Origin of the sequence: Pseudomonas lurida, from assembly GCF_013522705.1 — a bacterium.
Lineage (GTDB): Bacteria > Pseudomonadota > Gammaproteobacteria > Pseudomonadales > Pseudomonadaceae > Aquipseudomonas > Aquipseudomonas quebecensis.
Genome location: NZ_JAAMRE010000027.1, coordinates 1 through 95,465, shown reverse-complemented (window position 1 = coordinate 95,465; position 95,465 = coordinate 1). Strand labels below are relative to the sequence as shown.

Here is a 95,465-nt window from a genome sequence, read left to right as displayed (position 1 = left end):
CCATTGCGCAGGGCTTGAGCCGTGCGTTGGCAGCGGGACGCGGAGCGTCCCTGGCGGCATTCCCACGCGGAGCGTGGGAACGATCAACGAACTCCGTTAGTTGGCGTCAAGCGGCAAGCTTCAAGCTTCAAGTAAGAGCGGGGGATGCCTGCTTTGCTTTAACTTGCCGCTTGAAGCTTTAGGCTCGAAGCTGGCCGATGTAGTACTGGTGCAGCTTGTCGACTTGCAGCATGTTCAAATTCTCCCCAATGATCGTTCCCATGCTCCGCGTGGGAATGCATCCCGTGACGCTCTGCGTCACCATTGCGCAGGGCTTGAGCCGTGCGTTGGCAGCGGGACGCGGAGCGTCCCTGGCGGCATTCCCACGCGGAGCGTGGGAACGATCAACGAACTCCGTTAGTTGGCGTCAAGCGGCAAGCTTCAAGCTGCAAGTAAGAGCGGGGGATGCCTGCTTTGCTTTAACTTGCCGCTTGAAGCTTTAGGCTCGAAGCTGGCCGATGTATCACCGTCCCAAATACACTTCAATAACCCGCTCATCGGCCTGCACCTGCTCCAGCGACCCTTCGGCCAGCACACTGCCCTGGTGCAACACGGTCACGTGGTCGGCAATCGAGCCGACAAAGCCCATGTCGTGTTCCACCACCATCAGCGAATGCTTGCCCGCCAGGCCCTTGAACAATTCGGCGGTGAATTCGGTTTCGGCGTCGGTCATGCCCGCCACCGGTTCGTCGAGCAATAACAATTGCGGGTCCTGCATCAGCAGCATGCCGATCTCCAGAAACTGCTTCTGGCCGTGGGACAGCAGCCCGGCCGGGCGCTGCACTGACGCGCTGAGGCGGATGGTCTCGAGCACTTCATCGATACGGTCTTTCTGCTCGCCGCTCAGGCGCGCTCGCAGGCTGGCCCATACCGACTTGTCGGTCTTCTGCGCCAACTCCAGGTTTTCGAACACGCTGAGGGCTTCGAACACCGTGGGTTTCTGGAATTTGCGGCCGATGCCGGCCTGGGCGATCTGCACTTCGCTCATGTCGGTCAGGTCCAAGGTTTCGCCGAACCAGGCGCTGCCGTGGCTGGGACGGGTCTTGCCGGTGATCACGTCCATCAGCGTGGTCTTGCCCGCGCCGTTGGGGCCGATGATGCAGCGCAACTCGCCGACGCCGATGTACAGGTTGAGGTCGTTGAGCGCCTTGAAACCGTCGAAGCTGACGCTGATGTCTTCCAGGGTCAGGATGGTGCCATGGCGGGTGTTCAGGCCCTTGCCGGCGGCCTGACCGATGCCGATCGCATCGCGGCTGCTGCCTGCATCGAAAATAGGTTCAAGCATGACGTTCCTCATTTCTTCAGCAGCCCGATCACGCCCTTGGGCAGGTACAGGGTGACGATGATGAACAGCGCCCCAAGAAAGAACAGCCAGTATTCCGGGAAGGCCACGGTAAACCAGCTCTTCATACCGTTGACCACGCCAGCGCCGAGCAGCGGGCCGATCAGCGTGCCGCGCCCGCCCAGGGCCACCCACACGGCGGCTTCGATGGAGTTGGTCGGCGACATTTCGCTGGGGTTGATGATGCCCACCTGCGGCACATACAAGGCGCCGGCCAAGCCGCACAACACCGCGCTCAGCACCCATACAAACAGCTTGAAACCACGCGGGTCGTAGCCGCAGAACATCAGGCGGTTCTCGGCATCGCGCAGCGCGGTCAGCACATGGCCGAACTTGCTTTGCGCCAGGCGCCAACCGATGTACAGGCTCGCCACCAACAGCAACACCGTGGCGCTGAACAGCACGGCGCGGGTACCCGGTTCAGTGATGCCAAAGCCCAGGATGCTGCGAAAGTTGGTAAAGCCGTTATTGCCGCCAAATCCGGTCTCGTTGCGAAAGAACAGCAGCATGCCGGCAAAGGTCAGGGCCTGGGTCATGATCGAAAAATACACACCCTTGATTCGCGAGCGGAAGGCAAAGAAGCCGAACACCAGCGCCAGCAACCCCGGCGCCAGCACCACCAGGCACAGTGCCCAGAGGAAGTGATCGGTGCCGGCCCAATACCAGGGCAGTTCGGTCCACGACAAAAAGGTCATGAACGCCGGCAACTCACTGCCTGCGGCCTGGCGCATCAGGTACATGCCCATCGCATAACCGCCGAGGGCAAAGAACAAACCGTGGCCGAGGGACAGCATCCCGGCATAACCCCACACCAGGTCCAGGGCCAGGGCGACGATGGCATAGCAGAGGATCTTGCCCACCAGCGTCAGGGTGTAGGCCGATACATGCAGCGGGTTTTCCGGCGACAGCAGCGAACACAATGGCAGTGCCAGCAGCAGCGCCAGAATCGCCGCGCCGACGGCAATCGTCACCTTGGGGCCGGCCTTTTGCGTGGCCGTGAGCATCAATGGCTGGTTCATCAGTCGATCACCCGTCCTTTCAGTGCGAAGAGTCCCTGCGGGCGTTTCTGGATAAACAGAATGATCAGCGCGAGGATCAGGATCTTGCCGAGCACGGCACCGATCTGCGGCTCAAGAATCTTGTTGGCGATGCCCAAACCGAAGGCCGCCGTGACGCTGCCGGCCAACTGGCCGACACCGCCGAGCACCACCACCAGGAACGAGTCGATGATGTAGCTCTGGCCCAGGTCCGGGCCGACGTTGCCGATCTGGCTCAGCGCCACGCCGCCCAGGCCGGCGATGCCGGAGCCGAGGCCGAATGCGAGCATGTCCACGCGCCCGGTGGGCACGCCGCAGCAGGCGGCCATGTTGCGGTTCTGGGTGACCGCGCGCACGTTGAGGCCCAGGCGCGTCCTGTTCAGCAGCAACCAGGTGAGCACGACCACAAACAGCGCGAAGGCAATGATCACGATGCGGTTGTACGGCAGCACCAGGTTGGGCAGTACCTGGATGCCGCCCGACAGCCATTGCGGGTTGGACACTTCAACGTTCTGCGCGCCGAACACCAGGCGCACCAGTTGGATCAGCATCAGGCTGATGCCCCAGGTAGCCAGCAGGGTTTCCAATGGGCGGCCGTACAGGTGACGGATCACCGTGCGCTCCAGCGCCATGCCGATGGCGGCGGTGACAAAAAACGCCACCGGCAGCGCGATCAGCGGGTAGAACTCGATGGCCGCAGGCACGTAGCGCTGCATCAGTAGTTGCACCCCATAGGTGGAGTAGGCGCCGAGCATCAGCATTTCGCCGTGGGCCATGTTGATCACGCCGAGCAGGCCGAAGGTGATCGCCAGCCCCAGGGCCGCCAGCAGCAGGATCGAGCCCAGGGACATGCCGCTGAAGGCCTGGCCGAGGATTTCGCCCAGCATCAGTTTGCGTTTGACCTGGGCCAGACTGGTTTCGGCGGCGGTGTGCACGCCGGCATCGGTTTCGACGCCCGGCGCCAGCAGCGCTTCGAGGCGCGTGCGCGCCAGCGGGTCGCCGGTGCTGCCGAGCAGGCGCACGGCGGCCAGGCGCACTACCGGATCGGGGTCGACCAATTGCAGGTTGGCCAGGGCCAGGCTGAGGGCGGTGTGCACATCCTCGTTGGTCTCGGCGGCGACCTGCTGGTCGAGGAATTTGAGTTGCGCAGGTTGCGCGCTTTTTTGCAGGGTGCGTGCCGCAGCCAGGCGCACCTTGGGGTCGGCGGCGAGCAGTTGCTGGCTGGCTTGCACGTTATCGATCAAGCCACGCAGGCGGTTGTTCAGGCGTACGGTTTTGGTTTCGCCATTGAGGGTGAGTTGGCCTTGTTGCAGAGCATCCACCAGCTCGATACGCGCCGGGTCGGGCTGGGCGGCCCAGTCCTGCAACAGCTTGGCTTGCTGCGTCGGGTTGGCGGCCAGGAAGTCTTCGGCGTCGCCGGCGTGTGCCGCCAAAGGCAGCAACAGCAGGACTGTGACTATGAAACGGTGCAGGGCAGTGGGCATACAAAATGTCCTGATCTTGCGGGGACAGTGTGGGAGGGGGGCAAGCCCCCTCCCACATTTGGCCTGTGGTGGGGCTTAGTTGCTCTTCACCGCATAGTCCGGCTTCTTGTCATTGCCAGGAATGTACGGGCTCCACGGCTGCGCGCGGATCGGCTCCTGGGTCTGCCACACCACCGAGAACTGCCCGTCGGCCTGGATCTCGCCGATCATCACCGGCTTGTGCAGGTGGTGGTTGGTCTTGTCCATGGTCAGGGTAAAGCCCGACGGCGCGGCGAAGGTCTGGCCGGCCAGGGCTTCACGCACTTTGTCGACGTCGGTGGACTTGGCTTTCTCCGCCGCCTGCGCCCACATATGGATGCCCACGTAGGTGGCTTCCATCGGGTCGTTGGTCACGGCTTTGTCGGCGCCCGGCAGGTTGTGTTTCTTGGCATAGGCTTTCCAGTCGGCGACGAATTTCTGGTTCACCGGGTTCTCCACCGACTGGAAGTAGTTCCAGGCGGCGAGGTTGCCCACCAGCGGTTTGGTGTCGATACCGCGCAGTTCTTCTTCGCCGACGGAGAACGCCACCACGGGTACCTCGGTGGCTTTCAGGCCCTGGTTGGCCAGCTCTTTGTAGAACGGCACGTTGGAGTCGCCGTTCACGGTAGAAATCACTGCGGTCTTGCCGCCGGCGGAGAATTTTTTGATGTTGGCGACGATGGTCTGGTAATCGGCGTGGCCGAACGGGGTGTAGACCTCTTCGATATCCTTGTCCGCCACGCCTTTGGAATGCAGGAACGAACGCAGGATCTTGTTGGTGGTACGCGGGTACACGTAGTCGGTGCCGAGCAGGAAGAAGCGCTTGGCGCCGCCGCCTTCTTCGCTCATCAGGTATTCCACCGCCGGGATCGCCTGCTGGTTCGGCGCGGCGCCGGTGTAGAACACATTGGGCGACATCTCTTCGCCTTCGTACTGCACCGGGTAGAACAGCAGGCCGTTAAGTTCTTCGAATACCGGCAATACGGATTTGCGCGACACCGAGGTCCAGCAGCCAAACACCACGGCGACTTTATCCTGGGTCAGCAACTGCCGGCCTTTTTCGGCGAACAGCGGCCAGTTCGACGCCGGGTCCACGACCACTGGCTCAAGCATCTTGCCGTTCACGCCGCCCTTGGCGTTGATCTCGTCGATGGTCATCAGCGCCATGTCCTTGAGGGACGTTTCAGAGATGGCCATGGTGCCGGACAGCGAGTGCAGGATGCCGACCTTGATGGTCTCGGCGGCCTGGACGGTCCAGGTCATGCCCATGGCGGCGATGGATGCCGACAGTGTGAAAGCCTTGATCAAGCTGCGACGCTTCATGGTGCGATCTCCGAGTACCCAAGTGTTGTTGTTGGACAGATACTCCGGTGATTGCAAGGGCTGTGCCCGCTTGGGCCAAGGCATGAATACGGCGCTCTGCACCGCGTCCGCGGCCAGGCCCTGCACCGAATCGGCGCCTGAACCCGGCCGTGGTGCGGGGCCGGCACTGCACTGGTGCGTCGGCCCTTCCTACGTCATGCGCGCGCCGATCCCCGTTGCCCGAACCACCGCGACAGCACCAGGCGATCCAGCAGCCACACCGCAATCAACGAGGCGCCGACCAGGGGGAAGATAATCGCCAGCGCCAGCATGATGCCCATCGCGGTTTTCCACCTCGGCAGGTCATGACGCAGCGGCGGCACCCCGAGCCCGCCCTGGGGCCGGCGCTTCCACCAGATCACCACGCCACTGACGGCGCTGAGCAGAATCATCAGGCAGATCAGCAGCACGATCAGTTGGTTGACCCAGCCGAACATCTTGCCTTCGTGCAGCATCACTCCGGTCTCGGTGGCCTGTGCGACCAGGTTGTAATGCGCCCAGCGTACGTCGGCCAGGACCTTGCCGGTGTATTGGTCCACATGCAGGGTCGCGTCGTTGCGCGGGTCGTCGGCGAACACCGCAATGGTGAATACGCCCTCGGCGGTGGTGGGGAAGGTGATGCTGTAGCCGGGCTCGACTTGGCGCGCGGTGGCCAGGTCGACCACTTGTTGCAGGCTGATGGCCGGCGCTGCGGGGGCGGCGTGCATGGCGCCGTGGTTCATGTGTTCGGCGTGGTCGCCGGACATTGGCATCGGCGTGTTTTCCATGGCCCAGGGCACGGTCTGTTGCGTCGCGGTGTTGAGTACCCGTGCTTGCTGATCGGACTGCGGCACGTTGTTCCACATCGCTGCCGGGAAGCGGTTCCAAAGGTCGGCGTATTGCTTGCCCCAGAAGCCGGTCCACGTCATGCCGCTGAGCAGCATCACCAGCAGGAATGCCGCGCCCCAAAAGCCGACCACCGCATGCAGGTCGCGCCAGAACGCGCGGCCACGGCTGTTAAGGCGCGGCCACAACACGCCGGCCGACGCCTTGCCGCGCGGCCACCACAGGTACAGGCCGGACACGACGAGCACCACGCCCCAACCGGCGGCGAGTTCTACCAAGCGATCGCCGGTGGTGCCGATCATCAATTCACCATGCAGCGCGCGGGCGATGGCTTGCAGATTGTATTGGGCGTCCTGCTCGCCGAGCACGGTGCCGCGGTAGGGGTCGACGAACACGGTCACTTCGCGGCCGTCGTTGTGCATCACGAACTGCGCGCTGCTGGTGGCATTGGCCGGGGGCAGGTATTTGCTGATTTTGCCCTGGGGAAAGGCGGCTTGAGCGCGTTGCAGTTGCTCGTCGGCACTCAGCGCGTGCTCGGCGCTCTGCACCTTGAGCAGGTCGCCGTACATCAGCGGGTCGAGCTGGGGTTTGAACAGGTAGATGATGCCGGTCACGGCCAGCAGCACCATGAAGGGGGCGACGAAGAGGCCGGCGTAGAAGTGCCAGCGCCAGGCCAGGTTGTAGAAGGAAACTTTTTGAGTGGTCATTGGGGGCTCCGCAAAGGCTTTGATTTTTTTGTGTCAGATACACCGCCATCGGGGGCAAGCCCCTCCCACATTGGGTGCGCATTTCAAAATGTGGGAGGGGGCTTGCCCCCGATGCTTTTAGAAGCTCATGTCCACCTTGGTCCAAAGCGTGCGCCCCGGCTCCTTGATGGCCTGCGGATCGCTCGCCGGGTAGCCGAACCCGGCGTTGCCGGCCAGGTTCAGGTGCTCGGCGTAGGCTTTGCCGAACAGGTTGTCGACGCCAGTGCTGACCTTGAAGTTCTTGTTGATGCGATAAGCCGCGTTCAAAGAGAACACGCCGAAACCGCCGCTCCTGTCGTAGTCCTTGCCGACCACGTTGCCCTTGTTCGGGTCGATGCGGTTTTGCGCCGCCACCACCCGCCATAGCGCGCCGGCGCTCCAGTCATCCTCGCTGTAGGTGAGGCCCAGGCGTGTATCCAACGGCGGCATTTGCGGCAGGGCCTTGCCGTCGCTGCTGTTTTTGCCCCAGGCGTAGGCGAGGGTGGCGTCGGCTTTCCAGTTTTGCGTCAGCTTGTAGGCCGCGCCGAGTTCACCGCCCATGATGCGCGCGTCCACATTGCGCGCCTGGGAGGTGGTGCCCATCATGCCGGGCTTGTAATCGAACAGGATGAAGTCGCGCACCTGGCCGACGTAGCCCGATGCCCAGGCTTCTAGGTTGTCAGCTTTGTACTGCGCGCCGACGTCGAGCTGGGTGGTTTTCTCCGGTTTCACGCCATCGAAGGCATTCACCGAGCCGACCGCGCCGGTGTTGGGCGAAAACAGCTCCCAGTAATCCGGGAACCGCTGCGAGTGGCCGAGCCCGGCGTAGACAGTAGTGGGGCTGTCCTCCAGGTCGTGCTCGTAGCGCATAAAGCCCGAGGGCAGTGTGTCGGCACGGGTGTCATCGGCGGTGGGGTTGGGCCGTTTGCTCATGCCCGACCCCATGGTCTGGCGAAAATCCCTGGCCGAGGCGCGGTCCAGGCGCGCGCCGCTGACCAGGCGATCGCGGTCGGCGGCGTACCAGGTGAGTTCGCCGAACACCCCGTAGTTGTGAAAGTCGGCGTCCTTTTCGCGAGGCAGATTCTTGTAAGTATCGATGCCCATGCTGCTGCGCTGGCGGTGTTCGTTGGTCTGCGCGTCCAAGCCGCCGATCAACTGCACATCGGCCCAGCGCCAGGTGGCCTTGAGGCGGGCGCCTAGGGTGCGCCGGTCGACGTTGGAGGCCATGGGCCCGGCCATCATCCCGGTGCCCGACGGTGTGCGCAGGCTGTAGTTGTCCATCACGTGGTCGGCGTAGTTGTAGTAGACCTGGGCTTCGACCTTGTCCAGCACCTCGCCGATATTCGATTTCTCGAAGCGCAGGCCCAGGCTTTCGCGCAGGAACTGCGAACCGTCCATGCCGCGCCCGGCGTAGCGCGCTTGCCCGTCGCCACGGCCGGCGGTGAGTTCCAGCAAGGTGTCGGCGTCGGGGGTGAACCCCACCGCAACGTCACCGTTCCACTTGTCATAGCGCGAGGCGACCGTGTCGTTATTGCCGTCCTTGTAGTCATCGGCGTGAGCCTGGTTGCCGATCACTCGCACGTAGCCCAACGGCCCGCCGGCGGCGGCATCGACGACCTTGTCGAAGCGCCCGTTGGAACCGGCCAGCACACTGGCGTTGAGCCGCGTGCCCAGTTCGCCGAAATGCTCCGGCTCACGGTCGAACAGGATCGTCCCGGCCGAGGCGCCCGGGCCCCAGAGTACGGTTTGCGGGCCTTTGATCACGGTGAGAGTGTCGTAGGTTTCCGGCGAGATGTAGGAGGTGGGCGCATCCATACGGCCGGGGCAGGCACCGAGCATCATGCTGCCGTTGGTGAGGATATTCAGGCGTGAGCCGAACATGCCGCGCAGCACCGGGTCGCCATTGGTGCCGCCGTTGCGCACCAGGGCGAAGCCGGGAATGGTCTTGAGGTAGTCACCGCCGTCACTGGCGGGCACCGGTTGGCGTGGATCTTTTGGGTTGGTGACCACGGTCAGCGGCGAGCTGGGGGCGATCGCGGTGATTACGGTAGGGCTCAGTTCATGCTCGTCGGCATGGACATGGGGCGCCAGCAGTGCACCGCATAAGGCGGCGAGCAGGGGGGTACTTCCCAAACGGGAGTCAGCAGAAAACCTGGACATGACAAATTCCATCAATCAATCGTAAACAACACGGCCAGCAGCCTGCGGCTGTCTGTCTAAAGTCGGCCGGGGTGAAGTAACGCGGTTAAGTGCTTACGTTGCGATGGGTGGCGCACGGCTGCGGGCGCCGGGGAAGATGCTCTGCCGGGCATGGCCCAGGCGCGTGGCGGGGGTGAGGGCGTTGGCCGGCGGCGGGGTACCGAGGGCCACGAATGACACGCTGCCGGGCAGCGCCGGGCAACTGAACAGCAGGTCGCAATAGCCGCATTTGGCCCACAGCGCGTGATGCTCGTCGGGGGCTTTGGGGTGATGGGAGTCGCCGTGGTCAGCGGGCATCTCCATGGGCATTTCCATGGACATACCGGCGTGATGATCCATCGGCATCGCTTGGGAAATCAGCGGACCGATAAAGATCATCAGCATGGCGAACAGGCTGATCCAACTGCCGCGCATCATGCGGCGGTGTGGAGATAGCCTGGCGCGGGGGGCGCCCATCGAGCTTCAGCCTATTGCGGGTGCTGGTGCTCGTGACTGGCCATGGGCGGCATTTTCTGCACTGACACTTGCACCTCGACCTTGCCTGCCTTTTCGAAGGTCAGGGTCAGCGGGAACTGTTTGCCATCGGCCAACAGGCTGCGATCCTTGAGGCCAAGCAACATCACGTGGTAGGCCATCGGGGCGAAAGTCAGGTCGCCTTTAGCCGGTACGGCCACGGTGCGCACCTGTTGCATTTTCATCAGGGCGCCTTGCATGACGTGCTCATGCAGCTCGGCCTTTTCCGCCACTGGCGTCTCGGCGCTGAGCAGGCTGTCCGGCGATTCGGCGGTGTTATGCACCACGAAATACGCGGCGACGGTGGGCGCGTTGGGCGGCAACTCCTGGGACCAGGGATCGCTGACCAACAAGTCGCCGGCCTTGTAGTCTTCGGCATTGGCAGCACTGAACACCGGCAGCAGCAACGCGGCCAGAAGCAGGGAAGATTTAAGCATGGCAGTTCTCCAGAACGGTTCTAAACGCAGTTCACTTGCGAAGAAGATCAGACCGTTGGAGAGGCGCGGGGGTTGAGGCTCGGCCATTGCTGGCGCGGGGTTGGGTTTTGCAACTGGGGTGGTGGCAGGTGCTGTGATGCAGTGAATTGCGTGAGGTACAACCGCGGCGCGTGCCCCGGCAACGCCACCAACGAAGGTGAGCCCGAGCAACACCAGCAATGCTGCATGGTGGAGTGATCGTCCTGCTGCGGCGACGGAATCTCCAGCTTGCCCAGGGCAATGGTCTTCAGGCTGGCGCCATTGGACGAACAGAAACTGCCCCACAGCATTTGCTGTGCGGGGTCCTTGGACTGTTGCATCGCTCCGGCCAGCGGCATGGCAAACGCATTGAACAGCACTGCAAGGCAGGCGATCCAGGCAATTGCAAAGCGTTGACGGGCCATGGCGGACAATCCGTAGGGTTAAACGATCAGGCGGGTATTTAGCCTGATCGGCGGGGATAAGTAAAAAACCGTGGTGTGGTTTGGTGTCGCAGTGCCATCAGATCGCCGTGGCGTGAAGCTTGAGGCCCAGCGCTTTCATGACTTTCATGATAGTCGCGAACTCGGGATTGCCAGTGCTGGAGAGGGCTTTGTACAGACTTTCTCTTCCGAGGCCGGCGTCGCGGGCTACTTGGGTCATGCCTTGGGCGCGGGCGATGTTGTTGAGTGCTGAACGGATCAGCAGGCCGTCACCCGTATCTTCTTCGAAGCACGCTTCAAGATATTCGGCCATATCCTCGGGGGTTTTTAGGTGCTCTGCCGCGTCGAAGTCAGTGAATTCATTCATGAGTTACTCCTTTTTATCAAAGTTGTGATCGTTCCCACGCTCTGCGTGGGAGTGCCTCCTGGGACGCTCCGCGTCCCGCCAAGCGCTGCGAGTTTCGACTACTGCGCACAGGTGACGCGGAGCGTCACGGGCTGCATTCCCACGCGGGAGCGTGGGAACGATCGACGCTCAGAAGCCGATGAACCTCATTCCCACGCTCTGCGTGGGAATGCCGCCTGGGACGCTCCGCGTCCCGGCAAGCACGCAAGACTCGAACCTTGTGCACCTTGTGACGCAGAGCGTCACGGGCTGCATTCCCACGCGGAGCGTGGGAACGATCGACGCTCAGAAGCCGATGAACCTCGTTCCCACGCTCTGCGTGGGAATGCCTCCTGGGACGCTCCGCGTCCCGCCAAGCGCTGCAAGTTTCGGCTACTGGGCACAGGTGACGCAGAGCGTCACGGGCTGCATTCCCACGCGGGAGCGTGGGAACGATCGACGCTCAGAAGCCGATGAACCTCGTTCCCACGCTCTGCGTGGGAATGCCGCCTGGGACGCTCCGCGTCCCGCCAAGCGCTGCAAGTTTCGGCTACTGGGCACAGGTGACGCGGAGCGTCACGGGCTGCATTCCCACGCGGGAGCGTGGGAACGATCGACGCTCAGAAGCCGATGAACCTCGTTCCCACGCTCCGCGTGGGAATGCCTCCTGGGACGCTCCGCGTCCCGCCAAGCGCTGCAAGTTTCGACTCTGCGCACAGGTGACGCAGAGCGTCACGGGCTGCATTCCCACGCGGGAGCGTGGGAACGATCTTGGTCGCTGGCCGTTTGGCTGGTTATTCGTACAAGCAGAAATTTCCGACAAGGATTTGAGGTTGTCCCTAGGACACTCGGTCTCTAGTCTCCGTACACCGCTGCAAACGCAGCGGACGGGCGTCGCGGCCCGGATTGATTAAGCATTGCCTCCTTTCAGTTGACGCTTTTTTATCGTCTACTGTGTGGCGCTATGGTGGCTGTGCGCGGGATACCTTCGGGTATGCCGGGTTGCCTCGGGACCGGTCCGCGAACCTGCGTACAGCTGCCACCCCTATCGCGTCGCGGCGAATCAGTGGCAGCTCCACATTCCTGAGGAGCTTCACAATGATCAAACCCACCCCCAATCCCCCCATCCGTCTGTTCACCGTGGCCGATGGCATCAGCACCGAAGACCTGCTGGTCAACCTCAGCGAAACACTCGCCTCGGCCAATGCGCTGAGTTGCGATCTGGCTTTTGATCTGGAGGGCATGAAACGCGAGGAATTACTGGGCGTTGCGCAGTTGATTGAGCTGGCACAACTGCTCGCTGACAGGGTGCACGAAGGAGCAGGGCAGGCAACAGCCGCGAGTAGTTAACACGCTCGATGAGCGATCGTTCCTGCGCTTATGTGTGGGAATGATCGTGGGGCAGGTCTTAGACCTCCCAGCCGGCTTCCCGTATATGATTGAAGTTGACGACATCGACGCAATGTTGGTGAGCGAACCCAGCGACTCTAAGATCGTCAGTCAAAACCAGATAGTTATCTTTCGCTGCGGCAACAATGCCGACGTCGGTAAGGCCGTAGGGTGACAGCTCATAATCGCGACTTATATCCAAGGCTGGATGATGGATCTCGATTATTGTTGATAGTGAGTTCTTTAACGTTGCATAAAAATCGCGCAGCTTGCTTCCATAAAGCCCATTTGTCAGGTTGCTGGCTTCAGCGAGAATGTGCGGGGTTGAAACAAGCTTCTCGAATTGATCAATCACTTTGAGTAAAAGTCGATAGTCTTCATCGTTGTAGCCGCGTGTCCTCTTGAACTCTACGATGCTGGACGTTCCTCCTATCAGGGCCAGAAGTAGCAAGTTAGTGTCAACGATGATTCCCTTTCTTCGATATTGCTTTATATAGGCTTCTATCATACTTCGCGAATCTTCATGGAGCGGAACTCGCCAGTCTCCGAGTCAATGATGAATGTTTTGTACTTTCGCGCATACATCTGTCCGGCCAAAGAGGCGCCTAATCTTTCATAGTTATTAGGGTTGGGGACATTGAAGCCAAGTGTTATTGCCCAGGTATTATTGTCTGGGCTTAACTCTACTTCCTCAAGCATCAGGTCTTGCAGGTCTGTTTCTTGCCCGAGAAAGTCGTTGGCGGCTGCCTTGGCAACTTGTACGGCTTGTTTAACTTCTATCATGTCAGCTCCTGTATAGCCTTGGGTCTGGCCTGAACTGTTCCTGGAATTTAGCACTTCGTGTTGTGGGTTCATCGCCGTCCCTTGAAGCAACAATGAATGGGATAGAGGGTGGCGGATGATCCTGATCTATCGAATGAAATCTGCCAACGAATCGATTGTTTCCGCGGGCGACAAAAGCTCCCTGTCCACCGCCGCCAACCCCGGCCGCTTCAAAACCAACACCGGCACCCCCCGTTCCCGCGCCACTTCCAGCTTCGGCTCGGTGGCCGTGCTGCCACTGTTCTTGCTGATCAGCACATCAATCCCACGCCGTTCAAACAACGCGCGTTCATCTTCGAGCAGAAACGGTCCGCGTGCGCCGATCACTTCACAGCGCTCATTGCCGGGGTACATATCCAGCGCGCGCAGTGTCCAGAATTGCCCGGCGGGGATTTCGTCGAGGTGCTGCAACGGTTCGCGACCCAAGGTGAACAGCGGCCGCTTGAACGGTTTCAATGCTTCGATCAACTCGGCCCAATCACTCACTTCGCGCCAATCATCCCCGGCCTGCGGCTTCCACGCCGGACGCCGCAGCGCCCAGCAGGGGATGTGACTCAACCGTGCAGCCTCGGCGGCATTGCGGCTGATCTGCGCCGCATACGGATGGGTCGCGTCGAGGATCAGGCTGATCCGTTCAGCGCGAACGAACCGTGCCAAGCCTTCTGCTCCACCGTAGCCGCCAACGCGCACTTGGCAGGTGAGGCCGGTCGGCACACGTCCCACGCCCGCCAGGCTGTAGATATGCTCCGGCCCCAGGGTCCGCGCGATGGCCAGCGCTTCGGTCACGCCGCCCAGCAGCAGAATCCGTTTCATAGCGGCTTGGTCACTTCAAGCAAGGTGATCGGCAGCGCCTGGCGCCACGTATCGAACTCGCCCAGCGGCAGCGCCTGGGCCACGTGGATGCGCGTCAGTTCGCCGCCGTGCTCCGCGCGCCAGTTCATCAAGGTCATTTCGCTTTGCAGGGTCACGGCATTGGCAACCAAGCGACCACCGGGGCGCAGTTGTTGCCAGCAGCTGTCGAGCACGCCGTCGCGGGTGACGCCGCCGCCGATGAAGATGGCGTCGGGCGTCGGCAGGCCATGCAAGGCGTCCGGGGCGGTGCCGCGTACCAGGTGCAGGCCGGGCACGCCGAGGGCGTCGCGATTGTGTTCGATCAAGTCCTGGCGGCCTGCGTCGGCTTCAATCGCCAGGGCACGGCAACTGGGATGAGTGCGCATCCATTCGATACCGATGGAACCGCTGCCCGCGCCCACATCCCACAGCAGCTCGCCCGGCATGGGGGCCAGGCGCGCGAGGGTCATGGCGCGCACATCGCGCTTGGTCAGTTGGCCGTCGTGCTTGAAGGCGCTATCCGGCAGGCCTGCCAGACGCGACAGGCGCGGCGTGTCGGGAGACGCCAGGCACTCGATGGCGACCAGGTTCAGATCCGCAGCCGACTGGTGCTGCCAATCCGCGGCCAGGCCGTCGATACGTTGCTCATTCGTCCCGCCCAAGTGTTCAAACACGCTCAATCGGCTGGGCCCGAACCCGGCCTCGGTCAACACCGCAGCGATCAATGCGGGGCTGCCACCGTCATTACTCAGCACTAACAGGCGCACCCCACTGGCCAGATGCGCGTTGATGGCCGCGACGGGCCGCGCCACTACCGATAATGTCACCACGTCCTGTAACGGCCAGCCCAAACGCGCGGCGGCAAGGGACACCGACGACGGCGCGGGCACAATCAGCAACTCTTCAGCCGCGATCTGTCGCGCCAGGCTCGCGCCTACGCCGTAGAACATTGGGTCGCCGCTGGCCAGCACACACACCGGCGTACCGCGCCGCGCCAGTACCGGTTCCAGGGAGAACGGGCTCGGCCACAACTGGCGCTCACCGCGAATGCACACCGGCAACAGGTCCAACTGGCGCTGACCCCCTATGATCCGCGTGGCGCGCAACAAGGCATGCCGGGCATTCCTGCCCAGCCCCTTGAAGCCGTCTTCACCGATGCCTACTACCGTCAGCCAGGGCGACATATTGATTCCTTGAACGACATCCGACGGGCAGGCTTTTCATGCCGCCGGACAAAGCAGGCATAATACCGCGCCTTTACCCGTGAACCGGTAGCCCCGTGAACCCAACGCCCGCCCTGAACACCTTGCGCCCCTCGGCTTGTCCGGGGTTGCTGCGTATTGTCCAGGCGCTGGATGGCGGCATTTGCCGGATCAAGCTGGCCGGCGGTTCGATCAGCGCGGCCCAGGCCCACGCCGTGGCTGACGCGGCCCAGGCCTATGCCGGCGGGGTGATCGAGGCGACCAACCGCGCCAACCTGCAGGTTCGCGGGATCGGCGCCGAGCAGGATGCCCTGATCGCGATGTTGCTGGCTGCGGGCCTGGGCCCGAGCAACGCCGCCGGTGACGACGTGCGCAACCTGATGCTCAGCCCCAGCGCCGGTATCGACCCGCAGATGCTGTTCGACACCCGCCCACTGGCCGGGCAGATCCTCGCCACGCTGGAGAATAATCCGCGCTTTCATGCGCTGTCGGCCAAGTTCGCCGTGCAACTGGATGGCGGCGAGGCCCTGGCGATGCTCGAACATCACCACGACCTGTGGTTATCGGCATTCGTGCGCGAGGGCGAGACGTTGCTCGCGTTTGGCCTGGCAGGTTGTCCGGGCCTGGACGCACCCCTGGCCGCCGTGCGATTGGACCAAGCGCACGCGTTGGTAGTGGCCGTCCTCGACGCGTTCCTTGACCTCGCGACCCCAGAGCAAACCCGCATGCGCCATGTGCGTGTGGACCACCTGCTGAGCCATCTGCGCCTGCCACTGCTGCCGATCGACAACTTCAAACGCCCAGCCAGCGGCGCCTTGTTGCACCTTGGCACTTATCCACAGCCTCAAAAAAATCAGTTTTATGTCGCCGCCGTAGCCCCCTTGGGCCGCCTGGATTCGACGATGCTCAAGGGCGCCGCACGACTGGCCGGCGACTATGGTGACGGCACCTTGCGGTTCACCCCCTGGCAAGGCGTGCTGTTGCCCAATGTCGAAAAGCCTCATGCCGTGACCGAACGCCTGTCGCAATTGGGTTTCCTCGGCTGCGCCGACCAACCGCTGGCCCGCATGGTGGCCTGCACCGGTTCCAGCGGCTGCGGCAAAGCCCTGGCCGACACCAAGGCCGACGCCATGCAACTGGCCGCGCAGGCACCCGGCGTTGAGGCGCACCTGTCCGGCTGCCCACGTTCCTGCGCCGCCGCGCACACCGCGCCGGTCACCTTGCTGGCGGTGAGCCCCGGCCACTACGACCTCTATTTTCGCGATGCAGCCCACCCAGGTTTCGGCCGGCTGCACGCGCGCAACCTTTCCATTGAAGCGGCGGGCGCCGTGCTGCGCGCTCGTCCACGGAGCAACACCGATGATTGATTACATCCGCGACGGTCAGGAGATCTATCGCAACTCCTTCGCCATTATTCGCGCGGAAGCCCGGTTGGAGCGGATCCCGGCGGACCTGGAAAAACTCGCGGTGCGGGTGATTCATGCGTGCGGCATGGTCGATGCCATTGACGGCCTGCAGTTCTCCGACGGCGCCGGCAAGGCCGGACGCGATGCGCTGGCCGCCGGCGCGCCGATCCTGTGCGATGCGCGGATGGTCTCCGAAGGCGTGACCCGCACGCGCCTGCCGGCCAATAATCAAGTGATCTGCACCCTGCGCGACGACAGCGTTCCCGAGCTGGCGCGAGAGTTGGGCAATACCCGCTCCGCTGCCGCCCTGGAGCTGTGGCGCCCGCATCTGGCGGGCAGCGTGGTAGTGATCGGCAACGCACCGACGGCGCTGTTCTACCTGCTGGAAATGCTCGATGCCGGCGCACCGAAACCAGCGTTGATCCTGGGCTTTCCGGTGGGTTTTGTCGGCGCCGCCGAATCCAAGGCGATGCTCGCGGCCGACAGCCGTGGCGTGCCGTTTGTGATCATGCAAGGCCGCCTGGGCGGCAGCGCCATGGCCGCCGCTGCGGTCAATGCACTCGCCACGGAGGTCGAATAATGCCGGCACGCGGACGTTTGCTCGGCCTGGGCGTCGGCCCCGGCGACCCGGAGCTGATCACCGTCAAGGCTTTGCGCCTGCTGCGGGAGTCGCCGGTGGTGGCGTACTTCGTGGCCAAGGGCAAAAAGGGCAACGCCTTCGGCATCATCGAAGACCACCTGGTGGCGCAGCAGACCCTGATGCCGCTGGTGTACCCGGTGACCACCGAAGCGCTGCCGGCGCCGCTGTCCTACGAGCAGGTGATCAGCGATTTCTACGACACCGCCAGTGTCGAGGTGGCCGCGCACCTGGACGCCGGCCGCGATGTCGCGGTGATCTGCGAAGGCGACCCGTTCTTCTACGGCTCCTATATGTACCTGCACGACCGTCTGGCCGAGCGCTACGAAGCGCAGGTCATTCCGGGCGTGTGCTCGATGCTCGGCGGCGCTTCGGTACTTGGCGCGCCGCTGGTGTATCGCAACCAGAGCCTGTCGGTGCTCTCGGGCGTGTTGCCCCATGACGACCTCAAGCGTCGCCTGGCCGATGCCGACGCGGCGGTGATCATGAAGCTGGGCCGCAACTTCCCCAAGGTGCGCCAGGTACTCGAAGAACTCGGCCTGGCCGGGCGTGCGCTGTACGTGGAGCGCGCCACCATGGCCAACCAGAAGATCGTACCGCTGGATCAGGTGGAGCCGATGTCGTCGCCGTACTTCTCGCTGATCATCGTGCCCGGTGAACGGTGGCAAGGGTGATGACTCCAGCGATTGTCATCCTGGGCCAGGGCAGCCTGGCCACTGCGCGCAGGATCCAGCAGGTTTACCCTGGGGCGCTGATCCACGGCCTGTCGGGGCGCGTTGCAGGTGCGGACCAGGCCTACAACGAATTCGGCGCCACACTGCGCGAGCTTTACCGGCAAGGCACGCCGCTGATTGCCTTGTGCGCGGCGGGCATCGTGATCCGCACCCTGGCGCCGTTACTGCTGGAAAAAGGCGAAGAGCCCGCCGTGCTGGCGGTGGCGGAGGATGGCAGCGCAGTGGTACCGCTGCTGGGCGGCCTGGGCGGCGTCAACGGCATGGCGCGCGAGATCGCGGCGGCGTTGAACGTGGCCGCGGCGATTACCACCAGCGGTGAGCTGCGCTTCGGCACCTGCCTGCTCAACCCGCCCGCAGGTTACGAACTGGCGGACTTGGAGTTGGGCAAGCGCTTCGTGTCCGACTTGCTGGCGGGCCAAAGCGTGCGTATCGAAGGCGCGGCGCCGTGGTTGGATCAAGCGAATCTTGCGCAGGACCCGCAAGCGCGGTTGGCGATCCATGTGGGCAGTGCCGCGCGCGCCGCCGTTGCCAACGAATTGCTGATCTATCCGAAAAACGTGAGTGTGACCTGCAAGCCCGGCGCGCAGTTGGCCGAGCGTGTGCGTGCTGCGTTGCATGACGCGGGCATTGCCGTGCAATCGCTGGCGTGCCTGCTCGCCAGCGAAACGCACATGGCCGAGGCGACGTTGCATGAAGCGGCATCGGCACTGGCTGTGCCGCTGCGTTTCGCCAGCATCCGGCAGGACGCCGACCTCGTGATTCAGGTTGCCGAGCATCCTCTGGACCTGTCCGAGGTAGGGCGCCCGCGTGGCCGTCTCGCCGTGATCGGCCTGGGCCCCGGTGCGGCCGAGCTGATGGTGCCGGCGGTCAAGGCTGAATTGGCGCGCTGCACCGACGTGTTGGGCTATGAAACCTACGTGCGCATGGCCGGCCCGTTCCGTGACGACCAAGTGCAGCACTGCACCGACAACCGTGAAGAAATGCAGCGCGCACGCCATGCGTTCGAATTGGCCGCCAGTGGCCGTTCGGTGGTGGTGGTGTCGTCCGGCGACCCGGGTGTGTTCGCCATGGCGGCTGCGGTGATCGAGGCGTTGCATGACTCCAGCGACCCGGCCTGGCATCAGGTCGAGCTGGAAATTCTGCCGGGCGTCTCTGCGTCCCTGGCCACCGCCGCCCAGGCCGGCGCGCCGCTGGGCCATGACTTCTGCGTGATGTCGCTGTCGGACAACCTCAAGCCGTGGTCGATCATTGAAAAGCGCCTGGACCTCGCCTCCCAGGCCGACCTGGCGCTGGCGTTCTACAACCCGATCTCGCGGTCGCGCCCGTGGCAATTGGGCCGCGCCCTGGAAATCGTTGCGCTGCACCGTACGCCGCAGACGCCGGTAGTGCTGGGTCGCGATATCGGGCGGCCCGGCCAAACGCTGCGCGTCACCACTCTGGGTCAACTCACCCCGGACCAGGTGGACATGCGCACCATGGTGCTGATCGGCTCGTCCACCACCTGCACATTCGCGCGGGCCGATGGCGGTACCTGGGTGTACACACCGCGCTGGTATGGCGCAAAGCCCGGCGCCTGAGGCTGCATGAAAACTCCGATAAACCCTGGGTGATCGCCTGGTGTTTTCGGCGCTTTTTTCTTTTTTGCACAACGAAAACCGGAACGTCCAGTGAGCTGCCCCGTAATTGCGGGGCAGTGTTTTGCGCTGGCTGTGCGCAAGCGTTGTTTGTCGTATGGCAACGCCGCCGAGCCCTGGACTAGGGTGAAAGCAAGCCCCATGTGGGGTGCTTGTGGAGAACTGAAATGGAGCGACATCACAGAAGGATCAATACGGCAAAGCGGCGCAAGTTGATTGCCGCCTACAAACTGCCCGGCGCACCGGGAGCGCCTGTCACGCAGGTGTTGGACACCGACGAAGACAGCAATGCGGCGGTGGTCAACAACGGCGTGATTTCGTTTGCCGAGGGCCTGTCGGGGCTTAACCGCGAGTACATTCGCAAAAGCTACCTGCTGGCCAGCAGTTACGTCAGCGATGTGTTGAATATCCAGCGCGGCAGCGAAGCCTGGTATGACGAATTTATCAAGGTGATGATCAGCCTGGGCTGGCTGCCGGTGCGCAGCCGATTTGAGCGCGTCTCGAGTTCCGGCAGGGGCCTGACGGTGCAACTGGCGGCACTGAATCTCATCGCCACGTTGCTGGCGTCGACATCGCTGTCCGGGCCGCTGCTGGCCGCGCTGCCGAAGCTGGCCGCTGATGCACTGGAGGCCTTGAAGCAGCAACCGGCGTCTTTCGAGCTGTTCAAACGCAACAGCATGGTGCATCAGGGCGGTGATTTTGGCCTGGCGTCCTGTGCCGAGTCGGACGGTGAATTGACCATGGTGCTGGTGACCTACAGCACCCAGGGCGCGAGCAAACAGGTGGGGCTGCCGTTCCTGGAATGGGACAGCTCGTCGTTCGAGGCCTTCAGCGGGCAGACCTGCCTGGTGTTGAATACCTCGGTGGTCAACGAAAAAACCATCCGGTTGATGCGCGAGAGCGCCGGCGACAAGGTGCACTTGGCGATTGCCAAGTACCGGATCTAAGGCACCAGATAACCGCGCACGCCGGTGAAGATGATTTGCGCGGCGAGGGCGCACACAAACAGGCCCATGAGGCGGCTGACAATCTGCAGGCCTTGGTCACCGAGAATGCGTTCGATACGGTTGGACAGATACAGCACCACACCCACCGTGAGGCTGGCCAGGGCGATGCTGAGGATGGCAGTGAGTTTGTCATCCCAGTGCGGCTGGCTGACGCCCATCACCAGCAACGCACCGATGGTGCCGGGGCCGACGGTGAGCGGGATGGTCAGCGGCACAATGGTGACGTCCTGCTGCACGTTGTCGGTCTGCACCGCCGACTTGCCCTGGGCCATGCCCAGGGCGGAGATGAACAACACGCTGCCGGCGCCGATGCGAAACGCGTCCACGGTAATACCGAACACACTGAAAATCACCCGGCCGAACAAGTAGAGCAATACGCTGGAAACCAGGGTCGCCAACGCCACTTTCCAGGCCAGGCGCCGCCGTTCTTTGCTGGAATAACCACGGGTCAGGCTGATAAAGCAGGACAACACGAAGAACGGGCTGTAGAGCACCAGCATCTTCAGGTAAACGCTGAATAACACGTGGAGCATGGGGGTGGCTCGCGACAGTAAAAGTGGGGAGAGTCTAACAGGCGACACAGAGCAATGTGGGAGGGGCAAGCCCCCTCCCGCATTGCAATTGCATTTCAAGTCAGGACGGGGCGTGTTCGGGCCGCTGTTGGCGCTGCGCCACCCAGAACTCCACCAACTCGCGCAACTGCGACAACTCCACCGGCTTGGCCATGTGCCCGTCCATACCGGCCTGGCGTGCACGCTCTTTGTGCTCCGAGAGGATATGCGCAGTGAGCGCCACCACCGGCGTGCGGATGCGTTGGTGGCTGACTTCCCACGCACGCAGTTGCTGGGTGGCTGAGAAGCCATCAAGGATCGGCATTTCGCAGTCCATCAACACCAGGTCATAGCGCTGGGCTTTCATCGCCTCCAGCGCTTCCTCGCCGTTGCTGGCGGTGTCCGGGTTGAGGTTGAGTTTGCCGAGCATGCCGCGAATTACCTTGGTGGAGATGCTGTTGTCTTCCGCCACCAGGATGCGGAAGTCGCTGGGCACCGTGACTGCTTCCGGCGCGTTGGGGGCGGGGCGCGGCGCAATGTTGCCTTTGCTGCGCTGGGTCAGTTCGTCGGCCAGGGTCGTCTTTAAGGTATAGCCGGCCACCGGTTTGGCCAGGATGCGCTTGATCCCGCAGTTACGCGCGATGATCTTGCTGGGCGCATTGCTGATGCCGGTGAGCATGATCAACAGAATGTCGTGGTTCAGGCTCGGGTCTTCCTTGATCTTGGCCGCCAACTGCATGCCGGTCATGCCGGGCATGTTCTGGTCCAGCAGTACCACATCGAAGTAATCACGCAGGTGCGCCTTGGTGCGCAGCAGCGCCAGCGCTTCCTTGCCCGAGGGCACGGCGCTGACGTTGAGGCCCCAGGCCGAGCATTGTTGCACCAGCACTTTGCGGCAGGTGTCGTTGTCGTCCACCACCAGCACGCGGGCGCCTTTGAGCGGGCCGTCGAGGTCGGAAGTCGGGTGCTCCAGGCGCTCGGGGTCCAGGGGCAGGGTCAACCATAAGGTGCTGCCCTGATGGCTGCCGCTCTTGATGCCGAATTCGCCGTTCATCAACAGGATCAGCTGGCGAGCGATCACCAGCCCCAGGTGGCCGCTCAGGCGCGTGGCCGAGAGGAAGTTCTTGCTGTGCAGTTCGCTGTGCAGCAGGGCGTCGCGCTCGGCGGCATCCATCGGTACGCCGCTGTCCTGCACGGCGATGCGCAGGCGCGGCTTGGTGCTGCGGTCGTCCAGGGCCACCACGATCAGCACTTCGCCTTCATCGGTTTTATGCAGGGCGTTTTCCAGCAGGCTCAACATGGCCTGGCGCAGGCGCGTCGGATCGCCGCTGATGACGCGGGGTACCTGGGGCTGGATAAAGCTGATCAGCTCGACGTTCTGCTGCTCGGCCTTGGCGCGGAAGATGCTCAGGCAATCGTCGATCAGCGCGTTGAGGTCGAACTGCACGTCGTCCAGCTCAATCTGGCCGGACTCGAGCTTGGAAATGTCGAGAATCTCGTTAATCAGCGTCAGCAGTTCGTTGCCCGCACTGTGGATGGTTTGTACGTAGTCGCGCTGTTTCACCGACAGCGGCGTGCCGAGCAGCAGTTCGGTCATGCCCAGTACGCCGTTCATCGGTGTGCGGATTTCGTGGCTGATCTTCGCCAGGAACTCGGCCTTGGCGGCGATTTCGGCATTGCTGGCGGCCAGGTCGCGGCTGAGGCTGAAACGTGCCTCGACAATGGCGCGCTGACGTTCGCCCAGTGCCAGGCTCATCAGCAGGCCGCTGATGCAGATAAAGGCGAGCAGCGTCACGATCAGGCCCTGGGGCGATACCATCGTCAGGCCCAGCAGTGCCGGCAGGATGATCAGGGTGCCGATATTGAAAACCACCATGCCGGCCACGAACAGGCGCGCCGGACGGTAGCCTTGCTGCCAATGGTAGGCCGAGACGAACAACATGCTCAGGCCCGCCAGGGCCACCAGAACGTAAGTGATGATATTCAGCGGCAAGGTGTTGACGAACAACAGCAGCAGGCCGCACAGCACGATCAGCAGGATGTCGGCCATCAACAGCCGGTTCAGCATGTGAGGGCCCAGCGGCATGAAGAATCGATAGGCAAACATCAGGCCGCACGGCGCCGTCAGCAGCAGGGCCAGGTAGGCGCCAGGGGTTTGGATCGCATGCCAATTGGGCAGCCACGGGCCGACCAGGTTGAGCAGCAGCGCCAGGCTGAGCATCAGTAACGTTTCGCAGGCCGCCAGCCACAGGCTGCTGCGCGAGCGGTGGTAGGCGAAGCGCGTGAGGTTGTGCAGGATCAGCATCAGCAGGCAGCCGAACAGCAGGCCGTAGATCAGCGTCTGGGTCTGGTCGGCGGCCGCCAGTACGGCCGGTTCCAGGGTGATGTAAGGGCGCAGCTCATGTTCCGAGACCAGGCGCAGGTAGACCTCGAGCGGTCTCTGGCTCTGCGGCAGCGGCAGCATGAAGTCACTGCTGGGCAGCGGGCGCTGCGCCTGGGGCTGGCGGGTGCCGGTGTTCTGTTGTTCCACCAGGGTGTCGCCGTCGAGCACGTAGAGGCTCAGTTGCGACAGGTCCGGGGCGAATACCCGCAGCACCTGCTCGTGCTTGCCGGGCTGCAGCTTGAAACGCACCCACAACGCACCGTCCGGTTCCGCAGCGGTAATGCGGTCCAGTTCGATGGGGCTGAATTGATTGGTGTAGCGAGAGGAGCGGATGTCGCTCAACTGCAGATCGGCCTGTTCATCAAGCAATACTGCCCAGCCACTGCCTTGCGCGGCGGCCTGGGCCGGGAGCAGGCAGAGCAGCGTCAGCAGACTGACAGTGAAACCTATGGCGATCCTGAGCCAGCGCACGGCGAAATCCCTTCGTAGGTTGATGCACGGGTTAACTATGCGCGGCAGGCCTGTATACGGCAAGGGCCTTGGGCCCTTGCCTAACCGAACGGATAGCTACTGGGTAGTCGCTGTTCAGCTGTTCTGGCCACGTTCGCGGGCAATGGCGCGGTAGCCGATGTCCTTGCGGTAGAAACAGCCGTTCCAGTTGATCCTGGCGGCCAGTTTATACGCCTGCTGTTGGGCGGCATCGACACTGGCGCCCATGGCGGTGGCACACAACACACGGCCGCCGGCAGTGACGACCTGGCCATCCTTGAGCGCCGTGCCTGCGTGGAACACCTTGCCTTCCAGCGTAGCCGCCGCGTCCAGGCCTTCGATCACGTCGCCCTTAGCGTAGTCGGCAGGGTAGCCGCCGGCCGCCAGCACAATGCCGACACTCGGACGTGGGTCCCACTGAGCTTCAACCTTGTCCAGGGCCTGGGCCAGGGCGGCCTCCACCAGCAGTACCAGGCTCGATTGCAGGCGCAGCATCACCGGTTGGGTTTCCGGGTCGCCGAAGCGGCAGTTGAACTCGATGACTTTGGGGTTACCGGCTTTGTCGATCATCAGGCCGGCGTAGAGAAAACCGGTGTACACGTTGCCTTCGTCGGCCATGCCGCGCACGGTCGGCCAGATCACCAGGTCCATGACGCGCTGGTGCACGTCGGCGGTGACCACCGGTGCCGGGGAGTAGGCGCCCATGCCGCCGGTATTCGGGCCGGTATCGCCGTCGCCGACGCGCTTGTGGTCCTGGCTGGTGGCCATTGGCAGCACGTTCTTGCCGTCGACCATCACGATGAAGCTGGCTTCTTCGCCGTCGAGGAATTCTTCGATGACGACACGCGAACCCGCCTCCCCGAAGGCGTTGCCGGCAAGCATGTCGCGCACGGCGTCTTCGGCTTCCTGCAGGGTCATCGCGACGATCACGCCTTTGCCGGCGGCCAGGCCATCAGCCTTGATCACGATCGGCGCACCTTTTTCACGCAGGTAAGCCAGGGCCGGCTCGATCTCGGTGAAGTTCTGGTAATCAGCGGTCGGGATCTTGTGGCGGGCCAGGAAATCCTTGGTAAAGGCTTTCGAACCTTCCAATTGCGCAGCACCGGCGGTGGGGCCGAAGCAATCCAGGCCACGGCTGCGGAACAGGTCCACCACACCGGCTACCAGCGGTACTTCCGGGCCGACGATGGTCAGGGACACGTTTTTTTCGGCGAAGTCGGCCAGTTGCTCAAGGGCCAGTACGTCGATCGCGACGTTTTCACACTTGGCTTCGATAGCGGTGCCGGCGTTGCCGGGGGCGACGAAAACTGTCTGGACGCGAGGGTCCTGGGCAACTTTCCAGGCCAGGGCGTGTTCACGGCCGCCGCTGCCGATGATCAAAACATTCAAGTCAGACTCCTTCAAAGGAAGTTAAAAGCTGCAAGCGGCAAGTTAAAAGCAATCTGCATTGCCTCACCCTACGTTGCGCAGCCTCTAATGAATAAGGCTGCAAGCGAAAGTAAAAGCGATCCCGGTCTACTCTTACTTGCCGCCTGCAGCTATAAGCTCGCTACTTCACGCAGTGGATCAGTGGCGGAAGTGGCGCATGCCGGTGAAGACCATGGCAATGCCAGCTTCGTCGGCCGCGGCAATCACTTCGGCGTCGCGCATCGAGCCGCCCGGCTGGATCACGGCGGTGACGCCGGCCTTGGCGGCGTTGTCCAGCCCGTCGCGGAACGGGAAGAACGCATCGGAAGCCATCACCGAACCCGCTACCTGCAAACCGGCGTGTTCAGCCTTGATCGCGGCGATACGCGCCGAGTTCACACGGCTCATCTGGCCGGCGCCGACACCGATGGTCTGGCGGTTCTTGGCGTAGACGATGGCGTTGGATTTAACGTACTTGGCCACTTTCCAGGCGAAGATCAGGTCGTGGATCTCCTGTTCGGTCGGTGCCCGCCGGGTTACCACTTTCAGGTCGTCGGCGCCGATCATGCCGATGTCGCGGCTCTGGACCAGCAGGCCGCCATTGACACGCTTGTAGTCCCAGGCCGCTGCGCGGTCAGCCGACCACTCGCCGCAGGCCAGCAGGCGCACATTGGCTTTCGCTGCAACGATGGCGCGAGCTTCTTCGCTGACGCTTGGGGCGATGATCACTTCAACGAACTGACGGTCGACGATAGCCTTGGCGGTCTCAGCGTCCAGTTCACGGTTGAAGGCGATGATGCCGCCGAAGGCCGACTCTGTGTCGGTGGCATAGGCCAGTTCGTAGGCCTGGCGAATGCCGCCTTCGGCATCCGGGCTGACGGCCACGCCGCACGGGTTGGCGTGTTTGACGATGACGCAGGCCGGCTTGACGAAGCTCTTGACGCATTCGAGCGCAGCGTCGGTGTCGGCCACGTTATTGTAGGACAGCTCCTTGCCTTGCAGCTGGGTCGCGGTGGCGATGCCCACTTCGGCCGGCTTGGCTTCCACGTAGAACGCCGCGCTCTGGTGCGGGTTCTCGCCGTAGCGCATTTCCTGGGCCTTGATGAACTGGCTGTTGAAGGTGCGCGGGAACTGGCTGCGGCCTTCCGTGCTGAGGGTTTCGGCGGCCTGGTTCACGGTGCCCATGTAGTTGGCGATCATGCCGTCGTAGGCGGCGGTGTGTTCGAACGCCTTGAGCATCAGGTCGAAACGCTGGGCGTAGGTCAGGCCCCCGGCTTTCAGGCTTTCGAGTACCTGGGCGTAGTCACTGGCATTGACCACGATGGCCACGTCTTTGTGGTTCTTGGCCGCCGAGCGGACCATGGTCGGGCCGCCGATATCGATGTTTTCGATGGCGGTCGGCAAGTCGCAGCCTGGTTTGTTGATGGTGGCTTCGAACGGGTAGAGGTTAACGGCCACCAGGTCGATCGGCTTGATACCGTGCTCGCTCATGATGGCGTCGTCGATGCCGCGACGGCCGAGGATGCCACCGTGGATTTTCGGGTGCAGGGTCTTGACCCGGCCATCCATCATTTCTGCGAATCCGGTGTAGTCCGCCACTTCCACTGCGGCCACGCCGTTGTCCTGCAGCAGTTTGAAGGTCCCGCCCGTGGAGAGGATTTCCACACCCAGGGCTTCCAGCTCCCGGGCAAATTCAAGGATCCCGGTCTTGTCGGAGACACTGATCAAGGCGCGGCGGATCGGCAGGCGGGTGGTCTGGTCGGTCATTTCAATTTCCATCAAAAGCAAGGGAGTCAGCAAAAAAGGCGACCGTTTTTACGCGGGCGCCTTTCTGGTTGGATTGAATGCTTACAGCAAATCGTACTGCTTGAGCTTTTTGCGCAGGGTCCCACGATTGAGGCCCAGCAGCTCGCTGGCTTTGGTCTGGTTACCCTTGACGTAGTTCATCACGCTTTCGAGCAAGGGCGCCTCGACTTCGGAGAGCACCAGGTTGTAGACGTCCGTGACGGAAGCGCCTTCCAGGTGGGCGAAATAATTGTGCAGCGCCTTCTCGACACTCCCGCGAAGGGTCTGGCCTTCTTCGCTCGGCGTGTTGAGGTGCTGTTTCAAATTGACGTTGTCGCTCACGGGTGCTGTTCCACTCACTAAAGTCTCGGTCATCATCGTCATGCGGCCACCCCCTCTCCGTCCCCTGTCACCAGGCTCTTGTAACGTCCGGCGAAGAACTCACGAACGTTGGCGCACTGTGCTTCCGTATCATCCAAACGATTGAAGTGGGCGCGAAACTCCTTGGCGCCCGGCAAGGTTGCGAGATACCAGCCGACATGCTTGCGAGCAATGCGTACTCCCATCACGTCTCCATAGAAGGCGTGCAGGGCGGCCAGATGCTCTAGCAGAATGCGTTCCACCTCGATCAGCTCCGGTGCCGGCAAGGTTTCGCCGGTACGCAGGAAGTGCTCGATCTCACGAAAAATCCAAGGCCGCCCCTGGGCGGCACGGCCAATCAACAGGCCATCGGCACCGGTCGCGTGAAGTACGCGCCGGGCTTTCTCGGCGGAGTCGATGTCGCCATTGGCAAACACCGGCATCGACACCGCCTGCTTGATCGCGGCGATGGTGTCGTACTCGGCTTCACCGGTGTAAAGGTCGGCGCGGGTGCGGCCATGCACCGCCAGCGCTGTAATGCCTGCCTGTTCGGCGATCTTCGCCACCGTCAGGCCGTTCTTGTTGTCCCGGTCCCAGCCGGTGCGAATCTTCAGGGTCACCGGCACATCGACTGCGGCGACAACGGCCTGCAGGATCTCGGCAACCAACTGCTCATCCTTCAACAACGCGGAACCGGCGGCCTTGTTGCAGACCTTCTTGGCCGGGCAGCCCATGTTGATATCGATGATCTGCGCACCCAGCTCCACATTGGCTCGGGCCGCATCCGCCAGCATCTGCGCATCACCCCCGGCGATCTGCACCGAGCGCGGCTCGGAATCACCTTCGTGGATCATGCGCATCCGCGACTTGCGGGTGTTCCACAGACTCATGTCGCTGGTGACCATTTCCGACACGACCAGCCCGGCGCCCAATCGTTTGCACAGCTGACGAAAGGGCTGGTCGGTGACGCCCGCCATGGGGGCGAGAATCAAGCCGTTCTGCAATGTATATGGGCCGATGCGTACCGCCGACATAGGACTTCCCTGTTGTGGGGCCGGATCATTAGAGTTCGAAAAAGGGTTGGCATGATACCCGCTCTCGATGACTGGATAAAGGCTGAATTGGATAAAATCTGAACAGTTATTTCTTTATCGCCGCCGGTTTGGTTGGCCGGCGCGGAGTCAATATTCCACCGTCAGGTTTCGGTGGCCGAGCCGATTTACTCGGGCGAGTGGAAGCTCAGGCTGTAATTCACGGCTTTATTGCCCGGATCAAGGATATCGAGGGAGATATGGATCGGGGTCTGTGATGGCATTTCGCTGACGCCGGCCAGTTCACCACTGAGGTATTCGGCGGGCTTGAACCGACGACTGGCGATCAGGCCACCGTTGAGGTCGGCGAAACGCAGCTCCAGCAGCGGGAAGGGCTGGGAGAAGGTCGCGCGGTTATAGATGATCGCGTCCACCACCAACGCCCCGGCGAATTCCGGGTGGCTGCGCACCACCAGATTGCTGCTCTTGATATGGGCGATATCGACCCGCGACGGCACCGTGCAGCCCAATGTGGGGCACAGTTGCTGGAACCACGGGCGATAAGCGTCCTGGCGGGCCAGGTCGTCGAATTGATAAGCGATGTACTGGCCGACCAGGCCGGCGGCGGCGATCAGTACCAGCAGTATCCAGACCAGGCGGCGGCCCAGGCTTGACGGGCGTTTTTGTGCGTAGAGGTGCAGCGGGTCGTCTTCCAGGTCCTGGAGCACGTCGTCGTGGGCACCGGTCGACGCGCGGGTGCGCCTGCGGCGCGGTTGAGGGCGCTCTTCGGGTTCCGGCTCGGAGGCTTCGTGGAGGACGGGAGTCAAGGGTGGGTCGAGCTCGTCATCGTCGCGGGGCGTGCCCAGCGGCGGCCCATCTTCGATGTCGTCGGCGTGAGGTGACATCGACGGTTCGGTGCGTGCTCGGGTGGCAGCCGTTTTTTTCGCTTCGTATTCGTCTTCGTCGGGTTGGCTGCGCGCTTCAGAAGGTTCGCTGAACAGGCTGGCGGCCCACTTTTCCTCATCGGCCTTGAGGCTATCGCGGCTGGCGCTGAGCGGTTCTTCCTTGTGCCGACGGTCGCCCGGCTGGCGGCGGTCTGCGCTCACCGGCAGGGCGGGCTGCGGGGCGCGCCGCTCCAGCTTGGCCAGTTCTTCGTCCAGGTCCAGATTGTCCAGGTCCAGCTCTTCGGCGTTCCACTGCTTCTGGCTGATCGCGCGCGGCGCCTCGGGGGCGGCTTGCGCGACCGTCGGTACTTCGGATGTCGGCGCAGGGGCGTGGGTGGCGCGCTGCTCCAGCAATTGGCGGGCAGCGTTGAACACTTGCAGGCACGAGCCGCAGCGAACCACGCCGCGGGCCACGCTCAATTGAGCATGGTTGACGCGAAAGCGGGTCTGGCAATGCGGGCACTGGGTGACGAAACTGTCGGTCATGCGGCCATCCGATTCAGGCAAGCGCTCATTCTAGCGCCGACGACCGCTGATGCGTACCCAGCCGTCGCGTTCAGCGATCGGGTCCAGGTCAAAGTCCTGGGCGTAAGCGGCGGCGACTTCCTCACCCTGTTCGGCCAGGATGCCCGACAGCGCCAGGCGGCCGCCCGACCTGACCAGGCTCGACAGCTGCGGCGCCAGGGACACCAGCGGCCCGGCGAGGATATTGGCCACCAGCACATCGGCCTGCACCTGGGGCAAATCCTGCGGTAGGTAAAGCGGGAATTTGCCTTCAGGAATGTTGTTGCGCCCGGCGTTATCGCGCGACGCTTCCAGCGCCTGCACGTCGATATCGGTGCCGACGGCTTGCTTGGCGCCCAGCAGCAGGGCGGCAATGGCCAGGATGCCCGAGCCGCAGCCGAAGTCCAGCACGTTGCTGTCGCGCAGCTCCTGGCCGTCGAGCCACTCCAGGCACAGGGCAGTGGTGGGGTGGGTGCCGGTGCCGAAGGCCAGGCCCGGGTCGAGCAGCAGGTTCACCGCGTCCGGCTCCGGGGCCGCGTGCCAGCTCGGCACGATCCACAGGCGCTGGCCGAAACGCATGGGCTGGAAGTTGTCCATCCAGCTGCGTTCCCAGTCCTGGTCTTCGATCACTTCGCTGTGATGCTCCGGCAGCGGGCTGCCGGTGAGCAGTTCCAGATGGGCCAGTACGCTGGCGGCTTCGGTGCCGCCTTCAAACAGCGCCAGCAAATGGGTGTGGGACCACAGCGGGGTGGTGTTCAGCTCGGGCTCGAAGATCGGCTGGTCTTCGGCGTCCATGAAGGTCACCGACACGGCGCCCACTTCGAGGAATGCGTCTTCGTAGGTTTCGGCTTGTTCTGGGCTGATGGCGAGACGGACTTGCAGCCAAGGCATGGCGGGCACCTTTGAAAATAATGAGTGTGCGACGGCGGGGTCGCGAAAGCGCGCAAGTTTACGCGAGCGGCGGGCAGAAGACGACACTGCTGACTGCACGCCGGTCAAATGTGGGGCTGCCCCTGCCACCTTTGGAGTGTGTACTTTTTCAAAATAGAGGGCCCACAAACAACAAAACCGCCCGAAGGCGGTTTTGTTGGGTGGAGCACTTACTGGTTGGCCAGCTTGTGTTCCAGGTAGTGAATGTTCACACCACCTTCGCAGAAGCCTTCATCGCGGACCAGGTCCCGGTGCAGCGGGATGTTGGTCTTGATCCCGTCGACCACGATTTCGTCCAGAGCGTTGCGCATGCGGGCCATGGCCTCATCGCGGGTGGCGCCCCAGGTGATCAGCTTGCCGATCAGCGAGTCGTAGTTGGACGGAACCTTGTAGCCGCTGTACAGGTGCGAATCGACGCGAACGCCGTTGCCGCCCGGTGCATGGAAATGCTTGACCAGGCCTGGACTCGGAATAAAGGTTTTCGGGTCTTCGGCGTTGATTCGGCACTCCAGGGAGTGGCCGTGCAACTTCACGTCGTCCTGGGTGTAGGACAGTGGGTTGCCGGCGGCGATGCTGAGCATCTCCTTGACGATGTCGATACCGGTAACCATTTCCGACACCGGGTGCTCTACCTGAACGCGCGTGTTCATCTCGATGAAGTAGAAACGACCTGCTTCATAGAGGAACTCGAACGTACCGGCGCCACGGTAGTTGATGTCGATGCACGCTTTGACGCAGCGTGCCAGCACTTCCTGGCGTGCTTTCTCGTCCAGGCCCGGTGCCGGGGCTTCTTCCAATACCTTCTGGTGACGGCGTTGCAGCGAGCAATCGCGGTCGCCCAGGTGGATGGCGTGGCCCTGGCCGTCGGACAATACCTGCACTTCCACGTGACGTGGATTGGTCAGGTACTTCTCCAGGTAGACCATCGGGTTGCCGAACCAGGCAGCCGCTTCGGAGCGAGTCTGCTTGGCCGCTTCGATCAGGTCTTCTTCCTTGTGCACCACGCGCATGCCGCGACCACCACCGCCACCGGCGGCCTTGATGATCACCGGGTAGCCGACTTCGCGACCAATGCGCAGTGCGGTTTCCTCGTCCTCAGGCAATGGGCCATCGGAACCTGGAACGGTTGGCACGCCGGCGGCGATCATGGCGTCCTTGGCCGATACCTTGTCGCCCATCAGGCGAATGGTTTCGGCTTTCGGGCCGATGAAGGCAAACCCGGACTTTTCCACCTGTTCGGCGAAATCGGCGTTTTCCGCGAGGAAGCCGTAGCCTGGATGGATGCCGTCAGCGCCGGTCACTTCCGCGGCAGCGATGATGTTCGAGACTTTCAGGTACGAGTTCGTGGCCAGTGGTGGGCCGATGCAGATGCTCTCGTCCGCCAGTTTCACGTGCATCAGTTCGGTATCGGCCGTCGAGTAAACAGCGACGGTCTTGATGCCCTCTTCCTTACAGGCGCGCAGGATACGCAGCGCGATCTCGCCGCGGTTGGCGATCAGGACTTTTTGCAGTTTCTTCGCAGGTTTCAACATCGAAGGTGCTCCGCGGTTCAAACGATGGTGAACAGCGGCTGGTCGTACTCAACCGGCTGACCGTTTTCTACCAGGATGGATTCGATCACGCCGGCTTTTTCAGCGGTGATGTGGTTCATCATTTTCATCGCTTCGACGATGCAGATGGTGTCGCCCACTTTCACGGTCTTGCCCACTTCAACGAAGGCTGGCGAGGTCGGTGCCGGGGTGCGGTAGAAAGTACCGACCATTGGCGACTTGACCACGAAACCGTTCAGCACAGGAGCTGCCGGTGCGGCAGGAGCAGCCGGTGCAGCCGGTGCAGCGGCTGGTGCAGCAGCGGCCGGAGCCGGCGCTTGCATCTGCGGGGCATAGAATTGTTGAGCCGGGGTCTTGCTGTGGCGGCTGATCCGTACGGACTCTTCGCCTTCCTTGATTTCCAGCTCGTCGATACCGGATTCTTCCAGCAGTTCGATCAACTTCTTAACTTTACGGATATCCATGAATCATCAACTCCCAAGGGTCGGTCAGGGGCGCTTGGCCGGTTGTTCAAGCTGTTCCAGGGCGGCCTCCAGGGCCAGTCGGTAACCGCTGGCGCCAAGGCCGCAGATCACTCCTACCGCTACGTCGGAGAAGTAAGAGTGATGGCGGAAAGGTTCGCGTTTGTGCACGTTCGACAGATGCACTTCGATGAATGGGATGCTCACCGCCAGCAGCGCGTCACGTAATGCAACGCTTGTGTGCGTAAAAGCGGCGGGATTGATCAGGATAAAGTCCACGCCTTCGCCGCGCGCGGCATGGATTCGATCAATCAATTCGTACTCGGCATTGCTTTGCAGGTATTGCAGATGGTGGCCGGCATCACGGGCTCTCTGTTCCAGATCGAGGTTGATCTGATCGAGGGTCACTGCCCCGTAGACGCCCGGTTCACGGGTGCCAAGCAGGTTCAGGTTGGGTCCGTGAAGAACCAGTAAGGTCGCCATCGGCTGTTCCTTGTTATGGAGGTGGGTACGTCAGAACCCGGCGACTATGCCGTAAAGCCTTTGTGACTGTCCAGTTCTACGCAGTAGGCGGCACGATTAGCGAGGATAGCGCGAAATTTGTGACTGGGGGCCAGTATCCGGTCATAGGCGACACGTCCTTGAACCCTATGGAGATCAAGTGTGGGAGGGGGCTTGCCCCCTCCCACATTGATATGACGCTGGATCCGGTTAGACGCGGAATGCCTGTACGGCGGTATTGAGCTGCCCACCCAGCACCAGCAGGTGCTCGCCCTGGCTGCGGCCCTGGCCGATGCGCAGCAGATTATCCTCACCCAACTGATGAATCCTCTCGCTGTTATCGCGGATTTCGCTTACCGCATCACGTTGCTGCGCGGTGACATCGGCGATGCGCACGGCGGTATCGGAAATGGTCTGGATCGCGCCGACGATTTCATCCAGTGCGCCGTCGGCCGCCTGGGCCTGCTGGGCGGTGGCTTCGGCGTGCTCGACCTGGGCGCGCATGCCTTCCACCGATTGGTGAGCGGCGCTTTGCAGACCGGCGATCAGGCCCTGGATTTCGGCGGTGGCGCCGGCGGTGCGCTGGGCCAGGGAGCGCACTTCGTCCGCGACCACCGCAAAACCACGTCCGGCTTCACCGGCGCGGGCGGCTTCGATGGCTGCGTTCAGCGCCAGCAGGTTGGTCTGGTCGGCGATCGAGCGGATCACCGTAAGTACGCCGCCGATAGTGGCGGATTCTTCAGCGAGTTTTTCGATCATCTGCGCGTTTTGCTGCACTTCACCGACGAGGGCATGCAGCCCGGTCAAGCTCAGGCCGATCACCCGCTGGCCTTGTTCCACCGCCTGGCCCGCGCTGCGGCTGGCGCCGGCGGCCTGGCTGGCGTCGCCGGCCACTTGCTGAATGGTCGCTTCCAGTTCACCCAGGGAATCGCGGATCTGCGCGGTGTCGCCGGCCTGGCGCTCGGCGCCGTCATGCAGGCCGCTGCTCAGTTCGGCGAGCGTGCGGCTGCTGCCGGCGACTTCCTCGGCATTCCCGCGAATAGTGCCCACCAGGTCCACCAGATAAGCGCGCAAGCGGTTCAGGGAGGCTTCGATATCGTGCAGTTCGCGGTTGGTCTTGCCCAGGGCAATCGGCTGGCTGAAGTCGCCCTCGGCCCAGGTCGACAGAGCCGGCGCCAGGCTGGTCAATACCCGGGCCAGGCGCCGCTGCAGGGTGTCGATCAGCAGCGCGATCAGCAGGATCAGGCCAATCATCACGCCTTGCATCAGGCGCACTTCGCCCTGGATTTTGCCATGCTGCGCGCGCACCACCGGCTCCAGCCCGGCAATGGCTTGCTGCACGGCGTTGATTTTCAGGTGCGTGGCGGCGGCCAGGTCGGCGCGCTGCTGGATCTGGGTACGGGTGCGCTTGAGTTCGGCGGGATAGCGGGTCAACAGGCTGTTGAGTTCGCGCTTGAGGTCGACGCCGGTGTCCTGAGCTTCGGTTTTTTCGGTGTTTTCCAGGCCCATCAGCGCGGAGAAATCATCGGTGTTGGATTCGGTGCTGGCTTTCACACCCAGTAATGGCAACTGTTCCAGCAGGTCGGCCTGGCCACGGATCTGGCCCAGTTCGCGCTCCACATCCTCGGCCAGCTCGGCGCGTCCGCTGCTGACCAGTTTGTCGCGGGCCAGTGAGAGTTTGCCCAAGTGCTGGGAAGCGGCCAGCAGCGCTGGCAGGTAGCGTGCAGCTTCCGGCGAGTTCACGCCGGTGGCGTACTGGCTCAGCTGTTCCAGGTTCGCACCCAGCTCACGCTCGGCCTGCACCAACAAGGCTTGCGGGTCGCCAGCCAACTTGCCGGCGGCAAGCAGGTCGGTTTTGCTGAAGGCGTCCAGTTCCACCAGGCTGGGGCGCAGGCTCTGCGCCAGTTCGGCCGGCAGTTCGTGCAATTGTTGCAGCAACCCTTCCAGGCTTTGGCTGGCGCCGCTCAAACGCAGCGCATCGCCATTGGCCAGATAGTCCTCGATATTGCGTGCCGCCTGGTTCTGAAAGGTCTGCGACAGGCTCAGGTAGCGTTCCATCAGCAGATAAGGGCGCTCCAGGGCGCGTTGCGACCACCACAGGGTCGCCCCGAGGGCCAGGCACACGGCCACTAACAGGAGGGTGTTGAGATTGGTCAGCAGCTTCAGGCGCATGCGAGGTTTCAGCCGGCAGCAAAAGATAAGTGCCTGAAGTTATTGCGTTTCTATTACAGCGTTATGACGGAGTCGGTGGATTCCGATGAAAAGATGGCACTTTGCTTTGATGTGCGCGCCGCCTGTACGCGGTTGCGTCCGCCGTCCTTGGCGCGGTACAGCGCCTCGTCGGCCTGGGCGGCCATCATCAGGCTGTCGGAACCGTCGCACAGCTCAACCAGGCCGGCGCTGAAGGTGCACCACAAATCCTGAGGCTGAGCCGGGTAGTGGATTTCGGCAAAACGTTCGCGAATTTCATCCAGCACCTTGCAGGCCGATTCCAGGTCGGTATCGGGCATCACGATGGCGAACTCCTCGCCGCCGTAGCGCCCGATAAAGTCGGTCTTGCGCAAACGTTGCTTGAGAAACAGCGCCAGGCTCTTGATTACGCGGTCGCCCATCGGGTGGCCATGGCTGTCATTGACGCGCTTGAAATGGTCGATATCGAGCATCGCAAAGCTCAACGGCTTGTTCTCGCGGCGCGCGCGGAAGCTGCAGTCTTCAAGCAGTTGCAGGATATGGGTGTGGTTGTACAGGCCGGTCAGGCTGTCGCGCACCATTCGCGCCTTGAGGTGCCGGGCGCGGGCTGCGCGATTGCGCACGGTGGTGATCAGGTGGCGCGGCTTGATCGGCTTGGTGAGGAAGTCGTCGCCGCCCTCACTCATGGCGTCCAGTTGTTTGTCCAGGTCATCTTCGGCCGACAAGTAGATGATCGGCACGCTCACATAACGGTCGTTATGGCGGATCACCTTGGCCAGCTCGGTGCCGGTGCAGGCGGGCATGTACATGTCGAGGATGATCAGGTCAGGCTGGAAGTCCGCCAGTTCGGCCATGGCCTGGATCGGCTCGATTAATGTGCGGGTGACGATACCGGCACTGTTGAGCAGGCGCTCGGTGTGCAGGGCCTGGGCCCGCGAGTCGTCGATAATCAGCACTTTATAAGGGTCGTACTGAGCGACGCAGGTCAGCACTTCAATCTTTTCCAGCAGGCTGGAGGCTTCCAGCGTGCCGGTCAGGAACTCCTGGCCGCCGGCGCGTACGGCGGCCAGGCGCGTGGGCGTGTCGGTTTCGTGCAGGCTGAAAAACAGCAGCGGCAGCTTGTGCTCCAGGCCTTCCTGGGCTTCGGCGGCGAGCGTAAGGCCCAGGCCGGCGCCGCAGAAATCCACATCCATCACAATCGCCGACGGCAGGCGCTCGGCCATCGACGCGCGAAACGCCGCCACGCTGTCCAACGACTGGGCGCTCAAGCCAAAGAATTCCAATTGCTTGGCCAGGCGTTCGGCGCGGTCGTGATCGGCCAGCATCACGTAGATTGGCTTGCGCATCGGCGGCAGTAAGGTTTGCTCTAACTGGTCGCCCTGGCGCAGGCCGGTGCGCGACAGGCGCTGCATCAGTCGGTTGAGCTCAGTGATCAACTGACTGCTCAGACGGCCGCGGTTTTCATCCACAGCCCTGAGGGATTCGCCGATACGGTGCGCCAACTGACCGTGCTCGGGCTGTTCGAAACGCTCGGCAAAGCGCAGCAGGCGCAGGTTCGCGTCGTTGAGCTCGGAGAGGTCTGCATTCGACCATTCGCTGCGTTGCAGGCGCTGCCAGATCTCAAGAATTTGACGTGCCTGATGAATTACCCGCTGGGCAAAGTGCTGCTTGAGGCGCTCACGGCTGGGGTCTTCTGGCTCGGTCATATCCTGACTACTGGTGAGGGTGCATGCTGAGGGCGACTGATGGCTCTATGCTAGCACCTCTTGATCAAGCGGATGAGTGTCATACGTCAATTAACTGCGTGTCTTTGCTATTCAGTTAATGACTGGCTGGTCGCGTGGGTGCAAAAGCGTGCATCCTTTATAGTCGAACACGGCCGGTGCGCCAGTTTGGATAAAAGCGCCGCGCCGACGGGCACGATGGGGTAGGGTTGTGGTCGGAGTGTTTGAACGCACGCCATCAATTCAAGTGCATGAACTCAAGTGATTGAAAGGATATCGCCATGCTGGACTGGAAAAACCGTGCAGGCAGTGCCAAAGGCCCTGTGCCTGAGCCCAAGTCAACCAACCGCGGCTATTTTCGTACGCTGCTGATGAGCCGTGCGGTACTCAGCCTGCTCGGCGTGTACCTGCTGGTCACCGGCGCTCTGGGTTGGTACTGGAGCGAAGAGCCTGCGCTGTTTCCGGTGCAGCAAAATGCGCAGATCGCCGCCGAAAAGGACGGCAAGCAGATGGTGGTGGGCTTCACCACCGTCGAAACCCTCAAGAGCGTGGTCGGCACGCTGCTTAACAAGCCCGGCGGTTATATTTCCAACGATCGTTTCCCGCCTGGTCTGTGGATGGACAACATGCCCAGCTGGGAGTACGGCGTGCTGGTGCAGGTGCGGGACCTGACCCGCGCTCTGCGTAAAGACTTCGCCCGCTCTCAGTCGCAGTCCGCCGAAGACGCCGATCTGGCCAAGGCCGAGCCGCGTTTCAATTTCGATAACAAAAGCTGGGTACTGCCATCCAGTGAGTCCGAGTACCAGGAAGGGATCAATTCCCTCAGCCGTTATGAAGCGCGTCTGTCCGACCCCAACCAGCGCGGCGCCTTGTTCTACGCCCGTGCCGACAACCTGAACAACTGGCTGGGGGATGTGGCTACTCGCCTGGGTTCGTTGTCGCAGCGCCTGTCGGCCAGCGTCGGCCGGGTCAAGCTCAATACCGCGCTGAAAACCGAAGCCCTGGCACCGGGTGAAGTACCGCAGGTCGATGAAGAAGTGGTGGAAACTCCATGGATGCAGATCGACAACGTGTTCTATGAGGCCCGTGGTCAGGCCTGGGCCTTGTCTCACCTGCTGCGTGCGATTGAAGTCGACTTCGCCGACGTACTGGCCAAGAAGAACGCCACGGTCAGCGTGCGCCAGATCATTCGTGAGCTGGAAGCCTCGCAGGAACCGGTTTGGAGTCCTATGATTCTTAACGGCAGTGGCTTCGGCGTACTGGCGAACCATTCGTTGGTGATGGCCAATTACATTTCCCGGGCAAACGCTGCAGTGATCGATTTGCGTCAGCTCCTCAACCAGGGTTGATGATGGACGTTACTCCACGGGAGGCCGCTCACCGGGTGGCCTCCGATGCTGAACTGATCTGTTGGGTGGATGAGCGGGACAACCTGCTCGGCCATCTGGTCAGGTCAGACTTGCGCAAGCGCGGCCTTATCGGCCGTTGCACCTTTATCTTCCTGTTCAACCGCGCCGGTGAGCTCTGCGTGCACCGCCGCACTCTGAGCAAAGCCCTGTATCCAGGATTCTGGGACACTGCGGCCGGTGGGATGGTCGCGGCCGGTGAGACTTATGGTGAATCGGCGGCCCGCGAGCTGGAGGAGGAACTCGGAGTCAGTGGCGTGGCGTTGACCGAGCATGACCATTTCTATTTCGAGCAGGACGGCAGCCGGCTCTGGTGCACGTCCTACTCCGCCGTGTGGGATGGGCCCCTGCGCCTGCAGCCTGAAGAAGTCATGGAAGCGCGTTTTTTGCCCGTCGAGACGGTCTTGAAGGAAGCTGAGCAAAAACCGTATTGCCCGGATGCCCAGGAGGGCCTGCGCCGCTATCTGGCCTTGCGTCGCTAAACTTGCATGAATTGGCGCTATTTGGCTCTTAGCAAGCGTGCTTTTTGCCGTTACACTGCGCGACTTTTCACCCGAACCGCCTTGGCGTGTCGGTAGCGCTGCCCCTGCCTGAGTGGGGCTTCGCGGTCGGTCGTCCGTTACGAGGGCCGATCAGTCTTTGTCCTCCCAAGAGGATTGCCGGTGGCCAAAAAAGCCGCATCCTTCGCCGCCCTTGGTGGCCTGGTATTTTCCACCGACGCAGGTCGCCACTGCCCGGACTGTCGTCAGCCCGTGGACGCCTGCATCTGCAAACAGACCCTGATCCCGGAAGGCGACGGTATCGCCCGCGTGCGCCGCGAGAGCAAGGGCCGTGGCGGCAAGACGGTGACCACCATCACCGGCGTGCCGTTGGCCGCGGAGCCGCTCAAGGAGCTGGCCACCACGCTGAAAAAGCGCTGTGGCACCGGTGGCGCCTTGAAAGACGGGATCATCGAGATTCAGGGCGATCACGTCGAACTGCTGTTGGCCGAGCTGATCAAGCTTGGTTACAAGGCCAAGAAGTCCGGCGGCTGAGCCTCTTCCCGACCTGTGTCTAAACTCTGTCCTGCGAGTGGGGTCTACCTCTCTTACAGGCAAATCGTCATTTTCATTCTTTAGACTGCGCCGGCCTCGAACCCGAGGCGGTGCCTTCGACTTCATTTATAGGGGACTTCGATGTCCGTACGACGCACACGCAAAGACGATGGCAGCCAATGGACAGTTGCGGACAGCCGCAGTGTTTACGGGATTCGCCATTGGGGGGCCGGGTATTTCGCGATCAATGATGCCGGTCGCGTTGAAGTCCGTCCGAACGGTCCCGACAGCACGCCCGTCGATCTCTACGAGCAGGTCGACGAGTTGCGCAAGAGCGGCCTGTCGCTGCCGCTGCTGGTGCGTTTTCCCGATATCCTGCAAGACCGCGTGCGCCAACTGACCGGTGCATTCGACGCTAACATTGCGCGCTTGGAATACCAGAGCCAGTACACCGCGCTGTACCCGATCAAGGTTAACCAGCAGGAAGCGGTGATCGAAAACATCATCGCCACGCAGAACGTCTCCATCGGCCTGGAAGCCGGCTCCAAACCCGAGCTGCTGGCCGTGCTGGCGCTGGCACCAAAAGGCGGCACCATCGTCTGCAACGGTTACAAGGACCGTGAGTTCATCCGCCTGGCGCTGATGGGCCAGAAGTTGGGCCACAACGTATTTATCGTGATCGAAAAAGAATCCGAAGTCGGCCTGGTGATCGAAGAGGCGGCGAGCCTCAAGGTCAAGCCTCAGGTTGGCCTGCGCGTGCGCTTGTCGTCCCTGGCTTCGAGCAAATGGGCGGACACCGGTGGCGAGAAGTCCAAGTTCGGTTTGTCGGCCGCGCAACTGCTCTCCGTGGTCGAGCGCTTCCGCGCCGCCGGGCTGGACCAGGGCATTCGCCTGCTGCACTTTCACATGGGCTCGCAGATCGCCAACCTGGCGGACTACCAGCACGGTTTCAAGGAAGCCATCCGGTACTACGGCGAGCTGCGCAACCTCGGTTTGCCGGTGGATCACATCGACGTCGGCGGTGGCCTGGGTGTGGATTACGACGGTACCCACTCGCGTAACGCCAGCTCCATCAACTACGACATGGACGACTACGCCGGCGTGGTCGTGGGCATGCTCAAGGAATTCTGCGACGCGCAGAGCCTGCCGCATCCGCACATCTTCTCCGAAAGCGGTCGCTCGCTGACCGCCCACCACGCCATGCTGGTGGTGCAGGTAACCGACGTCGAAAAACACAACGACGAAATCCCGCTGATCGAAAACAAGGAAAGCCTGCCGGAAACCGTGCAATGGCTGGTGGATCTGCTGGGCCCGACCGACATTGAGATGGTCACCGAAACCTACTGGCGCGCCACCCACTACATGAGCGACGTGGCCGCCCAGTACGCCGACGGCAAACTGACCCTGGCGGAAAAGGCCCTGGCCGAACAATGCTACTTCGCCGTGTGCCGTCGCCTGCATAACTCGTTGAAAGCCCGTCAACGCTCGCACCGCCAGGTGCTGGACGAACTCAACGACAAGCTGGCCGACAAGTACATCTGCAACTTCTCGGTGTTCCAGAGCCTGCCGGACACCTGGGCCATCGGCCAGGTGCTGCCGATCCTGCCGCTGCACCGTCTGGACGAGGAGCCGCTGCGCCGCGCCGTGCTGCAAGACCTGACCTGCGACTCCGACGGCAAGATCAAACAATACGTCGACGAACAGAGCATCGAAACCAGCCTGCCGGTACATGCCCTGAACGAAGGCGAGGACTACCTGCTGGGTATTTTCCTGGTCGGCGCCTACCAGGAAATCCTCGGCGACATGCACAACCTGTTCGGCGATACCGACTCGGTGAACATCTACCAGCGTGAAGACGGCTCGGTGTACAGCGCCGGGATCGAAACCCACGACACCATCGAAGACATGCTGCGCTATGTGCATTTGTCGCCGGAGGAGTTGATGACGCATTACCGTGATAAGTGCGCCAGCGCCAAGATCAGCGCATCGGAGCGTACCCAGTTCCTCGACGCGTTGCGTCTGGGGCTGACGCGGTCTTCGTACCTGTCCTCCTGATACCGGTTTAGCGTTTAACAAGGGCCGCAGTTAACACTGCGGCCCTTTTTTATGGAGTTGGCGGTCAAGTGCCGGTTCCAAGGCACCTTTCATCTGCGCAGCGATAAGTAAACGGTCAATATACGACGACGCACAAGTTGACCGAACAGCCGCCGGGATTGAACTTGAGGTTGAACCGGTCAATCTTGTCGCGGTTGCTATTGGCCGGCATTACGGTTAATCCGAAGCTATTGATAGGTAGGTCGATTGTTGCGTTCGGCGCAAGGGGGTGGACGTCAGAATGCTGGCTGACGAGTACAGTGGAACTGCCGGCATTGCTTACCCGCATGGTTCCCTCAACGCTGTTGGGGCCTCCAGCGGTGCATCCGGCGATCGTTGCCAGGGTGCACGCTGTGACGATCCATAGTGCGGTAACGCTTATGTGTTTTGTGATGTTCATATTCGACTCTCCAGGAAGGTAGGGGGTGGATACCTCCCTGGCTATTCAACCCCCGGGTCGTCGGTTTGTAACCTGTCAGAAGTAACAGGTAGGGGATTAATGACGGGTGCCGATCCATTGTTCCTGCCGGTTCAGCCGCCAGGCGATCGCCCACAGCGTCAGGCTGCGCATCGCCATGAACAGCAGGAAGGTTATCCACAAGCCGTGGTTGCCCAGCCCCTGCAATGCCCAGGCAAACGGTGACACCATCAGCACCGTCAGCAGCATTGCGTTGCGCATCTCCCGAGCCCGTGTTGCACCGATAAACAAGCCATCCAGCAAATAACTCCACACCGCAATCAACGGCAATACCGCCAGGTAAGGCAGGTAGATATCAGCCGTTTCGCGCACGCTGGGGATATCGGTCTGCATCGCGATAAACAGGTGGCCGGCAAATGTAAACAACAGCGCAAAGCCGAGGCTGGCAATCAGCGACCACCCGCCGGCCACCACCAGCGAACGGTGCAGGGATTGCCGGTCGCGGGCGCCGATGGCGTGGCCGCACAGGGCTTCGACGGCGTGGGCCAGGCCGTCCAAGGCGTGGGCGGTCAGCAGCAGGCCGTTGAGCAGCAGCGCGTTGGCCGCCACGGTGGCGTCACCCAGGCGTGCGCCTTGCACGGTGATCATGAAAAACACCGACTGCAACGCCAGGCTGCGGATAAAGATGTCGCGGTTCACCGCCAGCAACGGGCGCCAGCTCTCCCATCGTTTCAATGCGGCCCAGGCGATATGCCCGGGGTAGGCGCGCAGGGCCTTTTGCGTAAGGGCCAGGCCGAGCAGGGCACCGGTCCATTCGGCGATCACCGAGGCGCGGGCGGAGCCGACCACGCCCCAATCCAAACCCAGCACAAACCACAGGTTCAAGGCGATGTTCACCAAGTTGGTGGTCAGCAGAATCGCCAGCGGCGCGCGAGCGTTCTGTGTGCCGAGGAACCAGCCGACCAGGGCATAGCTGGCCAGCGCGGCGGGCAGACCGAACAGGCGAGTGTGGAAGAAATCGCGGGTCAGTTGGTTCAGTTCGGGCGAGGGCTGCATCCATTCCAGGGCCAGGTGGCTCAGGGGAGTGCCCACGGTGCCGAGCAGCATTGCCAGGCCCAGCGCCAGCAGCAAACCTTGCAGCAGAATTTGCCGCAGTGCCGCACCATCCTTGCGCCCGGCGGCCTGGGCGGCAAAACCGGTGGAGCCCATGCGCAGAAACCCCATGGCCCAGGCCAGGAAGGTATACAAGCTGGCCCCGACGGCCACGGCGCCCAGTTGGTGGGCATGGGGCAGGTGGCCGATGACCATGCTGTCGACCAGGGCAACCAACGGCACCGAGATATTCGACAGAATCATCGGCGCAGCCAGGGCCCATACGCGGCGGTGGGTGGGGCGGTCGCGCCAGTCGGTCAGTAAGGTGGACATGCAGGCTCCTTGGGGGAACGACATTGTAACCATCCATTAGCCCTGCAGCAGAGCCAATGTGGGAGGCGGCTGTGGGATTTGGCTGGGGGGTTCAAACGGCTGCGAACCAACCCACCCTCCGTCGGTCAATGTGACCAGTGCCACACCAGCCCCGCTCGGGCTGATATATAGTTCACGCCCCGGTTTCCTCTGACAACGAGTGCCCCAATGCTTAACAAAGGACTGTTCCTGGCTTGCGCGCTGGCCCTGCTGAGTGCCTGCGATTCCTCCGACAAACCTGCTGCGCCGACCGCCCCCGCAGCCGCCACCAGCACCGCGCCCAAGCCGGTCAAGGCGGCAGTGGATGTGGCGGCGCTGAAGCAACGGTACGCTGGGCGTGAGTTGAGCGTGGTGGACGTGTCCGAGGTGCAGCTGGACGGTGCCAGCACGTTATCGGTGAGCTTCTCCATTCCTCTGGACCCGGAGCAGAAGTTCGCCGACAAACTGCATCTGGTCGACAGCAAGTCCGGCAAGGTCGACGGCGCCTGGGAGCTGTCCGACAACCTCATGGAACTGCGCCTGCGCCACCTCGAGCCGCAGCGCAAACTGGTGCTCACCGTCGACGCCGGGCTCAAGGCCGTCAACGATAATAAACTCGCCGCCGAGTACATCGCCCGCCTGGAAACCCGCGACCTGCAAGCCACCGTCGGCTTCGCCAGTCGCGGCACCCTGCTGCCGACGCGCCTGGCAGAAGGCCTGCCGGTGATCGCGCTGAACGTCGACAAGATCGACGTCGAATTCTTCCGCATCAAGCCCGAGTCCCTGCCGTCGTTCCTGGCTCAGTGGGGGCGCAATACCAGCCTGCAAAGCTATGAGTCCCGTGAGTTGCTGCCCATGGCCGACCTGGTCTATGGCGGGCGTTTCGACCTCAACCCGGCGCGCAACACCCGCGAAACCCTGCTGCTGCCGATTGCTGGCCTCAAGCAATTGCAGCAGCCGGGGGTGTATCTGGCGGTGATGCGAGCATCGGGCACTTACAACTATTCTCAGCCGGCCACGCTGTTCACCTTGAGTGACATCGGCCTCTCCGTGCATCGCTACAGCAATCGTCTCGACGTCTTTACCCAGGCCCTGGAAGGCGGCAAGGCCCTGAACGACGTGGACCTGGAAGTGCTGGACGCCGATGGCCGCGTGCTGGCCCAGGGCAAGACCGAAAAGGGCGGCCATGCGCAATTGCCGCTGCCGAAAAAAGCCCAGGTGTTGCTGGCCAAGCAAGGTGAGCAGACCAGCCTGCTGCGCCTGGACAGCGCCGCCCTCGACCTGGCCGAGTTCGACATCGGCGGCCAACCGTCCCATCCCCTGCAATTCTTTGTGTTCGGCCCGCGCGACCTGTATCGCCCCGGCGAAACCGTGCTGCTCAACGCCTTGCTGCGCGACAAGGACGGCAACGCGGTCAAGCCGCAGCCGGTGAGCGTCGAAGTGCGGCGCCCGGATGAACAGGTCAGCCGCAAATTCGTCTGGGATGCCGACGCATCCGGCCTCTATCAATACGCCCTGCAATTGGCCGGTGAAGCGCCGACCGGGCGCTGGCAACTGGTGTTCGACCTGGGCGACGGCAAGCCGCAGCTTTACGAATTCCTGGTCGAAGACTTCCTGCCCGAACGCCTGGCCCTGGAACTCAAGGGCAGCGACACGCCGCTGAGCCCGGCGGACAGCCCGCAGATCCAGCTCACGGGGCGCTATCTCTACGGCGCGCCGGCCTCGGGCAACCGCATCAGCGGACAGGTGTATGTGCGGCCGCTGCGCGAGGCGGTCAAATCGCTGCCGGGCTACGAGTTCGGCTCCGTCACCGAGGAGGATCTGAGCCAGGACTTCGAGATCGACGAAAGCGTGCTTGACGCCAAGGGCCATGAAGTCCTGAGCATGGAGAGCAAATGGGCCGAGGCCAAGTCGCCGCTGCAATTGATTGTGCAGGCCAGCCTGCATGAGTCGGGCGGGCGGCCGATCACTCGGCGCCTGGTGCAGCCGATCTGGCCAGCCAAGCAACTGCCGGGCCTGCGTGGGCTGTTTGACGGCAAGGAAACCAATGGCGACGGCCCGGCGGAATTCGAAGTGCTGCTCGCCAACCAGGAAGGCCAGAAGCTCGCCGCGCCCAACCTCAAGGTACGCCTGGTGCGCGAGCGCCGTGACTACTACTGGAACTACTCCGACAGCGACGGCTGGAGCTATCACTACAACGAGAAATTCCTCAACCTCGACGAGCAAACCTTGAACATCAAGGCCGGCGACACCGCCAAGGTCAGCTTCCAGGTGGAATGGGGCCCGTACCGCGTCGAGGTCGAAGACCCGCAGACCGGCCTGGTCAGCAGCCTGCGTTTCTGGGCCGGTTATCAGGCCCAGGACAATACCGAAGGCGGCGCGGTGCGCCCCGACCAGGTCAAGCTGGCGCTGGACAAACCGGCCTATGGCGATGGCGACACCGCTAACGTCACGGTCACTCCGCCGGCCGCGGGCAAGGGCTACCTGCTGGTGGAATCCGCCGAAGGGCCGCTGTGGTGGCAGGAAATCGACGTGCCGGCCGAAGGCAAAAGCTTTGCCGTGAAGCTTGATCCGAAATGGTCGCGTCATGACCTGTACGTCAGCGCCCTGGTGATTCGTCCCGGCGAACGCAAAGCCAATATCACCCCCAAACGTGCGGTGGGCCTGCTGCACCTGCCGCTGGACCGCACCCAGCGCAAGCTCGGCGTGACCCTCACCGCACCGGAAAAAATGCGTCCCAAGCAACCGCTGAAAGTGAAAGTCGCCGCCCGGAATGCCGATGGCAGCGTGCCGAAACAGGTGCATGTACTGGTGGCGGCAGTAGACGTGGGCATCCTCAACATTACCGAATACCCGACGCCGGACCCGTACGCCAGCCTGTTCGGCCGCAAGGCCTATGGCGTGGATCAGTTCGATATCTACGGCCAGTTGATCGAAGCCGGGCAAGGCCGTCTGGCCAGCCTGGCGTTCGGCGGTGACGCGGCGTTGGCCAAGGGGGGCAAGCGCCCGGACACCAGCGTGACCATCGTCGCCCTGCAAAGCGCGCCGGTGACTTTGAATGACAAGGGCGAGGGTGAAGTCAGCGTCAATATTCCCGACTTCAACGGTGAACTGCGCCTGATGGCCCAGGCCTGGAGCGATGACCGCTACGGCATGGCCGAAGCCAGGACGGTGATCGCCGCGCCGCTGGTGGCCGAACTGTCGGCGCCGCGCTTCCTGGCCGGCGGCGATCAGACGACCTTGGCGCTGGACCTGTCCAACCTGTCGGGCAAGGCGCAGAAACTCGATGTGCAACTGAGTGCCGAAGGCCAACTGGAACTGGTCAATGCCGGCGCGCAATCGGTGGAACTGAAACAAGGCCAGCGCACCACGCTGCGCATCCCGGTCAAAGCCTGGGGCGGGCTGGGACAGGGCAAGCTCAAGGTGACGGTCAACGGGCTGGACCTGCCGGGCGAACAATTGCCGCCGTTCAGCCGCGAATGGACCCTGGGCGTGCGCCCGGCTTATCCGGCGCTGCTCAAGCATTACCGCGCGGTGCTCAAGAACGAGCCGTGGAGCCTGCCCGTCGGCACGCTGGACCAGTTCGATGCCTCGGGGCGTGAGGCCTTGTTGAGCCTGTCGAGCCGGCCGCCGCTGAACCTGGGCGCGCAGATCAGTGCGCTCAAGGCCTATCCGTATGGTTGCCTGGAACAAACCGCCAGCGGCTTGTACCCCTCGCTGTATGCCGACGACGCGTTGCTCAAGCGCCTGGGCGTCAAGGGTGAGCCGGATGCCGAGCGCAAGCGCAAGATCGAGCTGGGCATCGAGCGCCTGCTGGGCATGCAACGCTACAACGGCAGCTTTGGCCTGTGGGGCGCCGACGGCGAAGAGGAATATTGGCTGACCGCTTACGTCACCGACTTCCTGTTGCGCGCCCGTGACCAGGGTTTTGCCGTACCGGCCGAAGCCCTGAAAAAAGCCAGCGAGCGCCTGCTGCGTTACGTGCAGGAGCGTAACCTGATCGACGTCGACTACAGCGACAACGCCGACCACACCCGCTTCGCCGTGCAGGCCTACGCCGGCATGGTCCTGGCGCGCAGCCAGCAGGCGCCGTTGGGGGCCTTGCGCAGTATTTTCGAACGGCGCAGCGACGCGCGTTCAGGGCTGCCGCTGGTGCAATTGGCGATTGCCCTGCAAAAGATGGGCGACCAACCGCGTGCCGACCAAGCTTTGCTCGCCGGCCTGGCCGCACAACGCAATACCAAGGAGTGGCTGGCCGACTACGGCAGCCCGCTGCGCGACCAGGCGATGATTCTGGCGTTGCTTGAGGAAAATGACCTGGCCAAGGGCAAGCGTGAGGAGCGGTTGTTCACCTTGTCCGATCAACTGGCGGCCAGCCCGTACCTGTCGACCCAGGAGCGCAATTCGCTGTTCCTCGCCGGCCGCCTGGGGTTCGCGCAACCCGAGGCGAACTGGCAGGTGTCGCTTACCGGCAGTGGCGGGGTGCATGAGTTGAATAATCAGCAGCCGACGCTGGCGCTCGAAGGCAAACTATTGTCCGGCGATCTGGCCCTGAGTAATCAAGGCGACACGCCGGTGTACCAGCAGTTGACCCTCTCGGGTTATCCACAAGTGCCGCCGACAGCGGGGGGCGACAACCTCAGTATCCGGCGCGAATACCTGGGCATGAACGGCCAGCCGTTGAACCTGCGCAACCTCAACAGCGGCGACCTGGTGCTGGTGCATGTGGCGGTCAGCGCCAAGCAGCGGGTGCCGGACGCACTGGTGGTAGACCTGCTGCCGGCGGGCCTGGAACTGGAAAACCAGAACCTGGCACAAAGCGCCGCCAGCCTGGAAAACGCCAGCAGCCAAGTGAAGGAATGGCGTGAGTCGATGCAGAACGCATCGCTCAAGCATCAGGAGTTCCGCGATGATCGCTATGTGGCGGCACTGAACCTGGACAGCGATGTCACCACGCACCTGCTGTATCTGGCGCGTGCCGTGACGCCGGGCACCTATCGCGTGCCGCCGCCGCAGGTGGAGTCGATGTATCGGCCGAATTGGCAGGCGGTGGGTGACACCCCGGCGGACCTGGTGATCAAGGGGCGCTGATTTCTCAACGTGGGATCGGAACTGATGTGGGAGGTGGCAAGCCCCCCTCCCACAGCGGCAATGACAGTCTTGGGGGTCAGTGCACGACCCAACTGAGCAGCCACAGGCCGAGCATCAGCCAGATGATGCCCATGATGATTGACGCCCGCATAAAGGCGCGAACGGCCGAGTAGAGCAGCATCAGGCCGATGATCAGGGTGATGATGCTGATGATCGACGTGTCCATGCCCAAGGTGCGGGACAGACCCTCGACAAAGTTACTGCCGGCGTGGGTCAGGGCACCGAACAGTCCGCTGAGGCCATCGACGATAAAGCGGATGACGGAACCGAGCGCCTGGCCCAGCCATTCGAAGAAGCTTTCTACCTGCATGTGAGTGTCCTGATCAGAAGGTGGGCGTGTGTGTGCCTTTGGTTGTAATTGCAGCGGGCTAGTTCCCCACAAGCATAGAGGTTTGCCGGTTTGAGGTTTCGTTTAATCATGGCTGGATGCGCTCGGCTATCACAGTTACTGCGCTGGGTTTTGGGTGTTGTGCTGGTAGTGATCGCGCTGCTCTGGCTGGCGGACCGCCTCTGGCCCCTGCCGCTGCCCAAGGACGACCTGGCGCGGGTGGTGCTGGCCGAGGATGGCACGCCGTTATGGCGGTTTGCCGATGCCAATGGTGTGTGGCGCTACCCGGTGCAGACCCGTGAGGTGTCGCCGTACTATCTCGACGCGCTGCTCACCTACGAAGACCGCTGGTTTTATCAGCATCCTGGCGTGAACCCGCTGGCGTTGGTGCGGGCGACCTGGCAGAACCTGGCCGGGGAGCGGGTGGTGTCGGGTGGCAGTACCCTGTCGATGCAGGTGGCGCGTCTGCTGGACCCGCATTCGCGTACCTTTCACGGCAAGTTGCGCCAGCTGTGGCGCACGGCCCAATTGGAGTGGCACCTGTCCAAGGCCGAGATCCTCAACCTGTACCTCAACCGCGCGCCCTTTGGTGGCACCTTGCAGGGCGTGGCGGCGGCCAGTTGGGCTTACCTGGGAAAGTCCCCGGCGCAGTTGACCCATGCCGAGGCCGCGTTGCTGGCGGTATTGCCCCAGGCACCGAGCCGCCTGCGCCCGGATCGCCATCCGCAACGCGCGCAGCAGGCCCGCGACAAAGTGCTGCGGCGCCTCGCCGAATTCAAGGTGTGGCCGCAGGCCGCAGTCGATGAAGCCCTGGAGGAACCGCTGCTGCTCGCCCCGCGCCTGGAGCCCAGCCTGGCGCCGTTGCTCGCGCGCCGCCTGAACCGTCCCGACAGCCCGCCGCTGATCCGCACCACCCTCGACGCCACTCTGCAACGTCGCCTCGAAGACCTGTTGCTGGGCTGGCGTGCGCGCCTGCCGGAGCACACCTCGGCCGCGATCCTGGTGGTGGAGGAAGAAAGCATGGCGGTACGCGCTTACCTGGGCTCGGTGGACATCAACGATGCCAAGCGCTTCGGGCATGTGGACATGGTCAATGCCTTACGCTCGCCGGGTTCCACCCTGAAACCTTTCCTGTATGGCATGGCGCTGGATGACGGCTTGATTCATTCCGAGTCGCTGCTGCAGGACGTGCCCCGGCGCTATGGCGATTACCGTCCGGGCAATTTTTCCATGGGCTTTACCGGCGCGGTGCCGGCGAGCACTGCGCTGTCCAGTTCGCTTAACCTGCCGGCGGTGCAATTGCTGGAAGCCTACGGGCCCAAGCGCTTCGCCGCGCAGATGCGCATCGGCGGCGTGCCCCTGGCGCTGCCGGCGCTGGCCGAACCGAACCTGGCGCTGATCCTGGGCGGCGCGGGCAGCCGCCTGGAGGATCTGGTCAGCGGCTACAGTGCCTTTGCCCGCGACGGCAAAAGCGCCACCCTGCGATTTCAGCCGGACGATACGCTCAGAGAACGGCCGCTGCTGTCGCCAGGGGCTGCCTGGATTGTGCGGCGCATCCTCAGCGGCCAGGCTCGACCGGATCGCGACCCGCGTGCCGAATTGGTGCAGCGTCCGGTGCTGGCCTGGAAAACCGGCACCAGCTACGGCTTCCGTGATGCCTGGGCAATTGGTGTGGGGCCGCGCTACTTGATCGGCATCTGGATCGGCCGCCCGGACGGCACGCCCGTGCCTGGCCAGTTCGGCCTGGCGTCGGCGGCGCCCCTGATGCTGCAGGTGCACGATGTGCTGACCAACCGCGACAGCCAGCGCGGCATCAGCGCGCCAGTCAAAGCGGTGCCGGCCAATGTCGGCGTGGCGGCGATCTGTTGGCCGCTGGGCCAGCCCATGAGCCGCACCGACCCCAATTGCCGACGCCAGCGCTTTGCCTGGACGCTGGACAACACCACGCCGCCGACTTTACAGGCGTTGGATCAGCCGTTGAGCGTGGGCTTGATGGAGAGCGTTTGGGTCAATGCCAAGGGTTTGCGTGTGGACGCCCACTGTCCCGGCGCGGTTGCCAGGAATATCGCCCTGTGGCCCGCGCCGCTGGAGCCATGGCTGCCCAGGGCTGAACGCCGTGAAGCGCGCATCCCGGCGGCCGACCCGGACTGCCCGCCACCGGCCTTGGCGGCTTCTTCACCGTTGTCGATTGTCGGTGTGCGCGAAGGCGACCAACTGCGCCTGCCCGCCGGCAGCCAGCAGGCTTTACAGCTAAAACTATCCGCCCTGGGCGGCAGCGGCCGGCGCTGGTGGTTCCTCAACGGCGCGCCCCTGGGCGACAGTGCCAACCAGGACAGCATCAATGCCAGTTTCGAGCGCTTGGGCCGCTACCAGCTCAGTGTGTTGGATGAGGCCGGTCAAACCGCCAGGCTTGAATTCAGCGTAGTGGATTAGGGCCTCATCGGGGCAAGCCCCCTCCCACTTTTTGATATGTAAATGCATTCAAATGTGGGACGGGGCTTGCCCCCGATGGCGGCCTGAAGACCAACCCAGGTGATTCACTTGCCTTCAACGCTCATCCCCCCGAAGCTATACACCTTCAGGAGCCCGCCCCATGAACCTCGAACACCTCACCGAACGCCTGCATCGCATCCGCGATACCAACGACTGGAAACCGTTTCACAGCCCGAAAAACCTGGCCATGGCTGCCAGTGTGGAAATGGCCGAACTGGTGGAAATCTTCCAATGGCTCACCGAAGATCAATCCCGCCAATTACCCGCCGACACACTTGCCCACGCCGGACAGGAAGTCGGCGATATCGTGTTGTACCTGTTGTTGCTGTGCAGTGAGTTGGGCCTGGACATGAACGAGGTCGTGCGTGCCAAACTGGCCGACAGCGAACGGCGGTTCGCCCCATGAGTGATCGTCACTTCGATCAACTGGCCACGCGCTTCGCCGAAAAAATCTACGGCGGGGCCAAAGGCGCGATCCGCCTGGCGGTGTTGCAGGCCGACCTGGCCGAAGCGCTGCCTGATCGCCCATTGCGCGTGCTCGATATTGGCGCGGGCCTGGGGCATATGTCGCTTTGGCTGGCCGAGCGTGGTCACCAGGTAACCCTGGCCGAACCCGCCGCGCCGATGCTCGAGGGCGCGCGCCAACGCTTCGCCGAAGCCGGGCAGCATGCGACCTTTATCCACGCGCCCTGGCAGGAGCTGCTCGGCCAACTCACGCAACCCTATGACCTGGTGCTGTGCCACGCCGTGCTGGAGTGGCTGGCCGAACCCCACGCCATCCTGCCGGTGCTGCATCAGCTGACCGCGCCGGGCGGCTGGTTGTCCCTGGCGTTCTACAACCGCGATGCGCTGATCTACCGCAACCTGCTCAAAGGCCACTTCCGCAAGATGCGCAAGAACGACATGGCCGGCGAAAAGCAAAGCCTCACGCCGCAACAGCCCCTCGACCCGCGAGAGCTGGCGGCGCAACTCGAAGGGCTGTGGCAGGTCGAAAGCCAAAGCGGGGTGCGGGTCTTCCACGACTACATGCCGGTGGAGTTCCAGGCTCGCGCCGCATTGCAGGACCTTATCGAGATGGAGCTCATTCACCGTCGTCACCCAAGCTTTGCCGGACTTGGGCGTTATTTGCACTGGATCTGCCGTCCGGTTTAAGCGGCCCAGTCTGCGGAGGTCGAAATGCGTCGTCTGTGTTTGATCCTGCTGTCTCTCGGGCTGGGCGCATGCTCCAGCCCCAACCCTTATGTGGCCGCTTCGGCGCCGATCCCGCCGGCACCGCCGCAGGCTGCCGGCACCTTCGATGCCAGCGCCTACCCGGCGCCGGTACGGGACTACGGCGCCTATCGCAATTGGGCCTGGCGCAACGGCCGGCTCCCGGCGGGTACGGCCTGGGCCGACTCGGCACAAATCGCCGAAGCGGTCAGCGGCGCGCTCGACCAGCGCGGCCTGCGCCCTCTGCACGACAATCGCCCGGCGGACTTGCTGGTCAGCGCCGACGTGCGCCAGGAGAAACGCCTGCGCCAGGTCCAGGACGATTACGGCTACGGTTACAGCGGCTACAACCGCTATGGTCCGGGCTACGGCATGTACAACACGGTGCCGGTGGTACGCACCTATGAGGTGCAGGTGGTGGTGGTTCGCATCAACCTGTTCGATGCCCGCAGCGGCCAGCCGGTATGGAGCGCCAGCGCGGAAACCGGCAGCCAGGGCAGCCTCGGCGAGCGGGCCGAAGCATTGCGCCAGGCCGTACAAAAGGCCATGGCCGCGTACCCTCCCCGTTAACCGCTATTCTCATTTAACGCACCGGTCGCTTTTGGAGAATCACCATGTTCCGTCGTCTCGCTACGCTTGCGTTTGCCATGCTGCTGGGCGGTTGCCAGACCAGTCAGGTCAACCACGACTTCGATGCCAGCCGCGACTTCGGCGCGTACCGCAGTTGGGCCTGGAAAGACCCTGCCCTGCAGTACCGCCCCGATGACCCGCGCATCCAGAGCGACCTCACCGAACAGCGCATCCGCCAGGCCGTCGGCGAACAACTTGATCAGCGCGGTCTGCGCCCGGCCGCCGCCGGTACCAAGGCGGACGTGAACGTGCAGGCCTACCTGATCGTCGAAGACCGCCAGCAACAAGTCACCACCAACTATGGCGGCGCCTGGGGCGGCCCATGGAACGGCTACTGGGGCGCGCCGATGTACAACGAAACCCGCAACATCACCTACAAGGTGGCAACCATCCAGATCGACCTGCTCGATGGCAAGGACGGCAAACTGGTGTGGCGCGGCAGCGACGAACAACTGATGAGCAGCACCCCGAACCCACAGGATCGCAACAACGCGATCCGCACCACGGTCACTCGTATCCTCTCCAGTTATCCACCCCACTGATCGCTGACCGCCGCCGGCGCGGCAGCCCCCGCCATCCTTGTCTACACTCCTTCGAACCTACGGAGAGTAAGCGCGAAGGAGTGCCTGATGTCTCCCCGAATCGGTTGCAGGCAGCGTGGTGCCATCAGCTTGATGGCGGCGGGCACCCTCGCGGTAGCCCTGGTCTTTTTATTGCTGGCGGTAGACAGCGGCCGCCTGTACCTGGACAAGCGCAAATTACAATCCATCGCCGACACCTCGGCCCTGGAAGCCGCCGGGCGCGGCGGCCTGTGCAACCCCACCACCACAGCCAACGACTTCGCCAGGGAAAATGCCGCGCGCAACGGTTTCACGGTGACTGGCGACAGCAGCCGTGGCCTGACAGTGACGTGCGGTACGCTGGTCACCAATGCCGGCAATATCCGCGTCTTCAACCCGGATGCCACCAAGAACGAGGCCGTACGCGTGGTGGCGACCCGCAGCGTGATGACCAGCGTTGTCAGCGGCCTCTGGAGCCTGTTCAGCGGCGGTTCGGCATCCACCCAGACCCAACTCAGCGCCACCGCCGTGGCCGCCTACGCGCCGCCCGTGGCGCAACTGAGCATCCGCAGCAACCTGGGCACCGTCGATTCGGCAAAGTCAGATGTTTTGAACCTGGCGATGGGGCGCCTGCTGGGCGGCAGCCTGTCGCTGACCGCGGCAGGCTGGGATGGGCTGCTGAACACCAACGTCAACCTGCTCGGTTACCTTGATCAGTTGGCGCTTACCTTGAACGTGAAGGCGGGCGACTACGATGCGTTGCTCAGTACGGCGGTGTCCGCCAATGAGTTGATCGACGCGTCGGTGAAGGTCCTGCAAAAAAACGGCGCCGTGGCCACCGCCGTTATCAACGATGTAATCAAGGTTCAGGCGATTGCCCCCAGCACTCGGCAGTTGACGGTCGGGCAGTTGCTCAAAATTGCCACCGGTACGTCGGCTGCCGCTTTGAACAGCAACCTTCAACTGTTCCAACTGCTGCAAACCACCGCGCAATTGTCCAGCAGCAAGAACCCGGTGAGCGCAGCGGTGCAGTTGAATATTCCACTGGTAGGCAATGTATCGGTGCAGACCAAAATCATGGAGCCGCCGCAACTGTCGGCGATCGGCAACCCGGCGAAGGCCAAGGCGGGGCTTAATAATGTGCCGCCGACGGATCAGATAGCCGTGCGTACGGCGCAGGTGCGCACGCTGATAACGGTGCAGGCACCTGTCTTGAATGGTGTGTCTTCGGTCGCGACGGTACTGAGCGGGCTGCGTACACCGGTTTCGAACCTGGTGAAGGGCCTGTTGAATTTGAATATTCCAGCGGCGGTGGGTGGGCTCCTTTGTCTGGTCTCCTGCGAAATCACCGATGTGGCGATCAGCGATACGCTGTCGATCTACATCGAGGCCGGCAGTGCTGAAAGCCATGTCACCGATTACGCCTGCGCCACGCCGGCCAGTAAGTCTCTGACCACGCAGACCAGCACCTCCGCAGCAACGTTAGGCATCGGCACCATCAGTTCGACGGCGTTTTCCTCCACCGCGCCGGTGGTCGTGCAACCGCTGAGGCTGGTGGATTTCGGCAAGCGTTCGTGTGCGGTATTGAACTTGCTCTGCAGCCCCAACCGCACACCGAATGTGGGCGGTGGCCTGACGGTCAAAGCGCTGTCCACCGTGGGTGCCCAGTCCGGCCCGCTGGTATTTGCCCCCGTGGCGGAGATGAACGCCACGCCCACCTACCTCCCCGCGGCGGGCACGAGCAATATCATCGGCAGCCTGAGCGCGACATTGAGCGCTCTGCAGGTCACCTATGTGCCTCCCAGCGGCAGCGTGTCCAGCGGCGCGCTGGCGAGCGTGGCCAGCACGATGAACACCATTGCCAACTCGGTGATCTCGCTGGTTCAGGGCGTGCTGTCGCCGCTGCTTGACCCTGTCGTCAACAGCCTGCTCAAGTCCCTGGGCATCAGCCTGGGCAACGCCGAAGTCGGCGCCAACCTCAGTTGCCATATGGGCCGCGCTTACCTGGTGATCTGAGCCACCGGCAATTCCACGCAGAACCGCGCGCCCTGTTCGCCGTTGACCACGCTCAGGCGTCCGCCCATGTTTTCCACAATGCCGTAGCTCACCGACAAGCCCAGCCCGGTGCCCACGCCGATCGGCTTGGTGGTGAAAAACGGTTCGAAAATCCGCTCCAGCAGACGCGGGTCGATGCCGCCGGCGTTGTCTTCCACCCAGAGGCGCACATGCCGGCTGTCGTGCTCACAATGCAGCGCGATCCAAGGGCGCAGTTGCGGGTTCTTTTCGCGCTGGCTCGACAGCGCGTCGCGGGCATTGACCATCAGGTTGATCAACACTTGCTCCAACTGGTCGACATAACCGTTGACCTGCACCGCGACGTCCGGCGCGGTGACGCGCAGTTCCACGCCTTTGCCGCGCAACCCTTCGCTGAGCAGCGCCAGGGTGCCCTCCACCGCCTGGGCGGGGTCGAAGGGCTGCTGTTCGATTTCCGAGCGGCGGCCGAATACGCGCATGTGGTCCACCACGCGGGTGGCCCGTTGCACCTGGGCGTCGATGCGCTGCAGTTTTTCGGTGAGGTAAGCCACCTCGGCGTTACCGTCGCCCAGGCGCTTGAGCACGTTGACGATAGCCATGCGCATCACATTCAGCGGCTGGTTGATTTCGTGGGCCAGGCCGGTGGCCATTTCGCCGAGGGTGGCCATCTTGGCGCTCTGGGTCAGTTGCTGCTGGGAGCGCCGCACTTCGGTGTTGTCGCGGCCCACGGCCTGTACCTCCAGCAGTGTGCCGTGCGCATCGAACACGCCACGGTCGGACCACACCCACCAGGCATGTTCGCGCCCCGGCAGCGCCAGGCTGATTTCCGCCGTGCTCACTGGAAACTCCGGGGTCAATCGGCCGATACGCTGCACAAAGGCTCGGCGCTGTTCGTCCGACAGCCAATGGCCGAGGTTCAGCCCCGGTAATTGAGCGGGTTGGCATTCGAGGTAATGGGCCAACGGCGTGTTGCCGAAGGTCAGCGTCAAGTCCGGGCGGTAACGGCAGATCATCGCCGGCGAGTCTTCCACCAGGATGCGGTAGCGCTCTTCGCTTTGCTGAATGCGCTCGGCGGCCAGTGTCGCTTCGGTCACGTCCAGCCACAGGCCCACCGCCTCCACCGGTATGCCAAGGTCGTCGCGCAAAAGTTTGGCCTCGTCGAGCAGCCAGTGGTAATGGCCCTGGCTGTCGCGCACACGGTAGCGGCTGCGCACGCTGCCCTCGCGTAGCAACTGGCGCGTGCGCTCGAAGTAAAGGTCGCGGTCGTCGGCGTGGATCAGTGCGGGCAGGTGCTCGTGGTCGCAGTCGGCCAGAGTCCAGCCGAGCAGGGGCAGCAAACTGTCGCTGAAGAACACGGGGTGCAGCGCGCCGCTCACGTAGCGCTGCACATAAATCACCGCCGGGGCGCTGGCGATCAGGTTGTCCAGGCGCGCATGGGCGGCGGCGGCCTGCACTTGCTGGTTCTTGATGTCGCTGATGTCGAGCATGAAGCCGACCCAGCGCCGCTGCCGGCCCTCGCCCAGCACTTGGCCTTGCACGCGATACCAGATCGGATTCTGCGCGGTGTCGCTGCGTTGCAGGCGCACACCGGTCAGCAGCGGCCTGCCCAGGGTCTGCAGGTCGTGCAGGCGGCTGTGCAGTTCCTGGCGGTCGGCGGGGTGGATCAACTCCAGCCACACCGCCAGCGGCTGGCGGGTCGGGCCGTCCTCCAGGCTGAGGCTGTGCAGCAACTGCGGCGCCAGCTGGATTTCATCGGTGGCGGGCAGCAGTTCCCACCAGCCGGTGCCAAGCAGGCCTTGCAAGGCTTCGACCCGCTCCAGTTGCTGATGATGGTGTTGCTCGCGCAGGCGGCTGAGCAACGGGCCGGCGAGCGCGGCGGCAAGGTCCAGCCAATCCTGGTCATGGGTGTGCGGTTGGCCGCGGTAGAAACCGCAGAGCAGCCAGGCGGCGACACCCTGGCCGTCCCGATACGGCACCAGCACCCCGTCGGCATCGCCGAACACGCTGTGCAGGCGTGGGTTGTCGCTGCGCCCCCGGGCCGTGTCCAGGCGCAACGGTGCGTTGCCGTTAAGGCTGTCCAGACGCGTGCCCAGGCGCTGGCCGGTCTGCCACAACGCTGGTGCATCGTGGGCCGCATATTGGCTGTAGATTCGCCATCCCTGATCATCCTCATCCAGCAATGCCACGGCGACACACGGGATGCGCCAGCGTTGCGACAGGCTGCGCAAGTGCTCGTTGAACACCTCGGGCAAGCGGCCAAGGCTGCACACGCGCAATTGCTGGCTCATTCGGCAGGCCAGTTGATGGTTCTGTTCGCGGTCCTGAGCCAGTTGCCGACCTTCGAGCAAATCGCCCACATCCAGCAGGCGCAAGACCCAGCCGTCGGCATCGGGCTCGACCCACCCTCGGGTGTGCAGCACCTGACCGGCCGCCCCCTGAAAATCCAGGTCCAGGCTCTGGTGCTGCCACTCGGCCGGGTTGCCTTCGATACTCAGGGTGCTGCCGGCACACAGTAATTGGCGCAGGTGCGGGCGCGTCCCGCCCACGGTGCTCGGGCCCAATTGCGCGCGCAGCGCCGCGCTCAGGCCCATGACCTGGCCGCGCGAATCCAACTGCACCTGCAAGCCGCTGGCGGTGGGCGTGTGATCGGCGCCAGCGGTACGGCCGAGCAAGCGCCCGAACAGGTGCTCTCCGGCCTTCAAAACTGCAGGCTCGAACGTGCCGCCAGATTGGCCGGCAGCCTGGGCACGGTGCCTACGCCCGGCAGGACCAGGGCCGGGAATACGGCATAGAGTCGGGAGGAGGGGTAGCTGATCGTGACGGTCAAGGTGTTGCCGGTATAGGTGGCGCTCACATCGTCACGCTGGAACTGGAAACTGGCCGGGATCCAGCTCAATTGGCCCACCGCTGTGTCCTTGGCGCGTTGAGTCAGTTGCGCGCCGTAGGCCGTCCCGGCGGTCGCGGGGTCCACGGCCATGGCTTGACGCACCGCCTCGGCCGCGGCCTGGTTGAACGATTGCATCAGCAGCAAGGGCAGGCTGTAGCTGATCAAGCCGTAGAACACCGCAAAGAACATTCCGAAGACCAAGGCGAACTCGATGGCGGCGGCGCCTTTCTGCTGGCGGGGGAGGCCGGTTTTCATGACTGCGTCTACCCTGACGGCTACTACTTGATATCAGCATAGAATCAATCAGCGAAAAGGGACTTTTTTTACGTGATTCACGGCGTGGTGGTGCTGGTGTGGCTGGGGCTTTGCGCGTTACAGGACGGGCGACAGCGGCGGATTGCCAATCGCCTGACTCTGGGCGCGGCGCTGTCAGCCTTGATCTACCTGGCGTGCACGGGCACTACCTGGCTCGGTGGGGCCGCCGTCGAAGGTGGCTGGGCATTGGCAGTGGCGCTGGCGTTGTCCTTGCCAGGTTATGCCCTCGGTCGTTTCGGCGCGGGAGATGTGAAACTGCTCGCCGCTCTGGGCCTGGCCGGCACGGTGGATTGCCTGCTGTGGTCGCTGATCGTCGCGGTTGTGGCGCAAGGGGGCTGGGTGCTTGCGGGTCAACGGCTTGCGGTGCGTCTTTCGAAAACGGGCTTGAGGGCGTCAAAAAAACAGCCGTTCGCGCCCTGTGTCCTGGTGGGCTTCACCCTCTACTGGCTGTGGGTTCAATAGCGGGCGGACGTTATGTACAGAGTTACAAACTGCGTCTAGGTTTAGGGGAACGCCCCGTCAATCAGTCGTCCGAATGGATAGGTCGCCTTTGGGCTGCCAGGCATGGAGTCGCGCGTGAATAAGCTGATACCGGCAGTAAAAGTGCTTGTGGTCGACGATCAACCCCTGATCGTGGAAGAACTGTGTGAGTTTCTGGAAGACAGTGGCTACCGCTGCGTGCCCTGTGAATCCAGCCATCATGCGTTGCAGCGTTTTGCTGAAGACGCTGAGATCGGTCTGGTGCTGTGCGACCTGCATATGCCGGACATGGATGGCATCCAACTGGTGCAGGCGATGCAGACGCTTGCCGGCAAGCAACGCGCCTTCGAGGCGATCATGCTCACGGGTCGCGCCGACAAGCAGGATGTGATCAAAGCGCTGCGCGCGGGGATTTCGGATTACTACCAGAAGCCTGTCGATCTGCATGAGCTGCTCGAAGGTATCCAGCGCCAGGAAGCAGCGTTGGACGAGCGGCAAAAAAAGCTGCAGCTGGGGCACCTGAACCAGAAGTTGCAGGACCTCTCCGACTCCATCAATGACCTTTACCAGGACCTCGATAAGGTGCGCCGAGCGCCGGTGTCGTCCGACGACGCTGCGCCCAGGGATGCCGCGCTGCCGGCGGACGTTGCGCCGATCTTCATGCAGCTGTCACCGCGCCAGCTGGACGTGGCGCGCCTGGTGGGCAAGGGCCAGACCAACTACCAGATCGCCTGCGAGCTGGGCATTACCGAGAACACAGTCAAGCTGTACGTGTCCCAGGTGCTGCGCCTGACTCAGATGCACAACCGCACCCAGCTGGCGCTGGCCCTGTCGCCCAGTGCGATGGCGCGTCAGCGCATCCCGGCGCACTGACGGGCACTTATCGGCGCGCGCCGCCGGACGATGCACCGTCGGCGCCCTGTTCGAAGAACTCCGGGATGGGATGCTTATTGCTGTCCAGCCAACGCTGCAACGCCTGCTCGCGCTCGGCGGGGCTGCCGGTTTGCGGCGTCGGCGAGGCGGCCTGGCCGCTGACCTGCAACGTCAGCCACTGCTCCGTTTCGGCTTGCTGCGGTGAGGATGGTCCAGGTTCGATGGCGCAGGCCGCCAGAGGCAGCAGTCCTAGAAAAACCAGGTAATGGGCTTTCATTGTGTCGACTCCTATTGCACGGTCACAGGTGGCGCGGCGCCGCCCGTCGCGACGTTGTGCGCCGTTGCGCCGGCGGCCTTGAGTGCCTCGGCACGTTCCTGGGCTTCGGTGACCTGTTCAGGGCTCAGTCCCAGTTGGCTGACCACTTTCGCCGCTTGCCCCCAGTCGTCCTGGTAAATCAACAGCGTTATCAGGTTGACGGCGGCCAATGGGTCGCCTTGCTTGAGTTCGATGGCGGTCAGGAACTCGAAACGCGCGTCTTCCAGGCGCCGTTGCTTGAGGTAAACCACGCCCAGATCATTGCGGATTTTCTCGTCGGTGGGCGCCAGCCGCGCCGCCCGTTGAAGATGGGTCATGGCCTGGGCATTGTCGCCCTTGGCGGCGGCCAGTTGGCCCAGGCCATGTTCGCCTTCGGCGGTCATACAGGTGCCGAGCAGGCTGCGATACAACGGCTCGGCCTCACTGCGTCCGAGCAAGCGATAAGCCCGGGCCTTGCGCTGGCGCACCTGGGGCAGCGCATCGGGCAGACTTTGCAGGTTGGCCAGGCTGGCGTGCAGCTTGCCCTCGTTGGCGAGGTCGTCGGCCAGGTTCAGCGCCAGTTCCTGTTCTGAACCTGGCTTGGCGCAATTGCCGGGTGTGGTCAACGTCGCCCACGGTGACTGGCCATTGGCAGCGCAGCCGCCGAGCATCATCAGGGCCAGACCGGCAATCAGTGTTTTCATCGGGGGCTTTCCTCAAAAGTGGCTGAGTGCACGGGCGATACCGATAAAGGCCGGACCGCCCAGCACGATCAGCAAGGCCGGGAACAGGAACACCATCATCACCACCGACATTTTTGCCGACATCTTGGAGATGTATTCCTGCAAACGGGTCAGGCGTCGGTCGTCGAGCAACTGCTTGAGGGCCAGCAGCGATTTCATCGCACCGCCGCCCTGCAGGATCAGTTGCTGGAGGATGGTGCAGGTGTCGTTGAACTCATCCACGGCCAGCACGCGTGCGGTCTTGCCTAATTCTTCGCCCAGCTCCAGGCCCGAATCGACGCGGGCCAGGACCAGCCGCAGCTCCTGGGTCAACTCCGGCAGCAGGCGCTGGCCCTCGCTGCTCAGCACGCGCAGGGCCTGCTCAACCGCCATGCCCGATTCGAACATAATGCGCAGCAGCGGGATAAAGGTGGCTATCTCGATGGCAATGCGTTGCTGCCGGCGTTTGGCCGTGGATGCCAGGATGCGCTTGGGCAACAGATAGCCCAGGCCCAGCGCCACCAGCGGGGCGATCCACGGCGACGGCGTGTGCGGGTACAGCAGTTGCTGGCCCACCAGGGTCAGGCCGAGCAGCACCAGCGGTGTACCGACCTGGCACGCGGCAAACATCGAGCGTTGGTTGGCTTTGCGCCAGCCGACACGGTTGAGCAGGGTCTGGGTTTCGGTGTCCAGAGTAACGGAGCGCTGGGCCAGTGTGCTGGCGCCCAGATGCCGCATCAGGCTGCCGAGCCGCGCCTGGCGGGTGATCTGCCCCTGCAGGCGCAGGTTGATCAGGCGCCGGCGGCGGCGCTGTTCCAGCCAATGGCCGGCCACCAGCACCAAGGCCGCAAGAAACATCAGCGCGCTCGCCAGCAGGGCCATCTCAGATACTCCGCAACATGCGCCACATCACGAAGCTGCCGGTCAGCTCCATGGCCAAGGCGCCGAACAGCATCCAACGCCCGGTTTCGTCGTTCCACATGGTCATCAGGTAGTGCGGGTTGGCGAACATGAAGTACCCGACCATGCACACTGGCAGGCCGGCCAGCACGTAAGCGGTCATGCGCGTTTCGCCAGTCATGGCCTTGAGCTGGCGCGCGCCCTGTTCCTTTTCGCGGATCATCTTGATCAGGTTTTCCAGCAACTCGCTGGCGTTGCCGCCGTAGCGGTGGTTGACCTTGAGACCCAGGGCAAACAGGCGAAACTCATCGCGCTCGTAGAACTCCGCGAAGTCATGCACCGAATCCGGCAGGCTCACCCCCAGTTGCACGTTACGCTGGATGCGCCCCATGGCTTGCTTGAGCGGTTCGTCGGCCGCGTCGATACCGCCAAGCACCGCGTCGGCGAGGGTGCGTCCCGACTTCAGACTGCGCACGGTGTAGTCCAGCAGCGACGGCAGTTGTTCGATCATTCGGCGTACGCGGTGTTGATAGCGCCAGGCGATGTAGGCGCGAGCGATCAGTGGTGGCAGCACAAGCATCAGCAGCAGGCCTGGCCATTGGGCTACCAGCAGCCCGAGCAATGCACCCAGCGCCCAGCCGAAAAGCCACAGGCCCAGGCGCTCGGTGGGCTTGCCCAGGCCGGCGCGTTGGAACATGCGTTCCAGGCCGGCCCACGCAGCGCGGGTCGGTGCCTTCGCAGGCTGGCCTTCGGCGAGCCGCTCCAGCACACGTTCGCTGCTGGCGCGGCGCACGCCGCTCTGGAACAGGCTGAAAGACAGCGCCACCAGGATGATGCAGATCAGCAGCAGGAAGGTTCCGGACACCGTGCTTCTCCTTACTGCGGCAGCGCGCTTTCGCGGCGCAGTTTGTCGCCCGCCGGGTTGAGCGCTTCGCGCACGAACCCGACGGCAGTGCGTCGGTCCAGGCGAAACAGCGTGTTGGTGACGTAAATGTCATCGCGCACGCCCACCACTTCCACCACCTCGCTCACGCAGCGCCGGCCATCGGGCAGGCGGGTGAGTTGGATCACTACGTCCAGCGCCGCGCAGATCATCTGGCGCAGGGTTTTTTCCGCGACCACACGGCCGGTGAGGCCCACCAGGGTTTCCAGGCGCAGCAGCGCATCCTGGGCGTTGTTGGCATGCACGGTGCTCATGGAGCCGTCGTGACCGGTGTTCATCGCGGTGAGTACATCGAGCACTTCCACGCCGCGGATTTCACCGAGGATGATGCGGTCCGGGCGCATCCTCAGGGCGTTGCGGATCAGGTCGCTGGCCTTGACCTCGCCATGCCCCTCGGCATTCGGCGGGCGGGTTTCCAGACGCACCACGTGTGGGTGGCCCAATTGCAGTTCGGCGACGTCTTCGATGGTGACCAGGCGTTCGTGGGGGTTGATCAATTGGCTGAGGATATTGAGCAGCGTGGTCTTGCCGGTGCCGGTGCCGCCGCTGATCAGGATGTTGCAACGCTTGCCCACCGCGTCCTGAAAAAACTCGAAGATGCTGTGGTCGATGGTTTGCATCGCCACCAGGTCGCTGCTCTTGAGCATGTCCTTGCGGAACTTGCGGATCGACAGGCAGGGCCCATCCAGCGCAATCGGCGGGATAATCGCGTTGACCCGGCTGCCGTCCGGCAACCGCGCATCGACCATGGGTGACGATTCGTCCAGGCGCCGGCCCAACGGTGCGAGGATTCGCTGCATCACCCGCTCCACATGGTGCGCATCGATAAAACGCAGGTCGCTCTGGTGCAGCAGGCCTTCGCGCTCGATAAACACCCGGTGCGGGCCGTTGACCAGTATCTCGGTCACCGCCGGGTCGCGCAGCAGCACTTCCAGTGGGCCGAAACCGGTCAATTCGTCGACGATTTCTTCGGCCAGACGCTCCATCTCGTAACGGGAAACCGCCAGGTGCATGCGCGTGATGTATTCCGACACTTTATCGATCACCAACTGCGCCAGGGATTGGCGCGTGCCTTCCAGCAGGTTTTTGCCCGACTCCTCGATGGCATCGATGATGTAGCGGTGCAACACCAGTTTCAGCCCGTCATGGTCGTTGTGCCCGGGGGCGCGGGCCGGGCCGCCGAACAGTTTCTCGCCGTTCATCGTTGCGACCTGCGCAGACGTTCGAACCAGCGCGCCGACGGTTTCTGCATGCCTTCGGAGCGTCTGGCCAGGCGTTCGCCGAGGGTGCGCAGGCCTTGGGTCAAGGTCTCTCGGGGGGCCAGGCTGAACAGGCTTTGCCCCTGGTTTTTGGCATTCATGCGCAATTCAGCGCTCAGGGGCAGCACCGCGACGCATTCCAGGCCGTAGGTCTTTTCCAAGGTGTCGATGTCCGGCGCGCAGCTTTTGAGGTGGCGGTCGATCAGCAGCTTGGCGTGTTCGAGTTTCATGCCTTTTTCCCGCCACAGGTTGAGCACCGCCAGGTTGCGCCGGCAATCGAGCACACTCTGGTCGGTGCACCACAGCAGCTTGTCGCAGTGGCTGACGAAGGTGCGCAGGGCTTCGCTGTCGGTCTGCCCGGTGAGGTTCACGACGATGTGCTGGAAGTGCTGGCGCAGGGCGCTGAGCAGCATGTACACCTCGGCGGCGCTGGTCAGTTCCAGGGGCTCGTCGTGACCGGCATAGGCCAGGATGCGCAGGTTGTCATCGGCGCGGGCGAAGGCGCTGTCGATCAACGTAGTGTCCAGGCGCCGCAGATGGCGCAGGGCATCGCCGAAGTTGAAAGTGCTTTCCAGGCCCAGCAGCGCCAGGCTGTCGCCGCGCGGCAGGCCCAGGTCGAGCAACAGGGTCTGCTGCCCGCTCTTTTGCACCACCATGGCCAGGTGGCTGGCCAGCAGGGCGCCGTCGCCATTGCCCTGGGTGCCGTAGAGCACGGTAAGCCCGCCCAGGTGCGCATTCGGCGCGCTGGGCGGCAGACGTTTGCTCAGGCGGCGTACCAGCCCGGCCACTTCGCTTGAGCGTGAGCCGTAGGCGACAAAATCCCGCGCGCCGGCCCGCATCGCATTGAGCACCAACTGGTTGTCCATGCCGTCGCCGAGGGCGACGATCGCCAGCATCGGCTTGGCTTCCAGGGCACCTTCGATCAGTGCGCTCTGGGCCACCACGTTGTCGCGGTCTAGCCCGATGAACACCAGGTTGGCGAAGGTCACGTCCACCAGGGCAAGCAGTTCGTCCAGGCTGCCACCCCCGGCACCGACCACTTGGCCGAGGGGCGCTAGGGCGCCCTGCAGCCACTCCAGGTCGACGCTGTTGCGGGTAATGGCCAGGAAGGTCTGGCTCAGGCTATTGCTCATTGGGACAGTCCACTGCGACGGTCGAAGTCGCCGTTTTCGAGGAAGAACAAGCGGTACCAATTCGGATCGTAGCTGCGCAGTTTTTCACCGGGCAGCGATGGCAATTGCGCGTTGGCAGCCAGTGGCTGCACCAGGTGCGGGGTGACGATCATCAGCAACTCTTTTTCTTCGCGGCTGCTGTTGGCGTCGCGAAAAAACGCGCCGAGAATCGGGATATCCCCCAGTCCCGGAAATTTGTTAATAGTGGAGCGTGCATTGGTGCTGATCAGCCCGCTGATCACAAAACTTTCGCCATCGGCCAGGGACACGCTGGTGTCGGTGCGGCGCACGGTCAGCGCCGGCACTTGGATGCCCTGGATCTGCACGGCGTTGCTGTAGTCCAGTTCGCTGACTTCCGGCGCGACCTTAAGGGTGATGCGGGTGCGGTCGATCACCGTGGGCGTGAGCGTCAGGCGGATGCCGAACTCTTTGTATTCGATGGAGATGCTGTCGCTGCCGGCGCTCGGCACCGGCACGGGCACTTCACCGCCGGCGAGGAAACTGGCGCTCTGGCCGCTCATGGCCACCAGGCTGGGGCGTGCGAGGGTATAGGCAAAACCGCTGCGCTCCAAGGCGTTGATCATGGCCTTGACCCGCCCGCCGCCAAAACCGATGTTGAAACTGTCGGCGCTCACCGGCAGCTTGAACACGCCTTCCGACGGGGACAGCAGATTGGGACTGCCGAAGAAAAAGTTGCTGCCGTTGCCGAGCAAGCGGGTGCTGGCTTCCTTGAGTTTGCTGCGACTGACTTCGACGAAGCGGATGTCGGTCTGCACCTGGCTGGGCAGCAGCGGATCCTGGGATGGCGACAGTGACAGGCTGGTGAGCGCCGCCGTGGCCTTGCCCTTGACGAACACCATGCTTTGGCGGGGCGCGCTGGCGCAGGCGGTCCAGACCATCAGGCTGGTGGCGCCACTGCCGACGCCGGTGAGCAGGAAGTGGCGATCGCCGTTGACCCGCACATCGGCGATTTTCGGGTCGCCGATCGCCAGGCGGGTGATGGCGACCGGCGATTGCACTTCCTGTTGCAGGCCCTCGCCGACTTCGAGCACCGCCGGCAAGGGGCCCAGGGCGCTGCAACTACTCGACGCCGCCAACGCCCTATCCACCGGCAGGCATATCAGCAGCAAGGCCCAGGCCAGGGGCGCGAAGGGGCGGGCGTAGCGATGGCTCATTCACGGCATCCTTGCACGGTCACTGGGTTTGTTGAGCGGCCTGGGCGCCGCGTATCACTTCGATACCTCGGCGGACGGCTGGGGCGGTGTCGCTCTGCGCGGGGCTTTTGGGCGGGCCGATCAGAGCCAGTTGGGTGAATTGGTAGAGGTCGCGGTTGGCCTCGGCGAGTGTGCTCGTGGGGTCGCTTTCGCCGGCCCAGTACCTGCCAAGCAACTGTTCATCGGCGCTGCGCACGGCCAGGCGCAACGTACCTGCTTGCGCCGCAAGCATCAGGCGACTCAACAAAGGCTCCGGCACTGCCAGCACCACGGTGCGTGCGCCCGCCCGGCGTTGGGCAGCCTGGGCGCGTTCTTCCACGGTGACCGGCGGCGGCACGGCGGGCTGGCCGTCGTTGGCCAGGCCCAGTTGATCGCCGACGCTGAGCAGACGCAGCGCGGGAATGATGATTTGTGCCGACTGTTGCGCATTATCGGTGTCCCGCGCCAGAAACAGCAGCACATCCACGTAATCACCGGGGCTCAGTTGCCCGGCGGCGCCGATCACTTCGTCCACCGCGACGGCCAGCGCGCGTTCGTCCGGGCGAATCATGCGCGCCAGCGGACCGCCTTCGCTGAAGCTTTGATCATTGAGCCAGGTGCCCGCGCCCAAGGCGCGCAACGGCCGGCGGCCGATGGCCTGGTCGAGTTCCGTGAGGCTACCGGCGGGCACGGTGCGCAGGTTTTCCAGCGCCAGGTCGGCAGCGGTGAGAGGGACGAACGCGGGCACGTCATGTACCAGCACCACCACGGGGCGCCGGGTCTGGTCTTCGACGGCGGCAGCGGTGCTTTCCACGGGAACGACGGGGGCGGCGACAGGTTCGGGCGTGCGACTCAACACCAGCCCCCAATACCCCGCGATCAATGCCCCGATGAGCAGCAAGCCGGCCAGCGCCATGCTGATGCGACTGTTCATGACGGCTCTCCTCCTTGCGTTGCACTGCCTACCCGTCTATCCAAACGAGTTAATTCGCAACCTGGCTGTGATGAACATGTAACGATTTGGCTATTTGACGGTAGCTCAGGTAGGACGAAACGCCATTAACCTCGGGAAAACTAATCCGCCTCGTAAACTGCATCTGCACCAGGTGCGCGCTGGCGCGGCGCGAACTTTACGACTAATACTTTGTGATTAATCCGTTATTACAGTTGTGAGGCTGGGGTTTGTTGACAATGCTCTAAAGGCACGCCGCGATGATCCGCGCTAGAGCCATAACGGCTTGCTGTGTCGTATTAGGGAGAAGTCTTATGTTCCTTGACCAGATGTTGAAGCTTTACGTGCAGGCGCAACTGTTTTTCAAGCGCGACGAAGGGGCGTCAGGTATCGAATACGCCATTATCGTGGCGCTGGTTGCATTGGTAATTGTTGGCGCCGGGGCAGGGCTTGGCGACAAGATCAAATCGATCTTCGACAGTATTGCGACGAAGATGACCACCTGAGACCGTCGGTATCACGCGTGGCCATCTTCCTTTAAGTATTTTTTCAATTAGGGAATGTCTATGAGCGCCTCTTCGCCAACCCGCCAGCAAATTCTTTTGGTGGACGACGAAGAGGACGCGCTGGTTGAGCTTGCTGAGTCCCTTGAGAACGAAGGGTTCGAATGCTACACCGCCACCTCGGTCACCTTTGCCCTGCAGGAACTCACGCTGCACCCGGACATCGCACTGGTGATCACCGACCTGCGCATGCCCGAGGAAAGCGGCATCTCCCTGATCAAGCGCCTGCGCGAACATACCGAGCGCTCGCACCTGCCGGTGATCGTCATGACCGGCCATGCCGAGATGGATGATGTCAGCGACCTGCTGCGCCTGCAGGTGCTGGACCTGTTTCGCAAACCGATCTACCTGGTGCGGTTGATCGATACGTTGAATAACCTGTTTCCCGTGCGGCCCACACGACTAAAGCCATGAGCATCGGTTGCCTTTCAGCCGATCGGCTGCCACTTGCCGACCATATGCTCGATCCCGCCGCTCCCGTTCAGTACCCACTCGCCACTGGAACCGGCCGCGCTGGCCGATAACCGCAGGTCGCTGGGCAATCGCACCGGTTTGCGGAACTCCACGTACAACTCGATATTGGCCGCGGGCAAGTGCTCACCCAAGGCGGCCAGGCTGTGCGCCTTGTTCCACAAGCCGTGGGCAATGGCCTGGGGAAAACCGAACAGCCTGGCGGTGAGGGCGCTGAGGTGAATCGGGTTGTAGTCGCCGGACACCCGCGCGTAGCGGCGGCCGATATCGGCGGGGGCGTTCCAGCGCGTCAGTTCGCTGACCTGGATGGGCGTGGGCAACGGCTCATCCGTGGCTTCGCCTGGCAACTTCACGCCCCGGCACAGCATGCGGCTCTCGCCTTCCCAGAGCAGGCCGAGGGCGTCTTCGACGGTGGTGATCAGGTCAAAAGTCGCGCCTTTGGCGTGTGGCTTGAGGTTCTGCGCATGCACGCCGACCCACAGTTCGCCCACGCCTCCCAGTGGGCGGTGGACGCGGATACGGTTGCTCAGATGGATCAGCCCCAGCAGAGGGAACGGGAACGAGGTGTCGGTGAGTAACTGCATCTGCACGCCGAAAGCGAGGATATGCGGGTAGGTGGCGGGCAACATCGGGCTGTCGGCAAAGCCGCATACCTTGCGATACGCCGCCACCGCCTTGGGATCGACGCTGACCCGGCAGCGCAGCCCCCGGTCGGGCAGCATGCTGCCGCTGATCCTGCGCTTGAGCGCCGCGCGCCAATACAGTGGCGGCAGGAACGGTCGGTTGTTTAAGGTCTGCCACTGCATGCTCACGCTCCCAATAGACTTTGCCCGCACACCCGCAGCGCTTGCCCGCTGACCGCGCCGGAGCCGGGCTGGCCCAGCCACGCCACGGCCTCGGCGACATCCTGAGGCAAACCGCCCTGGCCCAGCGAACTCATGCGCCGCCCGGCTTCACGCAGGGCGAACGGAATATGCGCGGTCATCTGGGTTTCGATAAACCCGGGGGCGACGGCATTGATGCTGATGCCCCGAGGTTTGAGCGATGGCGCCCAGGCTTCGGCCAGGCCAATCAAGCCGGCCTTGCTCGCGGCGTAATTGGTTTGCCCGCGGTTGCCGGCGATGCCGCTGATGGAGGCCAGCAGCACCACGCGGGCGTTGTCGTGCAGGGTGCCGCTGTCGAGCAGGGCTTTGGTCAGTACCTGCGGCGCATTCAGGTTGACCGCCAATACCGCATCCCAATATTCCGGGGTCATATTGGCCAGGGTCTTGTCGCGGGTGATGCCGGCGTTATGCACCAGAATGTCGAGGCCGTCGGGCAGGTGTTCAATCAACTGCGTGGCGGCGTCCTCGGCGCAGATATCCAATACGACGGTGCGGGCGCCCAGGCGAGCGGCGAGGGCTTCCAGATCGGCCTTGGCCTGGGGCACGTCGAGCAGGATCACCTGCGCGCCGTCACGGGCCAGGGTTTCGGCGATGGCCGCGCCGATGCCACGGGCGGCGCCGGTGACCAAAGCCTTGCGCCGCGCCAACGGACGTGTCCAGTCCTCCACCGGGGTGTCGCAGGCCTGCAGACGAATCACCTGGCCTGAGATGTAGGCGCTTTTCGGCGACAGGAAGAAACGCAGCGCACCTTCCAGTTGCGCCTCGGCACCGTCGCCGACATACAGCAACTGCAGCACGCCGCCGTTACGCAGTTCCTTGGCCAAAGAGCGGCTGAAGCCTTCCAGGGCGCGCTGGGCGCTGGCGGCGAACGGATCGCTGAGGCTTTCCGGGGCGCGACCGAGGATCACCAAGTGGGCGCTATGGTCGAGATTTTTCAGCAGCGGCTGAAAGAATTCGCGCAGTTGCTTGAGCGAATCGGTGTGCTGCAGGCCACTGGCGTCGAACACCACCGCCTTGAGCTTGGGCCCGTGGCCGGGGATCCACGCGGGGGCGCCCAGCGGTTCGGCGCCGTAGCTGTAGACGGCGCCGGTGAGTTTGTTGGCGAACGGCAGCACCTGGGCCGCCAACGCGCCGCCACCGAGCAGCAAGGCGCCCTCGACGGGACGCAGGCGCCCGGCCTGCCAGCGTTCCAGGCGTCCCGGCGACGGCAGGCCAATGGCGGCGACCAGGCGCTGGCCGAGGCTGGAGTTGGCGAAGTCGATATAACGGTCAGACATGGAACGCTCTCCGAAGGCTGGGGTTCAAAGGGTTGACCATCCCAGGGTAGCAGTCGTTCGACTAGGCTTAACGGTCCCACCCCGGCCCATCACACACAGGGAGCTTTCCATGACTCAATTGCGGCGTGTAGCGATCATTGGCGGTAACCGCATTCCTTTCGCCCGCTCCAACGGCCCTTACGCCACGGCGAGCAACCAGGCGATGCTGACGGCCGCCCTGGAAGGCTTGATCGAACGCTACAACCTGCACGGCCTGCGTCTGGGTGAAGTGGCCGCCGGGGCGGTGCTCAAGCATTCGCGGGATTTCAACCTGACCCGCGAATGCGTACTCGGCTCGCGCCTGTCCCCGCAAACCCCCGCCTACGACATTCAGCAGGCCTGCGGCACCGGGCTGGAGGCGGCGCTGCTGGTGGCCAACAAAATTGCCCTGGGCCAGATCGAATGCGGCATTGCCGGCGGCGTGGACACCACCTCCGACGCGCCCATCGGCGTGAACGAAGGCCTGCGCAGGATTCTGCTGCAGGCCAATCGCAGCAAGTCCGTGGCGGATAAACTGAAAGTCCTGTTACAACTTCGTCCCCATCACCTCAAGCCCGAGCTGCCGCGCAATGGCGAACCGCGCACCGGTTTGTCCATGGGCCAGCATTGCGAGTTGATGGCGCAGACCTGGCAGATCCCCCGCGACGAGCAGGACCAACTCGCCCTGGAGAGCCACCGGAAAATGGCCGCCGCTTACGCCGAAGGCTGGCACGACGACCTGACCACCCCGTTTTTGGGCCTGACCCGCGACAACAACCTGCGCCCCGACCTGACGCTGGAGAAACTCGCCGCCCTCAAGCCGGCGTTTGAACGCAGCGAGAAGGGCACGCTCACCGCCGGCAATTCCACCCCGTTGACGGACGGCGCATCCCTGGTGTTACTGGGCAGCGAGGCGTGGGCCCAGGAGCGCGGCTTGCCGATCCTGGCCTATCTGCGCGATGGCGAAGCGGCGGCGGTGGATTTCGTCAACGGTGCCGAAGGCCTGCTGATGGCGCCGGTGTATGCGGTGCCGCGCTTGCTGGCCAGGAATGGTCTTACATTGCAGGACTTCGATTACTACGAGATCCACGAAGCCTTCGCCGCCCAAGTGTTGTGCACGCTCAAGGCCTGGGAAGATGCCGATTACTGCAAGACTCGCCTGGCGCTGGACGCGCCATTGGGCGCGATTGACCGCAGCCGTCTCAACGTCAAGGGCAGTTCCCTGGCGGCGGGGCATCCGTTTGCCGCTACCGGCGGGCGCATTGTCGCGAACCTGGCCAAATTGCTGGCGACGGCGGGCAAGGGCCGTGGGCTGATCTCGATCTGCGCCGCGGGTGGGCAAGGTGTGACGGCGATCATCGAGCGCTGAGGGCGCCCTTAATTGGCCTATTGGTTGCATTCTTCAACGGGCAAAGATCAGTCGCCTCTCCCACCAGCGAGCCGATTGCCGTATAACGAGTGCCATACGCGTATTTGGTAACAAAGGACCCACAATAAAAGCTGATGAAGACTCCTAAACGCATTGAACCCCTGATCGAAGACGGTCTGGTCGACGAAGTGCTGCGCCCACTCATGAGTGGTAAAGAAGCAGCTGTTTATGTGGTGCGCTGCGGCAACGAATTGCGTTGCGCCAAGGTTTACAAGGAGGCGAATAAACGAAGTTTTCGTCAGGCATCCGAATACCAGGAAGGCCGTAAGGTCCGTAACAGCCGTCAGGCCCGGGCCATGGCCAAGGGTTCCAAGTTCGGCAAGAAAGAAACCGAGGACGCCTGGCAGAACGCCGAAGTCGCGGCGTTGTTCCGCTTGGCCGGCGCCGGTGTACGCGTGCCGCAGCCGTACGACTTTCTCGAAGGCGTGCTGTTGATGGAACTGGTGGCCGATGAGTATGGCGATGCCGCGCCGCGTCTGAACGACGTGGTGCTGGAGCCGGATCAGGCCCGCGAGTACCACGCCTTTCTGATTTCACAGATCGTGCTGATGCTGTGTACCGGTCTGGTGCACGGTGACCTGTCCGAATTCAACGTGCTGCTCACGCCGACCGGCCCGGTGATCATCGACTTGCCCCAGGCAGTGGATGCGGCGGGCAACAACCATGCATTCAGCATGCTGGAACGCGACGTGGGCAACATGGCTTCCTACTTCGGGCGCTTTGCCCCGGAGTTGAAAAAGACCAAGTACGCCAAGGAAATGTGGGCCTTGTACGAAGCCGGTACCTTGCACCCGGGCAGCGTCTTGACCGGCGAGTTCGACGAGCCCGAAGAGCTGGCGGATGTCGGCGGCGTGATCCGTGAGATCGAAGCGGCGCGGCTGGATGAAGAGCGCCGCCAGGCGATTCGAGCGGCGGATGATGCGCCGTCGAGCAAAACCCCCGACGAGCCACCGCCGCCGCCCTGGATGCAATAGTCTTCGGCTGTAGGCAGATCAACAGGTGGGAGGGGCGGTGCGACGATTCGACTTGCCCCCGGTGGCACAGGTATCTACACAGCTTCGGTAGAAAACATAACCTGAGAAAGTGAGGTTTTTGTGGTGAGCAGGCTTGCCCTGCGGTGTGTCCGCCTTTAAGACTTGTGAAGATACCTATGCCCCGATGGCAGCGTTTCAGTTACCGCAACGGCTGGCTGATCCACCGCTATCGGGCAAGCTCTCTCCCACATTGGTTTTGCGTATGCCCTTAGGAGCAGCAAGTGCCGGACGCCAACTCCTTGAGAATCGGGCAATCGGGCCGGTCATCGCCCTGGCAGTGTTCCACCAGGTCCTGCAAGGTGTCGCGCAGTTGGCCCAGTTCCAGGATTTTCTGGTTGAGCGCGTCGATGTGCTGGCGCGCCAGGGCTTTTACGTCGGCGCTGGCACGATTGCGGTCCTGCCACAAGGTCAGCAGCTTGCCGACTTCCTCCAGGGAAAACCCCAGATCCCGCGCGCGTTTGATAAACGCCAATGTGTGCAGGTCATCCGCGCCGTAGACGCGGTAGCCGCTGTCGGTGCGGTGAGCCGCTTTCAACAGGCCGATGGATTCGTAGTAGCGAATCATCTTGGCGCTGAGGCCGCTTTGCCGGGCGGCTTGGCCGATGTTCATGGGTGTTGATCCTCCACATCCTTGGGTTTCCAGGTTTTCAACAGCAAGGCATTGCTCACTACGCTGACGCTGGACAACGCCATCGCCGCGCCCGCCAGCACCGGGTTGAGCAGGCCGAACGCCGCCAGGGGAATGCCAATCAAGTTATACACAAAAGCCCAGAATAGGTTCTGCCGGATCTTGGCGTAGGTCTTGCGGCTGATCTCCAGCGCGGCCGGAACCAGGCGCGGGTCGCCGCGCATCAGGGTAATGCCGGCGGCGTGCATGGCCACATCGGTGCCACCGCCCATGGCGATGCCGATATCGGCGGCCGCCAGCGCCGGGGCGTCATTGATGCCATCGCCGACCATCGCCACCACATTGGTTTTTTTCAGCGTGGTAACGGTGGCGGCTTTGTCGGCGGGCAGCACTTCGGCATGCACATCATCGATGCCCAGCGCCTGCGCCACCACCCGCGCGCTGCCACGGTTGTCACCGGTGAGCAGATGGCTGCTGATGCCCTGGGCCTTGAGTTGCCCCACGGCCTGCAGCGCACCGGGCTTGAGGGTATCGCCAAACGCGAACAGCCCCAGCACCCGGGGGTGCGCGCCTTGCTCGATCAACCAGGACAACGTGCGACCTTCGGCCTCCCAGGCCTGGGCGGTATCCGCCAGGTCGCCGGGGGTGAGGCCGCTGTCTTCGAGCAGCCGACGATTGCCCAAGGCCAGTGGCCGACCATCGAGGGTGCCGGCGATACCGCGCCCAGTCAGGGATTGGCTGGCGCTGACATCGGCGATGCTCAACTGCTGTTCTTGGCAGGCCTGCAGCACCGCATTGGCCAAGGGGTGTTCACTGCCGCGTTGCAGGGCACCAGCCTGTTGCAACAGGTGGGCTTGATCGCCATTTACCGCGATCAGGTGCGCGATCCTGGGCGCGCCGGAGGTGAGGGTACCGGTCTTGTCGAACACCACGGCGCTCACTTCATGGGCGCGCTCCAAGGCTTCGGCGTCCTTGATCAGAATGCCATGGCGCGCCGCCACGCCGGTGCCGGCCATGATCGCGGTGGGTGTGGCCAGGCCCAGGGCGCAAGGGCAGGCGATCACCAGCACCGCGACCGCATTGATAATGGCGGTTTCCAGCGGCGCACCGTACAGCCACCAGCCCAGCAGCGTAATCAGCGCCAGCACCAGTACGGCCGGTACAAACACGCGGCTGACTTTATCCACCAGTTTCTGGATCGGCGCCTTGGCGGCCTGGGCGTCTTCCACCAGGCGGATGATCCGCGCCAGGACGCTTTCGGCGCCCAGCGCGGTGGTGCGCACCAGCAAGCGACCTTCACCGTTGATGGCGCCGCCGGTGACCTTGTCGCCGGGCTGTTTGGGCACCGGCAAACTCTCGCCGCTGATCAAGGCTTCGTCGGCATGGCTCTGACCTTCGATCACCTCACCGTCCACCGGGAAACGCTCGCCGGGTTTGACGCTGACCACGTCGTTGAGCGACAGGGCGGTGATTGCCACCTCTTGCTCATGGCCATCGCGCACGCGGGTCGCCCGTTCGGGGCGCAAGGCTTCCAGGGCGCGGATGGCGCTGGCGGTCTGGCGCTTGGCGCGGCTTTCCAGGTATTTGCCCAGCAGGATCAGGGCGATCACCACCGCAGAAGCTTCAAAATACAGATGCGGCATGCTGCCGGCCGGAGCGGTGAGCCATTCGTACACACTCAGGCCGTAACCGGCGCTGGTGCCGATGGCGACCAGCAAATCCATATTGCCCGCTCCGGCGCGCACGGCTTTCCAGGCGGCCACGTAAAAACGCGCGCCGAGGATAAATTGCACCGGGGTGGCCAGGGCGAATTGCACCCAGGCCGGCAGCATCCAATGCAGGCCGAACGGCTGCACCAGCATCGGCAGCACCAGGGGCAATGCCAGAACAATGGCCAGCAGCAAGGCCCAGCGCTCGCGGCGCAGGCGCTGGGCTTGATCGGCGGCGGTGCGGGTTTCGGTTTGCGGCAGGCTGGCGCTGTAGCCGGCTTTGTCGACGGCGGCGATCAGCACGCTGGGGTCTATCTGGCCGAGGACTTCGACGTGAGCACGCTCATTGGCCAGATTGACGCTGACGCTCTGCACCCCCGGCACCTTGCCCAGCGCGCGCTCGACACGGCCGGCGCAGCTGGCGCAGGTCATGCCGCCGATGGGCAGGTCAAAGGTGGTGGTTCCATTCATGGGGCAGTCCTCCAGGAGAAGTAGCCCCCAGGATCAACCTTGACCTGTGGGTAAGGTCAAGCGCCTTCAGTATTCCAGTGCGGCGGGCTTGAGGTACATGCCGTCCGGGCCTTGGGCGATACGCAGCTTGCGTACGTCGCCGACCTTCAACGTAATGTTCTGCGCCGGCGGTGCCAGCAGGCCTGGCAGGCAGCCCGGTGACTGACCCGGCAGCAGCTTGAGACGCAGCGACAGATTGCCCGCCGGCAAGTTGAACGAGGTGGACTGCTCCTGGAACAGCCGACCCGCCAACTGATCGTTGAGGTACAGGCCGATCTCGCAGTTGGTCGGCACTTCCAGGCGCTCCCTGGAAATGATCAGTACCGCATAGTCTTCAGCGGCCAGGGCCTGGGGCGCGGCGGCAGACAAGCTCATCAGGCCCACAAGGCCAAAAAACGACCAGCGCATGGCGAGTACTCCGTGGTTCACAGCTTGGGAAAGTTCAAGCTTGGCCGACGTCGCTCCCGAATACCAGCCCGGCCGATTTCTCAGGAACTTGACCTTGCCATCGTGGCAAGGTCGAGACTGGGTTCAACCTCATCAAAGGAGTCGTGTCATGCAAGTGTTCACTGTGGAAGGAATGACCTGCGGCCATTGCGTTAAAGCGGTGACCCAGGCGGTGAAGAGCCGGGATCCGGCAGCCGAAGTGACGGTAGACCTGGCGGCCAAGCAGGTCAGCGTGCAGAGCCAACTGAGCCGCGAAACGATCGCCGGGCTGATCAAGGAAGAAGGCTACACCGTCGTCTGATTTTTAATAGTTAGCGAGCTATCGTAATGTTCAAGGCACCCAAGCGCGGCTAGACTGTCGGGCTGCCGACTCACTTGGGTGCCCGATGAACCTTCGCATCATTCTGATCCTGGGCGCCTTGAGCGCCTTCGCGCCGCTGGCGATCGATTTTTACCTGCCTGGTTTTCCATCGATGGCCACGGCATTCGCCACCGATGAAAAACATATCCAGCTGACCCTGGCGGTGTATTTTGCCGGCCTGGCCATCGGCCAATTGATCTACGGCCCGCTGGCGGACCGTTTCGGTCGGCGCGGGCCGCTGCTCAGCGGCGTGACCCTGTTTACCCTGGCCTCTTTCGCCTGTGCCTTTGCGCCGTCCCTGGAATGGCTGATCGGCGCGCGCTTCGTGCAGGCCCTGGGCGGCTGTGCGGGCATGGTGATTTCCCGCGCGGTGGTCAGCGACAAGTGCGACCCCGTGGGCTCGGCCAAAGTGTTCTCCCAACTGATGCTGGTGACTGGCCTGGCGCCGATCCTTGCGCCGCTGGCCGGCGGTTTGATGGTGGGCTTGTGGGGCTGGCAGTCGATCTTTCTGGCGCTGTCGATCTTCAGTGTGATGGCCGCCGTCGCCGTAGCGGTGGGACTGCCGGAAACCTTCCCGGCCCATCAACCGCGCCAGCCGTTGTCCGGCTCGTTGCGTCGTTACCTTCAGTTGCTCTCGGACCGTGTCTACCTCGGCTATGCCCTCACCGGCGCATTGTCGATTGCCGGGATGTTTGCCTACATCGCAGGCTCACCTTTCGTATTTATCAAACTCTACGGCGTACCCGCCGAGCACTACGGCTGGGTGTTCGGCTCCAACGCTGCGGGTTTTATCCTGGTGGCGCAGCTCAATGCGCGCCTGTTGGCCAAGCGTGGCCCTGCGTTCCTGCTGTCGCGCACGGTGTGGGTGTATGTGGCGGCAGCGCTGACGCTGCTGGGTGTGGCCGCGTTGCGCACCGACGCGTTGTGGCCGTTGCTGGTGCCGCTGTTTATTTGCATCGCCAGTCTGGGCTGCATCCTGCCCAATACCTCGGCGTGCGCCATGGCCGGCCAAGGCGCTCGGGCCGGCAGCGCGTCGGCGTTGCTCGGTTGCATTCAGTTCGGCGTGGCCGCGGGAGCGGCGTCGCTGGTCGGGGTGTTACACGATGGGACGGCCTTGCCGATGGCGATGGTCATCAGCTTGTGCGGGTTATTGGCGGTGACGGTGGCCATGTCGACCTTGCGCCTGCAACGGGCCAGGGCGTTGCAGGCGCAGGGCTGACGGACGGTTTCAGCCAGCGGCGGCGCGTTGCTGGCTGATCGGGAAAGCGTGCGGCGCCTGGATGCGCGCTTGCAGGGTCTCGGCAAAGGCACGGGCCTCGGCTTCACTGCGAAAGGTAATGGCTTTGTGGTCCAGGCGGACCTCCCACTGGGATTTTGCTAACGCTTTTATCAGGATCTTCATTGCTGACTTCCTCACGTAAAAGAATCGTGGCAAAGGCGGCCAATATAAACCCGAATGCGCTCGCAAATATGACAAAGGTCAACTCTCTGACTAGTGGCGCCGTCTATCACTCACACGAATAACAGACGGCGCCCACAGACGGCTGTCAGAAACCTTCCAGCACGATCTTGCCCTTGGCCTTGCCGCTCTCCAGCAACGTGTGGGCCCGACGCAGGTTCGCTGCGTTGATCGCACCGAAGTGCTCGCCCACCGTGGTTTCCAGCGTGCCGGCGTCGATCAGTTCAGCCACGCGATTGAGCAGGTGGTGCTGTTCGATCATGTCCGGCGTCTCGAACATCGAGCGCGTGTACATGAATTCCCAGTGCAGCGACAGGCTCTTGCGCTTGAGCTTGCTCACGTCCAGCGCCTTGGGGTCGTCGATCAGCGCGAGCTTGCCCTGAGGTTGCAGCGCTTCGACCAGTTGGTCCAAGTGGTGCTCGGTCTGGGTCAGGCTGGCGACATGAGTCACTTGCGCCTCGCCCGCCTGGTGCAAGGCTTCGCTCAGCGGCTGGCTGTGGTCGATCACCCGATGGGCGCCCAGTGCTTTGGCCCATGCCTGGGTTTCCGGGCGCGAGGCGGTGCCGATCACCTTTAACGCTGTCAGTTGGCGGGCCAATTGGGTCAGGATCGAACCCACACCGCCGGCGGCACCCACGATCAGCAGGCTCTGGCCTTGATCCTCCTTGCCCTCGCGGATCTGCAGGCGCTCGAACAGCAGCTCCCAGGCCGTGATAGCGGTCAGCGGCAGCGCGGCGGCTTCGGCAAAGCCCAGGCTTTTGGGCATATGCCCGACGATGCGTTCGTCCACCGTGTGCAACTCGCTGTTACCGCCCGGGCGCGTCAGGGAACCGGCGTAGAACACTTTGTCGCCGGCCTTGAACAGGCTCACGTCGCTGCCGACCGCCTTTACCACGCCGGCGACATCCCAGCCCAGCACCTTGGCGGTACCGGGTTCCGGGGCGACGTTCTGGCGCACCTTGGTGTCCACCGGGTTGACCGAGATGGCTTTGACTTCCACCAGCAGGTCGCGCGGGCCGGCGACGGGGGCCGGCAGTTCGATGTCTTGCAGGGACTGTGGGTCGTTGATGGGCAATGACGCGTAGTAGGCAATGGCTTTCATGGGGGCTCCGGAAAAAAGGGCAGTGATCAGGCCAGAAAATTCAGGCGCTTGAGTTCGAAATGTTCGAGTAAATCCGCCGCTTGGGCGCGGAAGTCCTGGATATGCGCGCTCTGGTCGTGGGCGGCCAACGCAGCATCGTCGCGCCAGCGTTCGAGCATGTAGAAGGTTTCGGGGTGCTGCTGGTCCTGGTGCAGGTCGTATTGCTCGCAGCCGGCTTCATGGCGCGTGGGTGCCAGCAGGCCGCGCAGCAGGGTTTCCAGGGTGGCCTGTTGGCCGGGTTTGGCGATCAGTGTGGCGATAACGTTAAAGGCAGCGGACATAAGCGACTCCTGGCACGTTGGCAATGGGATGGGCAGATGATTGGCTATTTCCAGGCAACATAAAAGCGGCTAAAACAGCGGGCTGTTTCAATGGAATTTTGATAATGCTGCGCTTTGACGATTTGCAAGTGTTTGTACGTGCGGCGGATTTGGGCAGCCTGTCGGCGGCGGCGCGGGTGATGGACTTATCGCCGGCCGTGGCCAGTGCGGCGCTCAAGCGCATCGAGCAGCAGCTGGGCGCGCGTTTGCTGGCGCGCTCCACCCGTAGCCTGCGCTTGACCGCCGAAGGCGAGGGGTTTCTTGAGTATGCCCGCGCGGCGCTGGGTTCCTTGGATGAGGGACGGCGCTTGTTGGCCAGCGGGCAGGACCATGTCAGCGGAGTCCTGCAATTGTCGGCACCGTCGGACTTCGGCCGTAACCAGTTATTGCCGTGGCTGGATGACTTCCAGCGTGAACACCCGCAACTCAATGTGCGCCTGTTGCTGGGCGATCGGATCGCCGACCTGTTTCGCCAGCCGGTGGATATCGCCCTGCGCTACGGCGAACCCGAGGACTCCAGCCTGGTGGCGTTGCCGGTGGCGCCGAACAATGTTCGCGTGCTGTGTGCCGCCCCCAGCTACCTGGCGCGTCACGGCGAACCCCGGCACCTGGAGCAACTGGCCCAGCACAATTGCCTGTTGTATAGGCTCGGCGGCCGCGTGCATGACCATTGGGTTTTTCACGACGGCAAGCGCGATATCAGTCTGACGGTCAGCGGCAACCGTTTCAGCGATGACGCCGATGTGGTGCGGCGCTGGGCCGTCGCCGGTGCGGGCATCGCCTATAAATCCTGGCTGGATGTAAGCACCGACGTGCTCGCCGGGCGTCTGCGCCTGGTCCTGCCGCAACTGCGCGGCGAGGCCACGCCGCTCAATCTGTTGTGCGCGCACCGGACGCACTTGAGCAAACCGATCAACCTGTTGCGGGAAATGCTTGTGTCCCGCTGTGCGATCCTGACCGCGCAGATGCCGGAGCCGGTAGGCACCGACCAATAGACTCCATCACAGCAGGAAATTTCACTCAGGTTCTGTCCCTATCCACGCTGTAAGACCGCGCGGAACCGGCGGTTGGCGCACCTATACTTTGCCGCCAACCGCAGCAGAAACGTGATTCGACAGGGAGTGAACAGATGGAAGCAGCACCTTGTATCAGCCAGATCGCTGGCTTGCTGGCCGAGCCAAAACGCATTGCCATGCTCTGGGCCTTGATGGACGGTTCCGCCAAGTCGTCGGAGGAGTTGGCGAGGCTGGCCGGGCTGACGCCGGCGTCGGCCAATGCGCATTTGGCGCGGCTCATCGGCAGTGGGCTGCTGCGCGCCGAGGCTCGACGTGGCCGGCGCCTGTTCCGTGTGGCGGCCGCCGATGTCAGCCATGCCATCGATGCCTTGGCCAGCACTACCCTGGCCAGTGCGGCCCGCGCCGCGCCGGATGCTCCGTTGCCGGTCCTGGCGGCACCGCCGGCATTGCGCCAAGCGCGGCTGTGCCACGGCCACCTGGGGGGCGAGCTGGCGGCGGGGTTGTACGCGCGCATGAGGGCGGCGGGGTGGATCGAGCGTTATGAGCAGCGCCTGGATATCACCGTCAAAGGCGCGCATCAGCTGGCGAGCCTGGGTATTTTTACCCAGGCGCTGGCCTCGCCCCTGGCGTGCGATTGTTTTGACTGGAGCCAACAGCATCCGCATCTGGGCGGTACATTGGGTGCGGGGTTGTTGCAGCTGTTCCTGCAGTCCAACTGGGTCAGCCTGGTCAACGAGTCCCGGGCCCTGCAGATCAATGCCGTGGGGCACGCGGAGATCGCTCGCCTGGCCGCGAACGAGTAAGGCTGGCCGCGCGGTCGTCGCTTAGAGTTTCAATCAGGTCGCATCCAGCAATAACCCGGAAAAAGCATGCCGCACACTCGCCGAGGGTTTTTTTCAACAGGGGGTGCGGCATGGGTATGCAAGGTTTCAGTGCGGCGGAACGGCTCGAACGGTTACCCATCAGCGGTTATCACCGGGTGATTTTTATCATCATCGCCTTGGCGTTTTTCTTCGACTCCATGGACCTGGCGATGATGACGTTCCTGCTGGGTTCGATCAAAGCCGAATTCGGCTTGAGCACCGCCCAGGCAGGCCTGCTCGCCAGTTCGAGTTTTTTCGGCATGGTGGTGGGCGCGTCTTTGTCCGGGATGCTTGCCGATCGTTTCGGGCGTAAGCCGGTGTTCCAGTGGAGCATTGTGTTGTGGGGGATTGCCAGCTACCTGTGTTCGACGGCGCAATCCGTGGAGATGTTGACGCTGTTTCGTATCCTGCTGGGGATCGGCATGGGCATGGAGTTTCCGATTGCGCAGTCGATGCTGTCCGAGCTGATCCCGGCCAAGGCACGCGGGCGTTATATCGCGTTGATGGACGGTTTCTGGCCGTTGGGCTTTGTCGCGGCGGGGGTGCTCTCGTATTTCCTGCTGCCGGTGATCGGCTGGCGCGACATCTTCCTGGTGCTGGCGGTACCGGCGGTGTTTGTGCTGGCGATTCGCTTTTTCATCCCTGAGTCGCCGCGCTGGTTGGAACAGGCTGGACGCCATGACGCGGCGGACAAAGTGTTGCTGGGGATCGAGCACAAAGTGCGCACCTCCCTGGGGCGCGCCGACTTGCCGGAACCGATTGGCCTGCCACGGGTGCAGAGCGTGCCGGGGAATTTCTTTTCGGCATTCCAGCAATTGTGGTCGGCGCAGTATCGCCGGCGCACGCTGATGATCTGGAGCGTCTGGTTCTTTGCCTTGCTCGGTTTCTACGGGCTGACCTCATGGCTGAGCGCGCTGTTGCAGCAGTCCGGTTTTGCGGTGACCCAATCGGTGTATTACACGGTGATCATTTCCCTGGGCGGGATTCCCGGCTTTTTGATGGCGGCCTGGTTGGTCGAGCGCTGGGGGCGTAAGCCGGTGTGCGTGGTGACGCTGCTGGGCGGCGGTGTGATGGCGTTTCTGTATGGGCAGAGTGCGGTGTTTGGCGGCAATGTCGGTTTGCTGATCACCACCGGACTGTTGATGCAGTTCTTTTTGTTTGGCATGTGGGCGGTGCTCTATACCTACACGCCGGAGTTGTACCCCACCTCGGCGCGAGCGACCGGGTCCGGGTTCGCCTCGGCGATCGGTCGGGTCGGCTCATTGCTCGGGCCGCTGGTGACCGGACTGGTATTTCCGGTGACCGGGCAGGGCGGGGTGTTTGCCCTGGGCGCGTTGTGTTTTGCGGTGGCGGCGCTGGTGGTGTGGGTGTTCGGGATGGAGACGAAGGGCAAGACCCTCGAAGAATTGGCCGAAGCCTGAAAACCGTGGCCAAAAAAGAAGGGAGGGTGCAGGCACCCTCCCTTTTTTGTTACGGCTTGATCAACCGCGCATCCAGGCTGTTCTGCGCCAGGCGTTTGGCCTGGTCCTGGGTCATGCCCAAGGATTCATACAGCGCGTGGAAGTTTTCGGTGACATAGCCGCCGAAATACGCCGGGTCGTCCGAGTTCACCGTCACTTTCACGCCCCGTTCGAGCATGTCGAGGATGTTGTGCTGGGCCATGTCGTCGAACACGCAGAGCTTGGTGTTGGACAACGGGCACACGGTGAGCGGGATCTGTTCGTCGATAATGCGTTGCATCAGGCGCTCGTCTTCGATAGCGCGCACGCCGTGGTCGATACGCTCGATTTTCAGCAGGTCGAGGGCTTCCCAGATGTATTCCGGTGGGCCTTCTTCGCCGGCGTGGGCCACGGTGAGGAAGCCTTCATGCCGTGCGCGATCGAACACGCGCTGGAACTTGCTTGGCGGGTGGCCCATTTCCGAGCTGTCCAGGCCAACGGCCACGAACGCATCGCGGAACGGCAGGGCCTGGTCCAGGGTTTTCTCGGCTTCTGCTTCGCTCAGGTGGCGCAGGAAGCTGAGGATCAAACCGCTGGTGATACCCAATTGCTGTTCGCCATCTTTGAGCGCGGCGGCGATGCCGTTCAGCACCACTTCGAAGGGGATGCCACGATCGGTGTGGGTTTGCGGATCGAAGAATGGCTCGGTGTGGATCACATTCTGGGCTTTGCAACGCAGCAGGTAGGCCCACGTCAGGTCATAGAAGTCCTGGGAGGTGCGCAGTACATCGGCGCCCTGGTAATACAGGTCGAGAAATTCTTGCAGGTTGTTGAAGGCGTAGGCCTTGCGCAGGGTGTCGACGTCGTTCCACGGCAGCGCGATTTTATTGCGCTCGGCCAGGGCAAACAGCAGCTCAGGCTCCAGCGAGCCCTCCAGGTGCAGGTGCAGTTCGGCCTTGGGCAGGGCGTTGAGCCAATCGTACATGTCTAAATTCTCATCAGGTGCAATCGCCGCATTCTACAGGCCATGGCTGAAATAATCGGCAAAACCTGACCAGCAGGAGAGTATTCGTTTAACTCGCGCAAGGGCGACGTGAACTAAGGTGTAACGAAACGTTAGCGGCGTGGCGCAGTCTGTACCCCATCAATGACTGATTTGCCGCACTAAAAGGCCCGGAATGCTCACATCCCTCAAGCAAGAAAAATTCATGCTGCTGGCGCTGATTGCCGCCATCGCCGCCTATCCGCTGGAGCATTGGATGCTGCACAGCGGGCAAATGGTAGCGTTGCTCGCGGGGTTGGCGTTGATTGCGTTTATCGTGATGGCGTCGATGCGCGTGGCGCACCATGCCGAGCAACTGGCGGAAAAAGTCGGCGACCCCTACGGCACCATGATCCTGACCCTCGCGGCCGTGCTGGTGGAGGTGGTGATCCTGGCGATCATGATGAGTAACGAACCGTCACCGACCCTGGTGCGCGACACCATTTACTCGGCGGTGATGCTCGACATCAACGGCATCCTGGGTCTGGCCGCGCTGATGGGCGGGATCAAACATGGCGAACAGTCCTACAACGACGATTCGGCGCGCACCTACAGTGTGATGATCCTCACTGCCATGGGTGTATCGATGGTCGTGCCGGAATTTATCCCCGAGGGCGACTGGAAAATTTACTCAGCGTTCACCATCGGCGCGATGGTCGTGCTGTACACCTTGTTCCTGAGGATGCAGGTGGGGCCGCACAGTTATTTCTTCAGCTACAGCTACCCGGAAAAACGCCGTAAGAAGTTGCCGACGCAAGAGGAAGCGGCGCCGGTCAGCCTGGCGTTTTCCATTGGTACTTTGGTGTTTGGCGTGGTGGTGATCGGTGCGTTGGCGGAGGTGATGTCCAAGACCCTCGACCTTGGCCTTGAAGGCACGGGCGCGCCGCCGGTGGTGACGGCGATTGTGGTGGCGGCCATTTCGGCAGCGCCGGAAATCCTGACGGCCTTGCGCGCCGCCTTGGCCAACCGAATGCAGTCGGTGGTTAACATCGCGTTGGGCGCCTCGTTGTCGACGGTGATCCTGACTGTGCCGGTGATGGAGGCCATGGCGCTCTACACCGGCCAGCCGTTCCAGATGGCAATGACCCCCGTGCAAACCGTGATGGTGTTCATCACGTTGATCGTCAGTGCGATCAACCTCAACGATGGCGAGACGAATGCCATCGAAGGGATGACCCACTTTGTGCTGTTTGCGACCTTTATCATGTTGTCGCTGCTGGGCCTGTAAGCTGCGCCGAACTCCGCAGGCGAGGGGTCTGGATCAGGTTCCGGCGATCAACGCTCGCGCCGCCTGGGTGTGATCGGCGATCAGGCCTTTCAAATCCAGGCCTTCCACCTGTCCGTCGATGACTCGCCATTGTCCGCCGATCATCACCCGGTCCGCTCGGTCGGCGCCGCACAGCAGCAGCGCCGAAATCGGGTCATGGCTGCCGGAAAAGCGCAGCTCGTCGAGCTTGAACAGCGCCAGGTCGGCTTGTTTGCCGACGGCCAATTCGCCGATATCCGTACGGCCCAACAACTGTGCCGAGCCTTTGGTGGCCCAGCCGAGCACGCCCTCGGGGGTGATGTGCTGCGCGCCATAACGCAGGCGCTGGATATACAGGGCTTGGCGCGCCTCGAGGATCATGTTCGACGCATCGTTGGAGGCCGAGCCGTCCACGCCCAGGCCGATCGGCGCACCGGCGGCGATCAGGTCCAGGGTCGGGCAGATGCCCGAGGCCAGGCGCATATTGGAACTTGGGCAATGACAGATCCCGGTGCCGGCCTGCCCCAGGCGTGCAATTTCATCCGGGTTGAAATGAATGCCGTGGGCCAGCCAGGTGCGTGGGCCGAGCCAGCCGACGCTGTCGAGGTAATCCACCGTGCGCAGGCCGAAACGTTGCAGGCAAAAATCTTCTTCGTCGAGGGTTTCGGCCAGGTGAGTGTGCAGGCGCACATCCAGTTGAGTGGCCAGGTCGGCGCTGGCGCGCATGATGTGCGGCGTGACTGAAAACGGCGAGCAAGGTGCCAGCGCAATCTGGATCTGTGCGCCGTCGCCGCGTTGATGGTAGGCGCGGATCAGGCGCTGGCTGTCGTCCAGGATCACCTGGCCTTGTTGCACGGTCTGTTGCGGTGGCAGGCCGCCATCGGCCTCGCCCAGGCTCATGGAACCGCGCGTGAGCATCGCGCGCATGCCCAGTTCGCGCACGCTGTCCACTTGCACGTCGATAGCGTGTTCCAGGCCGTCGGGGAACAGGTAGTGGTGGTCGGCCGCCGTGGTGCAGCCGGAGAGCAACAGTTCGGCCAACGCCACTTTCGTGGCCAGGGCGAGCCTTGCCGGGGTCAGCCGCGCCCAGACCGGGTAGAGGGTTTTCAGCCACGGAAACAAGGGCTGATTGACCACGGGCGCCCAGGCGCGGGTGAGGGTCTGGTAGAAGTGATGATGGGTGTTGATCAGACCGGGCAGGACCACGTGCTCACCGGCGTCGAACACCTGTGAACAAGGCTGCGCAGGTACTTGGCCGAGCGCCAGCACTTGGGCGATTACGCCGTCTTGCACCACCAGGCCGCCACGGGCATCGAGACCATTGGCGGTGAAAATCGCGAGGGGGTTTTTTAACCAGATACGGGTCGCAGGCATTGGCCGGCTCCTCTGAATGATGGGTTCAGGTTTGCCAGCTCAGTGTTGCCCTGTCTGCTGATCCAGGGTCGCCGGTGGGGCGAGGCGCTAGATTACGTGGAGTTCGGTTTGTAGGAAAGTGGATTGATTTGTGTGGGAAGGACAACCCCCTCCCACATGTACTTCCTTAATGCTCACCAGGCAATGGTGTCGCCTTTGTAGTCCACGAAGTGATGGCCACCCTTGCCGCTGAAGGCGTTCACTTGATCCACCAGGCCGCGCACGCTGGTGTCGACATCGATGTGTGCGTTTTCGCCGCCCATGTCGGTTTTCACCCAGCCCGGGTGCATTGACAGTACGGTGAGCCGATGGTCGCCCAGCTGGGTGATGAAGCTGTTGGTCATGGAGTTGAGCGCGGCCTTGCTGGCCTTGTACAGCGCCATGTCGGAGCCGTCGGCAATGGTGACGCTGCCCAGCACCGAACTCATGAACGCCAACACGCCACTGTCTTTGCGGATTTGCCCGACAAAACGCTGGGCCAGGTTGATCGGCGCTACGGCGTTGGTGAAGAACAACTTGCCGACTTCGGCGAGGGTGGCGTGGCCGGGTTCCTGGTTATCCGGGCCTTTGACGCCGGCATTGACGAACAGCAGATCGAAGGTGCGGTCCTTGAGCCGCTGATTCAGGGCGATTACGGCTTGCTGATCGTCCATGTCGAGTTTCTCGATCTGCACCGGACCAACGGCTTTCAGCGCATCGGCCTTGTTCGGATCGCGCACGGTGGCGGTCACGTCCCAACCGTCCTGGAGCAGTTGCTTGACCAGGCCGAGGCCCAGCCCACGGGAGGCGCCGATGATCAATGCGGTTTTTGACGTAGACATGAAAGGCTTCCTATGAAATCGCGGTTCAGGGAATTTCAGCGCACAACAGTAGCAGTTTCAGCGTTGCAGGAGGATGCGGCCACGGCTCAAGTCGGCGAGTTGGGTCTGCAGGGTTTCGATCTGCGCCTCGCCCAGGGCCAGTTGCAGTTCGACGCCATTGGCGGTGAAGGTTTCTTCCACCACCAGCCCGCCCAGTTCGGCCACACGCAGTTTGACCAGATTCAATTCGGAGAAACCGCAGGCACAGGTCAACGGCACGCGGCTGATCAGCTCGATGCGCTCGGCGTTTTGCAAGCATTTATTCGCGCCACCGCCATAGGCACGGGCGAGCCCTCCGGTGCCCAGTTGGATGCCGCCGTACCAACGGATAACCAGTACCGCGACCTGGTCGAAGGCTTGCGCCTCGATGGCGGCCAGGATCGGTCGGCCGGCCGTGCCGCCAGGTTCGCCATCGTCGTTGCTGCGGTACTGATCGCCCAGTTTCCAGGCCCAGCAGTTGTGCGTGGCGTCTTGGACACTGTGCTGCTCGAAAAACGCCTGGGCGTCCTGGGGGCTGGTAATCGGTGCGGCGAGGGTTATAAAGCGGCTTTTGCGTATCTCTTCACGAAACTCGCAAAGGCCGGTGAGCGTGAAAGGCATAGGTTGCTTCGTCTAGAGGGCCGGCTTGATGCCGCAGCCTTTGAGAATGATATGGATCAGGTTGGTGCCGGCGTCGTCCATGTCTTGTTTGGTCAGGCGAGTGCGCCCGGTGACACGGCAGATCTGGGTGGCGAAGTCGGCGTAGTGCTGGGTGCTGCCCCACAGCAGGAAGATCAGGTGGACGGGGTCGACAGGGTCCATTTTGCCGGCGTCGATCCACGCCTGGAACACTGCCGCGCGCCCGCTGAACCAGGCGCGGTAGTCCTGGCTGAAATATTCGGTGAGGCATTCGCCGCCGCTGATGATTTCCATGGCGAAGATCCGCGAGGCCTGGGGCTGGCGGCGTGAAAACTCCATTTTGGTGCGGATATAGCGGGTCAGTGCTTCGGCGGGATCGTCCTCGGCGGTCAGAGCGTTGAAGGTACTGTCCCACAGCTCGAGGATATTGCTGAGCACCGCGATATACAGGCCCAGCTTATTGGTGAAGTAGTAATGCAAGTTAGCCTTGGGCAGCCCGGCGCTGGCAGCAATGGTATTCATGCTGGTGCCCTTGTAACCATGACGCGCGAACTCATCTTCAGCAGCCTGCAGAATCGCTTGTTCGTTCTTTTGCCGAATGCGGCTGGCGGGCTTACCGGCGTGGTTGCTGTGGGCAGGAACTTCGAGGCTCATGGAGATTACCGTGCTGATCGATAGAGACGACGTGTGCACAGATAACCCACCCTCAAGCCCCAGACAAGTCCCGATGCAATAAAACCGTCAAAGTGATTCCAGCGTGTCGCTTTCCACTGCGTGGTTTGCGGCAGCACCGGGGGTTTTGGCTTCCGGCAGCAGCAGGCACAGCACAATCGCAGTCAGGCCGCCGCTGGTGATGGCGGAGTCGAACAGGTTCTGTATCAGTGCGGGCATCAGGTGCAGCAGGTTCGGTTGAGCGGCGATTCCCAGGCCGACGCCGAATGAAGTGGCGATGATCAGCATGCTGCGTCTGTCCAGTGGCGCCTGCGCAAGGATACGCACGCCTGCGGCGGCGACACTGCCGAACATCACCAGGGTCGCGCCGCCCAATACCGGCTTGGGGATTTGCTGCAGCACCGCCCCGATCAGCGGAAACAGACCGAGGCAAAACAGCACTCCACCGATATATAAGCCGACGTAACGGCTGGCGACGCCGGTGAGTTGGATCACGCCGTTGTTCTGCGCGAAGGTGGTGTTGGGAAATGCACTGAAGGTGGCGGCGATCATGCAGCTCACACCGTCGCCCAGCACGCCGCCTTTGAGTCGGCTTATATAGGAGGGGCCGCTGATGGGCTGGCGGGCGATCATGCAATTGGCGGTCAGGTCGCCGACGGTTTCGATGCTGCTGATCAGATAGATCAGTGCAATCGGTAGGAAAGCGCTCCAGTCGAAGTTGAAACCAAACCGAAACGGTATCGGCAAACTGACCAGAGGCAAATTCGGCAGGGACTGAGGCACCAGCTTGCCACTAAACCAGGCCGCCAGACTCCCCAGGGCCAGGCCGATGATGATCGCCGAAAGGCGCACCCACGGCGTGTCCGAGCGATTGAGCAAAATGATCGTCAGCACCACGAACAGCCCCAGCGCCAGGTTGGTGGGAGCGCCGAAATCGGCGGCATTGAAGCCGCCGCCCAGGTCGGTAATGCCGACTTTGATCAGGCTGATGCCGATCAGCGTAATCACGATGCCGGTGACCAGCGGTGTGATTACGCGGTGCAACTGGCCAATGAAACGGCTGAGGACGATCTGCACGGCTGCGCCGAAAAAACACACGCCGAAGATCATCGCCATGATGTCTTCCGGGCTGCCGCCGCGTTGTTTGACCAGAAAACCGGCTGACAGCACCGCGCCGAGAAACGCAAAACTGGTGCCTTGCAGGCAGATCATTCCGGCGCCAATACCAAATGGCCTACGCGCCTGGATGAATGTGCCTACACCGGACACCATCAAGGCCATGCTGATCAGGTAGGGCAAATGTGCAGTAAGGCCGAGGGTGGAGCCGATGATCAGCGGCGGGGTAATGATTCCGACAAACGCGGCCAACACATGTTGCAGAGCGGCCAAGAGGGCGGCGGCGGGTTTCGGGCGATCGTTGAGGCCGTAGATCAAATCGCTGGGGGTGGAAGATTCAGGTGGCATGGCGGGCAAACTCTAGGCGGACGGTTCCAAGTCCTGATGCCCTTGCAAAAAGCTGTCCAGCTGCTCAACTTTTGTGCCTGGGCCTGAATTAGCGCGTTGCGGCCAGGCTGTCGAGAAAGCTTTCCAGCACCAAATGAGGGCGACGGCCCTTGCGCGTGACCGATGCCAGGCTCAAATCGTAAAAACGTGTAGTCGGTTTCAGCGCGCGCAGTCGGCCTTGTTGCACCCAGAGGCCGGCGTAGTGATCGGGCAAATAGCCGATGTAGCGACCGGTGAGGATCAGGAATGCCATGCCTTCGCGGTCCGAGGCGCTGGCGGTGCAATTGAGCGCCTGATAGCGGGCCTGGATGTCCGCGGGCAGGCGGAAGGTCGGGGCAATGGCGTCCTGGCTGTCGATGCGTGCGTCGTCCAGCGCCTTGTCGTCGGCATAGAACAGCGGATGACCCACCGCGCAGTAGAGCAGCGAACGTTCACTGTAGAGCGGCTGGTATTCCAGGCCGGACAGAGCGCTGGCCTGAGGCACGACGCCCACATGCAGGCGGCCATCGAGTACGCCTTGTTCCACTTCGTTGGGCGCGATCATGCGGATTTGTATCTGCACGTCCGGCCCGCGTTCTTTCAATTGTGCCAAGGCATGTGTAATGCGCATGTGGGGCAGGGTGACGAGGTTGTCGGTCAGACCGATGATCAACTCGCCACGCAAATGCTGGTGCAAGCCATTGACCTCGGTGCGAAAACTCTCCAGCGCGCTCAACAATTGCAGGGCGCACTGGTACACCTCGCGACCTTCTTCGGTGAGTGAGAACCCCGCGCGGCCACGTTGGCAAAGTCTTAGACCCAGTCGCTGTTCGAGATCGCTCATTTGTTGGCTGATGGCCGAGCGCCCGATGCCGAGCACGGTTTCGGCGGCAGAGAACCCGCCGCATTCCACCACGCTGCGGAAGATGCGCAATAAACGAATATCGAAGTCGCTGACTTGGGCCAGGGGGTCGGGACGACGGATGCTCATAGTTTAGTGACGCCCTGACTGAAGGTTAGAAGAGTTGAATTTCACCGACTTTATCGTCGTGTCAATTTAGCTGCAAGAACGCTTTTCAATCCCGACGCTGCCTTTTGCCCTGCGAGGTTTTGCTGATGAACATGCCCGAAAACGCCCCTTCGTCCCTGGCCAGCCAACTGAAATTGGATGCGCATTGGATGCCGTACACCGCCAACCGCAATTTTCAGCGCGATCCACGTTTGATCGTCGCGGCCGAGGGCAGTTGGCTGACGGATGACAAAGGGCGCAAGGTTTATGACTCGCTGTCGGGTCTTTGGACCTGTGGCGCCGGGCACACGCGCAAGGAAATCCAGGAGGCGGTGGCCAGGCAGTTGGGCACCTTGGACTACTCGCCTGGCTTTCAGTACGGTCATCCGCTGTCCTTCCAACTGGCGGAAAAGATCACCGACCTCACACCCGGCAACCTTAATCATGTGTTCTTCACTGACTCCGGTTCTGAGTGCGCCGACACCGCGGTGAAAATGGTGCGTGCGTACTGGCGCCTCAAAGGTCAGGCCACCAAGACCAAGATGATTGGTCGTGCGCGTGGCTATCACGGTGTAAACATCGCCGGCACCAGCCTCGGTGGTGTAAACGGCAACCGAAAGCTGTTTGGTCAGGGGCTGATGGATGTGGATCACCTGCCCCACACCTTGCTGGCGAGCAATGCGTTTTCTCGAGGCATGCCGGAGCAGGGTGGCATCGCCTTGGCCGATGAGCTGCTCAAGTTGATCGAGCTGCATGATGCGTCGAATATCGCCGCGGTGTTTGTCGAGCCGATGGCGGGTTCGGCGGGCGTGCTGGTGCCGCCGCAGGGCTATCTTAAGCGTCTGCGTGAGATTTGCGACCAGCACAACATCCTGTTGGTGTTTGATGAGGTGATCACCGGTTTCGGTCGCACGGGTTCGATGTTCGGCGCCGACAGCTTCGGGGTGACGCCGGATTTGATGTGCATCGCCAAGCAGGTCACTAACGGCGCGATCCCGATGGGGGCGGTAATTGCCAGCAGCGAGGTCTATCACACCTTCATGAACCAGGCGACGCCGGAGTATGCGGTGGAATTCCCGCATGGCTACACCTACTCGGCGCACCCGGTTGCCTGTGCGGCGGGTCTGGCCGCTTTGGACCTGCTGCAGAAGGAAAATCTGGTGCAGAGCGTCGCCGAAGTGGCTCCGCACTTTGAGAATGCACTGCACGGTTTGAAGGGCAGCAAGAATGTGATCGATATTCGCAACTATGGCCTGGCGGGTGCGATCCAGATCGCCCCGCGTGACGGTGACGCCATCGTGCGCCCATTTGAGGCCGGCATGGCCCTGTGGAAAGCCGGGTTTTATGTGCGTTTTGGCGGGGACACCCTGCAGTTCGGACCAACCTTCAACAGTAAGCCGCAGGATCTGGATCGCCTGTTCGATGCGGTCGGCGACGTGCTGAACAAAATCGACTGATTTTTCCTTCTATATAGAACACTTTTTCAGGAGCCCTGCATGAGCCTTATCCAGCACTTGATCAACGGCGAGTTGGTCAACGACAACGGTCGCAGTGCCGACGTATACAACCCGTCCACCGGTCAGGTGATTCACCAAGTGCCTTTGGCCAGTCGTGAAACCATCCAGCGTGCCATCGACGCTGCCAAGGCGGCGTTCCCGGCTTGGCGTAATACACCGGCGGCCAAGCGCGCCCAGGTGATGTTTCGTTTCAAGCAGTTGCTGGAACAGAACGAGGCCCGTATCTCGCAATTGATCAGCGAGGAACATGGCAAGACGTTGGAAGATGCCGCCGGTGAGCTCAAGCGCGGGATCGAGAACGTGGAGTACGCGTGCTCGGCGCCGGAGATTCTCAAGGGGGAATACAGCCGTAACGTTGGACCGAACATTGATGCGTGGTCGGACTTTCAGCCGTTGGGCGTGGTGGCGGGTATCACCCCGTTCAACTTCCCCGCGATGGTGCCTCTGTGGATGTACCCGCTGGCGATCGTCTGCGGCAACTGTTTCATTCTCAAGCCTTCGGAGCGCGATCCAAGCTCGACGCTGCTGATCGCGCAACTGTTGCAGGAAGCCGGTCTGCCTAGAGGCGTCCTCAGCGTGGTACACGGAGACAAGGGGGCGGTGGATGCGTTGATCGAGGCGCCTGAAGTTAAAGCGCTGAGCTTTGTAGGGTCGACGCCGATTGCCGAGTACATCTATTGCGAAGCGACCAAGCGCGGCAAACGCGTACAGGCGCTGGGCGGAGCGAAGAACCACGCGGTGTTGATGCCTGACGCGGATCTGGATAATGCGGTCAGTGCTTTGATGGGCGCTGCCTATGGTTCCTGCGGTGAGCGTTGCATGGCGATTTCGGTCGCGGTGTGCGTGGGTGACCAGGTCGCCGATGCACTCATTGCCAAGCTGGTGCCGCAGGTCAAGGCTTTGAAGATTGGTGCGGGCACCTCCTGCGGCCTGGATATGGGGCCATTGGTCACTGGTCAGGCGCGGGACAAGGTCAGCGGCTATATAGAAGACGGTGTGGCAGCCGGGGCTGAGTTGGTGGTCGATGGCCGCGGGCTAAGTGTTGCCGGGCATGAACAGGGATTTTTCCTGGGCGGCAGCCTGTTTGATCGCGTGACCCCTGAGATGCGTATCTATAAAGAAGAGATTTTTGGGCCGGTGCTGTGCGTGGTACGGGTGGACAGCCTGGAAGCGGCGATGCAGCTGATCAATGATCACGAGTACGGCAATGGCACCTGTATCTTCACCCGCGATGGTGAGGCGGCGCGTCTGTTCTGTGACGAAATCGAAGTGGGCATGGTGGGTGTGAACGTTCCATTGCCGGTGCCGGTGGCCTATCACAGTTTTGGTGGCTGGAAGCGCTCATTGTTTGGCGACTTGCATGCGTATGGGCCCGATGGTGTGCGTTTTTACACTCGTCGCAAGGCGATTACCCAGCGTTGGCCGCAGCGGGCCAGTCATGAAGCGTCGCAGTTTGCTTTCCCCAGCCTGTAAGACGCTGTAGCGAAAAGCCGGTTCGTAGGACCGGCTTTTGTGTTTTTGGGTGCATTTAGGTCGATATGACAGAATTGTGAAAATAGGGGTTGACGGCAGATTCCAGAAGTCTATAATTCGCCCCACTTCCGGCGCAGTCGAAACGGAAAACTCCTTGGTAAACAAAGAGTTACGCAGAATTCGACAGCGGATCGCTTCAGTTCATCGAAGCCCAGAAGAAGTTGGTAGAGCAAGGTTGTTTGGCTCTATTAACGTTTCGATCTTCTCGGTCGAAAGCGGAGAAAAAGAGGTGTTGACAGCAGTGTGTAACGCTGTAGAATTCGCCTCCCGCTAACGAGAGATCGGAAGCGCAAGTGGTTGAAGTTGTTGAAGAAATCTTCGAAAACTTCTGAAAATAATCACTTGACAGCAAATGAGGCTGCTGTAGAATGCGCGCCTCGGTTGAGACGAAAGATCTTAACCAACCGCTCTTTA

85 protein-coding genes and 1 pseudogene are annotated in these 95,465 nt (G+C 62.7%); 31 read left to right on the top strand and 55 right to left on the bottom strand.

Annotation, left to right across the window (positions count from 1 at the left end; all coding sequences use genetic code 11):
• Positions 1 to 502 precede the first annotated feature (502 nt).
• The 10 genes from urtD to G7025_RS20400 all read right to left on the bottom strand — a co-directional run bounded on the left by urtD (position 503) and on the right by G7025_RS20400 (position 10,809).
• Entirely contained in the window at positions 503 to 1,336 is an 834-nt protein-coding gene (gene urtD / locus G7025_RS20445) for an urea ABC transporter ATP-binding protein UrtD (RefSeq protein WP_181080912.1), read from the bottom strand.
• Entirely contained in the window at positions 1,333 to 2,400 is a 1,068-nt protein-coding gene (urtC, locus tag G7025_RS20440) for an urea ABC transporter permease subunit UrtC (RefSeq protein WP_181080911.1), read from the bottom strand. Before urtC ends, urtD begins: the two co-directional genes overlap by 4 nt.
• Entirely contained in the window at positions 2,400 to 3,902 is a 1,503-nt protein-coding gene (gene urtB, locus G7025_RS20435) for an urea ABC transporter permease subunit UrtB (protein ID WP_181080910.1), read from the bottom strand. The genes urtC and urtB overlap by 1 nt, the downstream gene beginning before the upstream one ends.
• Before the next feature lie 75 nt (positions 3,903 to 3,977).
• The gene (gene urtA, locus G7025_RS20430) at positions 3,978 to 5,243 is read right to left on the bottom strand and encodes an urea ABC transporter substrate-binding protein (protein ID WP_181080909.1); all 1,266 of its coding nucleotides are present in this window, start codon (positions 5,241 to 5,243) and stop codon (positions 3,978 to 3,980) included.
• Between the two features lie 194 nt (positions 5,244 to 5,437).
• Complete coding sequence (locus G7025_RS20425; protein WP_181080908.1) at positions 5,438 to 6,814, bottom strand: PepSY-associated TM helix domain-containing protein; 1,377 nt, start codon at positions 6,812 to 6,814, stop codon at positions 5,438 to 5,440.
• A 117-nt stretch (positions 6,815 to 6,931) separates the two neighbouring features.
• Complete coding sequence (locus G7025_RS20420) at positions 6,932 to 8,992, bottom strand: TonB-dependent copper receptor (protein ID WP_181080907.1); 2,061 nt, start codon at positions 8,990 to 8,992, stop codon at positions 6,932 to 6,934.
• A gap of 93 nt (positions 8,993 to 9,085) precedes the next feature.
• Positions 9,086 to 9,487 (bottom strand): DUF2946 domain-containing protein, encoded by a 402-nt coding sequence (locus G7025_RS20415; RefSeq protein ID WP_181080906.1) that lies wholly within the window; start codon positions 9,485 to 9,487, stop codon positions 9,086 to 9,088.
• 11 nt (positions 9,488 to 9,498) lie between these two features.
• Positions 9,499 to 9,981: a copper chaperone PCu(A)C gene (locus tag G7025_RS20410; RefSeq protein WP_181080905.1), complete on the bottom strand. Its 483-nt coding sequence runs from the start codon at positions 9,979 to 9,981 to the stop codon at positions 9,499 to 9,501.
• Positions 9,982 to 10,028: 47 nt separating this feature from the next.
• The gene (locus tag G7025_RS20405) at positions 10,029 to 10,424 is read right to left on the bottom strand and encodes a DUF2946 domain-containing protein (protein WP_181080904.1); all 396 of its coding nucleotides are present in this window, start codon (positions 10,422 to 10,424) and stop codon (positions 10,029 to 10,031) included.
• A 97-nt stretch (positions 10,425 to 10,521) separates the two neighbouring features.
• Positions 10,522 to 10,809, bottom strand: a complete 288-nt coding sequence (locus G7025_RS20400) for an addiction module antidote protein (RefSeq protein WP_181080903.1) — start codon at positions 10,807 to 10,809, stop codon at positions 10,522 to 10,524.
• Between the two features lie 1,116 nt (positions 10,810 to 11,925).
• On the opposite strand from G7025_RS20400, the gene G7025_RS20395 reads away from it, so the two are divergent.
• Entirely contained in the window at positions 11,926 to 12,177 is a 252-nt protein-coding gene (locus tag G7025_RS20395; RefSeq protein WP_181080902.1) for a DUF6124 family protein, read from the top strand.
• Positions 12,178 to 12,235: 58 nt separating this feature from the next.
• Here the strand turns inward: G7025_RS20395 and G7025_RS20390 are convergent, their stop codons facing one another.
• From G7025_RS20390 to cbiE, 4 genes are all read right to left on the bottom strand, one after another.
• Complete coding sequence (locus tag G7025_RS20390) at positions 12,236 to 12,724, bottom strand: PIN domain-containing protein (RefSeq protein WP_181080901.1); 489 nt, start codon at positions 12,722 to 12,724, stop codon at positions 12,236 to 12,238.
• Positions 12,721 to 12,999: a hypothetical protein gene (locus G7025_RS20385; RefSeq protein WP_181080900.1), complete on the bottom strand. Its 279-nt coding sequence runs from the start codon at positions 12,997 to 12,999 to the stop codon at positions 12,721 to 12,723. The genes G7025_RS20390 and G7025_RS20385 overlap by 4 nt, the downstream gene beginning before the upstream one ends.
• Before the next feature lie 126 nt (positions 13,000 to 13,125).
• Positions 13,126 to 13,851, bottom strand: a complete 726-nt coding sequence (locus G7025_RS20380) for a cobalt-precorrin-6A reductase (protein WP_181080899.1) — start codon at positions 13,849 to 13,851, stop codon at positions 13,126 to 13,128.
• Positions 13,848 to 15,053 (bottom strand): precorrin-6y C5,15-methyltransferase (decarboxylating) subunit CbiE, encoded by a 1,206-nt coding sequence (gene cbiE, locus G7025_RS20375; RefSeq protein ID WP_181080898.1) that lies wholly within the window; start codon positions 15,051 to 15,053, stop codon positions 13,848 to 13,850. Before cbiE ends, G7025_RS20380 begins: the two co-directional genes overlap by 4 nt.
• 95 nt (positions 15,054 to 15,148) lie before the next feature.
• Between cbiE and cobG the strand changes: the two genes are divergently transcribed.
• The 5 genes from cobG (at position 15,149) to G7025_RS20350 (ending at position 20,429) form a co-directional block, all read left to right on the top strand.
• Positions 15,149 to 16,438, top strand: coding sequence for a precorrin-3B synthase (gene cobG / locus G7025_RS20370; protein ID WP_308811979.1), 1,290 nt, complete (start codon positions 15,149 to 15,151; stop codon positions 16,436 to 16,438).
• Positions 16,431 to 17,057, top strand: a complete 627-nt coding sequence (locus tag G7025_RS20365) for a precorrin-8X methylmutase (protein WP_181080897.1) — start codon at positions 16,431 to 16,433, stop codon at positions 17,055 to 17,057. The genes cobG and G7025_RS20365 overlap by 8 nt, the downstream gene beginning before the upstream one ends.
• A complete protein-coding gene (locus tag G7025_RS20360; RefSeq protein WP_181080896.1) occupies positions 17,057 to 17,788 on the top strand; it encodes a precorrin-2 C(20)-methyltransferase in 732 nt (243 codons plus the stop codon). The genes G7025_RS20365 and G7025_RS20360 overlap by 1 nt, the downstream gene beginning before the upstream one ends.
• Entirely contained in the window at positions 17,788 to 19,425 is a 1,638-nt protein-coding gene (cobJ, locus tag G7025_RS20355; protein WP_181080895.1) for a precorrin-3B C(17)-methyltransferase, read from the top strand. The genes G7025_RS20360 and cobJ overlap by 1 nt, the downstream gene beginning before the upstream one ends.
• A gap of 224 nt (positions 19,426 to 19,649) precedes the next feature.
• Positions 19,650 to 20,429, top strand: a complete 780-nt coding sequence (locus G7025_RS20350; RefSeq protein WP_181080894.1) for a hypothetical protein — start codon at positions 19,650 to 19,652, stop codon at positions 20,427 to 20,429.
• Here the strand turns inward: G7025_RS20350 and G7025_RS20345 are convergent.
• From G7025_RS20345 to G7025_RS20285, 13 genes and pseudogenes are all read right to left on the bottom strand, one after another.
• The gene (locus G7025_RS20345; RefSeq protein ID WP_003171467.1) at positions 20,426 to 21,022 is read right to left on the bottom strand and encodes a MarC family protein; all 597 of its coding nucleotides are present in this window, start codon (positions 21,020 to 21,022) and stop codon (positions 20,426 to 20,428) included. The genes G7025_RS20350 and G7025_RS20345 overlap by 4 nt on opposite strands.
• A 100-nt stretch (positions 21,023 to 21,122) precedes the next feature.
• Positions 21,123 to 23,894, bottom strand: a complete 2,772-nt coding sequence (locus G7025_RS20340) for a hybrid sensor histidine kinase/response regulator (RefSeq protein WP_181080893.1) — start codon at positions 23,892 to 23,894, stop codon at positions 21,123 to 21,125.
• Positions 23,895 to 24,008: 114 nt separating this feature from the next.
• Positions 24,009 to 25,301, bottom strand: a complete 1,293-nt coding sequence (gene purD / locus G7025_RS20335) for a phosphoribosylamine--glycine ligase (protein WP_181080892.1) — start codon at positions 25,299 to 25,301, stop codon at positions 24,009 to 24,011.
• A 177-nt stretch (positions 25,302 to 25,478) separates the two neighbouring features.
• The gene (purH, locus tag G7025_RS20330; RefSeq protein ID WP_181080891.1) at positions 25,479 to 27,086 is read right to left on the bottom strand and encodes a bifunctional phosphoribosylaminoimidazolecarboxamide formyltransferase/IMP cyclohydrolase; all 1,608 of its coding nucleotides are present in this window, start codon (positions 27,084 to 27,086) and stop codon (positions 25,479 to 25,481) included.
• Positions 27,087 to 27,167: 81 nt separating this feature from the next.
• Positions 27,168 to 27,488 carry a DNA-binding transcriptional regulator Fis gene (gene fis, locus G7025_RS20325; RefSeq protein WP_003221275.1) on the bottom strand — a complete coding sequence of 107 codons (321 nt, stop codon included), beginning with the start codon at positions 27,486 to 27,488 and terminating at the stop codon, positions 27,168 to 27,170.
• Complete coding sequence (gene dusB, locus G7025_RS20320) at positions 27,485 to 28,498, bottom strand: tRNA dihydrouridine synthase DusB (RefSeq protein ID WP_181080890.1); 1,014 nt, start codon at positions 28,496 to 28,498, stop codon at positions 27,485 to 27,487. Before dusB ends, fis begins: the two co-directional genes overlap by 4 nt.
• A gap of 185 nt (positions 28,499 to 28,683) precedes the next feature.
• A complete protein-coding gene (locus G7025_RS20315; protein WP_181080889.1) occupies positions 28,684 to 29,925 on the bottom strand; it encodes a DUF3426 domain-containing protein in 1,242 nt (413 codons plus the stop codon).
• A 30-nt stretch (positions 29,926 to 29,955) separates the two neighbouring features.
• A complete protein-coding gene (prmA, locus tag G7025_RS20310; protein ID WP_181080888.1) occupies positions 29,956 to 30,834 on the bottom strand; it encodes a 50S ribosomal protein L11 methyltransferase in 879 nt (292 codons plus the stop codon).
• Positions 30,835 to 31,043: 209 nt separating this feature from the next.
• The gene (accC, locus tag G7025_RS20305; RefSeq protein ID WP_181080887.1) at positions 31,044 to 32,405 is read right to left on the bottom strand and encodes an acetyl-CoA carboxylase biotin carboxylase subunit; all 1,362 of its coding nucleotides are present in this window, start codon (positions 32,403 to 32,405) and stop codon (positions 31,044 to 31,046) included.
• Positions 32,406 to 32,422: 17 nt separating this feature from the next.
• A complete protein-coding gene (accB, locus tag G7025_RS20300) occupies positions 32,423 to 32,887 on the bottom strand; it encodes an acetyl-CoA carboxylase biotin carboxyl carrier protein (protein WP_181080886.1) in 465 nt (154 codons plus the stop codon).
• 24 nt (positions 32,888 to 32,911) lie between these two features.
• Positions 32,912 to 33,367: a type II 3-dehydroquinate dehydratase gene (gene aroQ / locus G7025_RS20295; protein ID WP_034095685.1), complete on the bottom strand. Its 456-nt coding sequence runs from the start codon at positions 33,365 to 33,367 to the stop codon at positions 32,912 to 32,914.
• A gap of 228 nt (positions 33,368 to 33,595) precedes the next feature.
• A pseudogene (locus tag G7025_RS27175) lies at positions 33,596 to 34,111 on the bottom strand (methyl-accepting chemotaxis protein); the annotation flags it as partial.
• A gap of 1,499 nt (positions 34,112 to 35,610) precedes the next feature.
• Positions 35,611 to 37,281, bottom strand: coding sequence for a response regulator (locus G7025_RS20285; RefSeq protein ID WP_181080884.1), 1,671 nt, complete (start codon positions 37,279 to 37,281; stop codon positions 35,611 to 35,613).
• Between the two features lie 389 nt (positions 37,282 to 37,670).
• Between G7025_RS20285 and G7025_RS20280 the strand changes: the two genes are divergently transcribed.
• From G7025_RS20280 to speA, 4 genes are all read left to right on the top strand, one after another.
• A complete protein-coding gene (locus tag G7025_RS20280; protein WP_370694758.1) occupies positions 37,671 to 38,648 on the top strand; it encodes a DUF2333 family protein in 978 nt (325 codons plus the stop codon).
• A 2-nt stretch (positions 38,649 to 38,650) separates the two neighbouring features.
• On the top strand, positions 38,651 to 39,187 hold the full coding sequence (locus G7025_RS20275) for an NUDIX hydrolase (RefSeq protein ID WP_181080882.1): 537 nt from the start codon (positions 38,651 to 38,653) through the stop codon (positions 39,185 to 39,187).
• A 180-nt stretch (positions 39,188 to 39,367) separates the two neighbouring features.
• A complete protein-coding gene (locus G7025_RS20270; RefSeq protein WP_181080881.1) occupies positions 39,368 to 39,739 on the top strand; it encodes a translation initiation factor Sui1 in 372 nt (123 codons plus the stop codon).
• Between the two features lie 141 nt (positions 39,740 to 39,880).
• Positions 39,881 to 41,794 (top strand): arginine decarboxylase, encoded by a 1,914-nt coding sequence (speA, locus tag G7025_RS20265; RefSeq protein WP_181080880.1) that lies wholly within the window; start codon positions 39,881 to 39,883, stop codon positions 41,792 to 41,794.
• Between the two features lie 115 nt (positions 41,795 to 41,909).
• Here speA and G7025_RS20260 read toward each other — a convergent pair whose 3' ends face one another.
• Together G7025_RS20260 and G7025_RS20255 are read right to left on the bottom strand one after the other, a co-directional pair.
• Entirely contained in the window at positions 41,910 to 42,233 is a 324-nt protein-coding gene (locus G7025_RS20260) for a hypothetical protein (RefSeq protein ID WP_181080879.1), read from the bottom strand.
• 96 nt (positions 42,234 to 42,329) lie between these two features.
• A complete protein-coding gene (locus G7025_RS20255) occupies positions 42,330 to 43,676 on the bottom strand; it encodes an MATE family efflux transporter (RefSeq protein WP_181080878.1) in 1,347 nt (448 codons plus the stop codon).
• Positions 43,677 to 43,883: 207 nt separating this feature from the next.
• Here G7025_RS20255 and G7025_RS20250 point away from each other — a divergent pair, with 207 nt between their 5' ends.
• Positions 43,884 to 48,785, top strand: coding sequence for an alpha-2-macroglobulin family protein (locus tag G7025_RS20250; RefSeq protein ID WP_181080877.1), 4,902 nt, complete (start codon positions 43,884 to 43,886; stop codon positions 48,783 to 48,785).
• A 76-nt stretch (positions 48,786 to 48,861) separates the two neighbouring features.
• Here the strand turns inward: G7025_RS20250 and G7025_RS20245 are convergent, their stop codons facing one another.
• Positions 48,862 to 49,155 carry a hypothetical protein gene (locus G7025_RS20245; protein WP_034095695.1) on the bottom strand — a complete coding sequence of 98 codons (294 nt, stop codon included), beginning with the start codon at positions 49,153 to 49,155 and terminating at the stop codon, positions 48,862 to 48,864.
• 108 nt (positions 49,156 to 49,263) lie between these two features.
• Between G7025_RS20245 and pbpC the strand changes: the two genes are divergently transcribed.
• From pbpC to G7025_RS20215, 6 genes are all read left to right on the top strand, one after another.
• The gene (pbpC, locus tag G7025_RS20240) at positions 49,264 to 51,606 is read left to right on the top strand and encodes a peptidoglycan glycosyltransferase PbpC (RefSeq protein ID WP_181080876.1); all 2,343 of its coding nucleotides are present in this window, start codon (positions 49,264 to 49,266) and stop codon (positions 51,604 to 51,606) included.
• A 160-nt stretch (positions 51,607 to 51,766) separates the two neighbouring features.
• A complete protein-coding gene (locus tag G7025_RS20235) occupies positions 51,767 to 52,072 on the top strand; it encodes a MazG-like family protein (RefSeq protein ID WP_181080875.1) in 306 nt (101 codons plus the stop codon).
• Positions 52,069 to 52,818, top strand: coding sequence for a methyltransferase domain-containing protein (locus G7025_RS20230; RefSeq protein WP_181080874.1), 750 nt, complete (start codon positions 52,069 to 52,071; stop codon positions 52,816 to 52,818). Before G7025_RS20235 ends, G7025_RS20230 begins: the two co-directional genes overlap by 4 nt.
• Positions 52,819 to 52,842: 24 nt before the next feature.
• Complete coding sequence (locus G7025_RS20225; protein ID WP_181080873.1) at positions 52,843 to 53,445, top strand: DUF4136 domain-containing protein; 603 nt, start codon at positions 52,843 to 52,845, stop codon at positions 53,443 to 53,445.
• A gap of 44 nt (positions 53,446 to 53,489) precedes the next feature.
• Entirely contained in the window at positions 53,490 to 54,047 is a 558-nt protein-coding gene (locus G7025_RS20220; protein WP_181080872.1) for a DUF4136 domain-containing protein, read from the top strand.
• 87 nt (positions 54,048 to 54,134) lie between these two features.
• The gene (locus G7025_RS20215) at positions 54,135 to 56,081 is read left to right on the top strand and encodes a TadG family pilus assembly protein (protein ID WP_181080871.1); all 1,947 of its coding nucleotides are present in this window, start codon (positions 54,135 to 54,137) and stop codon (positions 56,079 to 56,081) included.
• Here the strand turns inward: G7025_RS20215 and G7025_RS20210 are convergent.
• Positions 56,066 to 58,801 carry a PAS domain-containing sensor histidine kinase gene (locus tag G7025_RS20210; protein ID WP_181080870.1) on the bottom strand — a complete coding sequence of 912 codons (2,736 nt, stop codon included), beginning with the start codon at positions 58,799 to 58,801 and terminating at the stop codon, positions 56,066 to 56,068. The genes G7025_RS20215 and G7025_RS20210 overlap by 16 nt on opposite strands.
• Positions 58,798 to 59,241 (bottom strand): TadE/TadG family type IV pilus assembly protein, encoded by a 444-nt coding sequence (locus G7025_RS20205; protein WP_181080869.1) that lies wholly within the window; start codon positions 59,239 to 59,241, stop codon positions 58,798 to 58,800. Before G7025_RS20205 ends, G7025_RS20210 begins: the two co-directional genes overlap by 4 nt.
• 72 nt (positions 59,242 to 59,313) lie before the next feature.
• Between G7025_RS20205 and G7025_RS20200 the strand changes: the two genes are divergently transcribed.
• Positions 59,314 to 59,763: a prepilin peptidase gene (locus tag G7025_RS20200; RefSeq protein ID WP_181080868.1), complete on the top strand. Its 450-nt coding sequence runs from the start codon at positions 59,314 to 59,316 to the stop codon at positions 59,761 to 59,763.
• Between the two features lie 114 nt (positions 59,764 to 59,877).
• On the top strand, positions 59,878 to 60,654 hold the full coding sequence (locus G7025_RS20195; protein WP_181080867.1) for a response regulator transcription factor: 777 nt from the start codon (positions 59,878 to 59,880) through the stop codon (positions 60,652 to 60,654).
• Positions 60,655 to 60,661: 7 nt separating this feature from the next.
• On the opposite strand, the gene G7025_RS20190 is transcribed toward G7025_RS20195, so the two are convergent.
• Genes G7025_RS20190 through cpaB form a run of 8 tightly spaced genes read right to left on the bottom strand, consistent with a single transcriptional unit; the run spans position 60,662 to position 68,072 of the window.
• On the bottom strand, positions 60,662 to 60,931 hold the full coding sequence (locus G7025_RS20190; RefSeq protein WP_181080866.1) for a DUF3613 domain-containing protein: 270 nt from the start codon (positions 60,929 to 60,931) through the stop codon (positions 60,662 to 60,664).
• Between the two features lie 11 nt (positions 60,932 to 60,942).
• Positions 60,943 to 61,653: a tetratricopeptide repeat protein gene (locus G7025_RS20185; RefSeq protein WP_181080865.1), complete on the bottom strand. Its 711-nt coding sequence runs from the start codon at positions 61,651 to 61,653 to the stop codon at positions 60,943 to 60,945.
• A gap of 12 nt (positions 61,654 to 61,665) precedes the next feature.
• Positions 61,666 to 62,553 (bottom strand): type II secretion system F family protein, encoded by an 888-nt coding sequence (locus tag G7025_RS20180; protein WP_181080864.1) that lies wholly within the window; start codon positions 62,551 to 62,553, stop codon positions 61,666 to 61,668.
• Position 62,554: 1 nt separating this feature from the next.
• Positions 62,555 to 63,436, bottom strand: a complete 882-nt coding sequence (locus G7025_RS20175; RefSeq protein ID WP_181080863.1) for a type II secretion system F family protein — start codon at positions 63,434 to 63,436, stop codon at positions 62,555 to 62,557.
• 11 nt (positions 63,437 to 63,447) lie between these two features.
• Positions 63,448 to 64,716: a CpaF family protein gene (locus G7025_RS20170; protein WP_181080862.1), complete on the bottom strand. Its 1,269-nt coding sequence runs from the start codon at positions 64,714 to 64,716 to the stop codon at positions 63,448 to 63,450.
• On the bottom strand, positions 64,713 to 65,906 hold the full coding sequence (locus G7025_RS20165) for an AAA family ATPase (protein WP_181080861.1): 1,194 nt from the start codon (positions 65,904 to 65,906) through the stop codon (positions 64,713 to 64,715). Before G7025_RS20165 ends, G7025_RS20170 begins: the two co-directional genes overlap by 4 nt.
• Positions 65,903 to 67,120: a type II and III secretion system protein family protein gene (locus G7025_RS20160; RefSeq protein ID WP_181080860.1), complete on the bottom strand. Its 1,218-nt coding sequence runs from the start codon at positions 67,118 to 67,120 to the stop codon at positions 65,903 to 65,905. The genes G7025_RS20165 and G7025_RS20160 overlap by 4 nt, the downstream gene beginning before the upstream one ends.
• Before the next feature lie 19 nt (positions 67,121 to 67,139).
• A complete protein-coding gene (gene cpaB, locus G7025_RS20155) occupies positions 67,140 to 68,072 on the bottom strand; it encodes a Flp pilus assembly protein CpaB (protein ID WP_181080859.1) in 933 nt (310 codons plus the stop codon).
• Positions 68,073 to 68,404: 332 nt separating this feature from the next.
• Between cpaB and G7025_RS20150 the strand changes: the two genes are divergently transcribed.
• Complete coding sequence (locus G7025_RS20150) at positions 68,405 to 68,596, top strand: Flp family type IVb pilin (protein ID WP_181080858.1); 192 nt, start codon at positions 68,405 to 68,407, stop codon at positions 68,594 to 68,596.
• Positions 68,597 to 68,656: 60 nt separating this feature from the next.
• Positions 68,657 to 69,067 (top strand): response regulator, encoded by a 411-nt coding sequence (locus G7025_RS20145; RefSeq protein ID WP_181080857.1) that lies wholly within the window; start codon positions 68,657 to 68,659, stop codon positions 69,065 to 69,067.
• A gap of 14 nt (positions 69,068 to 69,081) precedes the next feature.
• Here the strand turns inward: G7025_RS20145 and G7025_RS20140 are convergent, their stop codons facing one another.
• Together G7025_RS20140 and G7025_RS20135 are read right to left on the bottom strand one after the other, a co-directional pair.
• Complete coding sequence (locus G7025_RS20140) at positions 69,082 to 69,930, bottom strand: MaoC family dehydratase (RefSeq protein WP_181080856.1); 849 nt, start codon at positions 69,928 to 69,930, stop codon at positions 69,082 to 69,084.
• 2 nt (positions 69,931 to 69,932) lie between these two features.
• The gene (locus G7025_RS20135) at positions 69,933 to 71,285 is read right to left on the bottom strand and encodes a 3-oxoacyl-ACP reductase (protein WP_181080855.1); all 1,353 of its coding nucleotides are present in this window, start codon (positions 71,283 to 71,285) and stop codon (positions 69,933 to 69,935) included.
• A gap of 109 nt (positions 71,286 to 71,394) precedes the next feature.
• On the opposite strand from G7025_RS20135, the gene G7025_RS20130 reads away from it, so the two are divergent.
• Complete coding sequence (locus G7025_RS20130) at positions 71,395 to 72,672, top strand: acetyl-CoA C-acetyltransferase (RefSeq protein WP_181080854.1); 1,278 nt, start codon at positions 71,395 to 71,397, stop codon at positions 72,670 to 72,672.
• Between the two features lie 134 nt (positions 72,673 to 72,806).
• Positions 72,807 to 73,706: a PA4780 family RIO1-like protein kinase gene (locus G7025_RS20125; RefSeq protein WP_181080853.1), complete on the top strand. Its 900-nt coding sequence runs from the start codon at positions 72,807 to 72,809 to the stop codon at positions 73,704 to 73,706.
• A 268-nt stretch (positions 73,707 to 73,974) separates the two neighbouring features.
• Here G7025_RS20125 and cueR read toward each other — a convergent pair whose 3' ends face one another.
• The 3 genes from cueR to G7025_RS20110 form a co-directional block, all read right to left on the bottom strand.
• The gene (gene cueR / locus G7025_RS20120; protein WP_181080852.1) at positions 73,975 to 74,376 is read right to left on the bottom strand and encodes a Cu(I)-responsive transcriptional regulator; all 402 of its coding nucleotides are present in this window, start codon (positions 74,374 to 74,376) and stop codon (positions 73,975 to 73,977) included.
• Positions 74,373 to 76,574 carry a heavy metal translocating P-type ATPase gene (locus G7025_RS20115; protein WP_181080851.1) on the bottom strand — a complete coding sequence of 734 codons (2,202 nt, stop codon included), beginning with the start codon at positions 76,572 to 76,574 and terminating at the stop codon, positions 74,373 to 74,375. Before G7025_RS20115 ends, cueR begins: the two co-directional genes overlap by 4 nt.
• 66 nt (positions 76,575 to 76,640) lie before the next feature.
• Complete coding sequence (locus G7025_RS20110; protein ID WP_181080850.1) at positions 76,641 to 77,021, bottom strand: hypothetical protein; 381 nt, start codon at positions 77,019 to 77,021, stop codon at positions 76,641 to 76,643.
• Between the two features lie 148 nt (positions 77,022 to 77,169).
• Between G7025_RS20110 and G7025_RS20105 the strand changes: the two genes are divergently transcribed.
• Complete coding sequence (locus tag G7025_RS20105) at positions 77,170 to 77,361, top strand: heavy-metal-associated domain-containing protein (protein ID WP_181080849.1); 192 nt, start codon at positions 77,170 to 77,172, stop codon at positions 77,359 to 77,361.
• An 85-nt stretch (positions 77,362 to 77,446) separates the two neighbouring features.
• Entirely contained in the window at positions 77,447 to 78,640 is a 1,194-nt protein-coding gene (locus G7025_RS20100) for a multidrug effflux MFS transporter (RefSeq protein ID WP_181080848.1), read from the top strand.
• A 9-nt stretch (positions 78,641 to 78,649) separates the two neighbouring features.
• On the opposite strand, the gene G7025_RS20095 is transcribed toward G7025_RS20100, so the two are convergent.
• The 3 genes from G7025_RS20095 to G7025_RS20085 form a co-directional block, all read right to left on the bottom strand.
• A complete protein-coding gene (locus G7025_RS20095) occupies positions 78,650 to 78,823 on the bottom strand; it encodes a hypothetical protein (protein ID WP_181080847.1) in 174 nt (57 codons plus the stop codon).
• Between the two features lie 145 nt (positions 78,824 to 78,968).
• Entirely contained in the window at positions 78,969 to 79,982 is a 1,014-nt protein-coding gene (locus G7025_RS20090) for a zinc-binding alcohol dehydrogenase family protein (protein ID WP_181080846.1), read from the bottom strand.
• A 26-nt stretch (positions 79,983 to 80,008) separates the two neighbouring features.
• The gene (locus G7025_RS20085) at positions 80,009 to 80,302 is read right to left on the bottom strand and encodes a putative quinol monooxygenase (RefSeq protein ID WP_181080845.1); all 294 of its coding nucleotides are present in this window, start codon (positions 80,300 to 80,302) and stop codon (positions 80,009 to 80,011) included.
• 104 nt (positions 80,303 to 80,406) lie between these two features.
• On the opposite strand from G7025_RS20085, the gene G7025_RS20080 reads away from it, so the two are divergent.
• The 3 genes from G7025_RS20080 to G7025_RS20070 all read left to right on the top strand — a co-directional run bounded on the left by G7025_RS20080 (position 80,407) and on the right by G7025_RS20070 (position 83,641).
• Positions 80,407 to 81,336 (top strand): LysR family transcriptional regulator, encoded by a 930-nt coding sequence (locus tag G7025_RS20080; RefSeq protein ID WP_181080844.1) that lies wholly within the window; start codon positions 80,407 to 80,409, stop codon positions 81,334 to 81,336.
• Positions 81,337 to 81,470: 134 nt separating this feature from the next.
• The gene (locus G7025_RS20075) at positions 81,471 to 82,160 is read left to right on the top strand and encodes an ArsR/SmtB family transcription factor (protein ID WP_181080843.1); all 690 of its coding nucleotides are present in this window, start codon (positions 81,471 to 81,473) and stop codon (positions 82,158 to 82,160) included.
• 110 nt (positions 82,161 to 82,270) lie between these two features.
• Complete coding sequence (locus G7025_RS20070) at positions 82,271 to 83,641, top strand: MFS transporter (RefSeq protein ID WP_181080842.1); 1,371 nt, start codon at positions 82,271 to 82,273, stop codon at positions 83,639 to 83,641.
• Between the two features lie 49 nt (positions 83,642 to 83,690).
• Here the strand turns inward: G7025_RS20070 and G7025_RS20065 are convergent, their stop codons facing one another.
• On the bottom strand, positions 83,691 to 84,644 hold the full coding sequence (locus G7025_RS20065; protein ID WP_181080841.1) for an adenosine deaminase: 954 nt from the start codon (positions 84,642 to 84,644) through the stop codon (positions 83,691 to 83,693).
• Between the two features lie 193 nt (positions 84,645 to 84,837).
• On the opposite strand from G7025_RS20065, the gene G7025_RS20060 reads away from it, so the two are divergent.
• Positions 84,838 to 85,929, top strand: coding sequence for a calcium:proton antiporter (locus G7025_RS20060; RefSeq protein WP_181080840.1), 1,092 nt, complete (start codon positions 84,838 to 84,840; stop codon positions 85,927 to 85,929).
• A gap of 33 nt (positions 85,930 to 85,962) precedes the next feature.
• Here G7025_RS20060 and G7025_RS20055 read toward each other — a convergent pair whose 3' ends face one another.
• From G7025_RS20055 to G7025_RS20030, 6 genes are all read right to left on the bottom strand, one after another.
• Positions 85,963 to 87,321 carry an 8-oxoguanine deaminase gene (locus G7025_RS20055; RefSeq protein WP_181080839.1) on the bottom strand — a complete coding sequence of 453 codons (1,359 nt, stop codon included), beginning with the start codon at positions 87,319 to 87,321 and terminating at the stop codon, positions 85,963 to 85,965.
• A 173-nt stretch (positions 87,322 to 87,494) separates the two neighbouring features.
• Complete coding sequence (locus G7025_RS20050) at positions 87,495 to 88,181, bottom strand: SDR family oxidoreductase (RefSeq protein WP_181080838.1); 687 nt, start codon at positions 88,179 to 88,181, stop codon at positions 87,495 to 87,497.
• Between the two features lie 57 nt (positions 88,182 to 88,238).
• On the bottom strand, positions 88,239 to 88,820 hold the full coding sequence (locus G7025_RS20045) for an IMPACT family protein (RefSeq protein WP_181080837.1): 582 nt from the start codon (positions 88,818 to 88,820) through the stop codon (positions 88,239 to 88,241).
• Positions 88,821 to 88,832: 12 nt separating this feature from the next.
• Complete coding sequence (locus G7025_RS20040) at positions 88,833 to 89,492, bottom strand: TetR/AcrR family transcriptional regulator (RefSeq protein ID WP_181080836.1); 660 nt, start codon at positions 89,490 to 89,492, stop codon at positions 88,833 to 88,835.
• Between the two features lie 87 nt (positions 89,493 to 89,579).
• The gene (locus tag G7025_RS20035; RefSeq protein WP_181080835.1) at positions 89,580 to 90,974 is read right to left on the bottom strand and encodes a uracil-xanthine permease family protein; all 1,395 of its coding nucleotides are present in this window, start codon (positions 90,972 to 90,974) and stop codon (positions 89,580 to 89,582) included.
• An 88-nt stretch (positions 90,975 to 91,062) separates the two neighbouring features.
• Complete coding sequence (locus tag G7025_RS20030; protein WP_181080834.1) at positions 91,063 to 91,983, bottom strand: LysR family transcriptional regulator; 921 nt, start codon at positions 91,981 to 91,983, stop codon at positions 91,063 to 91,065.
• A 125-nt stretch (positions 91,984 to 92,108) separates the two neighbouring features.
• Here G7025_RS20030 and G7025_RS20025 point away from each other — a divergent pair, with 125 nt between their 5' ends.
• Entirely contained in the window at positions 92,109 to 93,458 is a 1,350-nt protein-coding gene (locus tag G7025_RS20025; RefSeq protein ID WP_181080833.1) for an aspartate aminotransferase family protein, read from the top strand.
• A 39-nt stretch (positions 93,459 to 93,497) separates the two neighbouring features.
• Positions 93,498 to 94,991 carry a CoA-acylating methylmalonate-semialdehyde dehydrogenase gene (locus G7025_RS20020; protein ID WP_181080832.1) on the top strand — a complete coding sequence of 498 codons (1,494 nt, stop codon included), beginning with the start codon at positions 93,498 to 93,500 and terminating at the stop codon, positions 94,989 to 94,991.
• The last annotated feature ends 474 nt before the right edge of the window (positions 94,992 to 95,465 follow it).

Excerpts from the sequence above, each read along its gene's own strand:
- G7025_RS20360 (WP_181080896.1), top strand. The coding sequence starts at position 17,057 with ATGCCGGCACGCGGACGTTTGCTCGGCCTGGGCGTCGGCCCCGGCGAC.
- G7025_RS20140 (WP_181080856.1), bottom strand. The coding sequence starts at position 69,930 with ATGCAGTGGCAGACCTTAAACAACCGACCGTTCCTGCCGCCACTGTAT.
- G7025_RS20115 (WP_181080851.1), bottom strand. The coding sequence starts at position 76,574 with ATGAATGGAACCACCACCTTTGACCTGCCCATCGGCGGCATGACCTGC.
- cobJ (WP_181080895.1), top strand. The coding sequence starts at position 17,788 with ATGACTCCAGCGATTGTCATCCTGGGCCAGGGCAGCCTGGCCACTGCG.
- dusB (WP_181080890.1), bottom strand. The coding sequence starts at position 28,498 with ATGTCGGCGGTACGCATCGGCCCATATACATTGCAGAACGGCTTGATT.
- G7025_RS20395 (WP_181080902.1), top strand. The coding sequence starts at position 11,926 with ATGATCAAACCCACCCCCAATCCCCCCATCCGTCTGTTCACCGTGGCC.
- G7025_RS20170 (WP_181080862.1), bottom strand. The coding sequence starts at position 64,716 with ATGAACGGCGAGAAACTGTTCGGCGGCCCGGCCCGCGCCCCCGGGCAC.
- urtB (WP_181080910.1), bottom strand. The coding sequence starts at position 3,902 with ATGCCCACTGCCCTGCACCGTTTCATAGTCACAGTCCTGCTGTTGCTG.
- G7025_RS20065 (WP_181080841.1), bottom strand. The coding sequence starts at position 84,644 with ATGTACGATTGGCTCAACGCCCTGCCCAAGGCCGAACTGCACCTGCAC.
- G7025_RS20205 (WP_181080869.1), bottom strand. The coding sequence starts at position 59,241 with ATGAAAACCGGCCTCCCCCGCCAGCAGAAAGGCGCCGCCGCCATCGAG.
- G7025_RS20055 (WP_181080839.1), bottom strand. The coding sequence starts at position 87,321 with ATGCCTGCGACCCGTATCTGGTTAAAAAACCCCCTCGCGATTTTCACC.
- G7025_RS20365 (WP_181080897.1), top strand. The coding sequence starts at position 16,431 with ATGATTGATTACATCCGCGACGGTCAGGAGATCTATCGCAACTCCTTC.
- pbpC (WP_181080876.1), top strand. The coding sequence starts at position 49,264 with ATGGCTGGATGCGCTCGGCTATCACAGTTACTGCGCTGGGTTTTGGGT.
- G7025_RS20050 (WP_181080838.1), bottom strand. The coding sequence starts at position 88,181 with ATGTCTACGTCAAAAACCGCATTGATCATCGGCGCCTCCCGTGGGCTG.
- G7025_RS20230 (WP_181080874.1), top strand. The coding sequence starts at position 52,069 with ATGAGTGATCGTCACTTCGATCAACTGGCCACGCGCTTCGCCGAAAAA.
- G7025_RS20405 (WP_181080904.1), bottom strand. The coding sequence starts at position 10,424 with ATGGCCCGTCAACGCTTTGCAATTGCCTGGATCGCCTGCCTTGCAGTG.
- G7025_RS20420 (WP_181080907.1), bottom strand. The coding sequence starts at position 8,992 with ATGTCCAGGTTTTCTGCTGACTCCCGTTTGGGAAGTACCCCCCTGCTC.
- accB (WP_181080886.1), bottom strand. The coding sequence starts at position 32,887 with ATGGATATCCGTAAAGTTAAGAAGTTGATCGAACTGCTGGAAGAATCC.
- G7025_RS20280 (WP_370694758.1), top strand. The coding sequence starts at position 37,671 with ATGAGCCGTGCGGTACTCAGCCTGCTCGGCGTGTACCTGCTGGTCACC.
- G7025_RS20345 (WP_003171467.1), bottom strand. The coding sequence starts at position 21,022 with ATGCTCCACGTGTTATTCAGCGTTTACCTGAAGATGCTGGTGCTCTAC.
- G7025_RS20130 (WP_181080854.1), top strand. The coding sequence starts at position 71,395 with ATGACTCAATTGCGGCGTGTAGCGATCATTGGCGGTAACCGCATTCCT.
- G7025_RS20145 (WP_181080857.1), top strand. The coding sequence starts at position 68,657 with ATGAGCGCCTCTTCGCCAACCCGCCAGCAAATTCTTTTGGTGGACGAC.
- G7025_RS20035 (WP_181080835.1), bottom strand. The coding sequence starts at position 90,974 with ATGCCACCTGAATCTTCCACCCCCAGCGATTTGATCTACGGCCTCAAC.
- G7025_RS20075 (WP_181080843.1), top strand. The coding sequence starts at position 81,471 with ATGGAAGCAGCACCTTGTATCAGCCAGATCGCTGGCTTGCTGGCCGAG.
- G7025_RS20255 (WP_181080878.1), bottom strand. The coding sequence starts at position 43,676 with ATGTCCACCTTACTGACCGACTGGCGCGACCGCCCCACCCACCGCCGC.
- speA (WP_181080880.1), top strand. The coding sequence starts at position 39,881 with ATGTCCGTACGACGCACACGCAAAGACGATGGCAGCCAATGGACAGTT.
- G7025_RS20275 (WP_181080882.1), top strand. The coding sequence starts at position 38,651 with ATGGACGTTACTCCACGGGAGGCCGCTCACCGGGTGGCCTCCGATGCT.
- G7025_RS20220 (WP_181080872.1), top strand. The coding sequence starts at position 53,490 with ATGTTCCGTCGTCTCGCTACGCTTGCGTTTGCCATGCTGCTGGGCGGT.
- G7025_RS20160 (WP_181080860.1), bottom strand. The coding sequence starts at position 67,120 with ATGAGCCATCGCTACGCCCGCCCCTTCGCGCCCCTGGCCTGGGCCTTG.
- G7025_RS20385 (WP_181080900.1), bottom strand. The coding sequence starts at position 12,999 with ATGATAGAAGTTAAACAAGCCGTACAAGTTGCCAAGGCAGCCGCCAAC.
- urtA (WP_181080909.1), bottom strand. The coding sequence starts at position 5,243 with ATGAAGCGTCGCAGCTTGATCAAGGCTTTCACACTGTCGGCATCCATC.
- G7025_RS20030 (WP_181080834.1), bottom strand. The coding sequence starts at position 91,983 with ATGAGCATCCGTCGTCCCGACCCCCTGGCCCAAGTCAGCGACTTCGAT.
- G7025_RS20060 (WP_181080840.1), top strand. The coding sequence starts at position 84,838 with ATGCTCACATCCCTCAAGCAAGAAAAATTCATGCTGCTGGCGCTGATT.
- G7025_RS20260 (WP_181080879.1), bottom strand. The coding sequence starts at position 42,233 with ATGAACATCACAAAACACATAAGCGTTACCGCACTATGGATCGTCACA.
- G7025_RS20235 (WP_181080875.1), top strand. The coding sequence starts at position 51,767 with ATGAACCTCGAACACCTCACCGAACGCCTGCATCGCATCCGCGATACC.
- G7025_RS20250 (WP_181080877.1), top strand. The coding sequence starts at position 43,884 with ATGCTTAACAAAGGACTGTTCCTGGCTTGCGCGCTGGCCCTGCTGAGT.
- G7025_RS20125 (WP_181080853.1), top strand. The coding sequence starts at position 72,807 with ATGAAGACTCCTAAACGCATTGAACCCCTGATCGAAGACGGTCTGGTC.
- cueR (WP_181080852.1), bottom strand. The coding sequence starts at position 74,376 with ATGAACATCGGCCAAGCCGCCCGGCAAAGCGGCCTCAGCGCCAAGATG.
- G7025_RS20410 (WP_181080905.1), bottom strand. The coding sequence starts at position 9,981 with ATGCTTAAATCTTCCCTGCTTCTGGCCGCGTTGCTGCTGCCGGTGTTC.
- fis (WP_003221275.1), bottom strand. The coding sequence starts at position 27,488 with ATGACGATGATGACCGAGACTTTAGTGAGTGGAACAGCACCCGTGAGC.
- G7025_RS20415 (WP_181080906.1), bottom strand. The coding sequence starts at position 9,487 with ATGGGCGCCCCCCGCGCCAGGCTATCTCCACACCGCCGCATGATGCGC.
- cpaB (WP_181080859.1), bottom strand. The coding sequence starts at position 68,072 with ATGAACAGTCGCATCAGCATGGCGCTGGCCGGCTTGCTGCTCATCGGG.
- G7025_RS20085 (WP_181080845.1), bottom strand. The coding sequence starts at position 80,302 with ATGTCCGCTGCCTTTAACGTTATCGCCACACTGATCGCCAAACCCGGC.
- G7025_RS20190 (WP_181080866.1), bottom strand. The coding sequence starts at position 60,931 with ATGAAAGCCCATTACCTGGTTTTTCTAGGACTGCTGCCTCTGGCGGCC.
- G7025_RS20180 (WP_181080864.1), bottom strand. The coding sequence starts at position 62,553 with ATGGCCCTGCTGGCGAGCGCGCTGATGTTTCTTGCGGCCTTGGTGCTG.
- G7025_RS20070 (WP_181080842.1), top strand. The coding sequence starts at position 82,271 with ATGGGTATGCAAGGTTTCAGTGCGGCGGAACGGCTCGAACGGTTACCC.
- G7025_RS20425 (WP_181080908.1), bottom strand. The coding sequence starts at position 6,814 with ATGACCACTCAAAAAGTTTCCTTCTACAACCTGGCCTGGCGCTGGCAC.
- G7025_RS20020 (WP_181080832.1), top strand. The coding sequence starts at position 93,498 with ATGAGCCTTATCCAGCACTTGATCAACGGCGAGTTGGTCAACGACAAC.
- G7025_RS20165 (WP_181080861.1), bottom strand. The coding sequence starts at position 65,906 with ATGAGCAATAGCCTGAGCCAGACCTTCCTGGCCATTACCCGCAACAGC.
- G7025_RS20080 (WP_181080844.1), top strand. The coding sequence starts at position 80,407 with ATGCTGCGCTTTGACGATTTGCAAGTGTTTGTACGTGCGGCGGATTTG.
- cbiE (WP_181080898.1), bottom strand. The coding sequence starts at position 15,053 with ATGTCGCCCTGGCTGACGGTAGTAGGCATCGGTGAAGACGGCTTCAAG.
- urtD (WP_181080912.1), bottom strand. The coding sequence starts at position 1,336 with ATGAGGAACGTCATGCTTGAACCTATTTTCGATGCAGGCAGCAGCCGC.
- G7025_RS20245 (WP_034095695.1), bottom strand. The coding sequence starts at position 49,155 with ATGCAGGTAGAAAGCTTCTTCGAATGGCTGGGCCAGGCGCTCGGTTCC.
- G7025_RS20100 (WP_181080848.1), top strand. The coding sequence starts at position 77,447 with ATGAACCTTCGCATCATTCTGATCCTGGGCGCCTTGAGCGCCTTCGCG.
- G7025_RS20110 (WP_181080850.1), bottom strand. The coding sequence starts at position 77,021 with ATGCGCTGGTCGTTTTTTGGCCTTGTGGGCCTGATGAGCTTGTCTGCC.
- G7025_RS20390 (WP_181080901.1), bottom strand. The coding sequence starts at position 12,724 with ATGATAGAAGCCTATATAAAGCAATATCGAAGAAAGGGAATCATCGTT.
- G7025_RS20090 (WP_181080846.1), bottom strand. The coding sequence starts at position 79,982 with ATGAAAGCCATTGCCTACTACGCGTCATTGCCCATCAACGACCCACAG.
- G7025_RS20225 (WP_181080873.1), top strand. The coding sequence starts at position 52,843 with ATGCGTCGTCTGTGTTTGATCCTGCTGTCTCTCGGGCTGGGCGCATGC.
- G7025_RS20315 (WP_181080889.1), bottom strand. The coding sequence starts at position 29,925 with ATGACCGACAGTTTCGTCACCCAGTGCCCGCATTGCCAGACCCGCTTT.
- G7025_RS20215 (WP_181080871.1), top strand. The coding sequence starts at position 54,135 with ATGTCTCCCCGAATCGGTTGCAGGCAGCGTGGTGCCATCAGCTTGATG.
- G7025_RS20380 (WP_181080899.1), bottom strand. The coding sequence starts at position 13,851 with ATGAAACGGATTCTGCTGCTGGGCGGCGTGACCGAAGCGCTGGCCATC.
- G7025_RS20135 (WP_181080855.1), bottom strand. The coding sequence starts at position 71,285 with ATGTCTGACCGTTATATCGACTTCGCCAACTCCAGCCTCGGCCAGCGC.
- G7025_RS20025 (WP_181080833.1), top strand. The coding sequence starts at position 92,109 with ATGAACATGCCCGAAAACGCCCCTTCGTCCCTGGCCAGCCAACTGAAA.
- aroQ (WP_034095685.1), bottom strand. The coding sequence starts at position 33,367 with ATGGCGACCTTACTGGTTCTTCACGGACCCAACCTGAACCTGCTTGGC.
- G7025_RS20045 (WP_181080837.1), bottom strand. The coding sequence starts at position 88,820 with ATGCCTTTCACGCTCACCGGCCTTTGCGAGTTTCGTGAAGAGATACGC.
- G7025_RS20285 (WP_181080884.1), bottom strand. The coding sequence starts at position 37,281 with ATGACCGAGCCAGAAGACCCCAGCCGTGAGCGCCTCAAGCAGCACTTT.
- G7025_RS20040 (WP_181080836.1), bottom strand. The coding sequence starts at position 89,492 with ATGAGCCTCGAAGTTCCTGCCCACAGCAACCACGCCGGTAAGCCCGCC.
- G7025_RS20350 (WP_181080894.1), top strand. The coding sequence starts at position 19,650 with ATGGAGCGACATCACAGAAGGATCAATACGGCAAAGCGGCGCAAGTTG.
- G7025_RS20105 (WP_181080849.1), top strand. The coding sequence starts at position 77,170 with ATGCAAGTGTTCACTGTGGAAGGAATGACCTGCGGCCATTGCGTTAAA.
- G7025_RS20400 (WP_181080903.1), bottom strand. The coding sequence starts at position 10,809 with ATGAATGAATTCACTGACTTCGACGCGGCAGAGCACCTAAAAACCCCC.
- prmA (WP_181080888.1), bottom strand. The coding sequence starts at position 30,834 with ATGCCTTGGCTGCAAGTCCGTCTCGCCATCAGCCCAGAACAAGCCGAA.
- G7025_RS20095 (WP_181080847.1), bottom strand. The coding sequence starts at position 78,823 with ATGAAGATCCTGATAAAAGCGTTAGCAAAATCCCAGTGGGAGGTCCGC.
- G7025_RS20185 (WP_181080865.1), bottom strand. The coding sequence starts at position 61,653 with ATGAAAACACTGATTGCCGGTCTGGCCCTGATGATGCTCGGCGGCTGC.
- urtC (WP_181080911.1), bottom strand. The coding sequence starts at position 2,400 with ATGAACCAGCCATTGATGCTCACGGCCACGCAAAAGGCCGGCCCCAAG.
- purH (WP_181080891.1), bottom strand. The coding sequence starts at position 27,086 with ATGACCGACCAGACCACCCGCCTGCCGATCCGCCGCGCCTTGATCAGT.
- accC (WP_181080887.1), bottom strand. The coding sequence starts at position 32,405 with ATGTTGAAACCTGCGAAGAAACTGCAAAAAGTCCTGATCGCCAACCGC.
- G7025_RS20150 (WP_181080858.1), top strand. The coding sequence starts at position 68,405 with ATGTTCCTTGACCAGATGTTGAAGCTTTACGTGCAGGCGCAACTGTTT.